The 115343-nt window shown below is 65.5% G+C and carries 93 protein-coding genes (2 of these 93 cut by a window edge); 35 read left to right on the forward strand and 58 right to left on the reverse strand.

Features of this window, described 5'->3' with window-relative positions; genetic code table 11:
• The 3 genes from AC5P7F_RS10635 to AC5P7F_RS10645 all read right to left on the reverse strand — a co-directional run.
• Nucleotides 1–925, reverse strand: the 5' portion of a protein-coding gene (locus tag AC5P7F_RS10635) for an oleate hydratase (RefSeq protein ID WP_197602827.1). It extends 845 nt beyond the left edge of the window; the window shows 925 of its 1770 coding nt (coding positions 1–925); its start codon is at nt 923–925; its stop codon lies beyond the left edge, outside the window.
• A gap of 141 nt (nt 926–1066) precedes the next feature.
• Nucleotides 1067–1591 (reverse strand): GNAT family N-acetyltransferase, encoded by a 525-nt coding sequence (locus AC5P7F_RS10640; protein ID WP_164077634.1) that lies wholly within the window; start codon nt 1589–1591, stop codon nt 1067–1069.
• A gap of 200 nt (nt 1592–1791) precedes the next feature.
• The gene (locus tag AC5P7F_RS10645) at nt 1792–2886 is read right to left on the reverse strand and encodes an FAD-dependent monooxygenase (protein WP_164077635.1); all 1095 of its coding nucleotides are present in this window, start codon (nt 2884–2886) and stop codon (nt 1792–1794) included.
• Between the two features lie 50 nt (nt 2887–2936).
• Between AC5P7F_RS10645 and AC5P7F_RS10650 the strand changes: the two genes are divergently transcribed.
• From AC5P7F_RS10650 to AC5P7F_RS10670, 5 genes are all read left to right on the forward strand, one after another.
• On the forward strand, nt 2937–3422 hold the full coding sequence (locus AC5P7F_RS10650) for a MarR family winged helix-turn-helix transcriptional regulator (protein WP_197602828.1): 486 nt from the start codon (nt 2937–2939) through the stop codon (nt 3420–3422).
• Nucleotides 3423–3605: 183 nt separating this feature from the next.
• Nucleotides 3606–4061: an SRPBCC family protein gene (locus AC5P7F_RS10655; protein WP_014646884.1), complete on the forward strand. Its 456-nt coding sequence runs from the start codon at nt 3606–3608 to the stop codon at nt 4059–4061.
• A gap of 10 nt (nt 4062–4071) precedes the next feature.
• On the forward strand, nt 4072–4404 hold the full coding sequence (locus AC5P7F_RS10660) for an ArsR/SmtB family transcription factor (RefSeq protein ID WP_014646883.1): 333 nt from the start codon (nt 4072–4074) through the stop codon (nt 4402–4404).
• 2 nt (nt 4405–4406) lie between these two features.
• Nucleotides 4407–4865, forward strand: a complete 459-nt coding sequence (locus tag AC5P7F_RS10665) for an SRPBCC domain-containing protein (protein ID WP_164077636.1) — start codon at nt 4407–4409, stop codon at nt 4863–4865.
• A gap of 50 nt (nt 4866–4915) precedes the next feature.
• Nucleotides 4916–5932, forward strand: coding sequence for a DUF6896 domain-containing protein (locus tag AC5P7F_RS10670; protein ID WP_481462438.1), 1017 nt, complete (start codon nt 4916–4918; stop codon nt 5930–5932).
• A gap of 17 nt (nt 5933–5949) precedes the next feature.
• Here AC5P7F_RS10670 and AC5P7F_RS10675 read toward each other — a convergent pair whose 3' ends face one another.
• The gene (locus AC5P7F_RS10675; RefSeq protein ID WP_164077638.1) at nt 5950–7245 is read right to left on the reverse strand and encodes an alpha/beta fold hydrolase; all 1296 of its coding nucleotides are present in this window, start codon (nt 7243–7245) and stop codon (nt 5950–5952) included.
• Between the two features lie 145 nt (nt 7246–7390).
• Here AC5P7F_RS10675 and AC5P7F_RS10680 point away from each other — a divergent pair, with 145 nt between their 5' ends.
• Together AC5P7F_RS10680 and AC5P7F_RS10685 are read left to right on the forward strand one after the other, a co-directional pair.
• On the forward strand, nt 7391–7768 hold the full coding sequence (locus AC5P7F_RS10680; protein WP_197641384.1) for a DUF4180 domain-containing protein: 378 nt from the start codon (nt 7391–7393) through the stop codon (nt 7766–7768).
• Nucleotides 7769–7865: 97 nt separating this feature from the next.
• Nucleotides 7866–8630 carry a COG4705 family protein gene (locus tag AC5P7F_RS10685; protein WP_032958119.1) on the forward strand — a complete coding sequence of 255 codons (765 nt, stop codon included), beginning with the start codon at nt 7866–7868 and terminating at the stop codon, nt 8628–8630.
• Here the strand turns inward: AC5P7F_RS10685 and AC5P7F_RS10690 are convergent.
• The 4 genes from AC5P7F_RS10690 to AC5P7F_RS10705 form a co-directional block, all read right to left on the reverse strand.
• Entirely contained in the window at nt 8627–9409 is a 783-nt protein-coding gene (locus AC5P7F_RS10690; protein ID WP_164077639.1) for a 3-hydroxybutyrate dehydrogenase, read from the reverse strand. The two genes, AC5P7F_RS10685 and AC5P7F_RS10690, sit on opposite strands and share 4 nt — an antisense overlap.
• Before the next feature lie 501 nt (nt 9410–9910).
• Nucleotides 9911–10456, reverse strand: a complete 546-nt coding sequence (locus AC5P7F_RS10695) for a hypothetical protein (protein ID WP_041863344.1) — start codon at nt 10454–10456, stop codon at nt 9911–9913.
• Nucleotides 10457–10766: 310 nt separating this feature from the next.
• A complete protein-coding gene (locus tag AC5P7F_RS10700; protein ID WP_239510519.1) occupies nt 10767–11246 on the reverse strand; it encodes a hypothetical protein in 480 nt (159 codons plus the stop codon).
• Between the two features lie 79 nt (nt 11247–11325).
• The gene (locus tag AC5P7F_RS10705) at nt 11326–12057 is read right to left on the reverse strand and encodes a hypothetical protein (protein ID WP_164077640.1); all 732 of its coding nucleotides are present in this window, start codon (nt 12055–12057) and stop codon (nt 11326–11328) included.
• Between the two features lie 607 nt (nt 12058–12664).
• On the opposite strand from AC5P7F_RS10705, the gene AC5P7F_RS10710 reads away from it, so the two are divergent.
• Nucleotides 12665–13240 (forward strand): 5' nucleotidase, NT5C type, encoded by a 576-nt coding sequence (locus AC5P7F_RS10710; protein ID WP_197602829.1) that lies wholly within the window; start codon nt 12665–12667, stop codon nt 13238–13240.
• A gap of 94 nt (nt 13241–13334) precedes the next feature.
• Here AC5P7F_RS10710 and AC5P7F_RS10715 read toward each other — a convergent pair whose 3' ends face one another.
• Nucleotides 13335–14174 (reverse strand): type 1 glutamine amidotransferase domain-containing protein, encoded by an 840-nt coding sequence (locus tag AC5P7F_RS10715; protein ID WP_164077642.1) that lies wholly within the window; start codon nt 14172–14174, stop codon nt 13335–13337.
• A 96-nt stretch (nt 14175–14270) separates the two neighbouring features.
• Between AC5P7F_RS10715 and AC5P7F_RS10720 the strand changes: the two genes are divergently transcribed.
• Nucleotides 14271–15155: a LysR substrate-binding domain-containing protein gene (locus AC5P7F_RS10720; protein ID WP_164077643.1), complete on the forward strand. Its 885-nt coding sequence runs from the start codon at nt 14271–14273 to the stop codon at nt 15153–15155.
• A gap of 541 nt (nt 15156–15696) precedes the next feature.
• On the forward strand, nt 15697–16053 hold the full coding sequence (locus AC5P7F_RS10725) for a hypothetical protein (protein WP_164077644.1): 357 nt from the start codon (nt 15697–15699) through the stop codon (nt 16051–16053).
• A gap of 242 nt (nt 16054–16295) precedes the next feature.
• Here AC5P7F_RS10725 and AC5P7F_RS10730 read toward each other — a convergent pair whose 3' ends face one another.
• The 20 genes from AC5P7F_RS10730 to ndk all read right to left on the reverse strand — a co-directional run bounded on the left by AC5P7F_RS10730 (nt 16296) and on the right by ndk (nt 49309).
• Nucleotides 16296–18011, reverse strand: coding sequence for a GmrSD restriction endonuclease domain-containing protein (locus tag AC5P7F_RS10730; RefSeq protein WP_053494846.1), 1716 nt, complete (start codon nt 18009–18011; stop codon nt 16296–16298).
• 13 nt (nt 18012–18024) lie between these two features.
• Nucleotides 18025–18792 (reverse strand): HNH endonuclease, encoded by a 768-nt coding sequence (locus tag AC5P7F_RS10735; RefSeq protein ID WP_164077645.1) that lies wholly within the window; start codon nt 18790–18792, stop codon nt 18025–18027.
• A 49-nt stretch (nt 18793–18841) separates the two neighbouring features.
• Complete coding sequence (locus AC5P7F_RS10740) at nt 18842–20773, reverse strand: chromosome segregation protein SMC (protein WP_239510520.1); 1932 nt, start codon at nt 20771–20773, stop codon at nt 18842–18844.
• A 1-nt stretch (nt 20774) separates the two neighbouring features.
• Entirely contained in the window at nt 20775–22385 is a 1611-nt protein-coding gene (locus AC5P7F_RS10745; RefSeq protein WP_481462437.1) for a hypothetical protein, read from the reverse strand.
• Nucleotides 22386–22426: 41 nt separating this feature from the next.
• Entirely contained in the window at nt 22427–25762 is a 3336-nt protein-coding gene (locus AC5P7F_RS10750) for an Eco57I restriction-modification methylase domain-containing protein (protein WP_481462436.1), read from the reverse strand.
• 24 nt (nt 25763–25786) lie between these two features.
• On the reverse strand, nt 25787–28576 hold the full coding sequence (locus tag AC5P7F_RS10755) for a DUF8741 domain-containing protein (RefSeq protein ID WP_495204152.1): 2790 nt from the start codon (nt 28574–28576) through the stop codon (nt 25787–25789).
• Between the two features lie 6 nt (nt 28577–28582).
• Nucleotides 28583–33853, reverse strand: a complete 5271-nt coding sequence (locus AC5P7F_RS10760) for a DEAD/DEAH box helicase (RefSeq protein WP_164077648.1) — start codon at nt 33851–33853, stop codon at nt 28583–28585.
• 403 nt (nt 33854–34256) lie between these two features.
• Nucleotides 34257–35822, reverse strand: a complete 1566-nt coding sequence (gene guaA / locus AC5P7F_RS10765) for a glutamine-hydrolyzing GMP synthase (protein ID WP_164077649.1) — start codon at nt 35820–35822, stop codon at nt 34257–34259.
• Nucleotides 35819–36298: a hypothetical protein gene (locus AC5P7F_RS10770; RefSeq protein ID WP_164077652.1), complete on the reverse strand. Its 480-nt coding sequence runs from the start codon at nt 36296–36298 to the stop codon at nt 35819–35821. Before AC5P7F_RS10770 ends, guaA begins: the two co-directional genes overlap by 4 nt.
• A 107-nt stretch (nt 36299–36405) precedes the next feature.
• Nucleotides 36406–37863, reverse strand: coding sequence for an IMP dehydrogenase (gene guaB, locus AC5P7F_RS10775; protein ID WP_005409308.1), 1458 nt, complete (start codon nt 37861–37863; stop codon nt 36406–36408).
• A gap of 291 nt (nt 37864–38154) precedes the next feature.
• Nucleotides 38155–39033, reverse strand: a complete 879-nt coding sequence (gene folD, locus AC5P7F_RS10780) for a bifunctional methylenetetrahydrofolate dehydrogenase/methenyltetrahydrofolate cyclohydrolase FolD (RefSeq protein WP_005416247.1) — start codon at nt 39031–39033, stop codon at nt 38155–38157.
• Nucleotides 39034–39210: 177 nt separating this feature from the next.
• Nucleotides 39211–41043 carry a monovalent cation:proton antiporter-2 (CPA2) family protein gene (locus AC5P7F_RS10785; RefSeq protein WP_046430199.1) on the reverse strand — a complete coding sequence of 611 codons (1833 nt, stop codon included), beginning with the start codon at nt 41041–41043 and terminating at the stop codon, nt 39211–39213.
• Nucleotides 41044–41339: 296 nt separating this feature from the next.
• Nucleotides 41340–42476, reverse strand: coding sequence for a molybdopterin-synthase adenylyltransferase MoeB (moeB, locus tag AC5P7F_RS10790; RefSeq protein WP_164077740.1), 1137 nt, complete (start codon nt 42474–42476; stop codon nt 41340–41342).
• A gap of 202 nt (nt 42477–42678) precedes the next feature.
• The gene (der, locus tag AC5P7F_RS10795; protein WP_014646861.1) at nt 42679–44076 is read right to left on the reverse strand and encodes a ribosome biogenesis GTPase Der; all 1398 of its coding nucleotides are present in this window, start codon (nt 44074–44076) and stop codon (nt 42679–42681) included.
• A gap of 17 nt (nt 44077–44093) precedes the next feature.
• Nucleotides 44094–45302, reverse strand: coding sequence for an outer membrane protein assembly factor BamB (gene bamB, locus AC5P7F_RS10800; protein WP_014036904.1), 1209 nt, complete (start codon nt 45300–45302; stop codon nt 44094–44096).
• Entirely contained in the window at nt 45302–45940 is a 639-nt protein-coding gene (locus tag AC5P7F_RS10805; RefSeq protein WP_014646859.1) for a YfgM family protein, read from the reverse strand. The genes bamB and AC5P7F_RS10805 overlap by 1 nt, the downstream gene beginning before the upstream one ends.
• A gap of 64 nt (nt 45941–46004) precedes the next feature.
• Nucleotides 46005–46877: a RodZ domain-containing protein gene (locus AC5P7F_RS10810; RefSeq protein WP_032960759.1), complete on the reverse strand. Its 873-nt coding sequence runs from the start codon at nt 46875–46877 to the stop codon at nt 46005–46007.
• 18 nt (nt 46878–46895) lie between these two features.
• Entirely contained in the window at nt 46896–47681 is a 786-nt protein-coding gene (gene pilW, locus AC5P7F_RS10815; protein WP_164077741.1) for a type IV pilus biogenesis/stability protein PilW, read from the reverse strand.
• Nucleotides 47668–48873: a dual-specificity RNA methyltransferase RlmN gene (gene rlmN / locus AC5P7F_RS10820; RefSeq protein WP_005409296.1), complete on the reverse strand. Its 1206-nt coding sequence runs from the start codon at nt 48871–48873 to the stop codon at nt 47668–47670. Before rlmN ends, pilW begins: the two co-directional genes overlap by 14 nt.
• Before the next feature lie 10 nt (nt 48874–48883).
• Nucleotides 48884–49309: a nucleoside-diphosphate kinase gene (ndk, locus tag AC5P7F_RS10825; protein ID WP_005409295.1), complete on the reverse strand. Its 426-nt coding sequence runs from the start codon at nt 49307–49309 to the stop codon at nt 48884–48886.
• Between the two features lie 361 nt (nt 49310–49670).
• Here ndk and AC5P7F_RS10830 point away from each other — a divergent pair, with 361 nt between their 5' ends.
• The 3 genes from AC5P7F_RS10830 (at nt 49671) to AC5P7F_RS10840 (ending at nt 54019) form a co-directional block, all read left to right on the forward strand.
• Nucleotides 49671–50324 carry a TetR/AcrR family transcriptional regulator gene (locus tag AC5P7F_RS10830; RefSeq protein WP_014646856.1) on the forward strand — a complete coding sequence of 218 codons (654 nt, stop codon included), beginning with the start codon at nt 49671–49673 and terminating at the stop codon, nt 50322–50324.
• A 39-nt stretch (nt 50325–50363) separates the two neighbouring features.
• Nucleotides 50364–52736, forward strand: coding sequence for a 3-hydroxyacyl-CoA dehydrogenase NAD-binding domain-containing protein (locus AC5P7F_RS10835; RefSeq protein WP_164077742.1), 2373 nt, complete (start codon nt 50364–50366; stop codon nt 52734–52736).
• 74 nt (nt 52737–52810) lie between these two features.
• Nucleotides 52811–54019 carry an acetyl-CoA C-acyltransferase gene (locus tag AC5P7F_RS10840; RefSeq protein WP_164077743.1) on the forward strand — a complete coding sequence of 403 codons (1209 nt, stop codon included), beginning with the start codon at nt 52811–52813 and terminating at the stop codon, nt 54017–54019.
• 474 nt (nt 54020–54493) lie between these two features.
• Here AC5P7F_RS10840 and galU read toward each other — a convergent pair whose 3' ends face one another.
• The 8 genes from galU to cmk form a co-directional block, all read right to left on the reverse strand.
• Nucleotides 54494–55372 carry a UTP--glucose-1-phosphate uridylyltransferase GalU gene (galU, locus tag AC5P7F_RS10845; protein ID WP_032960751.1) on the reverse strand — a complete coding sequence of 293 codons (879 nt, stop codon included), beginning with the start codon at nt 55370–55372 and terminating at the stop codon, nt 54494–54496.
• Nucleotides 55369–57282 carry a polysaccharide biosynthesis protein gene (locus AC5P7F_RS10850; RefSeq protein WP_014646852.1) on the reverse strand — a complete coding sequence of 638 codons (1914 nt, stop codon included), beginning with the start codon at nt 57280–57282 and terminating at the stop codon, nt 55369–55371. The genes galU and AC5P7F_RS10850 overlap by 4 nt, the downstream gene beginning before the upstream one ends.
• Before the next feature lie 3 nt (nt 57283–57285).
• A complete protein-coding gene (locus AC5P7F_RS10855; protein WP_164077744.1) occupies nt 57286–58275 on the reverse strand; it encodes an MraY family glycosyltransferase in 990 nt (329 codons plus the stop codon).
• A 3-nt stretch (nt 58276–58278) separates the two neighbouring features.
• On the reverse strand, nt 58279–59457 hold the full coding sequence (gene lapB, locus AC5P7F_RS10860; protein WP_014646850.1) for a lipopolysaccharide assembly protein LapB: 1179 nt from the start codon (nt 59455–59457) through the stop codon (nt 58279–58281).
• A 6-nt stretch (nt 59458–59463) separates the two neighbouring features.
• Nucleotides 59464–59748, reverse strand: a complete 285-nt coding sequence (locus AC5P7F_RS10865) for a LapA family protein (protein ID WP_014646849.1) — start codon at nt 59746–59748, stop codon at nt 59464–59466.
• Nucleotides 59749–59825: 77 nt separating this feature from the next.
• Nucleotides 59826–60131, reverse strand: coding sequence for an integration host factor subunit beta (locus tag AC5P7F_RS10870; protein WP_005409286.1), 306 nt, complete (start codon nt 60129–60131; stop codon nt 59826–59828).
• Between the two features lie 87 nt (nt 60132–60218).
• Nucleotides 60219–61904 carry a 30S ribosomal protein S1 gene (gene rpsA, locus AC5P7F_RS10875; protein WP_005416230.1) on the reverse strand — a complete coding sequence of 562 codons (1686 nt, stop codon included), beginning with the start codon at nt 61902–61904 and terminating at the stop codon, nt 60219–60221.
• Between the two features lie 198 nt (nt 61905–62102).
• On the reverse strand, nt 62103–62780 hold the full coding sequence (gene cmk, locus AC5P7F_RS10880) for a (d)CMP kinase (protein ID WP_014036894.1): 678 nt from the start codon (nt 62778–62780) through the stop codon (nt 62103–62105).
• Nucleotides 62781–62977: 197 nt separating this feature from the next.
• On the opposite strand from cmk, the gene ykgO reads away from it, so the two are divergent.
• The 6 genes from ykgO (at nt 62978) to AC5P7F_RS10910 (ending at nt 67473) form a co-directional block, all read left to right on the forward strand.
• Nucleotides 62978–63103 carry a type B 50S ribosomal protein L36 gene (gene ykgO, locus AC5P7F_RS10885; protein WP_005409283.1) on the forward strand — a complete coding sequence of 42 codons (126 nt, stop codon included), beginning with the start codon at nt 62978–62980 and terminating at the stop codon, nt 63101–63103.
• 175 nt (nt 63104–63278) lie between these two features.
• Entirely contained in the window at nt 63279–63578 is a 300-nt protein-coding gene (locus tag AC5P7F_RS10890) for a hypothetical protein (RefSeq protein ID WP_227837998.1), read from the forward strand.
• 39 nt (nt 63579–63617) lie between these two features.
• The gene (locus tag AC5P7F_RS10895) at nt 63618–64655 is read left to right on the forward strand and encodes an agmatine deiminase family protein (RefSeq protein WP_014646848.1); all 1038 of its coding nucleotides are present in this window, start codon (nt 63618–63620) and stop codon (nt 64653–64655) included.
• 160 nt (nt 64656–64815) lie between these two features.
• A complete protein-coding gene (locus AC5P7F_RS10900; protein WP_049419256.1) occupies nt 64816–65703 on the forward strand; it encodes a carbon-nitrogen hydrolase in 888 nt (295 codons plus the stop codon).
• A gap of 14 nt (nt 65704–65717) precedes the next feature.
• Nucleotides 65718–66248: a GNAT family N-acetyltransferase gene (locus AC5P7F_RS10905; protein WP_164077745.1), complete on the forward strand. Its 531-nt coding sequence runs from the start codon at nt 65718–65720 to the stop codon at nt 66246–66248.
• Nucleotides 66249–66252: 4 nt separating this feature from the next.
• A complete protein-coding gene (locus AC5P7F_RS10910; protein ID WP_014646845.1) occupies nt 66253–67473 on the forward strand; it encodes a TraB/GumN family protein in 1221 nt (406 codons plus the stop codon).
• A gap of 135 nt (nt 67474–67608) precedes the next feature.
• Here AC5P7F_RS10910 and AC5P7F_RS10915 read toward each other — a convergent pair whose 3' ends face one another.
• From AC5P7F_RS10915 to AC5P7F_RS10925, 3 genes are read right to left on the reverse strand one after another with little or no spacing between them, the layout of a single operon-like run.
• Nucleotides 67609–70695 carry an efflux RND transporter permease subunit gene (locus AC5P7F_RS10915; protein ID WP_014646844.1) on the reverse strand — a complete coding sequence of 1029 codons (3087 nt, stop codon included), beginning with the start codon at nt 70693–70695 and terminating at the stop codon, nt 67609–67611.
• Entirely contained in the window at nt 70692–74153 is a 3462-nt protein-coding gene (locus AC5P7F_RS10920; RefSeq protein WP_238381442.1) for an efflux RND transporter permease subunit, read from the reverse strand. The genes AC5P7F_RS10915 and AC5P7F_RS10920 overlap by 4 nt, the downstream gene beginning before the upstream one ends.
• A gap of 56 nt (nt 74154–74209) precedes the next feature.
• Nucleotides 74210–75355, reverse strand: coding sequence for an efflux RND transporter periplasmic adaptor subunit (locus AC5P7F_RS10925; RefSeq protein WP_014036886.1), 1146 nt, complete (start codon nt 75353–75355; stop codon nt 74210–74212).
• Between the two features lie 205 nt (nt 75356–75560).
• Here AC5P7F_RS10925 and AC5P7F_RS10930 point away from each other — a divergent pair, with 205 nt between their 5' ends.
• Nucleotides 75561–75950, forward strand: coding sequence for a c-type cytochrome (locus tag AC5P7F_RS10930; protein ID WP_014646842.1), 390 nt, complete (start codon nt 75561–75563; stop codon nt 75948–75950).
• Nucleotides 75951–75959: 9 nt separating this feature from the next.
• The gene (locus tag AC5P7F_RS10935) at nt 75960–76421 is read left to right on the forward strand and encodes a c-type cytochrome (protein WP_005416218.1); all 462 of its coding nucleotides are present in this window, start codon (nt 75960–75962) and stop codon (nt 76419–76421) included.
• A 154-nt stretch (nt 76422–76575) separates the two neighbouring features.
• On the opposite strand, the gene AC5P7F_RS10940 is transcribed toward AC5P7F_RS10935, so the two are convergent.
• Nucleotides 76576–78459, reverse strand: a complete 1884-nt coding sequence (locus tag AC5P7F_RS10940) for an ATP-binding cassette domain-containing protein (protein ID WP_014646841.1) — start codon at nt 78457–78459, stop codon at nt 76576–76578.
• A gap of 356 nt (nt 78460–78815) precedes the next feature.
• Nucleotides 78816–79691, reverse strand: a complete 876-nt coding sequence (locus AC5P7F_RS10945) for a LysR substrate-binding domain-containing protein (RefSeq protein WP_014646840.1) — start codon at nt 79689–79691, stop codon at nt 78816–78818.
• 101 nt (nt 79692–79792) lie between these two features.
• Here AC5P7F_RS10945 and AC5P7F_RS10950 point away from each other — a divergent pair, with 101 nt between their 5' ends.
• Both AC5P7F_RS10950 and dbpA read left to right on the forward strand, forming a co-directional pair.
• Nucleotides 79793–80872: a YeiH family protein gene (locus AC5P7F_RS10950; protein WP_032960449.1), complete on the forward strand. Its 1080-nt coding sequence runs from the start codon at nt 79793–79795 to the stop codon at nt 80870–80872.
• 184 nt (nt 80873–81056) lie between these two features.
• The gene (dbpA, locus tag AC5P7F_RS10955) at nt 81057–82433 is read left to right on the forward strand and encodes an ATP-dependent RNA helicase DbpA (protein ID WP_014646838.1); all 1377 of its coding nucleotides are present in this window, start codon (nt 81057–81059) and stop codon (nt 82431–82433) included.
• A 174-nt stretch (nt 82434–82607) separates the two neighbouring features.
• Here the strand turns inward: dbpA and AC5P7F_RS10960 are convergent, their stop codons facing one another.
• From AC5P7F_RS10960 to AC5P7F_RS10975, 4 genes are all read right to left on the reverse strand, one after another.
• The gene (locus tag AC5P7F_RS10960) at nt 82608–83144 is read right to left on the reverse strand and encodes an adenine phosphoribosyltransferase (RefSeq protein ID WP_049405272.1); all 537 of its coding nucleotides are present in this window, start codon (nt 83142–83144) and stop codon (nt 82608–82610) included.
• Nucleotides 83145–83757: 613 nt separating this feature from the next.
• Complete coding sequence (locus AC5P7F_RS10965) at nt 83758–85323, reverse strand: protein adenylyltransferase SelO family protein (RefSeq protein WP_164077978.1); 1566 nt, start codon at nt 85321–85323, stop codon at nt 83758–83760.
• Nucleotides 85324–85355: 32 nt separating this feature from the next.
• Nucleotides 85356–86045: a glutathione S-transferase family protein gene (locus AC5P7F_RS10970; RefSeq protein WP_014646835.1), complete on the reverse strand. Its 690-nt coding sequence runs from the start codon at nt 86043–86045 to the stop codon at nt 85356–85358.
• A gap of 189 nt (nt 86046–86234) precedes the next feature.
• Nucleotides 86235–86444 (reverse strand): cold-shock protein, encoded by a 210-nt coding sequence (locus tag AC5P7F_RS10975; RefSeq protein ID WP_005416210.1) that lies wholly within the window; start codon nt 86442–86444, stop codon nt 86235–86237.
• Nucleotides 86445–86747: 303 nt separating this feature from the next.
• Between AC5P7F_RS10975 and AC5P7F_RS10980 the strand changes: the two genes are divergently transcribed.
• Entirely contained in the window at nt 86748–87236 is a 489-nt protein-coding gene (locus AC5P7F_RS10980) for a YaiI/YqxD family protein (protein ID WP_014646834.1), read from the forward strand.
• 13 nt (nt 87237–87249) lie between these two features.
• Here the strand turns inward: AC5P7F_RS10980 and AC5P7F_RS10985 are convergent, their stop codons facing one another.
• Nucleotides 87250–88119 carry a pseudouridine synthase gene (locus AC5P7F_RS10985; protein WP_014646833.1) on the reverse strand — a complete coding sequence of 290 codons (870 nt, stop codon included), beginning with the start codon at nt 88117–88119 and terminating at the stop codon, nt 87250–87252.
• 124 nt (nt 88120–88243) lie between these two features.
• Here AC5P7F_RS10985 and AC5P7F_RS10990 point away from each other — a divergent pair, with 124 nt between their 5' ends.
• The 3 genes from AC5P7F_RS10990 (at nt 88244) to AC5P7F_RS11000 (ending at nt 92134) form a co-directional block, all read left to right on the forward strand.
• Complete coding sequence (locus AC5P7F_RS10990) at nt 88244–88792, forward strand: YaeQ family protein (protein ID WP_164077977.1); 549 nt, start codon at nt 88244–88246, stop codon at nt 88790–88792.
• A complete protein-coding gene (locus AC5P7F_RS10995) occupies nt 88789–89973 on the forward strand; it encodes a BaiN/RdsA family NAD(P)/FAD-dependent oxidoreductase (protein ID WP_046430176.1) in 1185 nt (394 codons plus the stop codon). The genes AC5P7F_RS10990 and AC5P7F_RS10995 overlap by 4 nt, the downstream gene beginning before the upstream one ends.
• Before the next feature lie 91 nt (nt 89974–90064).
• On the forward strand, nt 90065–92134 hold the full coding sequence (locus AC5P7F_RS11000) for an EAL domain-containing protein (RefSeq protein WP_164077976.1): 2070 nt from the start codon (nt 90065–90067) through the stop codon (nt 92132–92134).
• 114 nt (nt 92135–92248) lie between these two features.
• Here the strand turns inward: AC5P7F_RS11000 and fabV are convergent, their stop codons facing one another.
• From fabV to queA, 6 genes are all read right to left on the reverse strand, one after another.
• Nucleotides 92249–93508 carry an enoyl-ACP reductase FabV gene (gene fabV, locus AC5P7F_RS11005; RefSeq protein ID WP_164077975.1) on the reverse strand — a complete coding sequence of 420 codons (1260 nt, stop codon included), beginning with the start codon at nt 93506–93508 and terminating at the stop codon, nt 92249–92251.
• Between the two features lie 728 nt (nt 93509–94236).
• Complete coding sequence (gene secF / locus AC5P7F_RS11010; protein ID WP_014646828.1) at nt 94237–95217, reverse strand: protein translocase subunit SecF; 981 nt, start codon at nt 95215–95217, stop codon at nt 94237–94239.
• A 16-nt stretch (nt 95218–95233) separates the two neighbouring features.
• The gene (secD, locus tag AC5P7F_RS11015; protein ID WP_075077178.1) at nt 95234–97090 is read right to left on the reverse strand and encodes a protein translocase subunit SecD; all 1857 of its coding nucleotides are present in this window, start codon (nt 97088–97090) and stop codon (nt 95234–95236) included.
• A 61-nt stretch (nt 97091–97151) separates the two neighbouring features.
• Nucleotides 97152–97496: a preprotein translocase subunit YajC gene (gene yajC, locus AC5P7F_RS11020; protein ID WP_014036867.1), complete on the reverse strand. Its 345-nt coding sequence runs from the start codon at nt 97494–97496 to the stop codon at nt 97152–97154.
• A 133-nt stretch (nt 97497–97629) separates the two neighbouring features.
• The gene (gene tgt / locus AC5P7F_RS11025; protein ID WP_014646826.1) at nt 97630–98760 is read right to left on the reverse strand and encodes a tRNA guanosine(34) transglycosylase Tgt; all 1131 of its coding nucleotides are present in this window, start codon (nt 98758–98760) and stop codon (nt 97630–97632) included.
• Nucleotides 98761–98858: 98 nt separating this feature from the next.
• The gene (gene queA / locus AC5P7F_RS11030; RefSeq protein WP_014646825.1) at nt 98859–99926 is read right to left on the reverse strand and encodes a tRNA preQ1(34) S-adenosylmethionine ribosyltransferase-isomerase QueA; all 1068 of its coding nucleotides are present in this window, start codon (nt 99924–99926) and stop codon (nt 98859–98861) included.
• Nucleotides 99927–100135: 209 nt separating this feature from the next.
• Between queA and AC5P7F_RS11035 the strand changes: the two genes are divergently transcribed.
• A complete protein-coding gene (locus tag AC5P7F_RS11035; protein WP_142234598.1) occupies nt 100136–101632 on the forward strand; it encodes an aminotransferase class III-fold pyridoxal phosphate-dependent enzyme in 1497 nt (498 codons plus the stop codon).
• Between the two features lie 193 nt (nt 101633–101825).
• The gene (locus tag AC5P7F_RS11040; RefSeq protein WP_164077932.1) at nt 101826–102419 is read left to right on the forward strand and encodes a TIGR00730 family Rossman fold protein; all 594 of its coding nucleotides are present in this window, start codon (nt 101826–101828) and stop codon (nt 102417–102419) included.
• Between the two features lie 19 nt (nt 102420–102438).
• Here the strand turns inward: AC5P7F_RS11040 and AC5P7F_RS11045 are convergent, their stop codons facing one another.
• A complete protein-coding gene (locus tag AC5P7F_RS11045; protein ID WP_495204153.1) occupies nt 102439–105279 on the reverse strand; it encodes a bifunctional diguanylate cyclase/phosphodiesterase in 2841 nt (946 codons plus the stop codon).
• 247 nt (nt 105280–105526) lie between these two features.
• On the opposite strand from AC5P7F_RS11045, the gene AC5P7F_RS11050 reads away from it, so the two are divergent.
• The 5 genes from AC5P7F_RS11050 to AC5P7F_RS11070 all read left to right on the forward strand — a co-directional run bounded on the left by AC5P7F_RS11050 (nt 105527) and on the right by AC5P7F_RS11070 (nt 109707).
• Complete coding sequence (locus AC5P7F_RS11050) at nt 105527–106045, forward strand: RNA polymerase sigma factor (RefSeq protein WP_229653773.1); 519 nt, start codon at nt 105527–105529, stop codon at nt 106043–106045.
• Nucleotides 106042–107040: a hypothetical protein gene (locus tag AC5P7F_RS11055; RefSeq protein WP_075077177.1), complete on the forward strand. Its 999-nt coding sequence runs from the start codon at nt 106042–106044 to the stop codon at nt 107038–107040. Before AC5P7F_RS11050 ends, AC5P7F_RS11055 begins: the two co-directional genes overlap by 4 nt.
• Nucleotides 107041–107080: 40 nt before the next feature.
• Nucleotides 107081–107677 (forward strand): IMPACT family protein, encoded by a 597-nt coding sequence (locus AC5P7F_RS11060; protein ID WP_032960562.1) that lies wholly within the window; start codon nt 107081–107083, stop codon nt 107675–107677.
• Entirely contained in the window at nt 107670–109442 is a 1773-nt protein-coding gene (locus AC5P7F_RS11065; RefSeq protein ID WP_032960563.1) for an ABC transporter transmembrane domain-containing protein, read from the forward strand. The genes AC5P7F_RS11060 and AC5P7F_RS11065 overlap by 8 nt, the downstream gene beginning before the upstream one ends.
• 70 nt (nt 109443–109512) lie before the next feature.
• Entirely contained in the window at nt 109513–109707 is a 195-nt protein-coding gene (locus AC5P7F_RS11070) for a hypothetical protein (RefSeq protein WP_014646818.1), read from the forward strand.
• Nucleotides 109708–109926: 219 nt separating this feature from the next.
• On the opposite strand, the gene AC5P7F_RS11075 is transcribed toward AC5P7F_RS11070, so the two are convergent.
• The 3 genes from AC5P7F_RS11075 to AC5P7F_RS11085 form a co-directional block, all read right to left on the reverse strand.
• Nucleotides 109927–111051: a prephenate dehydrogenase gene (locus AC5P7F_RS11075; protein ID WP_032960565.1), complete on the reverse strand. Its 1125-nt coding sequence runs from the start codon at nt 111049–111051 to the stop codon at nt 109927–109929.
• On the reverse strand, nt 111048–111956 hold the full coding sequence (pdxY, locus tag AC5P7F_RS11080; RefSeq protein ID WP_014646816.1) for a pyridoxal kinase: 909 nt from the start codon (nt 111954–111956) through the stop codon (nt 111048–111050). The genes AC5P7F_RS11075 and pdxY overlap by 4 nt, the downstream gene beginning before the upstream one ends.
• A gap of 626 nt (nt 111957–112582) precedes the next feature.
• Entirely contained in the window at nt 112583–113782 is a 1200-nt protein-coding gene (locus AC5P7F_RS11085; RefSeq protein WP_164077418.1) for an MFS transporter, read from the reverse strand.
• Between the two features lie 72 nt (nt 113783–113854).
• On the opposite strand from AC5P7F_RS11085, the gene AC5P7F_RS11090 reads away from it, so the two are divergent.
• Nucleotides 113855–114652: an AraC family transcriptional regulator gene (locus AC5P7F_RS11090; RefSeq protein ID WP_014646814.1), complete on the forward strand. Its 798-nt coding sequence runs from the start codon at nt 113855–113857 to the stop codon at nt 114650–114652.
• Between the two features lie 60 nt (nt 114653–114712).
• Here the strand turns inward: AC5P7F_RS11090 and dnaJ are convergent, their stop codons facing one another.
• Nucleotides 114713–115343, reverse strand: partial view of a molecular chaperone DnaJ gene (gene dnaJ / locus AC5P7F_RS11095; protein WP_014036853.1) — the 3' portion only. Its footprint extends 494 nt past the window's final position; only the last 631 of its 1125 coding nucleotides appear in the window; the start codon falls outside the window, past its right edge — the gene reads right to left on this strand; the stop codon is at nt 114713–114715.

Consider the following 115343-nt stretch of genomic DNA (forward strand, 5'->3'; position numbering starts at 1 on the left):
TCAAACGCGCCGCGGTATGGTGATCGCCATTATCCGAGTTTTCGGTCAGCGAACCGATCGTCATGAAAACAAGATCATCGGCGCCCAGATCCACGCCATCGGCTACACCATCACGCATCCAGTGGATACGCGTGGCCTGCTTGCGGCCCGGCTGTAGATCGAAGTCGACGTCGGTCACCTCGGTGCCGTACTGGAACACCACGCCCTGGTCCTGCAACCACTTCACCAGCGGCAGCACCAGCGATTCATACTGGTTGTACCGGGTGAACTTCAACGCCGAGAAATCCGGCAGGCCGCCGATGTGGTGGATGAAGCGATGCAGGTACAGCTTCATCTCCAGCGCCGAATGCCATTCCTCGAACGCGAACATGGTGCGCCAGTACAGCCAGAAGTTGCTGTCCAGGAAGTCGCGGCCCAGCACCTCGTCGATCCGCTTGTTCTCCATCTCCTTCCGGGTGGCCAGGAACAGCGCGATGATGTCCTTCTGGGCCTGCTCGGTCAGCGTGAACAGGCCATCGGTGTGCGCATCTTCGCCGCGATTGATGGTGGCACGCTGCAGCGAATAGTTCGGGTCGTCCTTGTTCAACCAGTAGAACTCGTCCAGCACGCTGGCATCTTCAATCTCCAGCGACGGAATCGAGCGGAACAGGTCCCACAGGCACTCGAAGTGGTCTTCCATCTCGCGGCCGCCGCGGATCACGAAGCCCTTCTCCGGCACCTTCAGGCCATCCAGCGCGCCGCCGGGAATCTGCTGCTGCTCGAGAATGGTGATGCGCTCACCGGCCATGCGGCCGTCGCGCACCAGGAACGCGGCGCCGGCCAGCGAGGCCAGGCCCGAGCCCACAAACCAGGCGCGCTTGCCATCCACGCCGGCCGGCTTGCGCGGGCGCGCGAAAGCTTCGTAGTTGCCACTGCTGTAATACATGCGTTGCACCTTCCTGGAGGGGGTCATCAGGAACCGGCAGCGGAATGACACAGCCATCCGATGCAGGTCATGACCCTACTCTAGCGCCGAACCGGTGTATCGTTCCCTGCACGCAGGCTGCGACGGAATGACGCAGCCGCGTCAGAGCGTCCTTCCCAGCAGCATGCCTGGCCAGCCGTCCACGTTGAACGGCGCGATGCGCGTATACCCGCAGGATTCATAGAAGCGCACCAGGTCGCCGCTGCCTCCGGCGTAGCAGTCCACACGCAGATGGTCGACACCGGCAGCGCGCGCCTGCTCGTCGGCAAACGCCATCAGTCGGCGGCCGATGCCACGCACGCGCACATCACGCGAGGCCACCAGAACCCGCACATACAGCTCCGGCCCGGTGGGCGCCGGCACATAGGGCATCGACTCGCCCAGTGCAAGGAACGCCCGCACGTCGCCCTGCTCGTTCTGCGCCACCCATGCGCCTGGCATTGCACACGCCTCGGTGACCTGGGCAATCCGGCGCGGCATCATCGACCACGGTTCGCTGCCCCATTGCTGCACATTGCCGATCGACACGAACCACTCGATCACCTCGTCAAAGAGCCCCAACACTGCGGGGGCATCGGCCGCGCTGGCGCGGCGGATGTTCAAGGCGTCCTTTCCGGTTTCAGTCATGCGTTCCGCTCCTGTCATACCACGCTCCCCAACCCTGGAAAACAGGGGGAGCATCGGCCGGTTCAACCAGTCTAGCGCGTACCCCAGCGTGGCCACCTGTACCGGACCAAAGCAGTCGGAAGTCCATGTGACTTCCAGCGCGCCGCCAGGAATCTGCTGCTGTTCCCAGTGTCGCAGGTGCGTACAGACTCGATGCTTCATCAACCGCGTGGAGCATCCCCTCCGGTAGTGAACCAGCGCTGGAACCCCTCGATCGCATCCGGCATCAGGGCGCGGGCGCGTTCACGCACCAGCACTTCGGCGTCGCGCATCGCGCTGATCGCATCCGCCCGCGCGCACAACGCCATCGCCACATCCGACGCGTCCAGCATCGCCAGGTTCACGCCCACGCCCACCGGAGGCATCAGATGCGCCGCATCGCCGATCAAGGTCACGCCATCGCGCGGGGCCCAGCAAAAATCCGCTGGCAGGCTGTAGATCGGCCGCCGCACGAAGTCCGTGCAGGCCTCCAGCAGGCGCCGAAGGTTCGTGGCCCACCCGGTATAGCAGCCTGTCACCAGCGTCCGTATGCCGTGCTGCGCGATCTGTGCATCAAGCCATTCGGAAGAGCGCTTCAGCGCCGCATACACGCAGAGCCGATCGCGGCTGTTGCGTTGCACGAACAAGGCCTCCTCGCCGCCAAAGCAGAACAGGCTGCCCTGCCCGACCATCGCTGCGATGTCCGCAGCAGGCTGTGCGATCCAACCTTCGAAGAAGGTAATGCCGGTGGGCACCGGCTGGCACGTACTCAAGGCCGCGCGCACTTTCGACCACGCACCATCGGCACCGATCACGATGTCCGCCTCGCGCTGCACGCCGTTGGCGAATCGCAGGCCGTGGCCGTTCGCCTGTGCAGATACCAGCGCGGTCAGGCTGTGGCCCCACTGCACCGTGTCCGCCGGCAGCGCGTCCAGCAGCAGCTGGCGCAGGTCGCCGCGGTCGATCTCCGGCTTGTCCTTGCTCCCTTCCGGCCCGAACCCGCCGGTGGTGATCTCCCCGGACCACGGGTCGCCCATCCGCGCCTCCTGCCCCTCATGCCGCGCCACCGCACGGAAGGCCTCCAGCAGGCCCGCGCGCTGCAGCGCCACCTGCCCGGAATCGTCGTGCAGATCCAGCGTGCCGCCCTGTGTGCGCTGCTGCCCGGATGCTTCGCCCTCGTACACGCTCACGGGGTGACCGCCCCGATGCAGGATGAGCGCAGCGGTGAGGCCAGCGGGGCCTGCGCCGATGACGGCAATACGGGGAGGGTGCTCCATGGGGCGATCCAGGTTAGTTGATACGTCAACCGTATGCTGCAAGGGTTGACATGTCAACCATTGCCCGGCAACGTTCGGCCATGACCTCCCCCAGCATCACACCCGACGAATGGGCCACCTGGCGCGGCTTCCGGCGCATGGCAGAAATCACCTCCGGCCGCATCGTCCAGGACATCACCCGTAGCACCGGGCTCTCAAGGGCCGACTTCATCGTGCTGATGGAGCTGAACCAGTCCAAGGATCGCTGCCGCCGCCAGCGCGAACTGCTGGACTACCTGGAATGGGACAAGACGCGCCTCTCGCACCAGCTGACCCGCATGGCGGGCCGTGGCCTGATCGAACGCGATACCGACAGCGAAAACGTCGTAGTGATCCGCATGACCACAGAAGGTCACGCGCAGCTGCGCGCGGCACGGCCGGTACACGCCGCCGGTGTCCGCCGGTATTTTCTCGACCATCTCTCCGCGGATGATCGTGCCGCACTGCAGCGGATCACCGACAAACTGCATGCCGCCCTTCAGGACGCGGAGAACTGAGCCATCGCCCCGGTAGTGCCGGCCGCTGGCCGGCAACTGCACGCACCCAACGCCACCGGGATGCCGGCCAGCGGCCGGCACTACCACGCCCGGGCGTTCGTGGCGGGGTTTGACATGCAGGCATTTACCTGCATATAGTCAACTCAAGGGCGGCGCCTGCCAGCCCATCGCGAGGAACCTGCAATGGTGGATATCGCACACAGGGTCGGCATCAAGGCCCCCGCAAGCCAGGTGTACCAGGCGCTGGCCACCCCCGAAGGCGTGGCCGCCTGGTGGGCCGAAGACGCGCACGGCGAGCGCGAAGCCGGCGGCACGGTCAAGGTCCGTTTCACCAACAACGGCCAGGAAATCGGCGCCATGGAGATGAAGCTTGAGCAGCTTGTTCCAGGCGAGCTCGTGCTGTGGCGGTTCCTCGCCGGCCCCGCCGAATGGATCGGCACCCACGCGCGCTTCGCGCTGAAGCAGGAAGGCGACTACTGCATCGTCCTGTTCACCCATGAAGGCTGGAAAGAGCGCGTCGAGTTCACCTCCCACTGCAGCACCAAGTGGGCGGTGTTCCTGATGAGCCTGAAGGCACTGCTGGAAACCGGCAAGGGCCAGCCCAACCCACACGACGTCAGGATCGACAACTGGAATTGAAGACCTCCCCATGGCGGTAGACCACCTGCGCGACGCAGACAAGGTGTTCAAGGCACTGGCCGATCCCACGCGCCGGACGCTGCTGGATCTGCTCTGCAAGGACAACGGGCAGACGCTGGGCCAGCTGTGCGAACACCTGGACATGGCCCGGCAATCGGTCACCCAGCACCTGGGCCTGCTGGAAGACGCCAACCTGATCAGTACCGTGCGCCGTGGCCGCGAGAAGCTGCACTTCATCAACCCGGTGCCCTTGCATGAAGTCTACGAACGCTGGGTACGCAAGTTCGAGCAGCAGCGCCTGAGCCTGCTGCATGACCTGAAACGCGAACTGGAAGGAGAATGACGATGTCTGCAGAGTCAACCCGCTTCATCCACGTGATCTATATCGCCTCCACCCCACAGAAGGTGTTCGAGGCCATCACCCGCCCCGAGATCGCCAGTCGCTATTGGGGTCACGAGAACGTCTCGGACTGGAAACCGGGCTCGCGCTGGCAGCACGTGCGTGCAAATGAAACGCGCTCGGTCGAGCTGGTCGGCGAAGTGGTGGAAAGCACCCCGCCCTCGCGGCTGGTCATCACCTGGGCCGCCGCCTCGCAGGCCGACAATCCCGCTGCCTACAGCCGCGTCACCTTCGACATCGTGCCCTACCAGGACATGGTGCGGCTGACGGTTACCCATGAGGAACTGGAACCCGGCAGCGGCATGGATACCGGCATCCGCCAGGGCTGGCCGATCGTGCTGTCGAGCCTGAAGTCGCTGCTGGAAACCGGCAAGGGGCTGGATGTGTTTGCGAAGCCGAGATGAGCAGAATAGATTCACCAGAATCAGACATCGCCAATCATTGACGACAGACCATGGAACTAGCCTTCGCGAATCTCATTCGCGACTATCAGAAGCAAGTATCGTACGCAGTAAAGATTCTGAGAGAATCTGGCATTGAAATGCCATATAGCAGCCACGAGTGGACCCTTCGGACCGATCCCCGAGAGGGAAAGCTCGTCGGAGGTGTGAGCTACCAAAGGCATGGCCGCGGAATCTGGCTGGATCTACCTGACGGACAAGTTGATTTTGACTTTGGAGATCAAGGAGAGACCACTGGATTTGACAGATGGCGTCTTGAATGCTTCTTGGACAGCAGGCGCGATGCCTACCCGACCTCGACTCGCCCCGAGCTCGGAGTATGGCTGAAAGATGGGATCATCAAAGGTGAACTAATTCAAGCCCCCTATGGCCTGTATTACGTTGCAGACATTGCAATCAGCAAGAACCAGGATGTAAATCGAATCCTGACGGATGGCTGTGGCCTGCCCCACCAGTCTCAGGACAGGATACTAACACTGTACTCTGAATGCTTTCTCTCGGCCGACGTGATGCTCGGACACTACAATTCAACCGTCCGTTACGCAGAGAAGCATAAGGGACTGAGCCGATTGAAGAGAATAGGACTCCGCGTCTACCTGCTGTCATGGCTGGGATATCTGCACTCAACAATGGAAGGCATTCAGTCGATCGGGGTAAGACTACTACTTCAGAGAAGGCGCCATCACTCTTTTCAGGAAGCGATTCCGCTGCTAGACGAACTGAACAGCCTATTCAAGAAGCACGTTAATTCCCTAAGAATTCTGCGAAACAATGTCTTCCATCTACTCACTGATGCCAAGGCTCTAGAAGCGTTTTTCTCGCAGGATGGTCAAAGATTGAGATGGGCAACGGAGCTACATCGTCAACTTGCAGAGTTCTTCTCAAATTACAGAATAACGGCCGAGGTGTACTACTTGGAAACCGGAAGAATGGCAGAGAGTGTAGTGAGGAGCGTGGCTCGGGAGCGAAAACGACGTAGATCAACTACCATGCCTACTTCAGAAAAATAGGTCGCAATCGAGGCTCCCTATTTTTTCATTTCGCTCAATCTGCGCGACCGCCCATAACTGCCATGCACATCCTGCTTGATCCAATCGGCCAGCAGGCGCAGGTAGCCGTCGGTGATCCGTGTCGACACCCGGTTGCCCTCGGCATCGGTGCGGAACTCGACCATGCCGTGGTCGGTATCCGGGAACAGGTAGGTGTCGATCGGTTGCCCCGACGCGCGCAGGCGCGACAGGATCGAACGCGTGGCGGCAATCGGCGCGGCGCGGTCCTGCTCGGCCAGCACCCACAGCAACGGCAGCTTCAGGCGGCGCAGCGCGGCCTCGGCGTCGTAGTCCCAGATCAGCTCCAGGTTGTCGAAGCGCGCTCGGCCGATCCGGCGCAGGTCGGCGTCACTCATGCGCAGCATGTCGCCGCTGTATTCGCCGCTGATGTTCTTTGCCCACGGTGCGGCACCGATCTGCGTACGCACCTTCGCCAGCGCCTCGAACCCTTCAGTGAAATGCGTGCGCATCAACTGCGCGGTCGCGTCTGAAAGCTGGCCGACCTGCTTCATCGCCGTTGCATCCAGCTGCATGCGCCGTGCCTCGTCGAACAACTGCTCGCGGTCCTCCTCGATGGGCGACACCACCAGCCCGAAGCCGATCGCCACGAAATCCGCCTGCGAGCGGGTCGCCGCCAGCGGCGCGATCCAGCCGCCCTGGCTGCCACCAAAGTAGCCGGCGCGGCCGAACCGGCCTCTCGCCAGTTCGCGCGCCTTGGCAAGCGCCGCCGCCGCGTCGTCGGCCAGCAGCTCGAAGTTCTGTGTGTACTCGCCTTCCGAATCGCCGGTCCCACGCTTCTGGTAAGCGAAGACCGAAATCCCCTGCGCCACCAGCATGCGCTGGTAGATGGCCGCCGCCGCCATCGTGCGTTCCGAGCCGTGCACCAGCACCACCAGCGGTCGCGTCGGGTCGGCCGGCCCTGCCGGCTCGATCAACTGCCCAACCAGCTTGGTTCCCGCGCTGATGAACGTTGCATCGGTATCGCGGGTCGGCAGTCGCTGCCAGCGCTGCGTGGCTCCCGCAGACGACCTGAAGCTGACCACATCGTCGCTGCAGCTCACCGGCGCGTTGGCATCACCGGTGGCGCCACGTCGCCCGTCCACCATCAGATAGCGCTGCCCCGTGGCCGGTGCCGCAGCGGGTGCGCCGAGCACCACGATGTTGCCCTGCCCGTCACCGTAGGCACTGGCCGTGCATAGCTCGGCGGCCGCAGCCGGCAGACCCGAGCACACCAGCACCGCCATCAACAACGAACGTTCTTTCCACCCTGCCATGCCCTTTCCCGGTATCGTGAACCCGCCTCGTGCGGGCGCCCGGCGCAGCCTAACGCGTTCGTTCGCCAGATTCATGCTGCATCTGCTTACTGTTGGCCTCTCCCATGGCCATACTGGGCGGACGATACGAACTTCAGAGCGCACCATGCACACACATGTCGAACAGATCGGCAGCACCCGGGTCCTGCGCAGCGCCGATACAGGCCCGCTGCTGGATGGCAACGCCTTGCGCGACCTGGTCGGCGATGCCCTTGGGCACCAGGCCGAGTGGATCGCCGTGCCGGTGCAGCGCCTTTCGGCAGACTTCTTCGAGCTGCGCTCCGGCATGGCCGGGCAATGGCTGCAGATGCTGGTGAACTACCGCCTGCACTTCGCCGTCCTGGGCGATGTCAGCGGCTACCGCGCACAGAGCGAATCGCTGGACGCGTGGATCACCGAATGCAACCGCGGCCCCGACGGCTGCTTCGTGGCCGACTGGGGCGCCCTGCTGGCGCGCCTTTCGGCCCCCGCCAGCGCCGGCTGAACGCCGCCCCCACGCTCACCCTCGCCAAACCTGGTTCCGACTGCACTCCGACGCCGCCCGCCACAGCATCACCCGCGGGCTCCCCAGGCGACGTTCGATGCGCGCTTCAGACGCAGATTCCCTGCACAGCAAAGTGGCGGCGGTCACCCTCGGTTTCTGGGTGATGAAGATCGCCGCCACCACCCTCGGCGAGACTGCGGGCGATCTGCTGTCGATGACGCTCAATCTGGGCTACGTGGCCAGCTCGGCCATCCTGCTGGCGATCTTTGCCGGCCTGCTGGGCATGCAGTTGTCGGCGCGGCGCTTCCACCCGGTGCTGTTCTGGTCGGTGGTGCTGGCGACCAGCACCGCTGGCACCACCCTGTCCGACCTGATCGACCGCACGCTCGGCCTGGGCTACGCCACCGGCGCCAGTCTGCTGGCCGGCTGCCTGGCGCTGGTGCTGCTGGCTTGGCGGGTGTCGGAAAAGTCGATCTCGGTCAGCAACATCGCATCGCGCCGTGCCGAAGGCTTCTACTGGACCGCCGTGCTGTTCTCCAACACGCTCGGCACCGCGCTGGGTGATTTCCTCGCCGACGATTCCGGACTGGGCTTCACCGGCGGCGCACTGCTGATCGGCAGCCTCATCGCGCTCACCGCACTGGCCAGCCGCATCAAGGGCATCAACCGGGTCATCCTGTTCTGGATCGCCTTCGTGCTCACCCGCCCGTTCGGCGCCACCTTCGGCGATCTGCTCACCAAGCCGCTGGAAAAGGGCGGCCTGGGCTTCGGCACGGTGGGCTCGTCGCTGGTGCTGTTCACCCTCCTCGCCACGCTGGTGGCGCTGCCGATGCTGCAGCGAAAGGCGCAGCCAGCCAGCTAGCGCGCCGTCCAGCCCCCATCCACCGGCAGCGCCGTGCCGGTAATCTGCGCCGCTGCGTCCGAGGCCAGGAACACCACCATTTGTCCCAGCTGCTCAGGCGTCACGAACTGCAACGACGGCTGCTTTTCAGCCAGCAGCGCACGCGCGGCGGTCTCCTGATCCGTGCCTTCGCGCTCGGCCAACGCGGTGATCTGCTGCTCGACCAGCGCCGTCCGCACCCAGCCCGGGCAGATCGCATTGGCGGTAATGCCGGTCCCCGCATTCTCCAGCGCGGTCACCTTGGTGAAGCCCACCACGCCATGCTTGGCCGCCACGTAGGCCGACTTGTTCACCGAGCCCACCAACCCGTGCACCGACGCAATGCTGATGATGCGGCCGGCGCCCTGCTGCTTCATGTGGGGCAAGGCCGCCGCCGTTGCATGGAACACCGCCGAGAGATTCAGCGCCAGGATCGCGTCCCACTTCTCGACGGGGAATTCCTCGATCGACGCCGTGTGCTGGATGCCGGCGTTGTTTACCAGGATGTCGATGCGGCCCATCGTCGCGACGGCGTGGTCGATCATGCCGCGCACTGCCTCGCCATGGGAAAGGTCGGCGCCGTCATGCGCCACGCGCACGCCGAACTCGGTTTCCAGCTTGGAACGGATGCGTTCGATCTCCGCCGCATCGCCGAAGCCGTTCAGCACGATGTCGGCGCCTTGCCGGGCCAGCGCGGTGGCAATGCCAAGACCGATACCGCTGGTGGAGCCGGTGACCACCGCAACCTTTCCACTGAACATGGGTGAGTTTCCATTGGGCGTAGGTGGTCAGTGTAGCTTTGCCGGCGCCCCGCTTCAGCGACGCTACATTGGTCAATTAACGGTTAGAACGCGTTGGGTAGCCGCCGAGGGAAGTGTCCAGCGTTCTTTCAAAACGGACGGTACGCCTCAGAGGGGACGCATCCGTGGCCCGCTGGCGATGCTGTCCGACTCCCACAAGGGCAATGCATCCATGCTTTGCCCGGCGGATCGAACACGTCCGAAAATAGCTTCTGCGGCCGTTCTACTCCCCCCACCGCCAACCGGGCGGGGCGCCTTTCATCCAGCAGATAAGGACAAGCACCAACACCACGGCCCACGTGTAGAGCTGAAACGCGATGGGCTCGCGAAATGGAGAGAACAGAAACGGACCCGCCAGTAGCAAGCCGAATGCGACTGCGTACACAAGCCAGCCTTGCCACGCGCACGGCATCCCCCAGCCCCATCCGTACTTCTTCCTGGTAAACCAGTACTTCCTGCTGATCATTGCAGTGTTCCTCGATGGCCGCCGGTCTCACTCACCTGATCCAAGCATGCTTTGAGCTGTTCGTAAAGACGCCGGTCCAGAATCAAGTCAATATCCCCTCTGGCTGTGACGAGAACAGAGCTACGATCCGTGCGCAGCACGAAGACGTTGCGACCGTTCTGCATGCCGAACTTGCCAAGTTCAACGCCCCCGGTGCTGGTCCCAAGTTGCCGGTGAGGCAGCGTGATCCTTGAAGCATCGGAAGCGTCCTGCCACGCGACACTGGAAAGCGGGAGCTGCAGTCGGACAAACGCTGCTGACCCAATCAGCTGGCCATCTGTAATGGCGATGTACGCTGTCCGCGCTTGATATACGAGGCCAAAGGCAACTACGACAACAACGGCCAGCGCCGAGCCGAGCGCAATATTCCTGGCTGGCACCCCGCCAGAGCGGGGTGCCAGCCATACTGCGATCAGAACCACGGCTGCTGCCACGCATATGCCGAGAGGAAGCGCATAGGCATGAATCAGGGAGACGTCCAGCGTGGATCGGCACATCATCATGAACTACTCCGCAGAGATTGACCGCATGCCGTAAACGTAAGTCGTCTCGACAATTATCTCAAATGCGTCTTCGTCACAGGTACCAAGGCCCACGCTTTGCGTCGCGCGCAGGAACGAGCGGACCTCGTTCCATGTTACGGGCTTTGCGTGTTCATCGCAGATCATGCTTGCACTGCCACGCATGAGAATGCTTCGGTATCAGATACCGCGCAACAAACGCCCATTTCTCATCGATTACATCGGTCACACAGGGGCTGCGCGCTGTGATGCCATTGCAGTGACACTGTTCATACCGAACTTCAAACACGCTCTAGAAGAGGATGCCCACCCGATCAACGGTCGCCAGTGGATTGGCCTTCCGCACCGCCTCCAGGAACAGCAGGAAATCGCGATTGAACAGCGTCAGGTTGTTGGTGAACGTCACGCACTTTCTGCCCGATGCTTTGCTGAAGCACACCTGCCAGACATAACGTCCGTAGATCTTGTCGGAGGTGCGAGTGACTGAGTTGATCTGCGAAAGCGGAACCGCCGTGGGCACCGGCCCACGCCGTAGGTAAAAGGACGCCGCATCAAAGAAGTAGTGCTCCCGATCCTCTTTTCCATCCACCATCACCAAGGTCATGGACCTGCCGGAAATCCGGCGCGGAGCATGCAAATGCAGCCCCGATTTCACGGACGAGCGAGCAGTTGCTGACATTCGCCGAAGGGTGAACCAGAGGATCACCAACGGAAGGGCCGCGAGGACAATGAAACCTACAGTCTTCAAAACAGTTTCCAGCGTGCTAGGCACACAGATCTCCAGGATGAACTTTCAGGCGATACCCAAGTAGATCCACGCCACGCGTGGATGCTCTGGCTTCAACGCCTTTTCACTTCCAATGATCCGGCCCCAGGAACGGCAGGCTCAACACAAACACCGGAACCGCCACAGGGATCAGCGCCGCGCCTAGCACCTTGCCCGCCGCCGAACCCGCACCCGGCTTGTCCTCCCTCTCCGGCAGGATCCGCTGCGCCCGCGCATTGATCGGCTGTGCAAGCTTCCCTTTCTCCGCCAGCACCGCAGCATCCGGCAACTGCACCCGTTCGCCGTCGCCCTCGAACAGCGCGCTGTAATAGCTGCCGCCCTTCCTTGAAAGATTGCAGGCGCGATCAAACGCCAGCGCGTAACGGGTCCGGTCCATCGGCAGGTAGTAGCGCGCCCGCTCCTCCACGGCCTTGGCCTCACGCGGGGGGACCTCAATCCGCTCCAGCTTGAACTGCGCGGCCTGTTGCGCCGTCACCTGCTCCGGCCGCAGCAGCAGCGCATAGCTGCCGTGCACCTTGGACTTGTTGGCCGGGTCGCGCCAATCCTCATGGAAGTACATCTGCGCGCAGGCCACCGCCTCGCGCAGCGGGCTGTCCATCAGCGCGCGGTACTCGCGGAACGGCGCGGCATTGAAGCGCATGGGCTCGTCATAGCGCGGCAACAGGTACAGCTGGCCGTCGTCGGCCACGAACGCACTGGTGATCTCGCGGCTTGAGGCGTGCTCCTCCGGGCCACTGGCACAGCCGGACAGCAGGCCAAGGCACAGGGCGGAGAGAATGAAGAAGGGCGTTCGCATGTCGTGTTCGTGGGCTTCCCTGGGAAAACGGCCCAACCCGAAAGGACGAGGCCAGCCCGTCATGGTGCCATGGCGGCCCCGCCCTGCCCAATCGAACGACTGGAGATCGAACGCCTTCGGGCGGCTCGCGCTGATCAGCCGCGACCAGGGCCGCGTACAGCACGCGCGCGCTCCGGCAGGATGATCGCGCGGGTCCCGCGTGCTATATTGAGTCGGCCTGAGCATCCATTTTCTGTGACGTACTTGGATTGAGCCCGGACCGAGCGCGACAGGTATATCCCCGTTCGGCCTATCCGTAGCACTGGGGATTATCCACTCACCAGCGCGCCAGATTGATCCTTGGTTGGCGAAGTAGGCCAGCGCTGCGGGCCGTGCGTCTTGGCCAAGGCCAGGTCAGCCACCCGGCAGGCCTTTGAAGAAGCGCCGCGACATAAGCCGCATTTCCAGCATGCCGATTACGGCATCCGTGGGTCGCCGCCCCCTTCAGCCGTGCCGGCGCAGTCGGCATCACGATTGCCGCCATGTCTGTCGCAATCGCCAAACACTTTGCCCCGCTACTGGGGAACCGATGAAGAAGAAAGCCCACTCTTGAGAGGAGAGCGCGTAAATGAACGCTGATGATGTGAAGTCAATACCGATGATGGACCCGCTCGCGAACCGGCACACCGGTGGATCGAGTGCATCCAGACGCACCATCTACGTAGATCTTGATGGCGTAATGGCCGACTTCGACGCGGCATTTCCCGCCCTGTTTGGCCTGGACCATCGCTTGCTTGCCGACGATGAAATGTGGGGGCATATCAACAGCCACCCGTCATTCTTCCGCGACCTTCCGCCGATGCACGGTGCAGTGGAGTTCTTCCACAGCATCCACCACTTGAACCCGGTGATTCTCACTGCCTGCCCGAAATCGAACTATCCGCTCGCCGCGATGCAGAAGCGACAGTGGGTCCGCGAACACCTGTCAGCAACCTGCCTGGTGTTGCCGGTACTCGGCGGCAGGCACAAGCCTCTTTTCATGCACCAGCCGGGCGATGTTCTGATCGACGATTTCGAAGCGAACTGTGATGCCTGGACAGCGGCCGGAGGCGTGGCGATCAGGCACGCCGGCGATTGGACCGCGACGCGTCACGCGCTTTCCCAGATTGAAGATCTGTCAGGAATAGCGCTCGCGAAGGGCTGATGCCCTCTCTGCCGACCACGGTGGCACTTCCATAGACAGGCCGAGGCGCTGGCCCCTCGGCCCCAAGGCTGGCAACCTGCTGTGCAGCCCCGCCCTACTTCAAACGCTCCACCAACCGCTGCCCCACCTCCAGCGCCGACGCCGGGTTCTGCCCGGTAATCAGCTCGCGGTCCACCACCACATGCCCGGTCCACGGCGTGGTGTTGCTGCTGAACGTCGCACCTGCCCGCTGCAGCGCGGTCTGCGGGTAGAACTTCATCTCACCACCGCCCAGCAGCGGCTTGGCCTGCTCTTCTTCCTGGTTGCTGATCACCGTCATCTGGTAGCCGCTGTAGATCCATTTCGGCGTGGCCGGCGTCGCACCCGCCTCCAGCTTCGCCACGAAACCCGCAGCATCCGGTAGCGTGGACAGCAGCGCGATCGGCCCGTGGCAGACCAGCGCGGTGGTCTTGTTGCGCTGGTGGAAGTCGGCCAGCAACCGGCCCAGCGCCGGGCTCTTCAGCAGGTCCTGCATCGGCGCGTGGCCACCGGGAATGTAGACCGCATCGAAACGCGCGTAGCCCTGCTGCTCGATGCGCGCCAGGCTGACCACCGGCGAGGTGGTCGGCGAGGTCAGTGCCAGTTTCTCCAGCAGATCCTGGTGCAATTTCAGCTGCGCGGCATCGTTGCCGAAGTACGCCGGCGTCACCGAGGACGTATCCACCGTCGGCGCCCGCCCCTGCGGCGTGGCGAAGGTCACCGCGTGGCCCGCGTCCAGCAGAAGCTTGACCGGCTGCATCAGCTCGTTGAGATAGAAGCCGGTGGACAGCACCTTGCCGTCCTTCAGGTCCAGGTGGTTTTCGTCGGACAGCACCACCAGCACGTTGGCGGCATGCGCGCCGCTGGCGGCCAGGGTCAGGGCCAGCGCAGCGGCCAGCCGGGTCATCAGGTTCATGGGGAGCTCCTATCGGGGAATGGCCGCCACTTTATTCATCGCCCCAGCGGCGATAAATTGGCCCCATCGCAAAACACCTGTTCCCCGGAGAGCCAAATGAGCCGTAAGTTCGACTACCTGGGCGATGTGGAGGTGTTCCTTGCGGTGGTCGAGCACGGCTCATTCACGGCTGGCGCGGTGGCGCTGTCCACCACGCCCTCGGTGCTGAGCCGCGCGGTCACCCGCCTGGAAGCGCGGCTGGGCCGGCAGCTGCTGCAGCGGACCACGCGCCGCGTGGGCCTGACCGATGCCGGGCGGCTCTATCGGGAACAGGTGCGCACCGCCTTCGGCCTGTTGGACGACGCCGAGCGCGACGTACTGGCCCAGGACGGTGCGCTGGCCGGCCGCGTGCGCCTGAGCGTGCCCACCACCTATGGCCACTACCGGCTGCCGCAGGTGCAGGTGGAACTGAACATCACCAACCGCAACGTGGACCTGGTGGCCGAAGGCTTCGACCTGGCCATCCGCCTGGGCCAGCTGCCGGATAGCGGCCTGGTGGCGCGCAAGCTGGAAGACGCGCCGCTGCTGCTGGTAGCCGCGCCGGACTACCTGCAGCGCCGTGGCACGCCGCAGACGCTGGACGACCTGCAGCAGCACCTGTGCCTGCCCTTCGTGATGCCGCGTACGGGGCGGCTGGCGCCATGGGTCTTCCGCGACGGTGGGCGCGACGTGGACTGGCTGCCGCGCTCGTCCATCGAGACCTCTGACGATGTGCTGGGCGTGGTGTCGCTGGCCGAACAGGGCATCGGCATCTGCCAGAGCTATGAGTTCATCGTGCGCGAGCGGTTGCAGCGTGGGCAGCTGATGGAGGTGCTGCCGCAGCTGCGGGGGCGGTCAAGGCCGTTCTCGGTGATCTATGCGCCGCACCGGCGGCAATCGGCTGCGGCGCGGGCGATGATTGAGTTGTTGGTGGGGAATGCGGCTGAGGATGGGGTGGGTTGAGGCTGCGAGGCTCGCTGGCGTTGTCGGGTTTGAACCGCTTTTCAGGGTATGCGGTTGATTCGGCGCCATTGCCATCCGGCTCGGACTAAGAACTGTTGCAAAGCAGGCCGTCGCGCTATTCGCTTGTGCCGTGGGCGATTGCGCCAGTTTGATTCGCCATCAGCAGAGCAGCTGCGCAAATGCGTCTGCTGGCGTCGCGTGCTGCGCGAAAGGTGCGTGCAACAATAGTTCTTCGCTCTCGGATTCCGCGATTCCTTCGCGAATTTCTATTGGCATTCGAAGCGGCCACGTAACCAACATGACGCGCCACCGACAACGGGTGGCCGGGCCTGCAAACCCGAACTGTTAGTTGTTTACGCTTACCCGCCGGCACCGTCCTTAACCGGTGCCGGCGGGTAATCCGTCGGCCTTTCTGGCGGGCGGTGCGTGGGGGTCTTCGGACCCGCCGGGTACTGACAACTATCGTCCGGTTTGCAGCCACGCATCGTCCGCCACCCTCTTCGCGGTGGCGCTGTTAAGCACAGCCACGGAAGCCGACGCCATGAACGAATCCGACACCTTCTCCTCGTACACCGTTGTTGAGCCCATCAACGACGACCCTCCCCTGCCCGACCTAAACTCCCTGCTCGGCATCCTCAAGCGCATGCGCGGCTGCGAGGGCGCTGATGGCCACCCTTGGCCAGAAACCGATGTGTCGCCCGGGCGTCGCGTGAGCCTGGCTAGAAGTGAGCGCGCGATGGTTGGCGCATTGACGGTGCTGGAGTTGCTACACGCGGCAGACCGCTGCCGGGTGGCAGCGGAGCCGGAACGGCATTTGGATGAGGGGGTGGTTGATGGGTTGTTCTTGGCTTGCCGAGGGTTGGTTGAGTGGGCGTGCCACGAGGTTAGGTCGGAGTGACTGCGCTCACATTTGACAAGGTCAACGCCATTCGTTGCATCAACGTCCGTTTCCGACAGAAGCGGACTTCCAGGAAGGATCTCCTGCCGTCGCCGAACGCCAGTTGCATGCATCCTCAACGCGTGCCGTCACTTTCTCCCAGGCCTCCGGCCAGCGGCAGGCGCTACCTACGGAGTTGATCAGAGCATCCCTAGGTCAGGCGGTATGAGACACGTGCCATACACACACAGCCGCCTACCCGCTCACTCTGCAGGCCCAACAAACGTATTCAGCGCCATTGCAATCCTCTTGCGTCGCTCAAGCAAGAAAGCCTTGTAGCTTTCCACTTCCAGCAGCGATGCCTCAACCGGGATGCACTGTGCTGCGAACGCTAGCTCGCCAAGCTGGTCCACCAGCGGGGGCAGGTAAACCGCCGGGGCCTTGTCGCTGATCGCGCGATTCGTCTTGCCGCCGATGAATCCCAGATTGGCGATGTCATCCGCCTCGCGGGCAGTGAAGCTGGTCTTCAATACGGCTTTGGGGAAAATGTGATGGAACTGCAAGCGATGCTGGGCGCCCGAATGATCCAGAGCAATGGTCAATTGGCTGAACCAATCTTTCGCACCGGCAGCGCGGAAAGCCAGGAACATCGTCTTGAACAGCGCACTACGCTGGTTGCGCCCTTCCAGCTCCTCTGCGGTAATGTCCAGACGGCCGAACTGCAGCCGCAGCCGGTCGATCAGCTCGCGCACCGCTCCGCCCTGACGAATATTTGCCAAATCCTGATCCAGAATGGTTTCGCTGGAGCCTCGGGAGAAGCGGCCTTTGGCATTGGCCATCAGCGCCCAGTAGCGCAGTTGGCGGGCCTCATCGTTGCTCAGCGCATAGTTGCGGCTATGCCCGAAATACGCCAGCACCACCAGCAGGAAAGGCGACGACAACAGTGCCGGGCTATCGATGCCAAGATTGCTGCGCAGGAAGTTGAGCGCGAATTCCATGCCATTGCAGGCTTCTTTCCATGCCTTCTGCAGCTTCTCCACATTCAGGCTACCCACGATCTGAAAACGTGATTGGCCGGTGGCAAACGCCATCAAATTCTTCAAGTGCAAACCGAGATCAAGGTCAAAGCCCGTCTTGGCGCATGCCTTCTGGAAATCCTGAAACGTCTGTAGCGAGTGCCGCCACTTGGCAGTGATCTGCGCCAGAGCCAAGTCGGAACTGCGCAGCTTGGCTCCCAGTGAATTGACCCGGACGAAGATTTCCGTGACCTCATCATAGGAAAGCGTGCGTTCCAGCACGTCCATCCGATAAACGTACTTGCGGATGCCACGCAGCCGGGCGAGGCGCTGGCTGTACTTCTCGTACCGCGGATCGTCAAAACCACTAATGCCAGCGCGTTTGAGGAAAGGCGCATCGCTGTCGGTCTTGAACACTTCTGACACTTTTACCCAATGCGGCAACTGCTCCAGCTTCCTCGTGGCCACCACGAACGTCATCTTGTTGAAGCGCTTGAGCAGTTCATCCTCGGTCGAGTCCGCCTCATCGCCAATCAGTTCGCTATCGTCATCAGCATCGTTCTCGTCGTCGCCGTTCTCTTCCACTTCGGTCACCACCGCCAACTGGTCGGGATGTTCCAAGTTGAACAGCAAGTCGATAGGCCGGCGGCGACCGCGCACCGATACTGGCTCGCCGCGAATGACGGCAGAGAGCGATGTCAGACGCTGCTGACCATCCAGCAGAAGCCGCGTGCTCTGGTAAGGATTCGTGCTTTGGCTGACCGCGAAATCCTGCAGCGGAACAGCCTCGTCGGTTTCCCAAAGCAGGATTGCGCCCGAAGGGTAGCCGCGATACAGCGAATCCAGCAGATCGCGCACTCGCGTGGAGCGCCACACATACTGGCGCTGCATCTCTGGCAAGCGCAGTTCGCCCCGCTCGATCATTGATACCAGTTCTTCAACGCTTGCTTCGGCCTTGGCCATGTTTTTCCTTCGATCAGGCACCGAGCAGGAAGCGCTCGCGGTGCCACTGTAAATAATGCCGGTGCTCGCTGGCCAGCCAGCGCAACGTCATTCCCGAATGAATGCCAAGCCCAGGCAGATCGCTTTGAGACAGGCGGGTGCTGGTCAGCAGATGCCCGGCATCGTCGAAGCTGATCAGAAAGCGATCGAACAGCGCATCGAGATTGGCCACCAGCAGAAAGCCGTTGAAGGCATCCAACCGCTCGGCATCGTCGGCACATTCGGCCCAGGGTTTGGCATGGCTAGCACGCAGGGCTTCAGGCACCGCGACGCCAGTCACTGCGCAGGAACCGCCCCAGTAGATCAGCAAGGCATCGCGGTAACGCGCCTGCCCCACGCGCTGACGCACCAGGCGTTCGACTTCCGTGCCGCGGGCTTCGGCAGACATCGTCTCGACAACTTGCGCCACGGCCGCGTGGTAGTCACGCACTGCCTGATTCGGCAACGCCTGCGACAGGCTGGCCGTGCGGCGCAGAAGAGCCGCCAAATCGGGCAGAGTCGGCACACAAAACACGTCATCGGCTCCGGCCCAGGGTTGGAAACTGCGCAACAGTTCCGGCAGCAGCGCGGGCGTAGCCGGTTGAAGGCGCAAGCCGAAGCCATCGGCCGATGCCGTCACTACCGCCTGGCTGCGATGGCGAGCCGAAGCCAGTATCACCGCATCGCCAGCGGATGACAGCACGTGCTCGAAGCCGTTGTCGTGGCCGGTTTTTTCGATGAGGGCGCGTTGTAGAGGATTCATTCAACCAACTCTGGGCGCAGTCTTCGGAAACTCATTCCTGCCTCTCCTTTTACAAATCTCTTTTTAAGAGACGATCGGAAGCTGGCGAACCGCGAAGCTGCAAAGCGAGCCAAGGTTCTTGGGCATACTCTTTCGGAGGCGGGGTAGTAGTCGTCACGATGTACTGAAACAAGGGGGCCGATCCACGTCCTTCCAGTTCATGCACAAGATGAAATAAACCGTGGTACAAAGCGAGCCCAAGGTCGGCTTCACGTGGGCTGTCATGGATCAGGAAAGCCGGAAGCCTCGTGTCACCATCGATACTCATGCACAGGGTCGCGAGATCGAAAACCACGACTTTCAGCGAATCGATCGCAGATGTCGAACGATCCCCGCCCATCTGGACAACCAGGCTCAGTCCGTTTCCGGTCAATCGGATTTCGCCATTGGCTTCAGGTCCGACTAAGCGTCGGATGATTGGGTCGAACTTCTGGGCAAGCTTCGAGAAAACAGTCGCATTCTGGTTTTGCAGCGTCGCGATCCGCTCCCGCACTTGCTCTATCTCAGTTTGATGCCTAGCCAGGCGGGTTTCGGTAGTTTGCTGCTGTTCGAGCAGCGAGGCCAGGCGCTCGACATCGTCCACGGCCTTGCGTGCGGTATACCACGCCCCATCGCGCTGTTCGCGAAGCTTCAGCAGGTTCTGGTAATGCTCTTCCCTGCGCGTTGCATCCTGTTTCGCCAACGCCAGCTCAGGTCGTAACTGCTTCAGTAGCGATTGGGCTGACTCCAGACGCTCCTGTTCATCCTTGAGCGCTTTTTTGCCGCTCTCCAACCTAGCCTTGCAGGCCTCCAGATCTGGAACCTTGTGTGACAACCCGCATTGGCTCGCCAGCACGCGGTCAATGGGCACCTCGCAGATGGGACAAGGATAATTTTCTGCTTCCTTGAGCGAGTAGGCTAATGTTGGATATTCTCCCTTGATCGCGGATATCGCCCGCTCGATGGCTGGTATCACAGCCTCTTGCCTTCCGATATCGGCCTGGATCCTTGCCACCTCCGCTTGGGCATTTTCGTGCGCCTGCCGCACGGAGTCGGTATCCGGAGTCGCGCCCGCACCATTGGACTGGGCTTCCACTGCCAACCGCTCCTGCGCCGCCCTACGCAGGATTTCGACACCCAGAGTGCCCTGCGCAAGTTCATCGTCCGTAACGCCAAGCCCTTCCAGAAGCTGCTTTCTCAACTTGCGGATTTCCCAGGCGCGATGGCCTATTTCCTGCTCTTGGCTACGGCTCGACTCGCTCATTGCGGCGATGTCGACGCGGAGTGTCTGTTCGGAGGGGTCGATGGCGTTCAACAGGGCTCGCAGTGCCTCCAGCCGCTCAGTTCGATTCAATCCCCTCGCCGGCGACTCCGAGTCGGATAGTGAGGATCGCCATTCAAGAACATGGTCGAATCTGCATTCCTGATCCCTGCTCAACAGCGCCAAGGCAATCTGCCAGGCCTGATGCCCTTGTTTCTTGCCAGCGATCAGATCTCTGACGCCCGGAGTCAGCAGATTCTCTTCGATGGCGTTGAGCAGCGGAGACAGACTCGTGGCCGGCATTTCGCTGAGAACAAGCTCATCAAGATTGCCATCCAGTACCGCGAAATGCCGCCGCCGTATGCCCAAGGGTCGAAGAACAGCCCAACATGCGCCATCCAACACGACTTCCATGCCAACCCATCCGTTAGGAAACGCCGAGCCAATTCCGTCGCGCTGATCTTCGGGAGCAAACTTATCCTCGCCCAAGCAATAGCGCAACAGCCTGCAGAACAAGGTCTTTCCTCCGCCATGGCCGATGCCATTGTCGTCCGGCGTCCACACGATATTCAGGCCTGGACGTAATGAAACATCCCGCAAGGGCAACTCCCCTGGCTTTTCCCATATCACCAGCCGCTTGATCCATAAACGTGGTTCGCGCATCTGTGCCGGCGGAGTAAGGCATAGCTGTTGCTGGAACATGTCAGGCTGCGGCTTCAATCCATCCCCCTATCTCGTCAGGCAATTCGCGAATGACACGATCGAAGTCTTGCCCTCGCGCTTGCAGGAAAACAAGAATCATCTGGGCACGTCCTTCCGCCCATTCGGCAGCAGGTACATCTAGTTCGCCACCTTTGGCCCAAGTCCCCGCTCCAAGATCTTCAATCAGGTAGCCACTGCTTCGGAGGAAGCGCACAGCCCCGCCCCAAGCCTGATTTGCGCGCGGTATGAAGCTCAACACCGCCCCGGGCAGCGGCCTAGCTTCTTCTCCTACCAGGCGTTGCCAATCCAGAGCATCCTGCGCATCCAGCAAAGGCGTCATCAGCCTGGGCTCAAGCGCCAAGACGGCGGCGAGACGTACATGGCGCACTGGCCATGGGGCCTGCGCAGCCTTGAGCAAGGCGGCCAAGGCCACCCCCGTCTCCGCACCTTCATTCTGTTGTGGTCGTGCCCAGATTCCATCAGGCAGGGACGCTCGATCGACGACCTGCCGAGCCGTGGCTTCAGCCTGAACAGGCAATGCGTCTTCTATCTTGAAGCCTCGCTTGAAAGCTTCCAACACCAGATGCTGGGTGCGGTACTGCACGTGATCGCGACGGGTTTCGCCATCGACACTGGCCAATCGAAGGGGCGTGACTGACGTCTCTCTGTACGCTCCGAAATCCCGCAGCTCATTGTTTCGGAGCACGCGGAAGGTTTCGCTGGGGTAGTCGGCCCCCATTACGTCGGCGGGGTCGAGGATATAGCGCAGTTCTTCCTCGGTGAGGCCGTAGAGTTTGGCGTAATAGGCGTCGAGTTCGGCGCGCAGGGTGGCGCGGCGGTCGAGGTCGAAGGTGAAAGGCTGGCCTTCGTAGCCCAAATCTCTGGCCCAAGCGGCAAGGTCGTGGGTGGTGTAGGTCAGTTCCAGTACGCGCGGCACGATGAAAGCGAGGTCGGCCTCGGTGTAGCGGTCTGGCGGCAATACGGGAAGCTGTTTGTAGATGAAGTAATTCATGTGCGTGCCACCTGTCTTGTGCCGCGCCACAAAGTCAAATACCAGCGCAGACAGGTTGGCGAGAAGCGCAGCGAATCGTGCACGGTTTCCCCCGTCGGGGAATAGCATCAATGGCATCTGATTGCCAACGCCAGCCAACGGCACCACCGACGCGATGACCGTCCGCTCATTAGTCGCATTGGTGATATCCCGCCAACCCATCAACCACTGCGGGCAGGCAACCTGCAGCCAGTGTTCGGCTAGGGCGAGCACGGCGTGCTCGTCCGCCAAGGGCGTCTCCGATGCAGGCAGATGGCCGTAGTCGGCGGCGAGCGCCAGCAGAGCGCTCTCGGCTTCATGATCAATGGTGTACCAGGCCGTAGTGTTGCTGGAGCCATGCGTGTAGAGCTGCGCCTTGGCTTCGCATTCGGCGGGCAGGCAATCGTCATTCAAGGGTTGCAGGCTTTCCGAGCTGTTGCTCACGAGGCCCAGCGATGTGGGTGCGATTGTCTGCGCATAGGGCTGGCGGGCTACAAAGGCTCTCCAGGCGGGGTACGCACCCATGCTTGGATTGACGCTGCGCTGTTCCATGAGGTGCGAACCGAACAACAAATGGGTCACGCTGAGCACGGTCTCCTGTGCATTGCCGTCCTTAAGGGCTTTCAGCAATCCTTCGGGCAAACGGGCAACACGCAGCCAGACTTCGCGGGACTCAACCCAGTAGCGTGGGTGACAGAGAATGCCGGGTCGGCCTTCTCGACCGGCGAGACGTCGCGGCTGTTGCCGTCTAACGAGTAGGTGGCCCAGCGGTGGTCGAACTGGTGGATGAGCTTTGCTTCGTACAGTGGCAATCGATCCGGACCGGGCTCTGCCTTGAACAAATGACTGGCGCTGGTCATGTTGAAGAGGCCTTGCGAGAAGGTAATGCCCCACGGGTTCTGCGCGGGCTCCACCACCCTGGCGTACTTGCCCTCACCTTCAACCACGGCATCGCGCATCAGCACCGGAGCGGCTCCGTAGAGCTTTTTGGTCAGTTCCGCATCGCGTTCGCTGCGGAAAACCGGGCAGGTGAGCGTGTTGGGGTTGATGAGGCGGAACTCGTCGGGCGTGAGGGTGAAGCGACGGCGCGGGTCGGCCAGTTGGCTGACTTGGGTGGCGAAGCAGACGAACTCGGCCTGCTCCGCGGCCCCCAAGGTGAGCAGGCAGAACTTCATGCGGCTGTCGACAGCTAGGAACAGCTTTTCGCGGTTCTCGATGTCGTACAGGCTGATCAGCCGCCGGTTCTGCGTGATATGGCCAAAGTATGCCTTGGTGCTGTCGTCTGTGGCGATGCCGGTGGGCACGATAAAACCCGCTCGACCGCTGTCGGCATGGATCTGCAGGATTGTTTCGGCAAACAAGGGATAGGTGTTGAGCTTGCCAACGGCCGTCAGCGGAAAGCGTCCCGACTCCCGGTAGAAATTGTTTGCAGCTGCGATCCGCTGGCTTTCCTTGACAAACTCATCCCACAGACGCGGATCGGTTTCAGGCAGCGCAGCAATGGCTTGCTTGCGTGCATCGCCCGCCAGTTTCGCGATGTGCTGAGCACGCGTGGCGAAGAACTCTTCTTCGCCCATCTGCGACACCTCCCAAGGCGGATTGCCCAGCACGCAGTCGAAGCCACCTTGCGCGAACACCTGCGGGAAGGCCAGCGGCCAATGGAACACGCGGGCTTGTTCGCAGGCCGTGCGTGCGGCGGCGATGGGGGCGGCGTGCTCGGTCTGGGTGCGTTGCGGGTCGGTCAGCAGCGCATGCAGGGTGATGCTAGTGGGCACGGTGTCGGCGGTGTCCTCCGCCTTGGGCAGCAGGTAGGCGCCCACAAGCACATCGGCGGCGCGGGCTAACGGGCTGCGGGCGGATTCTTCCAGAAAGCCCCGCCAGGCATTTTCCTTGGCCACCACTTGTTCAGGCCTGTCGGCGGGCAGGGATTCTATGGCGCGTAAGGCTTCGAGACCGCTGCCGTTGTCCTCGCCCAGCAGCATCTGCCTGCCTTGCAGATCCTTGGAAATCTGCTTGAGGCCGGCGGCGTTGACCTTAGCCAGTTCTTTACACACATCCTTGTCGTCGCCACTCAAAGGCTTGAAGGCTTCCTTCGCGATGCCTTGTTCCAGAACGTTCAGGTCGGTCAGGCCCAGAAGGGCGTCGCCCACTTGCAGGTGGTGGTCGAGAAAACCCAGCGGCCGGCCTTCCTCGTAGCCTTCCAACCACAGTGCCATGCGCGCCAGTTCGATGGCCATGGGGTTGCGATCCACCCCATATATGCAGCGGGCCACCACTTCGCGCAGGGCGTGGCGGTAGTCGAGTGGCTGGATGGCACCTTCCTGTCCGCCTTCGAGGCTGCGCAACTGAGCCAGCTTTTCCGCCAAGCGGCGGGCGGCGGCCAGCAAGAAGTGGCCGCTGCCGCAAGCCGGATCAACGACGCGGATGGCCAGCAGTGCCTCGGTGGGATTGGCCGGACGGGCCGCCAGGCGCTCTTCGATGACAGGATCGAGTGCACTCCTAATCAGTTCCTGCACCAGGCTGTCGGGAGTGTAGTAGCTGCCGGTGAGCTTGCGGGCGTTGCCTGCGGTGCTGCCCTCCTCGGTGCGGCCGACGAAGCCAAACGTGCGCGCCGGTAGGTCGATGGCGGGCACCAGTTCCAGCAGGCTTTCATAGACGCTGCCCAGTTCTTCCGGCCCCATGTTGCGGTAGTCCACCGGGGTGAGACTGCCACCCTTGCCTTGCCCGACGACGGCCCAGCGCAGGTGCTGCATGGCGGTGAGCAGATGGGAGTTGTCCAAGCTGGCGTTATCCAGAGCAGGGCATTGCTCCGGTGCGAATAGGCCACCCAGCGCGGGCAGCGCCAGGCGGGGCTCACCTCGCGCCAGGCCACGAAACACGATGCGGATGGTTTGCCATTGGTCGTCATGACGCGTGCGGGCGCGACGCTTGAGGCAGAGTTCGCGCAGGCGGGCCAGTGAGTAGCCTTCGGCATAGTCGAGGCGGGCAGTCTGTGCTTCGTCGCTGTCTGCCTGGGGGTGCAGCACGCCGCGTTCCTCGACCGTGAAGACAAAGATAAGGCGGTAGATCAGGCGCAGCAGTTGCTGAAAGAAGTCGTCCTTGCTGAGCGAACCGTCGTTCAGAGCGTTGCGCAGGGCTTGGTTGGCGGAGTGTTGCAGAAAGCCTTGGCCGAGTGTCAGCAGAGCTTGTTCGACACCATTGCGCAGACCATCGCGCACGCGGGTGCCTTCCTCCTGGCCCTCGTTGCGCCATTGTTCCCAGATGCACACCGCAGCGTCTCGGCCGAGGCAGGATGCGCGGCTGGCGTGCAGCAGACGCCAGACATTGGCGAATTCGGCATAACGCTGCCCACCAAGCAGGTCGGCCAGATCCACTTCGAGAAAGCTGGGACGGGTGAGCGAGGCAGCGTCGCGCAGCAGGCGCAGTTGTTTGCCGTTGCTGACGATGCCCCATTGCAGCGGTTCACTGGCGTTGAGCAATTCCTGCATGGCCTGGAACGGGGCCTTCTTACTGTTGCCGCCGCCCTGCACGGCAAAGCATGCGTCGGCCTCGTCCAGCCCCAGAGTGTGCGGGGCTACCAGTACGGGCAGGCTGCCAGCCATTAGGCTGATGGGATAGCGCAGTTCGCCCACTTGCTGTGTTGCCGTAGCTTGCAAGGTCGCGTAGCCAAACGAATCGCGCAGAAGTTCGCGGATGAAGGCGGTGGTGAGCTGCGCAGCATCGATGTCGGCGCGCCCAATCTGCGCGGCGAAATGCCGCCATTGAGCGCAGGCAATCTGGAAGGCGCGGCTGTATTCGTCCTTGAGCTTGACGCCCTTGGGGGTGCCGTAGTCGGCCTCTAGTTGTGCGTTAGCGCGGCCCTGAGCGGCTTTTTCCAGCTGATCGGGCAGGAACAGCCCACCTTCAAGCTTGAGGGTGGGCAGGTTCAGCGTGGCCTGGGCCTTGCGGATGCGTTTCACGGTTGTTCTTCTCCAGGCCGAAGCTTATAGCGAGTCAGGCAGCAGCACGTACACGCCCATCACATCCACAGGTAGGCAGGGGCTGACGCTGTACTGGCCCACGTCACGGGTGGCCTCGCGCACGCGCTGGTGGTCGGCCAGCAGGGCATCAGCCCGCTCTTGGGCTACCGCTTGTAGCTGCTGCGGATGCGCGGCGAGGAAGTCGAGCGCGGTGCGAATCTCGCGCTTTGCCGCCTCCGGCGGCAGATTTCCGCTCGGCGCGCATTCGAGCAGGCGACTCACGCCATCGTCGACCAGCCATTGGGGAGCATTGCGGCCCTGCACAGCCAGAGCAACGGTTTCCTCCGCCATCATCTGGAAGGGCTCGCGACGGCGTACGTAGCTGAGCTGGTGGCGCAGACGCAGTAGATAAAGGGTGGTGACGACCTCTACGTCGTTGGTAAGAGTGGCAGCACAACGGGCGGCCAGCGGACGTTCACCTCCAAGTGCGTCTTCCAGCAGGTACTGAGCCAGCAGCCCAACCAACGGGTGACTGCGATGCAGTCCGTTGAGTTCGATGAGCTGGGGTTCGTCGATACCGTCGTCGGTCAAGCGTTGGCGCAGGATTTCGGGGAGGTGCTGCGGTAAGAAGCGTGCAGACTGCTTGCGGCCGATCTCCAGCGGTGACCCCAGCCGCACGCAAGCGCTCTGCAGAAAGCGCGACACGTCAGCATGGGTGCCCAAAGCCTTCTGCTGTTTGTGCCATTCGGGTAGCACCTCGTCTGGCTTGATGCGACGCTGGGCGAACACGGTGCGATTGGCCTTGGCTTTTTCCAGCGCGTCGCGCCATTGGGCCTGTAGAGGAGCGAGCATCTGCTCCGACTCACCAAAGTCGAATGCGACCTGCGGCGATGCGGCACGACCGTCGCTGCGCTTTATCAATGCCGACCTGACCAAGGCCTGATTGATGCGGGCTTCGTCCTCGGGCATGGGAACGAGCACGCCGAGCTCCTTCTGAATGGCCTCGGCCTTCTTGAGGATGACGTTAAGCACGAAGCCATCCACCGGGTTGTCTTGCCCGTAGAGCATGGTGCAGCGCACTTCATCGGCATGCTGCCCGAAACGATCGACGCGGCCTTCGCGTTGTTCGTGGCGAGTGGGGTTCCAGGCCAGATCGTAGTGGACGACAGCAGTGAACAGATGTTGCAGGTTGATGCCTTCGGAGAGGCAGTCGGTCGCAACTAGGATGCGTTGCTCAGCATCCTCCAGCTCATCCACACGCTCTCGGCGCTCTTCGGGAGTGAGTTCGCCGGTGACGGCATCGACGGTAGCTTTGGGGAAAGCGGCCTTGAGGTGTTCGGCCACGTAGTGCGCGGTGGCGATGTAGCGGCAGAACACCACCGGGTGATAGTCATCCTTCACTAGGAGGTCAATATGCCGGATGAGCGCAGCCAGCTTTGGATCACCGGCCTTGCCAGAAAGACGTTGCGCGTCCGCGATCAAGGCCTGCAGACGCGGCGCAGCGTCCTGCACCTGGGCAGGCGGCTCCAGGTCACTGGCGGAGAGGTCGTCGGCTTCGCCATCGTGCAGGCGCTCGTCGCTGAGAAGCGCCTCATCCGGCACAGTGCCTTCCAGCCGTGTGGTCAACGCCTTGACGGCAGCTGCGGGCGACGATGCCACGCAGCGCAGCAATGCCAGAGTGGCGTACCAAATGAGGCGCGCGCTGCCTTGTTGTTCTTGCTGCTCAACGGTTTCAGCCAGTTCGCGGCAGTAGTCCTGCACTGCGTCGAAGAACGCGCCCCATTCGCCGCTGAGTTGATAGGTAAGCTCGGTTTTCATGCGGCGGGGAAAACCTCGTCCGTCATGGGTCTCCGCCTGCCATTCAACGATGTCTTCGCGGCGGCGCTGGACGAAGTGGCGGGCCAGTTCCTGACGCAGTGGGTCGGAGGCCGTCATTCGGCCTTGCAAGGCCGCAAAGCGCGGATCGAGCAGCGACAGCAAGTTGTAGAAGGCGGTCTCGTCACCAGAGTGAGGGGTCGCGGTCAGCAGAATCAGGTGTCGCTGCGTGTCACGGGCAAGGCGTTGCAGCAACTCGAAGCGCAATTGCTTGCCTGCACCGCTGCTGGCGCAGGTGTGGGCCTCGTCAACGATGATGCATTCGGGGGCGGTAGCGAGAAACTGTTCGCGGTGGCGTTCGCTCTTGATGTAGTCCAGGCTGACGACCACCACGGAATGATGGTCGAACAGGCTCACTCCATGCGGAAGATCACGTTCGATGCGGGAGGCCGAAGACGAAGTCAACGCCACGGCCTGAAGGTTGAAGCGGGTTTCCAACTCACTTTGCCACTGCTCGACAAGGTGCGGCGGGCAGAGAATGGCCAGGCGGGCGATTTCGCCACGATCCATGAGCTCTCGTACGATCAGGCCGGCTTCGACGGTCTTGCCGATGCCCACGTCATCAGCGATCAGCAGGCGCACAGTGGACAGGCGCAGTGCCATCAGCAACGGTACAAGTTGGTAGCCGCGAGGCTCCACCGCGATATTGCCAAAGGATCGGAACGGGCCCGCGCCTGCGCGCAGGGTCAGGCGCAAGGCATCGCGTAGCAACAGCGCGGCGGCATGGTTGCCGGCGCGTGCAGGATCGGGCCAGTCGAAGGTGGCGGGTTCGACGGGATGCAGTTCCAACTCGGGGATCAAGGCGATGCTTTCGTCATCGGCGCCGCTCAATGGGCGCAGACGCAGCCAGTCGCGGCGGGAGCCGCTCTGCACTACCCATTCGCGGCCTCGGGCGCGCACCAGGTTGCCGGGCAGAAAGTCGTGTTCGAGGATCGTCATGCGCCTTTATTCCTTGGAACCGAACACATCGGCGTGCGCGGCGAATTGTTGTGGCCAGCGTGAAGCGTCCGAAAAATCGAGCACCTGCCAGCCTTTGTCCTGCAATACGCTGGTGGTCTGATCATCCACAGCGGACAGAAACACCAAAGCACGAGATGCCTTGTACTGGGCCGCCGCAGTGGCTACGCCATTGTTGACGGACACGTTGACCGCATCAGGTTGCGCGCCCCCGGCCTGGCGGAGTGCGGACAGCCAGGCGTCGAGGGGCTCGTTTGCTGTTGTTGAGGTAACGGTAGTCGGGCTGCTCGTTACGGGCTGCACCTGGGCATTGGCCAGCGCAACCAACAGCTTCAGCGCATCCGCATTGCGGCGGTTGATGTGTTCGTGATCCGGCTGGTTGAAGTAGGACAGCAAGCACTGATAGCAGCCGGCTTCACACTGATGATTGCCAAGTGCATCGGTCTGTTCCAGCGACGGCAGATCTTCCAGCGTCCAAATGCCGCTCTGCGGTTTGCGATAGTGAATCAGTTGCAGGGCATTGCTGGCTACGAGAGCAAGGTCGTCGCGATTGTTTGCCAGGCGAGTGAGCACACCTGCACCGCCTTCCGCAGCTTCGTAGAACAGCAAGGCGCGGCGCTCGTCGGACTTCGGCAGTGGCTCGACCACCAGTTCGGATTCCTCGATCTGGAAGGTCATTTCGATGCCGCGCTTGAGCGCGGCCTGCAAAGTGGCCATGGCCTCCAGAGGCAAGGCATGTACGGGAGCGAAGATCAGCAGATTGCGATGATCTTCCACAAAGGGAACGATGCGTTGGTTGGGCACCTTCTCCAGCAAAGCATCGTCACTGCCCTTGTCGTCCTCCGCATCCGGTGCATCCTGCTTGCTCCAGGTGCCCGTGATAGGGTTGATGTAGAAGCCCAGTTGCTCCTTGTCCTTGCGCCTGCGCCAGCCGCGATTGATGCGCCAGATTTGCGCAGCGGGCGCGTAGGTGAGCTCGCCTAGCACGTCCTCGCCTTGCTGGATCGTAGCCTTCTGCTGCTGGATACGGCCATCGGGGCCGGGCAGGAAGCGGTAGGTGGTTTGCAGCTCGAAGCCCTGACGCTGGCGTTCCTCGTCGTTGATGGAAATGCGCTCGGTGGCCACGGTCTCCACGGTTTCGATGCGGTAGAGCTCGCGCACCCAATCGTGCTCGGTGAGCAAGGCGTCGCAGTTCTCGCAGCGATTGACCAGCGGCTGTTCGCCGCCCGGCTCGCCGAGATGACCGTAGCCGCATTGGCTGCACACCAACGAGGCAATGGTGGCCAACTGGCTGTTGCCGGAAATGTGGTCTGTATTGCCTACGTTGAGTTTGGCACGCACCACGCGGTACATGCGACCCTGGTGATAAATGAGGCTGCGGGGGCCGAATTCGGACAGGGCCAGGAAGCGCGGCCGGCTGACCATGCTGCCTTCGTCATCCTTGCCATTGACGGCCTGGCCGCCACGGGCGGGAATCCAGGCCATCAGCGGCAGGCGCGGGAAGTTGTAGCCTGGCAAAAAGCCTTGGCTGGCCAAGTAGCGATAGGTGTAGAAATCATTGTTCTGGCCGTTGCCGGACTTGAGCAATACGGCGTACTGGCGCGCGGCGTCGCCGTAGCGGCGCTGGGCATTTTGGCGCTCCATGTGCGAGGCGGTATGGCTCTTGACGATGCGATCGGCCATATCCATTTGCTGGCGGGTGGCATCGAACAGCACGCGCCAGCGCTCCAGCGCCCCAGAGAACGCCTGCGCCGCGTTGTCGATGACCTGACGCACATAGTCAGGCGTGAACCAGGCGCTGCCTTCAAGCTCGCCCTCAAGCTGGTTGATGACCCGGTCGGCACTGGCCAAGGCCCGCTGCTGGACAGCCTGCGCCCGCAGTGCTTCGTGCAAGGGCTGTTTCAGTGGTTTACCGGGCTGGTCGAGATCCAGCATCGGCGCAATGCTGTCGTCCAGCGGCACCTGGGTACTGGCAAGCCAGACCGCTTGCAGGTGGCTGTCGATGAGATCACGGTTGCTCAGATCGAGGGTTGGCGCGCGCACGACGCCATGCACCATTTGCTCAGCATTGTGGAAGAACCACTGGTCATGCGGACTGAGCGCCGCGCAATAGGTGATGACCAGCGCCTGCTGACCCGAGCGACCGGCACGGCCGCTGCGCTGGGCGTAGTTGGCGGGGGTCGGCGGCACATTACGCAAGTACACGGTGTTGAGCGCGGAGATATCCACGCCCAGCTCCATCGTGGGGGAGCAGAACATCACCGGCAGCCGCTCCAACGGCGCTTCGTGGGCCGGGTTCTGCGCCCAATCCTGCCTGTCTTTTTCGGTGTAACGAAAGCGCTGCTCCAGCAGTTGCCGGCGTGGCGCATCCACCTGGGCCGTGTGTTCCTGGGCCTCGAAGTCGAACAGCGGATGCGAGGGCTGGCGCAGCAGGTCGGCAATGCCGAGATACAGGGTGCGGAAATACTGATTGATTCGATTGCTATCAGTTTGCGGCTGATCGGCAATCAGGCACCAGTCCAGAGCAGCCGCGTTCAAGCGCCAGCCTGCGAGCTGGGCGTCGATAGGTTGGCGCTGCACATAGCCATAGTCCTTGGCGGACTCCAGCAGCGCTTCGATCAGCTTAGTCCACTCGACATCTTTCCATTGCGCGACCTCGCTGGCGCAGGCGCTGTTGCGCCAGAAGGCGGCCGTCTTTATTTGCCGTAGCAGACGGGAGCGTGGACCACCTGTCACCAAGTCGGTGCGCGGCTTGCCCTTGTATTCCGGGCGCTTGCCGAGGATGAGATAGCGGCCGGTATCGAGTTTCTCGTCGGGAGCGAAGGCCCAACGCTCATTCAAGTAGGTGTGGGCACTGGTGCGTGCCTTGTCCTGCTCGACCGGGTCGAGGTAACGACTTTCCAGGCACAGATGGCGGCGCAAGGCGTCGAACAGTAGTTCGAACAAAACTGTCCGCTGCACTGCCGTCAATTTGGTCAAGGTGCTGTTTGCAGCAAAGATGCTGGCGTCAGCGCAAAAGGCATCTAGGTCTCGATACCGAATCTGCAATAGGCCGAGTTGATCCAGATTCGGATTATTGAAGCGCCAGCCACGCCGCAGATCACGCAGTAGCCGGTAAGCGATGATGAAGCGCAATGTGCGTTGCGCTTCTTGTCGGGCCAGTCCCATGAGCTTGGGGGTGCGCAGATACTCCACCAAGGTCGCTTCATCGACCCCTTGAAAGCCGAGGGCCTTGAATACGCTTTCGGCCAAGTGTTCTTCATCGAGTTGGCCGCCGCTGCCTTGCAGTGCGCCGATCAAGCCGGCACGCAGCGTCAGCAGGAAAATGAAGTCGTTGAAATGTCCCGCCTGCAGAGCGGCATCCTGGCGGTTGTCGGTAAACCCAAGCAACTTGCGTGGGTCAGGCTGCCCTGGCGCAGGTTCGGAAAGTGCAAACAATTGCTGCAAGGCCGCCAGGGCAATCATGGTCGTGGCCGAAGAGCGGCCTTCGCCGGACAGGCTGGAGAGGCGGTTGGCATCCTTGCCGTGGGCTTCGTGTGTCGTGCCGCAGTTCAGGCAGAAGCGGAACTTTCCCGGAATGAACCAGAACTCCGTCCCCGAGCCCGATTGCCCTTTGGCATCGACCGTGACCATATAGGGAACGGCATTCTTGTAGGCTGGCTTGATTTTGGGTTCGTTACGGCTGAGGTCGATCCAGGTTTCCGGCAGGTCTTCGAGCAGGCCGCCGTATTGCTGCCCGGGCACCAGAGGACACAGAAAGCCATAGCTGGCGTCGTCTTCTGCCGCGATATCGTCGATCTCACGTGAGCTGAAGCTGAGCGGTTGCTGTGCGTGCCAGACAGGTAGGTACTCCTGGCCGCAATCGCGGCAGAAGTGCGTCGGGTAAAGCAGCACATTCTCTTGCTGTCGCCCCGGCGCGAAACGCTGAGCATCGAGCGTGACATGGCGCTTACCTCGCGCCTCCAGCGTGGTGAGCACCTTGCCGGGACCGCTGATGAACTGGTGCAGCTTGAACGCGAAAGGCGGCCTGCCCTGGGGCGTGCGCACATCATGGGCAGCCACTAGAAAGCGCTGCAGGGCGGTGCGAGCGGCTTCCGGCTGGCAACCCGCGTCTTCGGCGAGACGGCGGCTGGCCTCTTCCAACATCATGGGTCTCGCCCGCCTGGGAGGCTCGTCGGCAGGTAGTTCGATACCCAGGTTCAATTCCACCCAGATGGATAACGGGTCATTGCGAAAGGCGTCGAAGTCAGCCCAGATATCCTGCTTTCGCGTAACGGCCGCCGGTAGTTCTGTACGGATGGCGTTGACGTCCTTGAGCGGGTTGGTGACGCGCTCCAAGGTCTCGCCGATGACGTCATGCTCGCTGATCTGGGTGCCAAAAAGTTTGCTAGCCACATCGGCCACCACGCGGTTGCGGTCGGCTTGGCTACCTGTGCTGGACATGGTGGCCGAGGTACCGATGCAGACCAGTTGCTCGGCTTTCAAGCGCTCTCGCAGGCGCCGCACTAGCAAGGCAACGTCCGCCCCTTGACGGCCACGATAGGTATGCAACTCATCCAGCACCAGGAACTCAAGTCCCTCGCAGTGTTCCACCACACGCCGATCCACTTCGTCGAAGCGCGTGAGGATGTACTCCAGCATCATGAAGTTAGTGAGCAGGATATCGGGCGGGTCATCCGCGATGGCGCTGCGTTCCGCCTTGCTTTCCTGGCCGGTGTAGCGCTTGAGGGTGAAGGGACGACGCTCTGGCGCATAGCCATGCAGAAACTTGTCGAGTTCTTCCAGCTGGCTGTTGGCCAGAGCATTCATCGGATAGATGACAATGGCCCTGGTACGTGCTTTGCCATCGGATTGTTTGGCCTTGAGAATGCGGTCGATGATCGGGATGAAAAAGGACAGGGACTTCCCCGACCCCGTTCCGGTCGTGACCACATAGCTTTGGCGTTCCTGGCCTTTGGCCAAGGCTTCCATCTGGTGCTTGTAAAGATGCAGGGGTTCTGGCGAACCTTCAGACTTCCCGACCTGGAAGATCTCTGCGCAAGCAGCATGCAAAATCCCCTGTGCCGCCAGGTTCTGCACCGTGCCTTGGCGTTGGTAATTCGGGTTGATCTGCACCAGCGGCTCAGGCCAATAGCGACCTTGCGCATATTGATGTTCGACCTCGGCTTGGATATCAGGCGCAGCGATGCGAACGAAACTGCGGGAAAAGCTGCCGTATCGTTCGATGAGCTGGTCGCGGAACTGGAAAACGTTATCCATGGAGAGTCCTCACTGATCCATCTTGTGGCCAACCGCCAGAACCACTGCACTGACGGAAGTGCCTGCTGCGATGCGCTTCCTCTTCGTACGCCGCACCCCGTCCCTACCCTTCAGCCGGCCAGATGACTCTATGCATACCAATGCCGCGCTATGGCACGGACCTATAAGGGCTTCGGCTGACCGCGCAGTGTAAATGCGGTAATCATAGCCATTAAATGCGGCATTTCCCACGCAAATGCCCCATTAGCGGCGTCGTCTGCCCCCCCACTCTGAACCTTGGCCCGGTCGCAGGTGGCCAGCATGACTGACTGGGGATGATCGGCGGCAATCAGCTCAAGCGTGCGCCATGCAGGAGCACTTGACAAACAACAAGGGCGCCTCTCGGCGCCCTCGTTCTTTCAACTCATTCCCACTCAATAGTAGCCGGCGGCTTCCCCGAGATGTCATAGACCACCCGCGACACCCCCCGCAACTCATTGATGATCCGGTTGCTCACCGTCCCCAGGAACTCATACGGCAGATGCGCCCAGTGCGCCGTCATGAAGTCAATCGTCTCCACGGCCCGCAGCGCAATCACCCACTCATAAGCCCGCGCGTCACCCACCACGCCCACCGACTTCACCGGCAGAAACACGGCAAACGCCTGGCTGGTCTTGTCGTACAGGTCGGCCTTGCGCAGCTCGTCGATGAAGATGGCATCGGCCTTGGCAAGCAGCTCGGCGTATTCGCGCTTCACTTCGCCCAGGATACGCACGCCCAGGCCCGGGCCCGGGAACGGATGGCGGTAGACCATGGTGCGCGGCAGGCCCAGCTCGACGCCCAGGCGGCGTACTTCGTCCTTGAACAGCTCGCGCAGCGGCTCCACCAGGCCCAGCTTCATGTGCTCCGGCAGGCCGCCCACGTTGTGGTGGCTCTTGATCACATGCGCCTTGCCGGTCTTGCTGCCGGCCGACTCGATCACGTCCGGGTAGATGGTGCCCTGCGCCAGCCACTTGGCGTTCTTCAGCTTGTTCGATTCTTCGTCGAAGATCTCAACGAACAGGTTGCCGATGATCTTGCGCTTGGCTTCCGGGTCGCTCACGCCTTCCAGCGCGCTGAAGTAACGGTGGGCGGCATTCACGCGCACAACCTTCACGCCCATGTGCTCGGCGAACATCGCCATCACCTGGTCGCCTTCCTGCCAGCGCAGCAGGCCGGTATCCACGAACACGCAGGTCAGCTTGTCGCCGATGGCCTTGTGCAGCAGCGCCGCCACGACGGACGAATCGACGCCGCCGGACAGGCCCAGGATCACTTCGTCATCGCCCACCTGTTCGCGCACGCGGGCGATCTGGTCGTCGATGATGTTGGCGGCGGTCCACAGGGTCTGGCAGCCGCACACATCCACCACGAAGCGGCGCAGCAGCGCCTGGCCCTGCAGGGTGTGGGTCACTTCCGGGTGGAACTGCACGCCGTACCAGCGCTTTTCCTCGTTGGCCATGGCGGCCACCGGAATGCGGTCGGTGGTGGCGGTGATGGTGAAGCCCGGCGGCGCAACGGAGACGTGGTCGCCGTGGCTCATCCAGACATTCAGCTTCGGCTCGCCGCCGTGGTCGCTCAGGCCCTTGAACAGTGCATCGGGGTTGATCACGTTCACTTCGGCGTGGCCGAACTCGCGCTGGTCTGCGGCTTCGGTGGCACCGCCCAGCTGCGCGGCCAGGGTCTGCATGCCGTAGCAGATGCCGAAGATCGGCAGGCCGCTGTCGAACACTTCCTGCGGCGCGGCCGGGGCGCCCGGCAGCGTGGTCGATTCCGGGCCACCGGACAGGATGATGCCCTTGGCGCCGAACGCAGCGATCTCGGCCGGATTGTGGTCCCACGCCCAGATTTCGCAGTAGACGCCCAGCTCGCGGATGCGGCGGGCGATCAGCTGCGTGTACTGCGCGCCGAAATCGAGGATGAGGATCTTGTCGTTATGGATATTGGTCATGGTGCCGTTCCAGTGGTGTTTTTCGCAGCGCCTGGCGCTTCAAGGCTCTGCGTCAGCGTGGCGATGAACGCCTCGCGTTGTTGAATATGTGAGGGGTCTTCCTCGTCCCAGCGCAGCATCAGCAGGCCGTGCGGTGCGTTAGGGTTGGCGCGGTCGGCGCGCGGCAGTTCGGCGATTTCCTGCACTTCGGTGCCGGGCACGATGCGCCGTTGAAAGGCGTGCATCGGGTAGCCGGAATCCACGGCGTTGCCCCAGAACGCGGACTGTACGCTCATCCGTTTCGGCTCCAGCGGCCCCAGCTCGGCGGTGACCACAGGATCTTCAAGCCTGTCACCCAGATCGGTAACGCACCGCAGGATGACCTGCAGCGGGCGCTCGCCAGTGCCTTTCAGCAGCCAGCGCTGCTCGCCAGCGGCCTGCACCTGCCAGCCCTTCGGCAGCGAGAACGCGTTCTGGCACGCCTGTACGTCCTGCAATTGCGAAACCGCCGCGCCCGGAGACCCGGAGCGCGGCGGCGGTTCGGACAACGAACAGCCTGCCATCAGCAGGCTACCCGTAATCGCAAGAGCAGTTCGCAAGCGCATCAGGCGCGGTAGTTCGGCGGCTCTTTGGTGATGGTCACGTCGTGGACGTGGCTCTCACGCTGGCCGGCGCCGCTGATCTTCACGAACTTGGGCTTGCTGCGCATGTCTTCGATGGTGGCGCAGCCCACGTAGCCCATGGTGGCGCGCAGGCCGCCCATCAGCTGGTGGATGATGCCGCCCACCGGGCCGCGGTACGGCACGCGGCCTTCGATGCCTTCCGGCACCAGCTTGTCGGCGGTGGCGGCGTCCTGGAAGTAGCGGTCCTTCGACCCCTTCTCCATGGCAGCCAGCGAACCCATGCCGCGGTAGCTCTTGTACGAACGGCCCTGGTACAGCTCGGTCTCGCCCGGCGATTCCTCGGTACCGGCCAGCAGGCCGCCGACCATGATGGTCGAGGCACCGGCGGCCAGCGCCTTGCCGATGTCGCCGGAGTAGCGGATGCCACCGTCGGCGATCAGCGGGATGCGGTCCTGCAGCGCTTCGGCCACCAAATCAATGGCGGTGACCTGCGGCACGCCGACGCCGGCGACGACGCGGGTGGTGCAGATCGAGCCCGGGCCGATGCCGACCTTGACCGCGTCTGCGCCGCTGTCCAGCAGCGCCAGTGCGGCTTCGCCGGTGCAGATGTTGCCACCGATGACCTGCACGTTCGGGAAGTTCTTCTTGACCCAGCTGACGCGGTCCAGCACGCCCTGCGAGTGGCCGTGCGCGGTATCGACCACGATCACGTCCACGCCGGCGGCGACCAACGCTTCCACGCGGCGATCGGTATCGCCACCCACGCCGACGGCCGCGCCGACCAGCAGGCGGGTCGACAGATCCTTGGCAGCGTTCGGGAAGTCGGTGTTCTTCTGGATGTCCTTGACGGTGATCAGGCCACGCAGTTCGAACGAATCGTTGACCACCAGCACCTTCTCGATGCGGTTGCGGTGCAGCAGCTGCAGCACTTCGTCGCTGGCGGCGCCTTCCTTGACCGTGATCAGGCGATCCTTCTTGGTCATGATGTGGCGGACCGGATCGTCCAGCTCGGTCTCGAAGCGCATGTCGCGGTGGGTCACGATGCCGGCCAGCAGGCCGTCGCTGCCCACCACCGGCACGCCGGAGATGTTGTGCGCCTGGGTCAGGGCCAGCACGTCGCGGATGGTGGTTTCCGGGCCGACGGTGATCGGGTCGCGGATGACACCGGCCTCGAACTTCTTGACCTTGGCCACTTCCGCGGCCTGCTGTTCCAGGCTGAGATTCTTGTGGATGATGCCCATGCCGCCGAGCTGGGCCATGGCGATGGCCAGGCGGGCTTCGGTGACGGTGTCCATCGCGGCGGACAGGATCGGAAGCTTCAGCTTCAGGTCTCGGGTCAACCGCGTTTCGAGGTTGACGTCCTTGGGCAGGATGGTCGAGTGGGCGGGGACGAGCGAGACGTCGTCGTAAGTGAGTGCTTCAGCCTGGATGCGCAGCATCGGCATACCCGAGATGTGGGGAAGCGCGACATTTTACCCCTTTTTCGCGCCGCGTGGCAGGGGGTAGATGCGACGCAGTGTCGCGCCGGCGGCGATTGGTTCAGGGCGACGGACCGGGGCCACGCGCCGCCTGGGAACCCCCACGGAACCGCCTTTGGTAGGTGCCAACCTTGGTTGGCACGATCCGTCCGGCACCGGCACCCCAGATGGGCCGATGGCCCCGATGGATGTGTGCCAACCAAGGTTGGCACCTACCAGGAGCAGGCCAACGGTTGCCCCCACCCCAAAAGGTCAGCTCAGCGCTTCCGCCGCTTCCAGGGTGTTCTGCATCAACGTGGCCACGGTCATCGGGCCCACGCCACCCGGCACCGGGGTGATCCAGCTGGCCCGCTGGGCGGCCGCCTCAAACCCGACGTCGCCCACCAGGCGGCCGTCGTCCAACCGGTTGATGCCGACGTCGATCACCACCGCGCCCGGCTTCACCCACTCGCCCGGCACGATGCCCGGGCGGCCCACCGCCACCACCAGGATGTCGGCGTTGCGTACGGCCTGTTCCAGCACGTCCTTGGGGGTGAACTTGTGGCAGCTGGTCACGGTGCAGCCGGCAATCAGCAGCTCCAGGCCCATCGGACGGCCGACATGGTTGCTCACGCCCACGATGGTGGCGTTGCGGCCGCGTACCGGCTGGTCGGTGTGGCCCAGCAGCGTGGTGATGCCGCGCGGGGTGCACGGGCGCAGGCCGAACTCGCGCAGGGCCAGGTGGCCGACGTTTTCCGGGTGGAAGCCGTCCACGTCCTTGCGCGGGTCGATGCGCTGGATCAGCCGGCGCGCATCGGGGATGCCCGGCAGCGGCAGCTGGATCAGGATGCCGTTGATCTTCGGATCGGCGTTGAGCTGGTCGATCAGGTCGAGCAGCTCGGCTTCGGTGGTACCGGCCGGCAGGTCGTAGTCATGTGCTTCGATGCCGACCTTCTCGGCGGCACGGCGCTTGTTGCGCACGTACACGGTCGAGGCCGGGTCGCCACCGACCAGCACCACGGCCAGACCCGGGCGGCTGCCACCGGCGGCCACGCGGGCGTCGACGCGCACCTTCAGGCTGTCGAGCAGGTCCTCGGCGATGCGGCGGCCATCAAGGATGCGGGCAGGATGCGGGGCGGCGGAATCAGTCATCGGGGGCAGGCGTGGGGCGGCGGGGACGCTATTGTCCCTGATTCAGGCCCCCTCGCCCACCGCAGGATGGGGTCCTGACGGGGTCGGATCCCTTTGCCACAGGCAAAGGGCTCTGACCCCAGCACGACGTAGCGGGTCAGAGCCCTTTCCGCTGGAAAGGGATCCGACCCGCAAACGTTATTCTTCCTCTTCCGGCACGTCCTGCGGGTTCAACGTCTTGCTTGCCCGCTTCGGCGCGGTGAACGGCGTCGGCGTCGGCACGCCCTGGCCGGAGTTGCCGAACACCATCTTGGCGCCGGCATTCAAGCCACCACCGGCAATCTCCAGCTCGAAACGCTCGGCATCGCGGCGCCGGATCTGCTCGGCAATCTCCACCGCGTCGTCTTCATCCGCACCCAGTTCCACCAGCGCGGCCTGGCCGAACAACACCGCCGATTCAAACGTCTCGCGGATCTGGAAATCGACACCGGCATGGATCAGCCGCAGCGAATGCTCGCGGTCGAACGAGCGCACCATCAGCTTGGCCTGCGGGAACTCGTGCGACACCAGTTCGACGATGCGGTCGGCGGCCTCGGCCTTGTCCACGCACACCGCAATCGCACGCGCGGTGGCCGCGCCCGAGGCATGAAGCACGTCCAGTCGCGTGCCGTCGCCGTAGTAGATCTTGAAACCGAAACGCGCGGCGCTCTGGATCATCTCCACATCGTTGTCGATGATGGTCACGTCCACGTCGCGCGCCAGCAGCGACTGGCTGGCGACCTGGCCGAAGCGGCCGAAGCCGATCAGCAGCACACTGCCGGACAGGCCCTCGGCCTCGTCCACGCCGTCCATGTTCACCGTCGGCTTCGGCGCGATGCGCTTGTAGACCAGCACCACCAGCGGGGTCAGCGCCATCGACAACACCACCACGGCGGTGAAGTTGGCATTGATCTCCAGGTTGATCACACCGGCTGAGGCGGCAGCGGAGAACAGCACGAAGGCGAACTCGCCACCCTGCGCCATCAGCACGCCGCGATCCAGCGCCTGCGCGTGGTCACTGCCCATGATGCGCGCGACCACGTAGATGCACAGCGCCTTGGCCACCATCAGCGCCAGCACCAGGCCGAGGATCAGCTGCCAGTTGCCAGCCACCACGCCCAGGTCCAGCGCCATGCCCACGCTGAGGAAGAACAGGCCCAGCAGGATGCCGCGGAACGGTTCGATGTCCGCCTCGATCTGGTGGCGGAAGGTCGACTCGCTCAGAAGCACGCCCGCGAGGAACGCGCCCATCGCCATCGACAGGCCGGACAGCTGCATCAGCAGCGCCGCGCCCAGCACCACCAGCAGCGCGGCAGCGGTCATCACCTCGCGCGCCTTCGATTCGGCCAGCACGCGGAACAGCGGATTGAGCAGGAAGCGGCCGACCAGCACCAGGCCGACGATGGCGCCGACGCCGATCGCTACCGACAGCCAGCGCGAACCCTCGCCATCGGCACTGCCGGCGCTCGGGCCCATCCACGCCACCAGCGCCAGCAGCGGCACGATCAGCAGATCTTCGAACAGCAGGATGGAGACGATCTTCTGCCCCGACGGCAGCGCGATGTCACCGCGCTCGGCCAGCAGCTGCATCACCACTGCGGTGGATGTGAGCACAAAGCCGGTGGCACCGATGAAGGCCACCTGCCACGGCAACCCGAACAGCTTGGCGATGCTGGTCAGCACCAGCGCACAGGTGACGATCTGCAGCGTGCCCAGCCCGAAGATTTCCTTGCGCAGGCTCCACAGGTGCGAGGGCCGCATCTCCAGGCCGATCACGAACAGGAACATCACCACGCCGAGCTCGGCGGTATGCAGGATCGCCTGCGGGTCGGAGAACCAGCCCAGCCCGAACGGTCCGATCGCCAGGCCAGCGGCGAAGTAGCCCAGTACCGAGCCCAGGCCGGCCCGACGGAACAAAGGCACCATCACCACCGCCGCGCCCAACAGGGCGACGACCTTGACCAGCTCGCTGGTCGCTGCTTCTACCGCCATGCGGTGTGTTCCCCAAGATCCAGAATCGCGTTCAACAATAGAGCAATGCCGATGACGGCAATAGCACGCATGTTGCGCCGGATTGTCTTGGAGATGGAACGATACCGGGAGTGACCCCCAGCATCATCCCGAAACCATGCATCCGCGTCGGTGGGTGCCAACCTTGGTTGGCACAACCACAACCTGTAGAGCCGAGCCCACGCTCGGCTGCTCTTCGTGCCGAGGCCAGAAGCAGCCGAGCATGGGCTCGGCTCTATAGTAGATCCACGCCATGCGTGGATGACGCCCGGCCGGGTTCACCCACCCCGGCAGAACGCGGCGTAATCGATATATCCCGGGAACGGCACGCCCGGCGCGCACACCGGGCACTGCGGGTCCGGCCGGATGCCGGTCTCACGGAAGCGCATGCCCAGCGCGTCGAAGCGCAGCAGGCGGCCAACCAGCGGCTCACCGATGCCCAGCAGCAGCTTCAGCACCTCGGTCGCCTGCAGCACGCCCGCCAGGCCGGGCAGCACGCCCAGCACACCGGCCTCGGAACAGTTCGGCGCGAACTCCGGCGGCGGCGGCTCGGGGAACAGGCAGCGGTAGCACGGCGCCACGCCGCGCTGGCGGCCAGCGTCAAACACGCTTACCTGGCCGTCAAAGCGCTCGATGGCGGCATACACCAGCGGCGTGGCGTGCTTGATGCAGGCGTCGTTGAGCAGGTAGCGCAGCGGGAAGTTGTCCGAGCCATCCAGCACCACATCCACCCCGGCCAGCAGCGCATCCACGTTCTCGGACGTGACCCGCTCAGGCACCGCCTCGACGTCGATCGACGGGTTCAACGCCAGCAGCCGCTCGCGCGCCGAATCGACCTTGAACTGGCCGACGCTGGCTTCGGTATGCACGATCTGGCGGTGCAGGTTGCTGCGCTCCACGCGGTCGTGGTCGGCGAAGCGCAGGTGCCCTACCCCGGCGGCGGCCAGGTAGAACCCAGCCGGTGCGCCCAGCCCACCCGCGCCCAGCACCAGCACGCGCGACTGCTGCAGCCGGCGCTGGCCGGCCTCGCCCACCTGCGGCAGCAGCAGGTGGCGCGAATAGCGATCAAAGAAGTCACGGTCGGCAGCACTGGCCAGCGGCTGCACCAGCGGCAGCGACTGCTCGCGCCAGGCCACGGTGCCGCCCGTCACGGAAGCCACGTGGGTGTAGCCGGCCTCCAGCAGGAACTGCGCGGCATCGGCCGAGCGCTTGCCACTCTGGCAGATCAGCAGGATTTCCTGGTCGTGCCGCGGCAGATGCGCGGCCGGGTCGGCCTGCAGCTCGCCCTTGGCCACGCCGCGCGCGCCCTCGGCCATGCCGCCGGCCCGTTCGTGCGCCTCGCGCACATCGATCAGCACCGCGCCATGGGCCAGGCGCTCGCGTGCCTGCGCGGGGGAAAGCTCTTGGATGCTCATGGCGGCATTATCGCGCACGTGGCGGCAGGCCGCGTTGACCAGCATCTGTAGAGCCGAGCCTATGCTCGGCTCTACGGGTCCACCGCAGGCCTGCGGTAGCGCCCGCCCTGCACCCGGGGTCAGATCCCTTTTCCGGAGGAAATGGGATCTGACCCCATTCTCCGCAACGAAAAAGGCGGCCCTGCGGCCGCCTTCTCGTGAATCACTTGCCCTTGACGTGCTTCATCAAGCGCCGCTTGGCCTTGACCTGCCGCTCGGTGAGGACGTTCTTCTTGCCCTCGTACGGGTTGGTACCCTCGCGGAAGATGAAGCTCACCGGCGTGCCTATCAGCTTGAAGCGCTTGCGGAAGAAGTTCTCCAGGTAGCGCTTGTACGACTCCTGCAGCTCCTTCAGGCGGGTGCCGTGCACGATGAAGGTCGGCGGGTTGGAACCGGCCGGGTGCACGTAGCGCAGCTTGGAGACGTGGCCGCGGATGGTCGGCGGCGGGTTGGTCTCGTAGGCCACTTCCAGCGCCTTGTTCACTTCGCTGGTGGTGAAGGTCTTGTTCGCCGATTCGTGCGCGCGGTGCACCGCGCGGAACAGCTCACGCAGGCCCGAACCATGCTTGGCCGAGATGCGCACCGACTCGGCCCACGGCACGAAGCCCAGCTTCAGCGACAGCATGGTTTCGGCCTGCTCACGCTGGTACTCGGTCAGGCCATCCCACTTGTTGATGGCGATCACCAGTGCGCGGCCGGCGTCGAGCACGGCACCGAGCACGGTGGCGTCCTGGTCGGTCACGCCTTCGGTGGCGTCGAGCATCAGCACGGCCACCTGGCACTGCTCGATCGACTGCATGGTCTTGACCACCGAGAACTTCTCGACGACCTCGTCCACGCGCGACCGACGGCGCAGGCCGGCGGTATCGATCAGGCGGTACTCGCGGCCATCACGCTCCAGGTCCACCGCGATCGAGTCGCGGGTGGTGCCCGGCACGTCGGAGGCGATCATGCGCTCCTCGCCGAGGATGCGGTTGACCAGGGTCGACTTGCCCACGTTCGGGCGGCCGACGAAGGCGATGCGGATGCGGTTCGGATCGTTGTCCAGCTCTTCGCCGCTGCCTTCTTCCGGCAGGCGCTGGATCACTTCGTCCAGCAGGTCGTCCAGGCCCTGGCGATGCGCGGCCGACACGGTCAGCATCTCGCCGAAGCCGTAACGGGCGAACTCCGAACGCACGGTGTCCTCGTCGGTGCCGTCGATCTTGTTGATCAGCAGCAGCGTCGGGCGCGACAGCTTGCGCAGCCAGGCCAGGATCTCGTCGTCCATCGCCGAGGTACCCTCACGGGCGTCGACCACGAACAGGATCAGGTCGGCTTCCGCCGCAGCGGCGCGGGCCTGGCGGGTGGTAGCCCCTGCCAGACCCTCTTCCTCTTCCGCGATACCGCCGGTGTCGACGACGAGGAAATGATTGTCCTCGTCCAGCCGGCAGACACCGTAGTTGCGGTCGCGGGTGACGCCGGGCTGGTCATGGACCAGCGCGTCACGGGTGCGGGTAAGCGCATTGAAAATAGTCGACTTGCCGACATTCGGCCGTCCAACCAGGGCGACCAAAGGCAGCATCGCGATTACTCCAATTTTTAATTTGCCAACCGGAAGGCGGTCAGCTTGCCATCAACGTTCTGCACCAGCAGCACCCCGTCTGCGACGACCGGCTGGGCCAGCAGGGCGTCGCCGCCACTTTTTGCCCGTGCCGCCATCGCACCATCGGACGCCTGCAACCAGTGCACGTATCCCTTGTAGTCGCCGACCACCACGTAGTCGCCGTGCAGCGCCGGGCCGGTCAGCGAACGACGGGCCAGCGCGGTCTGCGACCACATGGCCGCTCCGCTGGCCTTGTCCAGGCCGAACACGCCGCCCTTGTTGTCGGTGACGAACACATTGCCCGACGACACCGCCACGCCACCGGCACCGCCATGGTCGCGCGCCCACAGCGGGCGACCGGTCGGGCCTTCGATGGCCATGGTCTGGTTCTTGAAGCTGCTCACGTAGAGGGTGTTGCCCTCCAGCACCGGAGCGCCGTCGACGTCGGCCATGCGCTCCAGCTCGGTGCGGCCTTCGCCGTTGCCGAGGTTCTGTTCCCACAGCGTGCGGCCATCCTGCTGGGCCAGGGCCGCAACCGCGCCCTCGTCCTTGCCGATGAACAGCACGCCCGGGCCGGTCACCACCGGCGCGTTGCCACGCACGGTCAGCGCCGGCAGCTCGCTCGGGTTGAACCACTTCTGGGTGCCGTTGCCGGCATCGAAGCCGGTAACGCGGCCGTCGTTGCTGCGCACGTAGACCATGCCCTGGGCAACGGCCGGCGCGGCGATGACTTCACCCGGAACACGGGCGCGCCACTTCTCGCTGCCATCGTTGATGTCCAGCGCGATGACCTGGCCATCCAGCGTGCCGATCACGACCAGGTTCTCACCGACACCCGGGCCGCCGGACAGGCGCAGCTTGGCCTTCTTCTTTTCCTTCTTCGGCTCCCAGGTCCAGACCTTCTTGCCGGTCTGCAGGTCGATGGCGTGCACGCCACCGGTGATCGCCGCAGCGAACACGTGGCCGTTGGCCACTGCCGGGCCCTGGCGCACGCCGATGCGGCGCTCGCCCTTGCCGAGGTTGACCGACCAGGCCTTGCTGACCTTCAGGGTCGGCTCGAACTTGACCAGCTCAGCCGGTTCCTGTGCCTTCTTCGCGGCCGCGTCCTTGCCGGCGAACCAGCCCTTCATGGTGCTGCAGCCGGTCAGGGCCATGCCCATCAGGAGCACGGTGGCGACGCGGGTGATCATGACCTTCTGACTCATCAAACCGACTCCGCAGGGGCGGCGACGGTGCCGCCGGCGTCCATAACCTTGGTTTCCAGCAGGCGCCGCTGCGGCGCTGCCACGTCCAGCGTCTTCAGCGCCTTCTCGTACTGTGCACGGGCCTCATCACGCTTGCCCTGCGCCATCAGCGCATCGCCATGGATTTCCAGGCTGCTGCTGTCGGTCGCGCTGCCCAGCAGCTTGATGGCCTCGTCGCTCTTGCCGGTGGCCACCAGCAGGCGGGCCACACGCTGGTCGACCACGCGCTGCAGGTCACCTTCGACCTTCACATTGCGCAGGGTCGCCAGTGCCTCTTCATTCTTGCCGGCGTCGACCTGGGCCTTGGCCAGCTGCAGCGCCGCGAGGTCGCCGTAGATGCTGGACGGGCCGGCTTCGAGCGCCTTGACCGCCTTGGCGGCGTCGTCAAGCTTGTTCTGCTGCAGGCCCTGCAGGGCCTTCTGGTACTCGACATTGGCCGAGGCCAGCTTGCCGCCCTGATCCTTCTGGTACCACTGCCAGCCAGCAATGGCACCGATGGCGATGACTACGCCACCGAGGATGCTGGCGCCATTCTTCCGCAGCCAGCTGCGGACGCGTTCACTTTGTTCGTGCTCGTCGAGCAGATCGTCGATCGCCATGCGTACTCTCGCCCCGCCCGTCGGGAGGGACCATTGGGATTATCGAAGGTGGTGAAACCGCGCCTCAGTGCGAAACCGGGACCACGGAGCCTTCAGAGGATACCTGAAAGCGTGCCACGTTGGCTCGCTGGTAGGGGGTCAGATCGACGATAGCGCCGTTCTGCTGAACCTGGACCGCCGAGGCGTTGCCCAGGGTCACCCGGGTCACCTGGCCCGGCGTGAAGCTGCGGGTCTCGCCGGACCTGATCAGCGCCTTCTCGACGGTGCTGCCGTCCGGGCCGCCGATGTCGACCCAGCTGTCGCCGCTGAACTGCATTTCCAGCGCGTTGCCGGCAGCCGCCGGAGCCGGCGCCGGGCGCGGCACCGGGGCCAGCGAGGCCACGTACGGGGTGGCCGCCGGCTTGCTGGCCGGGGCGGTGGCCGCTTCGGCCGGCGCGACAGCCTCGGCACCGGCCGTGGACGGGGTAACCGGCACGGCGGCCGGGATCACATCCAGCGAGGCGGTGCTCGGCGACGGGGTCGCGCTGCCGTCGAAGTGGCCACGGGTGGCGAACCACACCGGCACCGCCAGCACGGCGGTGATGCCGACATACAGCACGCGCCGGCCGAGGTTCTCGGCGATGCGGCGCGCACGCGGGGTATGGGTATGGCTGACCAGGGTGGGCGGAACCACCGGGCCGACCTGGGCCTGTTCCAGCAGCTGGCCGACATCCACGTCGAGCAGGCGCGCATAGCTGCGCAGCTGGCCACGCACGAACACCGGCGCCCCCAGCTTCTGCCATTGTTCCTCTTCCAGCGACTTGACCACCTGGACCGGCATGCGCAGGCGCGAGCCGACATCTTCGAGGGTCAGTCCGGCCGCTTCGCGGGCCTGGCGCAGGCGGGTGCCGCAGCCGGCCGCAGTCTCGAGAGCGCTCACAGTCTGGTCATCAATCACAATGCATCAACCCTGGAGTTAGGAGCCCGCGTCCTGCGGAAATTCCTGTCGAATCCGCTGCAGATAACGATCAGATGCCGCCCGATCGCCCAGCTTCACTTCGATTTGAGACGCAAGTTGTAACACGGAACGCGTTGCGGGTGCAGCCGCAATCCTACGTTCGGCGAAGGCCCGGGCCTCCATGTAGCGGCCCTGGCGGTAGCTCAGCTGGGCCATCGACTCCAGCGCGACCGGGTTGGCCGGGGCCGCCACGAGCGCCGCACGCAGGTCGCGTTCGGCACGTTCAAGCTGGCCCGCATCCAGTGCGCAGCTGCCGGCATTGGCCTGGGCTTCGCCCGGGGTGGCATAAGCCGGCGCCTGCAACGCGCGGTCGAACCAGACCAGCGATTCGGCCGGCTGGCCCTGCTGGCAGAGCCACGCACCGTAGTTGTTGAGCACGTCGCCGCGCTGCGGCGCCAGTTCGGCGGCCTTGTGGAAGTTCTCGCCGGCCTGGCGGGTGCGGCCACGACGGTCATCGATGCCGGCCTGCAGCACCAGCGCATCGGGCGCCTCGGGCGCCAGCTTCAGTGCTTCGCGCACCTTGCGCTCGGCGGCATCGAGATTGCCGACCTGCATGTCGCGGGTCGCCAGCGTCAACAGGTCGCGCCAGCGCACTTCGCGCCGCACGCTTTCCGGGTCACCCACCGAATAGACCGGCGCCTGGCTCGGACCGAGCTTGGCCTTGGGATGGGATTTGCAGCCGCCGACCGCAACGGCCAGCACGCCTGCGAGAAGCGCCAGCCAGAGGCGGTCAGGCCGCGGCATCGCTCCCCTTCCCCGCCTGCAGCGTCTTGTTGAACTCCGCCTGGCGGCGGGTGCGGTCCATCACCTGGCCCTTGAGCTGGCCACAGGCGGCGTCGATGTCGTCGCCACGGGTGCGGCGGACCATGGTCAGCACGTTGCTGTCGAGCAGGATCTTCTGGAAGGCGCGGATGTGCGCTTCTTCCGAACGCTCGTAGCGGGTGCCCGGGAACGGATTGAAGGGAATCAGGTTGACCTTGCCCGAATCCTTGGCCTGCACCGCGTTGTCGAACTGGCGCATCAGGCGGGCCAATTCGCGGGCATGCTCGGGCTTGTCGTTGATGCCCTTCATCAGGGTGTATTCGAAGGTGACCGATTCGCGGCGCTTGTTGGCGCGCAGGTAGCGTGCGCACGAGGCCATCAGCTCGGCGATCGGGTACTTCTTGTTGAGCGGCACCAGGGTTTCGCGCAGCGCATCGTTCGGCGCATGCAGCGACACCGCCAGCGACACGTCGCTCTCGGCGGACAAGCGGTCGATCTGCGGCACCAGGCCGGAGGTCGACAGGGTCACGCGCTTGTTGGCCAGGCCGTAGCCCAGGTCGTCGCGCATCACGCTCATGGCGCGCACGACGTTGTCGAAATTCATCAGCGGCTCGCCCATGCCCATCATCACCACATTGGTGAGGCGGCGCATCTGGTGCGGCACGTTACCCAGGTGGCGCGCGGCAACCCATACCTGGCCGATGATCTCGGCGGTGGTCAGGTTGCGGTTGAAGCCCTGGGTGGCGGTGGAGCAGAACGTGCAGTTCAGGCCGCAACCGACCTGCGAGGACACGCACAGCGTGCCGCGGGTCTTGTCCGGGATGTACACGGTCTCGATGGCGTTCTTGCCATCCACGCCCATCGCCAGCAGCCACTTGTGGGTGCCGTCGGCGGAGGGCTTGTCGAACACGATGTTCGGAACCAGCACCTCGGCATGGGCCTGCAGCTTGGCGCGCAGGACCTTGCCGAGGTCGGTCATTTCATCGAAATCGGTGACGTAGCGATGGTGGATCCACTTCATCACCTGGTGGGCACGGAACTTCTTTTCGCCGAGAACCTCGACGAAAAACTTCTCCAGGCCCGCGCGATCGAGGTCGAGCAGGTTCTGCTTGCCAGCCGTGGGTGCCGACTTCGGCAGCGGCTGGATGGCGGGGGACTGTACGACCTCGTTCACGGCATTACTCTCAGCGCGAAACGACTTCGGTGGCGGCGAAGAAGTAGGCGATTTCAATCGCGGCATTCTCGACCGAGTCCGAGCCGTGGGCGGCGTTGGCATCGATGGATTCGGCGAAGTCGGCGCGGATGGTGCCCGGCGCGGCTTCCTTCGGGTTGGTGGCGCCCAGCAGGTCGCGGTGGGCCAGGACGGCGTTCTCGCCTTCCAGGGCCTGGATCATCACCGGGCCGGAGATCATGAATTCGACCAGCGCGTTGAAGAACGGACGCTCGCGGTGCACAGCGTAGAAGCCTTCGGCTTCACGGCGCGACAGCTGCTTGTACTTGGCGGCCACGACCTTCAGGCCGGCCTTCTCGAAGCGGGCGTAGATTTCGCCGATGACGTTCTTGGCAACGGCGTCCGGCTTGATGATCGAAAGGGTGCGCTCCAGCGCCATGGGATGTCTCCAATGGAATCGGGCCGCTGATGGCCCGAAGGGTAACATGAAAAAAACCCGCGTCGGGACGCGGGCTTAGCCTGATAAACGTAGGCGAATTGTAAAAGATAAAGCGGCGGCATGGTAGTGCCGGTCGCCGGCCGGCAAACCCTCATGGCAGGGGTCAGATCCCCACAGGGGCTCTGACCCCATTCCGGGCCCAGTGTCGGGGTCGGAGCCCCTTCGGGGATCCGACCCCTACCCCATTCACCCACCTGAGTGAAATCTGACCGGACCGGCCGGTTTTGCTGCACTGCAAAATGCCATACGCTACCGTCTGGTCCTAGTATCAAACAATCGTTTGATTAAGGTCCGCCCGCCGATGGCCAAACCCGCCCACTTCTCGACCAAGGACCGCATTCTCGGCGCGGCCGAGGAGCTGTTCGCACAGCACGGCTTCGCCGGCACTTCGCTGCGCCAGGTGACCAGCCAGGCCGACGTCAACATCGCAGCGGTCAACTACCACTTCGGCTCCAAGGAGAACCTGGTCAACGAGGTGTTCCGCCGCCGCATGGACGAGATGACCGGCGCCCGCCTGTCGCAGCTCGAACGCGCCCGCAGCGAACATCCCGGGCAGCTGCGCCCGGTGCTGGCCGCGTTCGTCGAGCCGGCATTGGCGCTGGCCCAGGACCGCCAGAACGGCGGTGCCTTCGTGCGCGTGATCGCCCGCGCCTACGCCGAGAAGAACGACAACCTGCGCAAGTTCCTGTCCGACCACTACGGCCACGTGCTGCGTGCGTTCGGCAAGGCCATCGGCGAGTGCGTACCCGACCTGAGCAAGGAAGAGCTGTACTGGCGCCTGGATTTCCTGGCCGGCTCGCTCACCTATGCCATGGCCGACTTCGGGCTGATCAAGCGTCCCGCCGGTGTCACTGAAGCGGCGCATCGTGCCCATGCCGCCCACGAACTGATCCATTTCGCCGAAGCCGGGTTCCGCGCCGCCGCTCGCGCCAGCGCCCTGCCCGCTTCCCTTTGATTCCACCCAGTAACTGCTGACCAACAAAGGCCCTACACCATGTCCAATTCCCTGCTAGTCCGCCGCGCCGCCGTGCTGGGTGCCGGCGTCATGGGTGCCCAGATCGCTGCCCACCTCACCAACGCTGGCGTCGACACCGTGCTGTTCGACCTGCCCGCCAAGGAGGGTCCGGCCGACGGCATCGTGCTGAAGGCGATCGCCAACCTGGGCAAGCTGAGCCCGGCACCGCTGGCCAGCAAGTCGCTGGCCGAAGCCATCACTCCGGCCAACTACGAGTCCGGCCTGGAGCAGCTGAAGGACTGCGACCTGATCATCGAGGCCATCGCCGAGCGCATGGACTGGAAGCAGGACCTGTACAAGAAGATCGCGCCGTTCGTGGCCGACCACGCGGTGCTGGCCTCCAACACCTCGGGCCTGGGCATCAACAAGCTGGCCGACGTGCTGCCCGAGCAGCTGCGCCACCGCTTCTGCGGCGTGCACTTCTTCAACCCGCCGCGCTACATGCACCTGGCCGAGCTGATCCCGGCCACCACCACCGACGCCGCCGTGCTGGAAGGCCTGGAAGAGTTCCTGGTCACCACCCTGGGCAAGGGCGTGGTGTACGCCAAGGACACCCCGAACTTCATCGGCAACCGCATCGGCGTGTTCTCGATCCTGTCCACCATCCACCACACCCAGCAGTTCGGCCTGGGCTTCGATGAAGTGGACGGCCTGACCGGTCCGCTGGTCGGCCGCCCGAAGTCGGCCACCTACCGCACCTCCGACGTGGTCGGCCTGGACACCATGGCCCACGTCATCAAGACCATGGGCGATACCCTGCCGAACGACCCGTGGCATGAATTCTTCAAGTCGCCGAAGTGGCTGGACGCGCTGATCGCCAAGGGCGCACTGGGCCAGAAGACCGGTGCCGGCATCTTCCGCAAGGTCGGCAAGGACATCGTGGTGCTGGACCTGGAGAAGCAGGACTACCGTCCGGCCGATCGCGCTGCCGCGCCGGAAGTGGTCGAGATCCTGAAGTTCAGGAACCCGGCCGAGAAGTTCGCCAAGCTGCGCGAGAGCCAGCACCCGCAGGCGCAGTTCCTGTGGGCGACCTTCCGCGACCTGTTCCACTACAGCGCCTACCACCTGGCCGACATCGCCGAGACCGCGCGCGACGTCGACCTGGCCATCCGCTGGGGCTACGGCTGGTCGCTGGGCCCGTTCGAGACCTGGCAGGCTGCCGGCTGGAAGCAGGTCGCACAGTGGATCGCCGATGACATCGTGGCCGGCAAGAGCATGAGCAGCGCGCCGCTGCCGGACTGGGTGTTCGATGGCCGCGATGGCGTGCACGCCGCCGAGGGCAGCTACAGCCCGTCGCGCAACGCCAAGCTGCCGCGCTCGTCGCTGCCGGTGTACCAGCGCCAGCGTTTCCCGGATCCGCTGCTGGGCGAAACGTTCGCGCCGGGCGAGACCGTGTTCGAGAACGACGGCCTGCGCATGTGGCACGACGGCGATGGCATCGCCGTGGTCAGCTTCAAGACCAAGATGAACACCGTGTCCGACCAGGTGCTGGACGGCCTGCAGGAATGCGTGAGCCGCGCCGAGAAGGACTTCCAGGGCCTGGTGATCTGGCAGCAGAAGGAACCCTTCTCCGCCGGTGCCGACCTGGCCGGCGCGCTGGGCCTGCTGCAGGCCGGCAAGGTCGACCAGTTCGAAGAAATGGTTGCCAACTTCCAGCGCACCAGCCAGCGCATCAAGTACTCGCTGGTGCCAGTGGTGGCTGCCGTGCGCGGTCTGGCCCTGGGTGGCGGCTGCGAGTTCCAGATGCACAGCGCCAAGACCGTGGCCTTCCTGGAAAGCTACATCGGCCTGGTCGAGGCCGGCGTCGGCCTGCTGCCGGCCGGTGGTGGCCTGAAGGAACTGGCCGTGCGCGCCTCGCAGGCCGCGGGCCCGGGCGGCGACGTGTTCGCCGAACTGAAGAAGACCTTCGAGACCGTGGCGATGGCCAAGGTGTCCAACTCGGCGGTCAACGCCAAGGAACTGGGCCTGCTGCGCAGCACCGACAAGGTGGTGTTCAACAGCTACGAGGCCCTGCACATCGCCAAGGCCGAAGCACGCGCCCTGGCCGAAGCGGGTTACCGCCCGCCGCTGCCGGCACGCCGCATCCAGGTGGCCGGTGACGTGGGTATCGCCACCTTCAAGATGATGCTGGTCAACATGCTGGAAGGCCGCTTCATCAGCCCGTACGACTACGAGATCGCCGAGCGCATCGCTACCGTGCTGTGCGGTGGCAAGGTCGACCGCGGCACCCTGGTCGACGAAGAGTGGCTGCTGACCCTGGAGCGCAAGCACTTCGTCGAACTGGCCCAGCAGGAAAAGACCCAGGCCCGCATCGCGCACATGCTGAAGACCGGCAAGCCGCTGCGTAACTGATCGCCCATCCCTGCTTCCGGTGGGTGCCGACCGTTGGTCGGCACTCCGGCTAAAAAATTCAAGAGATCACTGCAATGACCAAGCAAATCCAGGACGCCTACATCGTCGCCGCCACCCGTACCCCGGTTGGCAAGGCGCCCAAGGGCATGTTCCGCAACACCCGCCCCGACGACATGCTTGCGCACGTGCTGCGCAGCGTCGTCGCCCAGGCCCCGGGCGTGGACGTCAACCGCATCGATGACGCCATCATCGGTTGCGCCATGCCGGAAGCCGAGCAGGGCATGAACGTGGCCCGCATCGGCGTGCTGCTGGCCGGCCTGCCGAACACCATCGCCGCACAGACCGTGAACCGCTTCTGCTCCTCCGGCCTGCAGGCCGTGGCGCAGGCCGCCGACGCGATCCGCCTGGGCAACGCCGACCTGATGCTGGCCGGCGGCACCGAGTCGATGTCGATGGTGCCGATGATGGGCAACAAGATCGCCATGGCGCCGAGCGTGTTCGACAACGACCACGTTGCCATCGCCTACGGCATGGGCATCACCGCCGAGAAGGTCGCCGAAGAGTGGAAGGTCTCGCGCGAAGACCAGGATGCCTTTGCCCTGGCCTCGCACCAGAAGGCCATGGCCGCGATCCAGAACGGCGAGTTCAAGGACGAGATCAGCGCGTACGAGATCGTCTCGCACCTGCCGGACCTGGCCGACGGCCAGCGCATCATCACCCGCAACAAGATCGCCGACACCGACGAAGGCCCCCGCCCGGATTCCTCGGCCGAAGGCCTGGCCAAGCTGCGCCCGGTGTTCCGCAACGGCCAGTTCGGCGGCACCGTCACCGCCGGCAACTCGTCGCAGATGAGCGACGGCGCCGGCGCCGTGCTGCTGGCCTCGGAGCAGGCGATCAAGGATTACGGCCTGACCCCGCTGGCCCGTTTCGTCAGCTTCTCGGTGGCCGGCGTGCGCCCGGAAGTGATGGGCATCGGCCCGATCGCCGCGATCCCGAAGGCACTGAAGCAGGCCGGCCTGACCCAGGACCAGCTGGACTGGATCGAGCTCAACGAAGCCTTCGCCGCGCAGTCGCTGGCGGTGATCCGTGACTGCGGCCTGGACCCGGCCAAGGTCAACCCGCTGGGCGGCGCGATTGCCCTGGGCCACCCGCTGGGTGCGACCGGCGCGATCCGTACCGCAACCCTGCTGCATGGCTTGCGTCGTCGCCAGCAGAAGTACGGCATGGTGACGATGTGCATCGGCACCGGCATGGGTGCGGCGGGTATTTTCGAGGCGCTGTAAGGTTCAAGGCGTTGCCTCGTTGGGCTTCATGGCGTGGGTCGGGTTGGCAGGGCTGCCCGGGACACGCCGTGAACCCTTCCATGGGGCTCGATGGCGCCATCCATGGCGCCAACGGTCCCGGGCAGCCCTGCCAACCCGGCCCTTCCAGCCTCCCCGCGGCGGAGGGATGAGCAAAGGCAGGGTCAAAGGCTGGGGTCAGATCCCTTTGCTGCGCAAAGGGATCTGACCCCAATCCACGAAAAAAGGCAGCCAGTGGCTGCCTTTTTGCTTTTGCTTCTGCCTTTGATTCCGCCCTTCCCGTCCGCGCCACACGGAAACTGTCGAGAGGGGGCGGATGGCCCTCTCCAAAACCGTTGGCGCCATGGATGGCGCCATCGAGCACCATGGAAGGGCTTTGGCGTGTTTTGGAGAGGGCCATCCGCCCTCTCCCCCACGTATCAATCAAGGCGCCGCACGGAGCGCTTGATAAAACCCTTACTCCGCCAGCATCGCCGCCAGCTTCTCCCGCGCCGGGCCAGCCAGCTTCGGGTTGTCCAGCGCGAAGCGGATCGTCGCCTCCACCAGACCCAGGTGCGTGCCGCAGTCGAAGCGGGTGCCCTCGAAACGATAGGCATCGACTTCTTCGGTCTTCAGCAGCTCGGCAATCGCATCGGTCAGCTGGATCTCGCCGCCGGCACCGGTCTGGGTCTGTTCCAGCAGCTCGAAGATCTTCGGGCTGAGCACGTAACGGCCCACCACCGCCAGGTCGCTCGGCGCGTCCTCCGGCTTCGGCTTCTCGACGATCTGCGAAATACGGCCCTTGCGGCCATCGAACGCGTCGGTGGCGACGATGCCGTAACTGGCGGTCTTATCGTGCGGCACGTCTTCGACCGCGATCACGCTGGCGCCACTGGCTTCGTTGAGGTCGGCCATCTGCTTCAGCGCGCCCGCACCGCGGTTCCAGATCAGGTCGTCGGGCAGCAGTACGGCAAACGGCTCGTCACCGATCACCGACCTGGCACACAGCACCGCGTGCCCGAGGCCCAGCGCCTCGGCCTGGGTCACGAAGATCGCGCGCACACCATTGGGGAGCACGTGCCGGATCAGTTCCAGCTGCTCCTGCTTGCCAGCGCGCTCAAGCTTCTGCTCCAGCTCGTACGCCTTGTCGAAATAGTCGGCAACGGCGTGCTTGTAGCGGTTGGTGATGAACACCAGCGTGTCACAGCCGGCTTCGATCGCCTCATCCACCGCGTACTGGATCAGCGGCCGATCAATGATCGGCAGCATCTCCTTCGGCACAGTCTTGGTTGCTGGCAAAAAACGCGTCCCCAATCCTGCCACCGGGAAAACTGCTTTGCGAATTCGCTTGCTCATTGGTGCCTGTTGGCCTCACGTGCCGGAAAAGGCACGACTTTAGCGGATGAAATGTAAGCATCCTGTTCGATTGGCGAGAATTCCGGCATCGTCGCAAACAGGATTTCCTGGATGCGGGCGGTGTCGTAGCTGGCAATCGCCTCGCGCAGGCGCGGAACGTTGCCCAGCACCAGGTCGCGCGAGAACGTACGCACGCCGGCTTCAAGAATCTTCGGGTGCGCGGTGGAGCGGTAATCTTCGTCCGAATAGAACAGCGTCTCGTGCAGCTTCTCGCCCGGACGCAGGCCGGTATAGATGATCTGGATGTCCTTGTACGGCTGCTTGCCGGTCAGGCGGATCATCTGTTCGGCCAGCACGCGGATCGGCACCGGCTCGCCCATGTCGAGGGTATAGATCGCACCATGCGACGCCGATGCGGCCGCCTGCAGGATCAGCTGGCAGGCCTCGGGAATGGTCATGAAGTAGCGGCTGACTTCCGGGTCGGTGACCGTGACCGGGCCACCGCGCAGGATCTGCTCGCGGAACAGCGGCACCACGCTGCCGGCCGATGCCAGCACGTTGCCGAAGCGCACCGTGACAAAACGGGTATGCGTGGACTTCTGGTCCAGGCTCTGGCAGATCATCTCGGCGTAGCGCTTGCTCGCGCCCAGCGCATTGACCGGGTCGACCGCCTTGTCGGTGGAGATGAACACGAAATGCTCCACGCGGGCTTCCAGGCAGGCGCGCGCGACGTTCTCGGTCGCTAGGATGTTGTTGCGCACTGCTTCACGCAGCTGGCGTTCCAGCACCGGTACATGCTTGTAGGCGGCCGCATGGAAAGCGGTATCGACGGGGTGCAGCGACAGCGCGTGGCGGATCACCGCTGGGTCACCGCAGTCGCCCAGCACCGCCTCGATCTCGACATCGGGGAAGCTGCGACGCAGCTCGCCCTCGATGGTCAGCAGCAGCAGCTCGCTGATCTCCAGCAGGATGATGCGACCGGCACCATGCCGCGCGCACTGGCGGCACAGCTCCGAGCCGATCGAACCACCGGCGCCGGTAACCATCACGGTGCGCCCACCCAACCAGCCGCGGATCAGGTTCCAGTCCGGCATGATCGGCTTGCGCCCCAGCAGGTCCTCGATCGCCACTTCCTTCAGCTGGCCCGGCAGCGACTGGCCCTGCAGGATGTCACTGAGCTTGGGCACGGTACGGAACGGCACGCCGGTGCTTTCGCAGATCGCGACGACGCGCTGCATGCCTGCGGCGTCCAGCGACGGCATGGCAATGACCAGCAGCTTGGCAGCGGTCTCGCGGACCACCGTCGGCGCGTCATCCAGCGTGCCCAGGATCGGCAGGCCCTGCAGCTTGGCGCCACGCAGGTGCGGTGCATCGTCGAGCAGGCCGACCGGCTCGAAGTTGCCGGAGCGGCGCAGGTCGCGCACCAGGGTCTCGGCCGCCTGGCCGGCGCCGAGGATCAGCACGCGGCGGGCGCTGGAATCGGACTGCAGTGCCTGGTAGTCCTTCCAGGCGCGGTACAGCAGGCGCGGCGCGCCGAGCAGTGCCGACAGCGCGAACGGGTAGATCACCAGCACCGACATGGGTACGCCGTCGAAGCGCTTCCACATCAGCACCAGGATGATGGCCACCATGCCGATGAAGCTGGCCTTGAAGATGTTCAGCAGGTCGCTGACGCTGGCAAACCGCCACAGGCCGCGGTACAGGCCCACGCGCCAGAACACCAGGCCCTGCAGCAGCAGGACCAGGGTGGTATCGACGTTCCACAGGGGCAGCGCCGGGGCGTTGGGCAGGATCGAGTAACGCCCTGCATGGAGCAGCTGCCAGCATGCCCAGACCATGAAGAGGTCGTGGCAGACGATGGCCGAACGCGGCATCAGGCCGAGGATTCTGTCCCGCCAGGGTGAAGCCATAATTCAGGTAATTCCTTGTCGGTGGCGCATTCCATTGCGCAGGAGGAGCCAGAGGACGCTCAGCGCGATGAACCACGCGATCGCCACGACAGCCTCCCACCTCGGCTGCAAATTGGAGCAGACATTGAACACTGTAATACTGAACAGACCCAAAGCAAAGTACATCCCTGTCACCTGCGGGTGACTGGCTCCTGCCTGCACCGCGCGCTGGTAGACATGCTGGGTATGGGGTTCCATCCAGCGTTGTCCGGAAATGATGCGCGCCAGCAGTGTGAAGCCCGCGTCCACGAGGAACGGCGAAACCGGTACCAGCAGCAGGATCCAGTTGATATCGGTACGCACGCTGGCGATCGCCAGCACCACTGCGACCGCATACCCCAGCGCGCCGCTTCCAACATCGCCCATGAAGATCCGGGCGCGAGGGAAGTTGAACGGCAGGAATCCAAGGCAGGCCAGGCCCAGCGCCACGGCGGCCAGTGAATAGGGCCACGGCAGTACCGGCGCCAGCCCCAGCATCGCCACAACGGCCTGGCTGGCGGCGATGCCATTGATGCCGTCCATGAAGTTCCAGATGTTGATCAGCGACGCGGTGAACAGCAGCACCAGCACCGCCAACAGCCAGCTGCCACCATTCACCTTGACCAGGCCGGCCAACAGCGCTGCGGCGATGAAATGCACCAGCAGGCGACGCATCGCCGGCAGGGGCTTGTGGTCGTCCCACCAGCCGATACCGGCCACCAGCACCAGCCCAAGGCTGGCCACCAGCACCGTCGGCGTACTTTCGGGCCAGGCCCAGATGACCACGCCGGCGGTCACCAGCAGGCTGATGACGATGGCGATGCCGCCACCGCGCGGGGTGGCAACGCTATGGCTGCGACGCTCGCCCGGCTGGTCCATCAACTGCTGGCGCAGTGCATAGCCCCGCGCAGCCCAGGTCAGCAACGCACTGAGCAGGGCGAGCCCCAGCAGCGCGCCCATCACAAGCCAGGGCATGGATCAGAGCACCGCGTAGTTCAGCAGCGGCTTGACCGTCCCCCACTCCTTGCAGCTCGGGCACTGCCAGTGGTGGGTACGCGCACCGAAGCCGCAGCGCGTGCAGCGATAGGCCGGGTTGCGCACCAGCAGCTGGTCGGTGATGTGCTTGAGGTCATGCAGGGTGGCGGTGGAATCGGCTCCCTCGGCGAGGGTCAGATCGATCAGCGCGGATTCGCCACGTACCGACGGGCGATCCTTGAGCTGGCGACCGAGGTAGGCACGGGCCGGCGCCACACCTTCCTGCTCTTCCATCAACCGGGTCAGCGCCAATACCGGGGCGATGCCGCGGTAGTGCTCGGTCATCTCCGACAGGAACGCGCGTGCACCTGCCAGATCGCCGACCCTGCGATAGTTCTGCATCAGTGCCGGCAGCAGTTCCGGCAGGTATTCGGGGTCGTTGCGCGCGGCGCGCTCGAAGGCGCGCACGGCGGCCTCTGGATTGCCCGCGTCGGTTTCCAGCCGGCCCTCGATGATGCCGGCGCGCACCGACATCGCGTCGGCCTGGTAGGCGCGGGCGATCGCTGCCCTCGCCTCTTCCAGCTTGCCGGCGCCACGGAAACGTTCGGCCAGTTCGCATTCGAACTGTCCGATCAGCTTGCCCATCGGCTCGCCGGTGACGTCCTCGAAACGGGTCGCGTTGTCGATCGCCTTTTCCCAGTCGCGCTCGGCCTGGTAGATGCCGATCAGATGCTTGAGCGCCTGCGGTGCGCGCTGATCCAGCTGCGCCAGCTCGGTGAACACGGTCTCGGCACGGTCCAGCAGGCCGGACTTCATGTAATCCTCGCCCAGCGCCAGCAGGGCCTGCACGCGCTGTGCATCACTGAGGTCGTGGCGGTTGACCAGGCCCTGGTGCAGGCGGATGGCGCGGTCGACTTCGCCGCGGCGGCGGAACAGGTGGCCCAGCGCGACCTGGGTCTCGAAGGTTTCCTTGTCCAGCTCGGCGATGTGCAGGAACAGCTCGATGGCCTTGTCCGGCTGCTCGTTGAGCAGGTAGTTCAGGCCACGGAAATAGGTGCTCGACAGGCGGCTGACCTGGCTGTCACCGTGGCGTTGACCACCGCGCCGCCCGATCACCCACCCAGCCAGGGCGGCCAGCGGAACGAACAGGAAGAACCAGAACCACTCGGTGACGAAATCCATCTTCGATCAGCGTCCATCAAAAGATTGAGGGGAAGCAACCGGTGCCGGCGTGGCGGCAGCGGACTTGTTGGCGCGGCGCAGCTGGCTGTAGAGCGGAATGACCACGCTCACCAGCACCAGGCCAGCGCCAACGATGACGCCGATCAGCAACGCGGCAATGATGGCCACGCCGACCGAGGTCTTAAGCTGGGTGAACAGCAGGTTGATGGTCATCTCGTCCATGTTCATGGCACCGATGATCAACCCAAGAATGAGTACCGCCAGCAGGACCAGCAGACGAAAAACCTTCATGCGACAGCTCCAGTGGCAGGAGTCCGTAGCTTATCCGACTCGCGGCTGGATTCGCACGCGGTGGCGCGACGGAAGGCTCAGGCCGGATCGGCGTCCAGCGGCAGTACACTGCTGACCCGCTCGCGCAGTTCCTTGCCCGGCTTGAAATGGGGGACATGCTTGCCCGGCAGGGCAACCGATTCGCCGGTCTTCGGGTTGCGACCCAGGCGCGGCGGACGATAGTGCAGCGAGAAGCTGCCAAATCCACGGATTTCGATGCGATCCCCGGCGGACAGCGATCCGCCCATCATTTCCAGCAACGACTTCACCGCCAGATCGACATCATCGGCCTTCAGGTGCGCCTGGCGGCGCGCAAGGATTTCGATCAGTTCGGATTTGGTCATTACCGGCTCACATCAGGGGCATCTCAGCCTGAAACGGCCCGGGCAATGCCCGGGCCGTCCAGGAAACAACGAACAGCGTAAGGCCGATTACTCGGACTTGTTGCCGTTCAGCTGTGCACGCAGCAGCGCGCCCAGCTGGGTGGTGCCGCTGGAAGCCGAAGAGGACTGGTATTCCTCCAGCACTTCGCGCATTTCCGCGTCGTCCTTGGCCTTGATCGACAGCTGCAGGGTACGGCCCTTGCGGTCCATGCCCACGAACTTGGCTTCGACCTTGTCGCCGACCTTCAGGTGCTGGGTGGCGTCGTCAACGCGCTCGTTGGCGATGTCGCGGGCCGAGACGTAACCTTCGATGCCGTCAGCCAGCTCGATGATCGCGCCCTTGGCGTCGACTTCCTTCACCACGCCTTCAACCTTGGAGCCCTTCGGATTGGCAGCCATGTACTGGCCGAACGGATCCTGCTCCAGCTGCTTCACGCCCAGGGAGATGCGCTCGCGCTCCGGATCGACAGCCAGGACGACGGCGTCCAGGGTATCGCCCTTCTTGAAGTTGCGAACGACGTCTTCGCCGGTGGTGTTCCAGCTGATGTCGGACAGGTGGACCAGGCCGTCGATGCCGCCGTCCAGGCCGATGAAGATGCCGAAGTCGGTGATCGACTTGATCTGGCCCGACACCTTGTCACCCTTCTTGTGGGTGGCAGCGAAGGTTTCCCACGGATTGGCGGCAACCTGCTTCATGCCCAGCGAGATACGGCGACGCTCTTCATCGACGTCCAGCACCATCACTTCGACTTCATCACCAACCTGGACAACCTTGGACGGGTTGACGTTCTTGTTGGTCCAATCCATCTCCGAGACGTGCACCAGGCCTTCGACGCCCGGCTCGATCTCAACGAACGCACCGTAATCGGTGACGTTGGAGACCTTGCCGAAGACGCGGCTGTTGGCCGGGTAACGACGGCCGATGTTGTCCCACGGATCCTCGCCCAGCTGCTTCAGGCCCAGCGAAACACGGTTGCGCTCGCGGTCGAACTTCAGCACGCGGACGTCCAGCTCGTCGCCGACGTTCACGACTTCCGACGGGTGACGCACGCGCTTCCACGCCATGTCGGTGATGTGCAGCAGGCCGTCGATACCGCCCAGGTCCACGAACGCGCCGTAATCGGTCAGGTTCTTGACGACACCCTTCAGGATCGCGCCTTCCTGCAGCTTGTCCATCAGCTGCTCGCGCTCTTCCGAGTGCTCGCTTTCGACGACAGCGCGGCGCGAGACCACGACGTTGTTACGCTTGCGGTCCAGCTTGATGAGCTTGAACTCGAGTTCCTTGCCTTCCAGGTAGGCCGGATCGCGCACCGGGCGCACATCGACCAGGGAACCCGGCAGGAAGGCGCGGACATCCTTGATGTCCACGGTGAAACCACCCTTGACCTTGCCGCTGATGCGGCCGGTGATGGTTTCGTTCTTTTCCAACGCTTCTTCCAGCTCGTCCCACACCATCGCGCGCTTGGCCTTCTCGCGCGACAGGACGGTTTCGCCGAAGCCGTTCTCGATCGAGTCGAGGGCGACCTTGACGATGTCGCCTTCGGCGACGTCGATTTCGCCAGCGTCGTTACGGAACTGTTCGATCGGCACGATGCCTTCGGACTTCAGGCCAGCGTTGATCACCACGACGTCGCCGCGGACTTCAACAACGGTACCGCTGACGATGGCGCCCGGCTTCAGCTTGGCCAGATTGGCCTGGCTGGCTTCAAACAGTTCGGCAAATGATTCGGTCATTAGATTTACTCTGTTGGACACATGGGTCGGTGGCGTCCCCTTCAGGGGAATGGCGACCGCCCGCCTGTTGGTCGACCCCGGAAACGCAGGTCGTGTGTAGTAGGAAAACCGCCACGCATCATTGCGCGGCGGAGCTGGTACAGCACTGCTATGCGCGACCGCCGCCGATGCTGCTGGCAGCGCTCCCGCGCGAACGGATCAGGCAGCCGGAACCGGAAGCAGATCCATCACTCTGGCAACGACATCATCGATGCCGATGCCTGTGGTGTCGATGAGGACAGCATCGTCTGCCGGCTTCAGGGGCGCCACGGTACGCTGGGCATCACGGGCGTCGCGGGCCATGATCTCGCGCAGGAGGTCATCAAAGTTAACAGAAACCCCCTTGTCTTTCAACTGCTTATGCCGGCGCTCGGCGCGCTCCTCGGCACTGGCGGTCAGGAAGACCTTGTAGGAGGCGTCCGGGAAGATCACCGTGCCCATGTCGCGGCCGTCGGCGACCAGGCCCGGCAGCTCCCTGAATGCGCGCTGGCGCTCCTTCAGGGCAGCGCGGACCTCGGGAATGGCGGCAATGGCCGAGGCCAGCGCACCGGTGGTCTCCAGGCGCAGCTCGTCGGTGGCATCGGTGCCGTTGACCATGACCCGCATGGCATCGCCCTGCTCGACAAACTGAACGTGGGTGTCGAAGGTGCAACGCACCAGCGCCGAGGCGTCGGAGGTATCGATGTCGGCCCAGCTTGCGGCCACGCCCACCGCCCGGTACAGCGCGCCCGAATCCAGGTAATGCCAGCCCATCCGGCGCGCGATGATGCGGCTGATGGTACCCTTGCCGGCCCCGGATGGGCCGTCGATGGTCAGGACGGGAGCGAGTGGATTCATGGGGGTCCCAGAGCGTGTGAAGAGGCCATTCTAGCCCCTGCCAGACGCCCCCAGCGGGATCTTTTGTGCAACCACTTGAAACCACGAGGAAAAGCCCGGTAGAATGGCGGGCTTGAACGAGCGTCAACTGCCGATTGTCTTTCGCATATCGCGGCCACGCTCCACCCGAACAACTACTGTTTACGCCGAGGTATGCCATGAAAGTCCTGTCCTCCCTGAAGTCGGCGAAGGCCCGTCACCGTGACTGCAAGGTCGTGCGTCGTCGTGGCAAGATCTTCGTCATCTGCAAGTCGAACCCGCGTTTCAAGGCGCGTCAGCGCTAAGCCTCACAGCCTTCCGGCTGCGGCTGGCCCTACGCGGGGCCGACCCGATGCAAGAAACCGCCTTCGGGCGGTTTTTTGTTTATGCGGCTTTTTCCTGCCGTTTTTGCTGTAATCGCCTTTCTTGACCACTGGGGAGTAGATCGAGATGAAGCGTTACCTGTCCGCCCTGGCCGTGATGGCCACCCTGGCCGCCGCCACACCGGCACTGGCCGATACCCTGCTTGTCGACCGCGCCCGCGAGAAGCCGGCCGGTGCCCTGCCCGTGCGCGGCCAGAGCATGCAGCAGGTGCAGGCGCAGTTCGGCGCGCCCAGCGAGCAGCTGCAGCCGCGTGGCGGGCAGAAACGGCAATGGCCGACCATCAACCGCTGGGTGTACCCGCAGTTCACCGTCTACTTCGAGAAGCAGAAGGTGATCGACGTGGTGGCCAACCAGGCGGACCCGAACGAAATCGGCCCGAAACCGCCGATCCGTTGATCCCATTACCCGCCGTGGGCGGGCCTGTGTAGCGAGACCATGAACCAGACCCTTCGTTTTCCTGCCGAGTGGGAAGCCCAGAGCGGCGTCCTGATTGCCTGGCCCACCGCCGATACCGACTGGGCTGACCGCCTGGGCCAGGTGGAAGAGACCTACATCGCCCTGGTCGCGGCCATCACCCGCTTCCAGCCGGTGCTGATCTGCGTGGCCGACGACGATGTGGAGACCTACGCCGAGATGCGACTGCGCTCCAACCGCATCGACATGGACAAGGTCCACTTCACCACGGCGGCCTACGACGATACCTGGCTGCGCGACTCCGGCCCGATCACCCTGCGCCGTGCCGACGGCGGCTTCCAGCTGCTGGATTTCCGCTTCACCGGCTGGGGCGGCAAGTTCGACGCCACCCTGGATGACCAGCTGGTGGGCGTGCTCGACCAGGCCGGCGTATTCAACGATGCGCCGGTCCGCAGCATTCCGTTCGCGCTGGAAGGCGGCGGCATCGAGACCGACGGTGAAGGCACCCTGCTGACCACCTGGAAGTGCCTGCACGAGCGCCACCCGGACCGCGACCGCGCCAGCCTGAGCGCCGACCTGGCCGACTGGCTGCAGCAGGACCGCGTGCTGTGGCTGGACCACGGCTACCTGGAAGGCGACGACACCGACGCGCACATCGATACTCTCGCCCGCTTCGCCTCTGCTGACAGCATCGTCTACCAGGCCTGCGACGACGAGAGCGACTCGCATTACGCCGAACTGCAGGCGATGGGCAATGAGCTGGCCGCGCTACGCACCAGGGATGGCCAGCCGTACCGCCTGTTCCCGCTGCCGTGGGCCCGGCCGGTGATCGACGAAGGCCGTCGCCTGGCTGCCTCGTACGCCAACTACCTGATCGTCAATGGCGCGGTGCTGATGCCGGCCTATGGCGACCCGGCCGATGACCTGGCCCGCGACGTGCTGGCACAGGCGCACCCGGGCCGAGAGATCGTGCAGGTGCCCTGCCGCTCGCTGATCTGGCAGAACGGCAGCCTGCACTGCATCACCATGCAGCTGCCGGCTGGGCTGTTGAAGGCGTAACGGTCGTGCCGGCCGCTGGCCGGCAACCCTGCAATGCCTGATGGATCCACGGGATTGCCGGCCAGCGGCCGGCACTACCCGCTGCGCCATTCAGCGCGCGGCACGCCGTCGCCGCCCATCCGCGCTAACATGCTGGTTTTCCCCCGCAGGAACGCCCCGCATGAACTCGCGCAGCCCCCTTACCGTCGCCCTGATCCAGGAGCGCAACCACGGTGATGCCGCCGCCAACCTGGCGGTGATCGAAGCACGCGTGGCCGAGGCGGCTGCGCAGGGTGCCAAGCTGGTGCTGCTGCAGGAACTGCATAACGGCCCGTACTTCTGCCAGCACGAATCGGTGGACGAGTTCGACCTGGCCGAGCCGATTCCGGGCCCGAGCACCGAGCGCCTTGGCGCGCTGGCGAAGCAGCATGGCGTGGTGCTGGTCGGCTCGCTGTTCGAGCGCCGCGCTGCCGGGCTGTACCACAACACCGCCGTGGTGTTCGAGAAGGACGGTACGCTGCTCGGCAAGTACCGCAAGATGCATATCCCGGACGACCCGGGCTTCTACGAGAAGTTCTACTTCACCCCGGGCGACATCGGCTTCACGCCGATCGATACCTCGGTGGGCCGCCTGGGCGTGCTGGTGTGCTGGGACCAGTGGTACCCGGAAGCGGCGCGCCTGATGGCGCTGGCCGGCGCCGAGCTGCTGCTGTATCCGACTGCGATCGGCTGGGATCCGGACGACGTGCAGGACGAGAAGACCCGCCAGCGCGACGCCTGGGTGCTGAGCCATCGCGGCCATGCGGTGGCCAACGGCCTGCCGGTGCTGAGCTGCAACCGCGTCGGCCACGAGGCCTCGCCGCTGGGCGCGTCGGGCATCCAGTTCTGGGGCAACAGCCACGTGCTGGGCCCGCAGGGCGAGTTCCTGGCCGAGGCCGGCACCGAGGCCACCGTGCTGCTGTGCGACGTCGACCTGCAGCGCAGCGAGCACGTGCGCCGCATCTGGCCGTTCCTGCGTGATCGCCGCATCGATGCCTACGGCGACCTGCTCAAGCGCTACATCGACTGAGCCGGAGCCCGCGCATGGCCGTCCTCATCCGTGATGCCGGCCCGGCCGACATCGACGCGATCACCGCGATCTACGCGGTGGAAGTGACCGACTTCGTCAACACTTACGAGTACGACATCCCGGACGCGTCCGAGATGCTGCGCCGCATGCGCGACATCATCGACCGCGGCTTCCCCTACCTGATCGCCGAGATTGACGGCCAGGTGGCCGGCTATGCTTACGCCAACACCTACCGCACCCGCGTTGCCTACCAGTGGACCGTGGAAAACTCGGTCTACGTCGATGCCGCGTTCCAGGGCAAGGGCGTCGGCACCGGCCTGCTGCAGGCGTTGATCGACGCCTGCGTGGCGCGTGGCTACCGGCAGATGGTGGCGGTGATCGGCGAGCCGACCAACACTGCTTCAATCAAGCTGCACGAACGCTTCGGCTTCGAACTGGTGGGCGTGTTCCGTGGCCTCGGCCGCAAGCATGGCCGCTGGCTGGACACCGTGCAGATGCAGCGCGCGCTCGGCGATGGCGCCGACACCGCACCTTCCAATGAATGAACCCATGACCGAAACCCTTCCCGAGACCGGTGACGACCTGTTCGCCGGCCAGCCGGTGCGCGTCGTCGAACGCGACGGCGTGCGCTACACCCTGCTGGGCACCGCCCACGTCTCCCGCGCCAGCGTCGAGGCCGTGGAAAAAGCCATCGACAGCGGCCGCTTCGATGCGGTTGCCGTCGAGCTGGACCCGCAGCGCCTGCAGGCGCTGAGCGACCCGGACACGCTGGCCAAGCTCGACCTGGTCGAGGTGATCCGCAAGGGCCGCGTCGCCCTGTTCGCCGCCAACCTGGCCCTGTCCGCCTACCAGCGCCGCCTGGCCGAACAGCTCGACATCGAGCCGGGCGCGGAACTGAAACGCGCGGTGGAACTGGCGCGCGAACGCGACCTGCCGGTGCACCTGATCGACCGCGAGGTCGGCCTGACCTTCCGCCGGGCGTCGCAGCGGCTTGGGTTCTTCGGCAAGCTGAAGCTGGTTGCCGGGCTGGGCGCCGGCCTGTTCTCGTCCGAGGAAGTGGGCGAGAACGAGATCGAAAAGCTCAAGCAGGGCGACATGCTGGAATCGAGCTTCGGTGAGTTCGCCAGCGAGAGCCCGGCGCTGTACGAGACCATCATCGGTGAGCGCGACCGTTACATGGCCACGCGCCTGCGCGAGGAGCATACCCCGCAGCAGCGTGAAGTGCTGGCGGTGGTCGGTGCCGGTCACCTGGCCGGGCTGGCGCGCTACCTGGAAACCGATACCGAGGCACCGGCGCCGCTGCGCGCCGAGCTGGAGGCGGTGCCGAAGAAGCGCAACATCCCGTGGTTCACGCTCGGCATCCTGGCGATCGTGGCGACCGGCATCGGTGTGGGCTTCTACCGCGGCGGCCTGGGCGTGGGTACCGAGCTGCTGGCGACCTGGGCAATGTATACCGGCGGCTTGGCGGGCCTGGGCTGCCTGCTGGCAGGCGGTCACCCGCTGAGCATCCTCACCGCGATCGCGGTGGCCCCGTTCAAGCCGTTCCGCCTGAGCATCCCAACCGGCGCATTCTCGGCGCTGGTGGAAGCGCGCCTGCGCAAGCCGGCCTACGAGGACTTCCTGAAGCTGCGCGACGATGCGCAGAGCCTGAAGGGCTGGTACCGCAATCGCGTTACCCGCGTGGTGCTGACCTTCATGCTGACCAACATCGGCAGCATGCTCGGCCTGTGGCTGACCACCTTCAAGGTGTGGGGCAAGGTGGCGGGGTAAGCCTCTCAACCGGCCACAGAATCTGTAGCGCCCGAGCCCATGCTCGGGCGACGGCGCGACGCGGCGAGCAGAAAAAAAGGGGGAGACCGCCCCACTACGACCGGCCTCCCCCACACCACAACACGTTGGCGCGCATTACAGCCGGGCAGCGCCCGGCTCCATCCTCTCCAGCCCGCGTGCACGGCGGATCAACCGCGTCACGGCATTGCGCAGGTCATCGAGCACCGCATAGATCGTCGGCAGGAACAGCAGGCTGACCACCGTCGAGAACGCCAGGCCGCCCGCAATCGCGCGCGCCATCGGCGAATACTCCGGGCCATTGCCGAACATCTGCGTATCGGTCAGCGAGATCGGGATCATCGCCAGGATCGCCGTGCCCATGGTCATCATGATCGGGCGCAGGCGTTCGCGTGAGCCTTCCACCAGCGCCTGGGTGCGGCCCATGCCGCTGCGCCGCAGGTTGTTGATGTGCTCGATCATCACGATGCCGTTGTTCACCACCACGCCCATCAGCACCAGGATGCCGATGAAGGACATGATCCCGAACGAGGTGCCGGTGATCCAGAACAGCCAGAACACGCCGAAGATCGAGAACAGCACGCCGCTCATGATCGCCGCCGGGAACAGCAGCGACTCGAACACCGCCGCCATCACCACGTAGATCATCACCAGTGCGATCAGCAGGTTGAACACCATCTGCTGCATGGCCTCGTCGTCGTTGCCGTAGTCGCCGCCGTCGAAGGTGAAGCCATAGCCGGCCGGGAAGTTCATCGGCTTGAGCACGGCTTCGATCGCCTTGCGCCCGTCCGGCGCGGTGACCTTCTCGGCCAGGTTGGCCTTGATGGTCAACGTGGTCTGGCGGTTGGTGCGGCCGATCTGGGTGGCCGACGAACCAACGTCCACGGTGACCAGGCTCAGCAGCGGCACGCTGCGGCCATCGCCGGTGCGCACGCTGAAACCGGCCAGGTCTTCCGGGCTGCTCTGCTCGGCGCCGGCAAAGCGCACCCACACCGGCACTTCGTTGTCACCGCGGCGGAACTCGCGCATCGGCGCGCCGCGCAGCGCCAGGCCGACGAAGCTGGCCACCTGCTCGGCATTGAAGCCGAACGCTGCGGCACGCTCACGGTCGACGCGCACCTTCAGCTCGCCGCCCTTCTCGCCGTTGTCGATGCGCACGTCACGCAGCTCGGCACGCTGCGCCAGCAACGGCACCACTTCCTGGCCGATCTCCTGCAGCATCGAGCTGGAATCACCCACCAGCTGCACCTGCACGCCTTGGTTGCTGCCGCCACCGCCATCGCCGCCCTGGTTGCCGACGAAGTAGTCGGTGCGTGCCGACTTCGGCAGGCCCTTGCGCAATTCCTCCTGCAGCGACTTGATGTCCTTGGCGTACTTTTCGTCCAGGGTGACCACCGTGGAGCTGCCTTCCTGCTCGCTGTACCAGGAATACACCTGCTTCACGTGCAGGCGCTCGCGGTTCTGGTCGATCCAGTTCTCCACCCGCGCCACTTCCTCGGACATCTGGCGGTAGGTGTAGGCGCCCTTCCACATGTAGCCGATGAAGATGTCCTTGCCACCCTCACCACCGAACATGTCGACCTTGGTCAGCTTCATCGGCACCAGGCTGACCAGCACCACGAGCAGGATGCCGAGCAGGCTCCAACCGCGGTGATGCAGTGACCAGTCCAGCAGCTGCGCATAGCGTCGCTGCAGGCGCGCGATCAGGCCGGTCTGCGAGTGCACCAGCTTGGGCGTGGCCATGCGCGCGGACAGCATCGGGATCAGGCTGACCGCCACCAGCCACGAGGCCAGCAGCGAGACCGAGATGGTGATCGCGATCTGCGCCATGAAGATGCTGATGTTGTTGGTCTCGCCGAACAGGTTCGGCACGAACACGATGCAGTGGCACAGCGTGCCGGCGCTGAGCGCGATGGCCACGTTGCGGGTGCCGATGATCGAGGCCAGCCGTGGCTGCCCCGGCATGCGCTCGCGCTCCTGGTAGATGCTCTCCACCACCACCACTGCATTGTCGACCAGCATGCCGACGGCCAGCAGCAGGCCCATCATGGTCAGGATGTTGAGTGTCACCCCGACGAAGTACATGAAGCCGAGGGTGATGGTGAAGCAGATCGGAATGGCCAGCGTCACCATCAGCGTCGACGGCCAATGGCGCAGGAAGAAGAACAGCACGGTGACCGACAGGATCAGGCCGACCGCGCCGGCCTCGGCCAGCTCCAGCAGCGAGGACGTCACTGCCTTGCCCTGGTTGTCGATCACCTTGATCTGCACGTCGCGCATCGACGGCTGCGCGCGGATCGCCTCGACTTCGGCCAGCGCCGCACGCGAAACGTCCACCAGGTTGGCGCTGCGTTCCTTGAAGATGTCCAGGCCCACCGCCGGGTTGCCGTCCAGGCGGCGCCCGTAGTTCATCCGCGCCGGCTTCAGGCGGACATCGGCGATATCACCCAGGCGCAGTCCCTTGGCGTTGATCACCAGGTCGCGCATCTCCTGAAGGTCGGTGATCTCGCCTACCGGCTGCACGCGCACGCGCTGGCCGTTGTCGTCGATCTGCCCGGCCGAGATCGAGAAGTTCAGCGTGCGCAGGCGCTCGCTCAGCTCGTTGATGCTCAACCCATGCGCGTTGAGCCGGTTCGGATCGATGGCGATCTCCACCTCGTTCGGCGGCGCACCGGTGATATCGACGCGGGCCACACCGGGAATACGCTCGATGCGCCGCTTGAACTCACGATCGAGCATGTCATAGGCGGTGGTCAGGTCGGTGGTGCTGGCCAGCCGCACCTTCAGCACGGGCTGGTCGCTGCTGGACCACTTGAACACGTTGTAGCGCTGCAGGTCGTCGGGCAGGTCGCTGCGGATCGCGTCGATACGCTCGCGCGCGTCCGACGCGGCAATGGCGATGTCGCGGTCCCAGTCGCTGAACTCGATGTAGATCAGCGCCGCCTCGGAGGTGGCCGACGAGCGCATGCGCTTGATGCCGGTCATCGTCGCCAGCGATTCCTCGACCGGACGGATGATGGTCCGTTCCACTTCTTCCGGGGTCGAGCCGGTGTAGGGAATCTGCACGAACAGGAACGGCGCGGAGATGTCCGGCAGCGCCTCCAACGGCAGCCGGAACGAAGCGATCAGGCCGATCACCACCAGCGACACGAAACACATGATGGTGGTGACCGGACGGCGGATGGAGAACTCGGCAACACTCATGCCGGTTCCTCCACACCCGCTGTGCCGCCCTCGTCGCCATGCAGGCCCTCACCGGCGTGCTTGCGGCCGCGCTCACGGTAGTAGGCGTCGCCGCGACGATCCATCAGGTCGTACACCACCGGGATCACCAGCAGCGTCAGCAGCGTCGACACCAGCAGGCCACCGATCACGGTGATCGCCATCGGTGCACGCACTTCGGCGCCCTCGCCCATCGCCACCGCCAGCGGCAGGAAGCCGAACAGCGTGCACAGCGTGGTCATGATGATCGGCCGCAGGCGCGAGCGCGCACCTTCCACCAGCGCCTCATGCTTGGCCACGCCGGCCTCGCGCAGCTGGTTGACCTTGTCGATCAGGATGATCGCGTTCTTGGTGACCAGGCCGACCAGCAGGATCAGGCCGATGAACACCACCACCGAGATTGGCTTTCCGGTCAGCATCAGCGCCAGGATCGCGCCGACCAGCGCCAGCGGGATGGTGAACAGGATCACGAACGGGTGCAGCAGGGATTCGAACTGCGAGGCCATCACCAGGTAGACCAGGAAGATCGCCAGGCCGAAGGCGAAGATCAGCGACTTCGCCGCCTGCGCCAGTTCCTCGCCCTGGCCGCCGATGTGCAGGCCGACGCCCGCGCCCAGCGGCTGCTCGGCCACCATCTGCTGCACTTCGCGCATGGCGGCGCCCAGGTCGATGTCGCGCAGGTTGGCCGATACCACCGCGACCCGGGTCTGGTCGGCACGATGGATCTCGCTGGGGCCGGTGGTGGCGACCACGTCGGCCACCGCGTCCAGGGTCACCGGGCGGGTGCTGCCCGGATTGACGATCAGCCGGCGGATGCTCTCCACGCTGGCGCGGTCACCTTCCTGGGCGCGCACCAGCACGTCGATCTTGCGGTCACGGAAGCTGTAGCGGGTGGCGACGTCGCCACGCACCTTCTTCACCACCACGTCGGCGATCTGGCGGGTGGTCAGGCCCAGCGCACCGGCGCGCTCCTGGTCGAAGCGGATCTGGATTTCCGGGAAGCCCTCTTCCACCGTCGACTTCACGTCGGCGTAGTGGGCGTTGCCGCGCAGCATCGCCGCCAGGCGCTGGCCGGCCACTTCCAGGGTCGCCATGTCCTGCCCGCGCAGTTCGATTTCCAGCGGCGTGGAAAAGCTGAACAACGCCGGCCGCGCGAAGTCGACCTGGGCACCCGGGTGCTGGCTCATGGTGCCGCGCAGGCGCTCGGTGATCGCCGCTTCAGTGTGCGCATTGCCGCCACCTTCCATCACCACGGTCAGCTTGCCGATGTTCTCGCCACTTTCGGTCGGGCTGGCATCCAGCCGGGTGCCGCTGCCACTGACGCCATACAGCGAGGCCACGCCTTCGCCCTTGCCATGCGCCAGCTGCAGCTCGCGCACCAGTGCATCGGTCTGCTTGAGCGGCGTGCCGGCCGGCAGCTTCACCGTCATTTCGAAACGGTCCTGCGCCAGCTGCGGGATCAGGTCGGCGCCAAGCATCGGCACCAGCGCCATGGTCGCCACGAAAATGATGGCTGCCACGCCCAGCACCTTGCCGGGATGCGCCAGCGCACTCGGCAGCAGGCGCAGGTAGCCTCGCTCGGCGCCTGCATAGGGCTTCATCGCCAGGTCGCTGGCCTTGCGCATCACCGGGCCGACCACCGCCACCACGCCGCGCCACAGGCGCACCACGAGCCAGGCCAGCGCATAGAAGCTCCAGCGCACGCTGGCGAGCACGCCACGGCGGCCCAGTGCAACCGGCTTCTGCCAACGCTTCTGCGGCTGCCATGCTGCGTTCGGCGCCTCTTCCGGGAACGCCAGCGGCGGCCGCCCCTTCAGCGAGCTCAGCATCGGGATCAGGGTCATCGACACCAGTAGCGAGATCGCGATGGCGATCGCCACGGTCAGCGCCTGGTCGCGGAACAGCTGCCCGGCGATGCCATCGACGAACACCAGCGGCAGGAACACCGCGATGGTGGTCAGGGTCGAGGCGACCACGGCCATGCTCACTTCACGGGTGCCGGCGATCGCCGCCTGCAGGATGCCCAGGCCACGCTCACGGGCCTTGGCGATGCTCTCCAGCACAACGATCGAGTCATCCACCACCAGGCCGGTGGCCAATGCCAGGCCACCCAGCGACATCACGTTCAAGCTCAGGCCGAGCTGGCCCATGAAGAAGAACGTGGCGATGATCGAGACCGGCAACGACAGGCTGATCACGAACGTACTCCAGCCATCGCGCAGGAACAGGAAGATGATCAGGATCGCCAGCAGGCCGCCGATCACGGCATCCTTCTTGACGTCGGCGATGGCGTGCTCGATGAAGCGCGACTGGTCCTCGATGGTGGTCAGCTCGACATCGGACGGGAACGTGCCCTTGATCTGCTCCAGGCGCTTGCGCAGCGCTTCAGCGGTGGACACGGTGTTGGCGTCGCCTTCCTTGTAGATGGCCAGCTCGACCGACTCCTTGCCGCCCAGGCGGATGATCGCTTCGCGCTCCTTGTAGCCCTGGCGCACGGTGGCCACGTCCTTCAGGCGCACCGGCACGCCGTTGGCAACCACGCTGGAGCCACCGCCGGACGATGCGCTCTGTGCCGCCGACGCCGCCGCGATGGCGGCCGCCGAACCGGTCGACGCGGCGATGTTGAACATCTGCTGCAGCGCCGAGTCCGCCGCGCTGCCATTGGCGGCCTGGGTGGTCACCAGCAGGTTGCGGATCTCCTCCAGGTCGGCGAACTGGTTGACGGTACGCACCAGGAAGCGCTGCGAGCCCTCCTCCAGGCGGCCGCCGGAAATGTTGATGTTCTCGTCCTTCAGGCGCTTGATGACGGTGTCGATCGGCAGGTTCAGCTGGGCAAGCTTCTGCTGGTCGATGTCGACCTGGATCTCGTCCTCCAGGCCGCCGCCCACCTTCACTGCCGCCACACCGGTGACCGGCTCCAGCTTCTTCTTGAGGTCTTCATCGGCATAGCGGCGCAGGCCGGTCAGCTCGCGCACCGCATCGGCATCGCTGGTCGGCGCCGTCTTGTTCGACAGCACCAGGCGCATGATCGGCTCGGTGGACGGATTGAAGCGCAGCAGCACCGGGGCCTTGGCCTCCAGCGGCAGGTTCAGCGCTTCCATCTTGTCGCGCACCTCCAGGCTGGCCTGGTCCATGTTGGTGCCCCAGGCGAATTCCAGCACCACGTCGCTCTGGCCGGTGCGCGAGACCGACTTCAGCTTGCGCAGGTTCTTGACCACGCCGACCGCTTCTTCGACCGGCTGGGTGATCAGGGTTTCGATTTCAGTCGGCGCTGCACCGGTGTATTCGGTGCGCACGGTCAGCGTCGGGTAGCTCAGGTCGGGCAGCAGGTTGACCTTGAGATTGCCCAGCGCGATCAAGCCGAACAGCAGCAGCGTGACCGTGCACATGGCGATGGTCACGCGGCGGCGGGTGGCAAACTCCACCAGGCCGCCGCGCATGCCGCCGGCGGCGCCGTCGCTCGCCGGCGAGGCACCGTGGTCGTGGCCCGGGGCGGTCATTGCTTGCTCCCGGCCTTGTCTGCGGGCTTGGCGGCCGCAGCGACCGTCTTCGCCTTCGGATCGGCAATCACCTGCACCGTGGTGCCGTCGCGCAGGGCGACCTTGCCGGCGGTGACCACCTGATCACCGGCCGCCAGGCCATCACGGATCTCCACCCACGGGCCCTCGGCGTAACCCAGCTTGACCGGAACGCGTGCGACCTTGCCTTCGCGCACGCGGAACACCGCCGGCTCACCGTCGTCGAGCAACGCCAGGCGCGGTACGACCAGCGCATCGGCACGCTGGTCGTAGTCGATGCGGATGCGACCGAACATGCCGGGCTGCAGCGCGTGTGCGGCGCCGTCGAAGGCGCTGACCACGCGAAACGTGCCGCTGCCCGAATCCACCACCGGCGCGATGCGATCAACGGTACCGGTGAAGCTCTGCCCCGGCAGCGCGTCGGCCGCCAGCGTCACCGGCTGGCCGGCGCGCAGGGTGGCCAGTTCACGCTCGGGCACGTTGAGGGTCGCTTCCAGCCGCGAGTTGTCGACGATGCGGAAGATCGGCGTGTTGATCTGCACGAAGTTGCCGGTCTTGATCGAGCGCGATGCGATCACGCCGGAGATCGGCGCCACCACCGTGGTGTAGGACAGCTCCAGCGTGGCCAGCCGGTACTGCGCGCGGACGTTTTCCAGGTCGTAGCGCAGCTGGTCGACATCGGCGGCGCTGACCATCTGCTGGCCGACCAGCTTCTGTGCGCGCTGGTAATTGTTTTCCAGCTTGCGCATCTGCGCTTCGCTCTGTGCAACGGCCAGCCGTGCACGATCCGGGTCCAGCCGCACCAGCGGTTGGCCGGCGGTGACCCGCTGCCCTTCCTCGACCAGCACCGCCAGCGCCACGCCGGAGGTCTTGGCGACCACCTGCGACTCGGCGCGTGGTTCCAGCGCGGCCGTGCCGGTGTAGCTGGCCGCGACGGCACGATGGCTGGCCACCGCCACTTCGACCGGGACTGCGTCGACCTTCTTCTCCTCCTTGGTCTCGGCAGCCTTGGCTTCGGAATTGGGCCCTGCGGCGCAACCGCCCAGCAGCAGGGAGGTGGAGATCAGCAGTGCGGCAGCGCAGATTCCGCTGCGACGGCCGGACAGGAAGGTTGGGTGCGACATCGTCGGGTCCCTGAAGGATGCGTGGACAGGTGTGGTAGCAAAGTAATGCACCACTTCACGGCAACACCATATCCCAAAGGTCATGGTGCCTTCACGCCGCTGGTCGGCGCGCCCCCATTTCAGCTAGATGAAACCTGAGGCTATACTCGGGTCGTTCCGTACCCCACGCCGGAACGACCAGACCCGAATCCCCGGAAACGACACCATGCGCCCGCAGCCGCTCGCCGCTTGTCTCGCTCTGGCCGTCCTCCTGCCCCTTGGGGCCGCCGCACAGCCCGCTCCTGCTCCTGCCACACCCGCCCCGGCCCCGGCTCCCGCCGTTGCGCCAGCGCCCGCCGCACCCACCGGCAACTTCGACAATGGCCGCGTCCTGGCCTACACCTGCCAGGGCTGCCACGGGATCACCGGCTACAAGAACGCCTACCCCAGTTACCGGGTGCCGAAGATCGGCGGCCAGACCCAGCAGTATCTGGCCCAGGCCCTGACCGAGTACCGCCAGGGCAAGCGCCGGCATCCGACGATGCAGGCGCAGTCGATGAGTTTCAGCGAACAGGAGATCGCCGATCTCTCTGTTTACCTGTCCACCGTCAAGTAAGGCCCGCCCATGTCGAAAGCCGCGCATCCGATGCGTCACGCCATCGCCCTGTCCGTTGCCCTGCTGCTGGCCGCCTGCTCACAGTCGCAGGTGGAAAACAGCGAAAAATCGGCCGCCGACCCGGGCCATGCCAGCGGCGAGCACGGTTCATCGTCCTCCGCCGGCCTGCCGGCAGGTCGCGAGGCCGCCGGTGAAGCCCGCGCCAAGGTGAAGGGCAAAGCCACCAACCAGAGCTGCATCGACTGCCATGGGGCCGACGGCAATGCGCCGATCGATCCGACCTATCCGAAGCTGGGTGGGCAGTACGGTGACTACCTGGCGCACGCGCTGCAGGCCTACCGCGCCGGTGACCGCCAGCATGCGCTGATGACGCCGCAGGCGAAGGACCTGAGTGATCAGGACATCGCCGATCTGGCGGCGTACTTCGGCAGCCGGCCGAGCCAGCTGCGGGATCTGCACGGGGTCAAATGACGGCCGGCCCCCCGGTCGGTGCGGACCGTCGGTTGGTAGGTGCGGACCGTTGGTCCGCACAGATTCCGGATATCCACGCATGGCGTGGGTCTGCTGAGCCGGGCGTGGGCTCGGCTCTACATCAATCGGCGCGATCGCTGGCGCCGGTCAACGCTCAGCCTTCCAGCTCTTCCCAGCGCGCGTAAGCGGCATCCAGTTCGGCCTGCACCTTGGCCAGCTGCTGGGTGTGCGCCGTCACTTCAGCACTGCTGCGGGTGTAGAACGATGGGTCGTTCATCGCCGAGGTCAGCCCTTCGACATCGCCTTCCAGCTTCTCGATGGTCTTTGGCAGCTGCTCCAGCTCGCGCGCTTCCTTGTACGCCAGCTTGCGCTTGGGGGCTGCGGGAGTCGCGGCCGCAGCAGCGGCCGGTGCAGCAGTCGCCGGCTTGGCAGCCGGGGCCGCGGCAGGCGCAGCCACGCTGGCCGCATAGCGCTGCCAGTCGCTGTAGCCACCGACGTACTCGCCGATCACGCCGTCGCCTTCCATCACCAGCGTGGAGGTCACCACGTTGTCGATGAAGTCACGGTCGTGGCTGACCAGCAGCAGCGTACCGGTGTACTCGCCCAGCAGCTCTTCCAGCAGCTCCAGGGTTTCCACGTCGAGGTCGTTGGTCGGTTCGTCCATCACCAGCAGGTTGGACGGCTGCGCGAACAGCTTGGCCAGCAGCAGGCGGTTGCGCTCGCCACCGGACAGGCGGGTGATCGGCGCACGCGCGCGCTCGGGGGTGAACATGAAGTCCTGCAGGTAGGCATGCACGTGCTTGCGCTTGCCGTTGAACTCGAGGAAATCGCGGCCTTCGGCCACGTTCTCGATCGCGCTCCAGTCTTCGCGCAGCACCGCGCGGTACTGGTCGAAATAGGCGATCTGCAGGTTGGTGCCCGCATTGACCTCACCCTTGGCCGGCTGCAGTTCGCCCAGCAGCAGCTTCAGCAGCGTGGTCTTGCCGCTGCCGTTGGGGCCGATCAGGCCGATGCGGTCGCCACGCAGGATGGTGGTGGTGAAATCGCGGACCATGGTGCGCTCGCCGAAGGCGAACGAAATGTCCTTGACGTCGATGACCTTCTTGCCGGAGCTGACGCCCTGCGCAGCTTCCATCTTGACGTTACCGCTGAGGTCGCGGCGCTGCGAGCGTTCGGTGCGCATCGCCTTGAGGCGGCGCACGCGGCCTTCGTCGCGGGTACGGCGCGCCTTGATGCCTTGGCGGATCCAGACTTCTTCCTGCGCCAGCAGCTTGTCGAAGCGGGCATTTTCCTGCGCCTGCGCGTTGAGGCGTTCCTCGCGGCGGCGCTCGTAGTTGGCCCAGTCGCCCGGCCAGCTGGTCACCTGGCCGCGGTCGATCTCGACGATGCGGGTGGCCAGCGCACGCAGGAAGCGGCGGTCATGGGTGACGAACACCACGCTGCCGCTCCAGCCCTTCAGGAACGCTTCGAGCCAGTCGATGGCTTCGATGTCCAGGTGGTTGGTCGGTTCGTCCAGCAGCAGCACGTCCGGGCTGGAGACCAGTGCACGGGCCAGCAGCACGCGGCGCTTCATGCCGCCGGACAGGCGGCCGAATTCGGCATCGCCGTCCAGGTCGAGCTTGGTCAGCGTTTCGCTGACACGCTGGTCCAGGCCCCAGCCGTTGGCGGCATCGATCTTGGCCTGCACATTGCCGAGGGCTTCACCATCGAAGACCTCGGCATGGCTGAGATGGTGGAACTCGGCCAGCCACTGGCCCAGTTCACCGAGGCCATCGGCAACGACGTCGAACACCGAGCCGGCGGCGCCGTGTGGCACTTCCTGCTCCAGGCGGGTGACGCGCACGCCCTGCTGCACGCGGACTTCGCCGTCATCGGGCTTGTGGTCGCCCGACAGCAGCTTGAGCAGGGTGGATTTGCCGGCGCCGTTGCGGCCGATCAGGGCGATGCGTTCGCCCGGCTCGATCGACAGTTCGGCCTTTTCCAGCAACAACGGGCCGCCGACGCTGAAGTCGACGTTCTGCAGAGTAATCAGAGGCATCCGGATATTGTACGGGTTGGGGGCGTCGGGCGGGTTGCACCCGGCACCCGCGGTAGTGCCGGCCGCTGGCCGGCAACCTCAACGGCAACGTCAAAAGCTGGTTTCCTGTGGGATGGCGGGATGGGTCCGGTCGCGGGGGACGCCGTAAACCCGTCCCTGGGGGCTTGGCCGCGGCATCCATGCCGCGGACACCCCCGCAACCGGACCCATCCCGCCTTCGATAGATTCCTGCAATCTGTCGGAACTACATTCTGCTCTGGTGGGTGTCGACCTTGGTCGACACGGTAGATCCACGCCATGCGTGGATGAGCGCTACAAGAAGGGTCGATGGATGGAATCGACTGGAAATCTGATGGCTACCCCACCTCCCCCAGCAACGCCTGCAACCCCGGCAGCCATTGCTTGCCGGGGTGGCGCACCAGCCACAGGGTGCGCTGCAGGGCCGGCAGCGGAGTCTCGAGCACGCGCAGGCGGCCCAGGGCCAGCGGCTCTTCCAGCGCGTGGCGCGACAGGCAGGCCAGGCCGAGGCCGGCGATGGCGGCCTGCTTGATCGCTTCGGTATTGCCCAGCTGCAGGGTCTGCGCGAAGCCACGCAGGTGCGGCAGCAGGGCCTGTTCCACGGCTTCGCGGGTGCCGGAGCCAGGCTCACGCAGCAGCCAGCGTGCTCGGCGCAGTTCATCCAGCGACCAGCGTGCGCGGGCATCGGCGGCAGCCACGATCACCAGTGGGTCCTGCTGCCAGGCGGTCACCTGCAGGCCACGCTCATGGCACGGGCCTTCGATCAGGCCGGCGTCGACGTCCAGGCGCTGTACCGCGGCGACCACGCCGGCACTGTTGTCGATGCGCAGATCGACCTCGGCCTGCGGCGCCTGCCGCAGCAGTTCGGCGATGCGTGGCGGCAGCAGGTAGTTGCCGATGGTGGTACTGGCGGCCAGCACCAGCCGTAGCGGTGCGCCCTGCGACGGGTCGCCGCCGGCGGCCAGCTGCCGCTCCAGATCGGCGGCGTTGACCAGCAAGGTGCGCGCCGGCTCCAGCAGCGCGCGGCCGTGCCCGTTCAGCGCCAGGCGGCGGCCGATGCGGTCGAACAGCGGGGTGCCGAAGTGCGCCTCCAGCTCCTGCAGGGCGGCGCTGCTGGCCGACTGCGAGAGCGCGACGGCCTGGCCGGCGGCAGTGGTGGTGCCATGGTCGGCGATGGCGACGAAGACCTGCAGCTGGCGCAAGGTCAGGCGCATGGAATGTACCCGCTTTATAGGTAGGTTTCACCCATATTATTCGTTTTACAGGTCAGTGACACAGGCGCACGCTTGGCCCATCACTCCAGTCCTGTCGCGCCATGAACGCCACCGCTCTCTCCTCCTGGTCCCTGCCCGCCCTGCGCCAACGCTGGCAGCCTCGCCTGCCCGGCCTGCTGCTGGTGGGCCTGATCGCGGCGGCGTCGCTGTACCTGGCCCAGCTTCCCTGGCTCCAGGCGCATGGCCTGAGCGCGCTGACCGTGGCCATCGTCGCCGGCATCGTGGTCGGCAACACCCTTTACCCGCGGCTGGCGCCGAGCAGCGCGGCCGGTGTCGGCTTCTCCAAGCACTGGCTGTTGCGCGCCGGCATCGTGCTGTACGGCCTGCGCCTGACCTTCCAGGACATCGGCCACGTCGGCGTGGCCGGCGTGCTGATGGACGTGCTGGTGGTCGCCAGCACCTTCGGGCTGGCCTGCTGGCTGGGCATGCGCGTGTTCAAGATGGAGCGCGAAGCGGCGATGCTGATCGGCGCCGGCAGCGCGATCTGCGGCGCGGCGGCGGTGATGGCCGCCGAGCCGGTGGTGCGCGGCCGCGCTGCGCAGGTCACCGTCGCGGTCTCTACGGTGGTGGTGTTCGGCACGCTGGCGATGTTCCTTTACCCGGCGTTGTATGCACTGGTGCAGTCGCACGGCTGGCTGGCAATGGACGCGCGGCAGTACGGCCTGTTCACCGGTGCGACGGTGCATGAAGTGGCACAGGTGGTGGCGGCAGGCCGCGCGGTCAACGAAGCAGCGGCCGACACGGCGGTGATCACCAAGATGGTGCGGGTGATGCTGCTGGCGCCGTTCCTGGTCGCGCTGTCGCTGTGGCTGGCGCGTGGCGGCAAGGCCAGCGCCGACGGCAGCAAGGCGCGCATCGTGGTGCCGTGGTTCGCTTTTGGTTTCGTGGCGGTGGCCGGGTTCAACTCGCTGCATCTGCTGCCGGCGGGCCTGCAGGCGGGGCTGGTGCAGCTGGATACCGTGCTGCTGGCGATGGCGATGGCCGCGCTGGGCCTGACCACCCACGTCTCGGCGCTGCGCCAGGCCGGGCTGAAGCCGCTGCTGCTGGCGCTGATCCTGTTCGCCTGGCTGCTGTTCGGTGGCCTGGCGATCCATCAGGGTGTACTGGCGGTGCTTGGCTGAGCAGGAGCGTGCCGACCCAGGTCGGCATCCACCCGTAGATCCACGCCATGCGTGGACGCCCCCCGGGTATATTCACGCCCTGCGTGGATGACGACTCCGATGGGGTCGGAGCCCTTTCCTGCGGAAAGGGATTCGACCCCATCCGATCAGGCGGGACCGGCCGCGCAGGCAGGTACAATGCGCCATGACTGACTTCTCGACCCTGCCGCTGAGCCCGGCCCTGCAGCCCGGCCTGGATGCCCTCGGCTACACCACCCTCACCCCCGTGCAGGCGCAGAGCCTGCCGGCCATCCTCGATGGCCGTGATGTGATCGCACAGGCGCCCACCGGCAGCGGCAAGACCGCCGCCTTCGGCCTGGGCCTGCTGCAGGCCATCGACCCCAGCCTGATCCGCGTGCAGGCGCTGGTGCTGTGCCCGACCCGCGAACTGGCCGACCAGGTCGGCAAGCAGATCCGCAAGCTGGCCACCGGCATCCCCAACCTGAAGCTGTTGCTGCTGGTGGGCGGCGTGCCGCTGGGCCCGCAGCTGGCCTCGCTTGAAGGCCACGATCCGCATGTGGTGGTCGGCACGCCCGGCCGCGTGCAGGAGCTGGCACGCAAGCGCGCGCTGAACCTGGGCGCGGTGCGCACGCTGGTGCTGGACGAGGCCGACCGCATGCTCGACATGGGCTTCGAGGAGCCGATCCGCGAGATCGCCGGCCGCACCCATAGGGACCGCCAGAGCCTGCTGTTCTCCGCCACCTTCCCCGACAGCATCCGCGCCATGGCGCGTGACCTGCTGCGCGACGCGGTGGAAGTGACCGTGGAAGGCGCCGACCAGGCACCGGCCATCCGCCACCTGTTCTGCGAGGTGGAACCGGCGCATCGCCAGAAGGCGCTGGCCGGCCTGCTGCTGAAGTACACGCCGGAATCGGCGGTCGTGTTCTGCAACACCCGCAAGGACGTGGACGAAGTGGCCAACTCGCTGCAGCAGTTCGGCTTCTCCGCACTGGCCCTGCACGGCGACATGGAGCAGCGCGACCGCGAGGAAGTGCTGTTGCTGCTGGCCAACCGCAGCTGCAACGTGCTGGTCGCCAGCGACGTCGCCGCGCGCGGCCTGGACGTGGAAGAGCTGGCGGCGGTGATCAACTACGAACTGCCGACCGACGTGGAGAGCTACCAGCACCGCGTGGGCCGTACCGGGCGCGCCGGTGCCAGCGGCCTGGCGATCAGCCTGGTGGCCGGCCGCGAGAAGACCCGCGCCGACGCCATCGAAGCGCAGATGGGGCAGCCGCTGGACTGGCAGAAGACGCCGCTGGCAACCTCGCGCCCGGCCGAACTGCCGCAGGCCGCGATGCGCACGCTGCGCATCGACGGTGGCAAGACCGACAAGCTGCGCCCGGGCGACATCCTCGGTGCGCTGACCGGTGATGCCGGCCTGTCGAGCAAGTTCATCGGCAAGATCGCGATCTTCCCGACCCGCTCCTATGTGGCGATCGCGCGTGAGCAGGCCAACAAGGCCGTGGCCAAGCTGGAAGCCGGCAAGATCAAGGGCCGTCGTTTCCGCGTGCGGATGATGTGATTGAAGCAGCGTTGCCAACTACGGTTGGTAACGATCTGGCCTGGTAGCGGCCAACCTTGGTTGGCCCGTCCATGGCACCCGTCGCGAAAAGTGCTGCCAACCAAGGTTGGCAACGACCGGCTCCCGGCCATTCGCGCTGGCAGGTGCCAACCCTGGTTGGCACCCACCCTTCGGTCAGAACACCAGTTCGGTGTGCAGCGGCAGGTCCGATTCCCAGCGGGCGCGACCTCCGAGGCCGTCCAGTTCGACCAGTACACCGGCGCCGACCACTTCAACGCCCAGGCGGCGCACCAGCGACAGCGCAGCGACCAGCGTGCCGCCGGTGGCCAGCACGTCGTCGATGATCACCACGCGGGCGCCGGCCGGCAGCGCATCGGCATGCACTTCGATGCAGTCGCTGCGGTATTCCAGCGTGTATTCCTCGCGCAGGACCTGGCCCGGCAGCTTGCCCGGCTTGCGCACCGGCACGAAGCCGACGCCCAGCTCCAGCGCCATCGCGGCACCGAGGATGAACCCACGCGATTCGATGCCGACCACTGCGTCCAGCTTCTGGTCGCGCCAACGGTCGGCCATCGCGGTGATCGCGCCGCGGAAATCCTCGCCATGGGCGAGCAGCGGCATGATGTCCTTGAACAGGATGCCGGGCTTGGGGAAGTCGGCGATGTCGCGCAGGCGGGAGGCCCACTGCGGAGCGACGATGGCGTCGGTCATGTCACATTGGCTATCTGATGGCGGCATAGGGTACCTGTTCCGGGCGCCGCCTGCCTGCTGGTGGTGTCCGGCCGGGCTGCGCCCGGCATCTGCGGTAGTGCCGGCCGCTGGCCGGCAACCTCAACAGCAACGGCAACGGCAACGGCAACGGCAACAGCAACAGCCTGGATTCCGGGGGATGGCGGGGCGGGTCCGGTTGCGGGGGACGCCGTAAATACGTCCGTGTAGGCTCGGTCGCGCCATCCATGGCGCTCACGCCCCCGCAACCGGACCCACCCCGCCTTCGACAGTTTCCTGCGACCTGTCGGGCAGCTCGTGGGGTCAGATCCGTTTTACGAAGGAAAACGGATCTGACCCCGGAATTTCATTCGATATCTGACAGATGTGTCGACCAAGGTCGACACCTACCCACAGCCGCGGGAATCTGTCGGAGGTGGGGCGGTGTCGGAGTGCGGGGTGTCAGCCGCATGGATGCGGCTGCCAAGCTTACAGGGACGTACTTGCAGCGTCCCCGCACTCCGACACCGCCCCGCCAAACCACGGAATCCGCTTTTGCTCTGGCTGTTGATCTGGCCTCCGCAGGTGCAGGGCGCAGCCCTGCCGAAACCCACCCTCAGGAACTGCAGGACAGCATCGAGCAACCGGCGCGATTGTCGGCCCACGCCGGGCGCTTGCCAGCGAAGTGTTCCAGGCCGGCACGCTCGGTGTACGGGTCGCGCAGCACGTCCTGCAGTGCATGGACGCCGCCGAGATCCCCCTGCTCTGCGCGGTCGATCGCTTCCTGGGCCAGCCAGTTGCGCAGCACGTACAGCGGGTTGGCCGCTGCCATCTTCGCCTGGCGTTCGCTGGCCGCCAGCGGATCGCGGCGCAGGCGCGCTGCGTAGTCCTGCAGCCAGTGCTGCAGCGGTGCCTGCACTGCCTGTCGCCGCGCCTCGTCGTAGTACGCCGCGTCCAGAACCGTCGCATCTGCTGCCGCCGGGTCGATGCGCATCAGTGCGCGCCAAGCCAGGGTCATGTCCATTGCGCCCTCCTGCATCAGCTGTTGCCAGCGCTGGTAGAGCTGCAGGTCATCATCGTCGGCAGCAGCCAGCCCCAGCTTCGCTGCAGCATCGCGACGCGTGCAGGCCACGAACGTGGACTGGTAAGCCGCCAGGCCTGCCTGCAGCGGTTCGACATCGGCGAACAGCGGCGACAGCGCCTGCGCCAATCGGCTCAGGTTCCAGTACGCCACCTGCGGCTGGGTGCCGAAGCGGTAGCGGCGCCCCTGGGCGTCGGTGGTGTTCGGCGTCCAGTCCGGATCGAAGTCCTCGACCCAGCCATAGGGGCCGTAATCCAGCGTCACACCGAGCACGGACAGGTTGTCGGTGTTCATCACGCCGTGCACGAAGCCGACACGCATCCAGTGCGCGATCATCTCGGCGGTGCGCACCGCGATCTGCGCGAACCAGTCGCCGTACAGCGCCTCGCCCTGCCCCTGCAGTTCGGGGAAGTCGCGGGCGATGCAGGCATCCACCAGCTGCTGCAGCAGGGCGGTTTCACCGCGCGAGGCCGGCAGTTCGAACGAACCGAAGCGCAGGAACGACGGCGAGACCCGGCATACGATGGCGCCTGGCTCGGCACGCGGATGGCCGTCATAGAACATGTCGCGCACCACGTCCTCACCGGTGCCGACCAGTGACAACGCGCGCGTAGTCGGCACGCCAAGGTGATGCATCGCCTCGCTGCACAGGAATTCGCGGATCGATGAGCGCAGCACTGCCCGTCCATCGGCCCCCCGCGAGTACGGCGTTGGGCCGGCCCCCTTCAACTGCAGCTCCCAGTGCTGGCCATCCGGCGCAACCAGCTCACCCAGCGAAATCGCACGCCCGTCGCCGAGCTGGCCGGCCCAGTGGCCAAACTGATGGCCACCGTAGTTGGCTGCCCACGGTTGCATGCCGGCGTACAGCGCATTGCCGCCGAATACCTGCGCGAAACCTTCGCTTTCGACTTCAGCGGTATCGAAGCCAAGCATTTCGGCGACGTCCGGCGCCCAGGCCAACAGCGTGGGCGCCGTCACCGGGGTCGGCATCACGGGCGACCAGGCGGCGCCCAGCACTTCGCGCCTGCGCGGGCCGGATTCGGGGTCGCCCGGCAGGGTGTGCAGCAGGCGGTTGTCGAAACGGGGAGTGTCGGTATCCATGGTGCTGGAGATGAGGGCGACGGCCGCCCTCCTCAATTGCCGCCGAGCGCCTGCAGGTGGCCGCCGTGGGCCTCGGCACGCTGGTAGGCCGGGCGTTCACCGATACGCTTGAGGAAGCCACGCAGTGCCGGTTTGTCGTCCAGGCCACCACCGCGCGCGGCAGCGGCCTGGATCGGGAAGCTCATCTGGATGTCGGCCGCACTGAAACGCTCGCCGGCAAACCACGGGCTTTCGGCCAGGCGGCGCTCCATCCAGTCCAGGTGCAGGCGCCGCTGCGGGCCGATGAAGCCGCGCTCGGCCTTGTCGGCAATGCTGCGTGCGATCGGGCGCGCGAAGAACGGCATCGGCGCGTTGCGTATGCGGCCCATCACCAGGGTCAGCAGCAACGGTGGCATCGCCGAGCCTTCGGCGTAGTGCAGCCAGTAGCGGTAAGCGATGCGTTCGGCCCCGTCTGCCGGCATCGGTGACGGCGACAGCTGGCGTTGCGTGTCGTAACGGTCAGCGAGGTAGTCGAGGATCGCGCCGGACTCGGCCAGTACCAGCTCACCATCCTGCAGTACCGGCGACTTGCCGAGCGGATGCACGTTGCGCAGTTCCGGCGGCGCCAGCAGCGTCTTCGGATCGCGCGGATAGCGGCGCAGTTCGTAGTCCAACCCCAGCTCCTCCAGCATCCACAGCACGCGCAGCGAACGGGAGTTTTCCAGATGGTGGACGATGCGCATGGGGGTGATCCCTTGGGGAGACGCGCATCGTACCGCGCCGGCTGCATGTCCTTTGTAGAGTCGAGCCATGCTCGACTGTCTTTGGGCGCAGTCCAGCATGGCTCGACTCTACAAAAAAAACGGCGGGCAATAAAAAACGCCGGAAGCTTTCGCTTCCGGCGTTCTGGCTACCCAACGGTAGCAGACGGATTAGACCGCCTGCACCTGGTCAGCCTGCATGCCCTTCTGACCCTGGACGGCGATGAAGGTAACCTTCTGGCCTTCCTGCAGGGTCTTGAAGCCGGTGCCCTGGATCGCGCGGAAGTGCACGAACAGGTCCGGGCCGCTTTCCGGGGTGATGAAGCCGAAGCCCTTGGCGTCGTTGAACCACTTGACGGTACCGGTCTGACGTTCAGACATTTTTACTAACTCCTGAAACACATGTTGAAAAAAATCGCAGCCACCGGGTATCGGGGCCGAGACTGAGTTGCAGGCGTTGGTAAAGCGGATCGATGAGCGGATCGTGAGATCAACTGCACCAGGCCACGATTCACGGTGACCCTAGCAAACACAGTGGGTCGCACGATACGCGTGTTTTCTGCAAAAAGCGATAGCCCCGACGTTCATGGGAATACGTCACCCGCTAGGCGTGACAAGGGTTGGCAGCCTCTCGCGGCTAACTCCGAGTCCCCATTCAGGTTTTTCCTACCCTACACTGGGTAAATGACTGAAGCTGAAACCCCCGCTGAACACGCCTCTCCCCGCATCTGGGTGGATGCGGACGCCTGTCCCACCGTCATCCGCGACATCCTGTTCCGTGCGGCTGAACGGGTCGGGATCGAACTGACCCTGGTCGCCAACCAGTGGATCCGCACCCCGCCCTCGCGCTGGCTGCGCTCGATCCAGGTGCCGCAGGGGCTGGACGTGGCCGACAGCGCCATCGTCGAGCGGGTCGCCGCGGGGGACCTGGTGGTCACCCAGGACATCCCGCTGGCCGCGCTGGTGCTGGAGAAGCAGGCCGTCGCGCTGAACCCGCGCGGCCAGTTGTACACACCGAACAACATGGCCGAGCGACTGTCGATGCGCAATTTCATGGAGGAACTGCGCGGCGCCGGGGTCCAGACCGGCGGACCGCCGCCCCTGGGCCCCCGCGACCGGCAGCTGTTCGCCGCCGAGCTGGACCGCTGGCTGGCGCGACGCCCGGCCCGCTGAGCGCCTGGCCGCCCTAAGCCGGAAGGCTCAGGCTGCGGCCGCTGCTGAACATCCGTCGTGCACCACTCAACGGGTCATCGAAAGCCAGGGCCCGCGCCAGCAGCTGCAGCGGCGCCTCGGCTACGTCCGGTGCCCGTTGCCGAAGCTGCGGGTACAGGTCGTCACCCATGATCGGCGCCCCCAGCATGGCCATGTGCACGCGCAGCTGATGCTTGCGGCCGGTTTCCGGCAGCAGCCGGTAGCGCCAGATCGGCCCTTCGGCCTCGATCAGCTCGATCCGGCTGCGCGCATTGGCTTCGCCGGGCACTTCGGCCATGCGGAAGAACGGCTCGCCCGGCACCAGGCGGCTGTACCGCTGCAGCGGAAACTCCCGCCCCGGCAGCGCCGGTGCCAAGGCCTCATAGGTCTTTTCGATGCGCCGCTCACGGAACAGGCGCTGGTAAGCATCGCGCGACGCACGCTGGGTCGAGAACAGCACCAACCCGGCCGTCAGCCGATCCAGCCGGTGCAGCGGCACCAGATCGGCATTGCCGGTGCGGGCGACCAGCCGCGCCAGCAGCGTCTCGCGTACATGCCCGCCCGCCGGTGTCACCGGCAGGAAATGCGGCTTGTCGGCCACCAGCAGGTGCGCATCCAGATGGACGATGGTTTCGGTGAAGGGGATCACCGGTTCGTCGGCCACCTCGCGGAAGTACTGGATGTCCAGCCCGACCTGCCAGGGCATGTCCGCAGTGAGCGCCCTGCCCTGTGCGTCCAGCACGCGGCCGCGCGCGAAGCGATCCTGCCATTGCGCGCGCGCGATGCGCGGAAAACGTGCACACAGGCCATCCAGCAGGGTGGCCCAGGGGCCGGGCGGCAGCTGCAACCGGCTGGGCAAGCTCATGGCGTCCACTCCGGCCACGGGAAAGAGCGCAAGAGTGCCACCGTTGACGGTGCGCAGACAGTCCGGCCACGGACACCCCCGGAGCAAACCTCTATCATTGTCCTCTTTAGTCCACGGATCCCCCATGGCTCTTACCGCCACCATCCGCAAGGCCGAACTGCAGATCAGCGACATGGATCGCGGCTACTACGCGACCCACAACCTGACCCTGGCCCAGCATCCGTCCGAGACCGACGAGCGCCTGATGGTGCGCCTGCTCGCCTTCGCGCTGAACGCCGGCGATCGCCTGGAGTTCGGCCGCGGCCTGAGTACCGATGACGAGCCCGATCTGTGGGAACACGACTACACCGGCGACATCCTGCAGTGGATCGACCTGGGCCATCCGGACGAATCGCGCATCCGCAAGGCCAGCAATCGCAGCCGCCAGGTGCAGGTGGTCAACTACGGCGGCAACGCCTCGGAGATCTGGTGGGGCAAGCAAGGCAAGGGTCTGGCGCGCTTCGACAATCTTTCGGTGGTCGCTCTGGACGGCGAATTCGTCGAGCGCTGGGGCCAGCAGATCCAGCGTGCCATGCGTTGGAGCGTGCTGATCCAGGACGGCGAAGTGCAGCTGCTCAACGACCAGATCCAGCTCGACGTGATCCCGGACTGGCGCAAGCGCGCCAAGGCATGAGCACCATCCGTTGCGATGTGGTGGTCATCGGTGCCGGCGCAGCCGGGCTGATGACCGCGATCACTGCCGGCCAGCGCGGCCGCCAGGTGCAGGTGATCGACCATGCCAACAAGGTCGGCAAGAAGATCCTGATGTCCGGCGGTGGCCGCTGCAACTTCACCAACACCGGCACCACCCCGGCCAACTTCCTGTCGGCCAACCCGCACTTCTGCAAGTCGGCGCTGGCCCGCTACACGCCCTGGCATTTCATCGAGCTGGTGCACAAGCACGGCATCGCCTATCACGAAAAGGAACTGGGGCAGCTGTTCTGCGATATCTCGTCCAAGCAGATCGTGAAGATGCTGGTGGACGAGTGCCAGGCGGCCGGCGTACAGATCCGTACCGACTGCAGCGTGCAGCGCATCGAGCACGGCAGCGATGGTTTCCGCGTGCACACCACCCAGGGCCTGTTCCATTGCGCCTCGCTGGTGGTTGCCACCGGTGGCCTGTCGATTCCCAGCATGGGGGCCAGCGGTTTTGGCTATGAGGTGGCCCGCCAGTTCGGCCACCAGGTACTGCCGACCCGCGCCGGGCTGGTGCCGTTGACCCTCAGCGGCAAGCACCAGGAGCGGCTGGCCGACCTCAGCGGCGTCGCACTGCCGATCGAGGCGCGCTGCAACGGAAAGAGTTTCCAGAACTTCATGCTGCTGACCCACCGTGGCGTAAGCGGCCCGGCCATCCTGCAGATTTCGTCGTTCTGGCAGCCCGGCGATGCGCTGGAGCTGGACCTGTTGCCGGGCCAGGATGCCGGCGAGTGGTTGCGCCAGATGAAGCGCGACCGCCCGGCCGCCGAGCTGCGCACGGTGCTGGGCGAGGTACTGCCGAAGCGGCTGGCGCAACGCCTGTGCGAGCACTGGCTGCCCGACCGGCCCGTGCGCCAGCTGGACGAGCCGGTGCTGCGCCAGGCCGCGCAGCTGCTGGGCGCATTCCCGCTGGTGGCCAGCGGCACCGAAGGCTACCGCACCGCCGAGGTCACCCTGGGCGGCGTGGACACCGCCGAAGTGTCATCCTCGACGATGGAATCCAAGCGCGTGCCCGGCCTGCACTTCGTTGGCGAGGTGCTGGACGTGACCGGCTGGCTGGGCGGCTACAACTTCCAATGGGCCTGGGCCAGCGGCCACGCAGCGGGCGGCGTGGTGTGAACCACTTCGCCGTTCGACACGCGCCAGGGGTGCGCGCATGGACGGTTCGCCGCGCATCGTGTATCTAGATTCGCAGATTGGGGAGCAGTGCATGCAGAACGCGAACGACATCACCATCCGCCTGCTGATCGTCGATGACAGCGGCGAGAATGCCGAAGCCATCGTCAGCACCCTGCGCAACAGCGGCATCGCGGTACGCCCGTGGCGCCCGCAGGATGCGGCCGAGCTGGCCCAGGTGCTGACCAGCCAGGCCATCGACCTGGTGCTGGCCTCGCCTTCGCAGGGCATCCCGCTGCAGCTGGCGGCCCAGCACATCGCCGCCAGCGGCAAGGACATCCCGCTGGTGCTGCTGGCCGAGCGCATCGACGAGGACGAACTGGTGCAGGCCAGCAGCCATGGCATCCGCGCCCTCGCCCTGCGCCAGCGCCCCGAGCATCTGCTCGCCGTGGTCCGCGACCAGTGGGTCGACCTGCAGGCGCGTCGCGGCCTGCGCCGGATCGAGGCGCAGATGCGCGAGACCGAGCGCCGCTGCGACGCGCTGATCGCCTCCTCGCGCGACCCCATCGCCTATGTGCATGAAGGCATGCACATCCGCGCCAACGACGCCTATCTGGAGATGTTCGGCTACGAGCATTTCGAGGACATCGAAGGCATTTCGCTGCTGGACATGGTCGCCGCCCAGCACGTGGAGGGCTTCAAACAGCTGCTCAAAGGCCTCAGCCGTGGCGAGGCGCCGCCGCCGCAGTACCAGCTCGACGCGCGCCACGAGGACGGCAGTTCCTTCCCGGCGACGATGGAATTTGCCGCGGCCACCTACGAGGGCGAGTCCTGCCTGCAGGTGGTGCTCCGCCGCCGCATGGAGTTCGACCCCGAGCTGGCACGCGAGGTCGAGGACCTGCGCCAGCGCGACCAGGTCACCGGCCTGCTCAATCGCCCGACCTTCATGCTGCAGCTGGAAAGCGCGGTGGCCCAGGCCGGGCGCAGCGAGGGTCAGTTCGGCCTGCTGCTGATCGAGCCTGACCACTACGCGCGCCTGCTGCCGGATATCGGCCTGGCGTCGGCCGACATCCTGATCGGCGCTCTCGCCGCCCTGCTGGCCGAGGTGGTCGGCGAGGACGCGCAACTGGCCCGCTTCGGCGAACACAATTTCGCCGTGCTGCAGGCCGGGCCCTACGCGCAGACCGTGGCGCTGGCCGAGCGCATCCGCGAAGCCTATGCCGCACATGTCTTCAGCATCGGCGCACGCTCGGCCACGGTGACGGTCAGCATCGGTGGCGTGCAGGTGGGCGAGAAGATCGCCAGCATCGGCCAGGTGCTGGCGCGCGCCAGCGACTGCACCCAGGCCGCCGCCGAACTGGGCAACACCTGCCGCATCTTCGACCCGGCTGCCGCCGACCGTGTCGAGGAAGAACGCGTACAGCGCTGGGTTGCGCGCATCCGCGAGGCGCTGGCCGGCGACGGCTTCCAGCTGCACTACCAGCCGGTGCTGAACCTGCAGGGCGAGCCACTGGAGCTGTACGAGGCCTACCTGCGCCTGGAGAACAATGGCGAGCTGCTGAGCCCGACCGCGTTCCTGGGCATCGCCGAGGAACACGGCCTGTTGGCCGACATCAACCGCTGGGTGGTCTCGCAGGCCATCGCGGTGCTCGGCCAGCGGGCACGCGAGGGCAACGCCACCCAGGTGCTGGTGAAGGTGACGCCGGAATCGTTCGACGACCCGCAGATGATCGCCACGCTGCGCCGCGAACTGCAGGCACAGGGCGTGCCCGGCGAACGGCTGTGGCTGCATGCGCCGGAAGCGAAGGTTTTCACCCACCTGCGCAGTGCGCAGCAGTTCCTAGCCGAAGTGGCGCCGCTGGGCTGCCGCATCGGCCTGGAGCAGTTCGGTTCGGGGCTGGATTCATTCCAGCTGCTGGCCCACTTCCAGCCGCAGTTCCTCAAGCTGGACCGGGGCTTCACCAGCGACCTGGCCGCCACGCGCGAGAACATCGACCGCATCAGCCAGATCACCGCGCGCGCACAGGAAGCGGGTATCCGCACCATTGCCGAGTTCGTCAGCGATGCCAACTCGATGACGCTGCTGTTCAGTGCCGGCGTGGATTACGTGCAGGGCGACTTCGTCGGCCCGGCGCTGCCGGAGATGGGCTTCGAGTTCGGGTGACGCCTCTCTGTAGAGCCGAGCCACGCTCGGCTGCGGGACTCAAGCGAAGAGCAGCCGAGCATGGCTCGGCTCTACACAAACGAGAAGGCCGGCGTTCGCCGGCCTTTTCGTTGATCAGGTCATGTCGACCAGATTTTCGATCTTCACGTCCGGATTGACGTCGGCCTCGTAGTCCACGCCCTCCACGCCGAAGCCGAACAGGCGCAGGAAGTCGGCCTTGTAGCCGGCCAGGTCGCTGATCTCGTACAGGTTCTCGTTGGTCACCTGCGGCCACAGCGCGACCACCCTGCCCTGCACATCTGCGGCCATTTCCTTGTAATCGGCGCGCAGGCGGCCTTCCTCATCGATCAGCGCAACGGTGCGGCCATCGCCACCGACCAGTTCGTGGCGCAGGCGATCGATCGCCACGCCGTCGGCCTTGCCGCCGTAGAGGATGTCGTACAGCACGTCCAGCTGTTCGATGCAGCCTTCGTGGGTGCCCTTTTCCTTCATCACCTTGAACAGCAGCGACAGGTACAGCGGCATGGTCGGAATGGCCGAGCTGGCCTGGGTCACCACCGCCTTCAGCACCGATACGCGTGCATCGCCACCGATCTTGGCCAGCTTCTCGCGCAGGCCCAGCACCTTGGTGTCCAGGTCCTTCTTGGCCGCACCGATCGAGCCATTCCAGTAGATCGCCTGGGTGATCTCTTCGCCCACGTAGGTGAAGGCGGTGGTGGTGCAGCCGTTGGCCAGCACGCCGGCATCGGCGAGCGCGTCGATCCACATCTGCCAGTCTTCGCCGCCCATCACCGCGACGGTACCGGCGATCTCTTCCGGGGTAGCCGGCTGCAGGTGGGTCTCGGTCAGCACTTCCTTGTCGGTATCCAGGCCACGCAGGGTGATCGGCTCGCCGATCGGCTTCAGCGAGGAGCTGATGATCTCGCCGGTCTTCGGATGCTTGCGGCGCGGCGCCGCCAGGCTGTAGACAACCTGGTCGACCTGGCCGAGATCGGCCTTGATCATTTCGATGGTCTTCGCCTTCACTTCATCGGAGAAGGCATCGCCGTTGATGCTCTTGGCATACAGGCCGGCTTCGTCGGCGTACTTGTGGAACGCAGCCGAGTTGTACCAGCCCGCCGTGCCCGGCTTGGTCTCGCTGCCCGGCCGTTCGAAGAAGATGCCGAGGGTGGCGGCGCCACTGCCAAAGGCAGCGGTGATGCGCGCGGCCAGGCCGTAGCCGGTCGAGGCACCGATCACCAGCACCCGCTTGGGACCGTTCTGGATCGGTGGGCGCGCGCGGATGTAGTCGATCTGCTGCTTGACCGCGGCCTCGCAGCCGGTCGGGTGGGTGGTGACGCAGATGAAGCCGCGGACGCGCGGTTTGATGACCATGGATACCTCGGGTTGGCAGATGCGGCGCACGGGGCGCTCAGCAGGAATACGGGCGCGCGCCTGCGCGCGCGAACCGCAGGATCGTAGTGCGCGGGGGACGATTGCACAACCGACGCTGGCGTAGGGTGGGGTTTCTCTTTGCAGGGCTGCACCCTGCACACGCGGTAGTGCCGGCCGCTGGCCGGCAACCTCAACAGCAGCATCAAAAGCGGGGTTCCTGTGGGTTGGCGGGGTGGATCCGGTTGCGGGGGACGCTGCAAGTACGTCCATGTAAGCTCGGTCGCCGCATCCATGCGGCTCACGCCCCCTCAACCGGACCCACCCCGCCCTCGACAGTTCTCCGCGATCTGCCAGGACGGCTTTCTGCTCTGGTGGGTGTCGCCCTTGGTCGACATGGTAGATCTGATTCCAGTCTGATTATCGATATCTGATAGATGTGTCGACCAAGGTCGACACCTACCAACAGCCGCAGGAATCTGTCAGAGGCGGGGCGGTGTCGGAGTGCGGGGTGTCAGCCGCATGGATGCGGCTGCCAAGCCTAGACGGACGTACTTGCGGCGTCCCCGCACTCCGACACCGTCCCGCCCAACCACGGAATGCACTCTGTTGCTGTTGCTGTTGCTGTTGCCGGCCAGCGGCCGGCACTACCGTGGGTGCAGGGCTGCAAGCCCTGCACACAAAAAACCCCGCTTGCGCGGGGTTCTCTGTGTGCCGCATGCAGCAGATGCTTACGGGCGACGGGCCAGGGCCTCGACGTCCTTCGCCTTCGGCAGCAGGTCCTGCTTGCTGACGCGCAGGAAGCCGATCGTCAGCATCGGCACCGCGACCAGGATCGAGGACAGCACCACGATCACCGCACCGATCATGTGCGTCTCGGCCAGGCCTTCCATCGACGCACCGCCGTACAGGTACAGGGCAAGCGCCGACAGGAAGAACATCACCGCGGTGATCACCGTACGCGACAGCGTCTGGTTGATCGAACGGTTCAGCACCTCCATCGAGTCCACGCGCAGGCTGCGGAAGTTCTCGCGGACGCGGTCGAACACCACGATGATGTCGTTGATCGCAAAGCCCATCACCGACAGCAGGCCGGCCAGCACGGTCAGGTCGAACTCACGGCCCAGCAGGGACACGTAGGCGACCGTCACGATCAGGTCGAACATCGCCACGATGCTGGCGGTGACCGCGAACTTCCATTCGAAGCGCACCGCGATGTAGATCAGGAAGCCGGCCAGCATGAAGATGGTGGCGTACAGGCCGTTCTTCGCCAGGTCCTTGCCGATCTGCGGGCCGACGAATGCGGTACTCATCACCGTGGCCTGGTTGTCGGCGCTGGACAGCACCTTCACCACGGCCGCGGCGGTGGCCTTGTCCTCGGCAGCGGCATCACCGGTGCCCGGCGCATGCTCGCCGTGCGGCGCCAGGCGGATCAGCAGGTCGGTATTGCCACCGACGCTCTGCACCTGGGCACCGTCGAAGCCGTTCTGCTCCAGCTTGGCGCGGACCTGCTCGACGTCCACGGCCTTCTCGAAACGCGTTTCGATCAGGGTGCCGCCGGTGAAGTCCAGTGCGTAGTTGAAGCCCTTGATGCCGATGATGGCGACCGAGGCCAGGAACACCACGATGGTGACTGCCATGGCGACATGGCGCCAGCGCATGAAGTCGATCTTGGTGTCGTTCGGGAGGATGTGCAGCGGAAACAGTTTCATTGTGCGTGTCGTCCCGTCAGATGGCCACGTTCTGGAGCTTCTTGCGACGGCCGTAGATCAGCGTCGCCAGCGCACGCGACACGGTGATCGCAGTGAACATGGAGGCGAAAATACCGATGATCATGGTCAGCGCGAAGCCCTTCAGCGGACCGGTACCGAATGCGAACAGCGCCACGCCGACGATCAGGCCGGTCAGGTTGGCGTCGAGGATGGTGCCCGAGGCACGCTCGTAACCGGTCACGATCGCGGTCTTGCCCGGCACGCCGGCGCGCAGTTCTTCACGGATACGCTCGTTGATCAGCACGTTGGCGTCCACCGACAGGCCCACCGACAACGCCAGGCCGGCGAAGCCCGGCAGGGTCATGGTGGCGCCGAACAGCGACATCACCGCCACCACGATCAGCAGGTTGAACAGCATCGCCGCCGAGGTGATCACACCGAACATGCGGTAGTAGATGCTGAAGAACACCAGGGTGAACAGGAACGCGAACACCACCGCGCGCATGCCGTTCTTGACGTTCTCGGCGCCCAGGCTCGGGCCGACCACGCGCTCTTCGACGAAGTCCATCGGCGCGGCCAGCGAGCCGGACTTCAGCAGCTTGGCCAGGTCCTCGGCTTCCTTCTTCTGCAGGCCGGTGGTCTGGAAGTTCTTGCCGAACACGCCGTTGATGTTGGCCACCGAGATCACTTCCTCGTTGACCTTGAAGCCACGCACTTCCTGGCCGTCGACGACGGTCACGGTCGGCACGCGTTCGGTGTAGACCACCGCCATCGGCTTGTTCACGTTGGCGCTGGTGAAGTCGAACATGCGCTGACCGCCGACATTGTTCAGCGTCACGCTGACGGCCGGGGAGCCACTGTTCGAATCGGTCACCGCCTGCGCGCCGACCATCTGGTCACCGGTGACGATCACGCGCTTGTTCAGCAGGATCGGGCCGCGGCCATCACGCTGCTGGTAGACCTTCGCTTCCGGCGGGATGCGGCCGGAATTGATGGCGTCCTGCGCATTGCCCTCGACCACCGCGCGGTACTCCAGGGTGGCGGTGGCACCGATCATGCGCTTGGCTTCGGCGGTGTCCTGCACGCCCGGCAGCTGCACGACCACACGGTCGGCACCCTGGCGCTGGATGATCGGCTCGGCCACGCCGAGCTGGTTCACGCGGTTGCGCAGGGTGTTGATGTTCTGCTCGATGGCGCCGTTGGCGATCTGCGTGATCTCGGTCTCCGGCACGGTGACCGTGATGCGGTTGCCGCTGACGTCATAGCCGAGCGTCGGCTGTGCCTTGACCAGGGCGGCACGGGCACGCTGCGCGGCGTCGTCACCGGCGGACGGGCTCAGGTTGGCCACGATGCTGTTGTCCGCACGGCGCTCCACCGACTGGTAGGCGATGCGTGCGTCACGCAGGGTGCTGCGCACGTCTTCGGTGTAGGCATCCAGGCGCTTGTCGAGGGCGGCCTTCTGGTCGACCTGCAGCACGAAGTGCACGCCACCCTGAAGGTCCAGGCCGAGCACCATCGGGCGACCGCCCAGCCGGGCCAGCCAGTCCGGCACGGTCGAGGCCAGGTTCAGGGCCACCGTGTACTTCTCGCCGACGGTGTCGCGCAGGGCATCGCTGGCCGCAGACTGCGACTTCAGGTCCGGCAGACGGACGATCAGGCTTTCCCCTTCCTTTTCGGCACCGATGGCAGTGACCCCGGCCTTCTTCAGGTCGGCCAGCACACGGTCGCGCAGCGCATCGTCGATCTGCCCGCCACGGTTGGCGGTGATCTGGAGGGCCGGGTCCTTCTGGTAGATGTTGGGCAGCGCGTACAGCGCACTGAGCGCCAGTACGATCAGGATGACGACGTACTTCCAGCGTGGAAATTCGAGCATTGCTTGGGTCCCGCGCGGCGCCATCCCCGGCGCCGCGGTTGTGCTTCGGAAAGGGAGTGGCTTACTTGGCCGAATCCAGGGTGCCGGTCGGCAGCACGCTGCCGACAGCGCCCTTCTGCACGCGGATGCGCACGTTCTCGGCCACTTCGATGGTGATGAAGTTGTCGCCGATGTCGGTGACCTTGCCGGCGATGCCACCGTTGGTCAGCACTTCGTCGCCACGCTTGATCTTCTCCAGCATGGACTTGTGTTCCTTCTGCCGCTTCATCTGCGGGCGGATCATCAGGAAGTACATGATGGCGATCAGGATGATCGGGAACAGCAGCGTGGTCAGGCCCATGCCCTGCGGTTGGCCGCCGGCGGCCTGGGCGTGGGCGGCGGGAATCAGGAAAGCAAGCAGGTTCATCGTTGGTCCTTTGGTTGGGCGGCGCTCCCGTCCCTTCAGGGACGGGGGTGTCGACCGCGGATCTGGGTCAGCCTTGAAGTATGCCACGGCCCCGGGCGTTCGTCCTTGGGCCGTTTGGCAGGGGGCGTTCGGGTTACAGCGGCGGGGCCACCGCCCCGCGTGCCGCGTAGAAGGACTCACGGAAGGCCAGGAAGGTTCCCGCCTCGATCGCCGCGCGGATGTCGGCCATCAGCTTTTCGTAGTAGAACAGGTTGTGCAGGGTGCCCAGCATCGGCGCCAGCATCTCGTTGCAGCGGTCCAGGTGGCGCAGGTAGGAACGGGTGTAGCCGCCGGTGCAGGCCACGCAGCCACAACCCGGCTCGATCGGGTCCATGTCGCGCGCGTACTGGGAGTTGCGGATGCGGACGGTGCCGAACGAGGTGAAATAGTGTCCGTTGCGGGCGTTGCGGGTCGGCATCACGCAATCGAACATGTCCACGCCACGTGCGACACCCTCGACCAGGTCCTCCGGCCGGCCCACGCCCATCAGGTAGCGCGGGCGGTCGCCCGGCAGCTCCGGGTCCAGGTGGTCGAGCATGGCGTTGCGCTCGTGCTCCGGCTCGCCCACGGCCAGGCCGCCGATGGCGTAGCCGTCGAAGCCGATCGCCTGCAGGGCATCGGCCGAGCGGCTGCGCAGGTCGGTATGCACGCCGCCCTGGACGATGCCGAACAGGGCCGCGTCGTTGCCCAGTTCGTCATGCGCGTTGCGGCTGCGCTGCGCCCAGCGCAGGCTCAACTCCATCGAACGGCGGGCAACGTCCTCGGTGGCCGGGTACGGGGTGCATTCGTCGAAGATCATCACGATGTCCGAATCGAGCACCTTCTGGATCTTCATGCTCTCCTCGGGACCGAGGAAGACCCGTGCGCCGTCGGTCGGCGAGGCGAAGGTCACGCCCTGCTCGGTGATCTTGCGGCGGTGCGCCAGCGAGAACACCTGGAAGCCGCCGGAGTCGGTCAGGATCGGGCCATCCCAGCGGCAGAAGCCGTGCAGGCCGCCGTGGTCGGCGATGATGTCCAGGCCCGGGCGCAGGTACAGGTGGAAGGTATTGCCGAGGATGATCTCGGCGCCCAGCGCGCGCACCTGGTCCGGCAGGATGCCCTTGACCGAGCCATAGGTCCCCACCGGCATGAAGGCCGGCGTTTCCACCGTGCCACGCGGGAAGGTCAGGCGGCCACGGCGGGCACGGCCGTCGCGGGTCTGGAGCTGGAACTGCAGTCGGGACATGGAGCGGTCATTGGGGCAAATAGTTGCCTATTGTCTCCCAAGAAGGCGTGCGCACCAAGGTGCGCACCCACAGGGGGCTCCTGCCCTCCCGGGGCGCGCTACCCCGCCTGCGGGAACAGCAGCATCGCGTCGCCGTAGCTGAAGAAGCGGTAGCGCTGCTCGATCGCGTGCTGGTAGGCCTCGAACACGCGCTCCTTGCCGGCAAACGCGGAGATCATCATCAGCAGCGTGCTTTCCGGCAGGTGGAAGTTGGTCACCATCGCGTCGACGCTGCGGATGCGGTAGCCCGGGGTGATGAAGATCTGCGTCTCGCCGGCGAACGGCAGCAGCTCGCCATCGCGCATCGCGCTTTCCAGCGCGCGCACCACGGTGGTGCCGACGCCGATCACGCGGCCGCCGGCGGCGCGCGTGCGCCGCACCTGCTGCACCAGTTCGGCACCGACATTCAGCCACTCGCGGTGCATCACGTGGTCCTTCAGGTCTTCGGCACGCACCGGCTGGAAGGTGCCCGCGCCCACGTGCAGGGTGACGTGGCCGAACTCCACGCCCTTTTCCTTCAGTGCGGCCAGCAACGGTTCGTCGAAATGCAGGCCCGCGGTCGGTGCCGCCACCGCGCCCACTTCACGCGCGAACACGGTCTGGTAGCGCTCGCGGTCGTCCACGCCCGGCTCGCGCTGGATGTACGGCGGCAGCGGCAGGCGGCCGGCATGCAGCAGCCACTGCTCCAGCGACTCGGGCACGTGGAACTGCAGCACGTAGAACTCGCCATCGCGGCCCAGCACCTCGGCTTCGCCACCGGCATCCAGCGCGATGCGGCTGCCGGCCTTCGGCGACTTGCTGGCGCCCACCTGGGCACGGGCCTGCTGGCCGCCGAGCAAGCGCTCGATCAGGATCTCCACGCGGCCGCCGCTGGCCTTCTGCCCGAACAGGCGCGCCGGGATCACCCGGGTGTCGTTGAACACCAGCAGGTCGCCCGGCTGCAGCAGCGACGGAAGGTCACGCACCTGCAGGTCGGTGAACGCGGCGGGGGCTTGCGGCACCAGCAGCAGGCGGCTGGCGGAACGCTCGGCCAGGGGCGCCTGCGCGATCAGTTCGGCCGGCAGGTCGTAGTTGAAATCGGACTTCTTCAAGGCAGTGGGCGGCAACAGGTCGACAATGGCGCGCATTGTACGTCCAGCGTCTGCGAGCCGGCGTGCTTCGCGGCGAACGTCGCGCAAAATGCTGCTATGCAGCAGGTTTTTGCGGGGTTATCGCGCAAAAAAACAAGTGCTAGCATCGAGTCGGAAGTCCGCTGCACGAGCCTGCCCCCAAGCGCGCGTTGACGCGCGTTTTGCTTTTGAAGGCCCGTGCGACCCATCGTTTCAGGAGATCTGCAATGAGCTTCATCGAACGCCTCGCCCCCCTGCGCACCCAGCCCGGCACCCGCCTCACCACCGGCCTGGACGACGCCACCCTGACCGCCCTGTCCGTCCGCCACCCGCAGCTGATCGCCGCAGTGGATGCCGCCGCCGAGGAGTTCGCGCGCGTGCAGGCCGACCTGGGGCCGCTGCTGGCGCAGGACGAACAGGCGCAGATCGACGCGATGCAGGACGGCTTCGTCAATTTCTACGCCGATGATGCAGTGACCCCGTACGTGGCGCTGGCCGCGCGTGGCCCCTGGGTGGTCACCCTGAAGGGCGCGGTGCTGTACGACGCCGGCGGCTACGGCATGCTCGGCTTCGGGCACACCCCGGATGCCGTGCTGGAGGCGATGGCACGCCCACAGGTGATGGCCAACATCATGACCCCCAGCCTGTCGCAGCAGCGCTTCATCGCGGCCCTGCGCACCGAGATCGGCCACCGCCGTGGCGGCTGCCCGTTCGCGCGCTTCATGTGCCTGAATTCCGGCTCCGAGGCGGTTGGCCTGGCCGCGCGCATCGCCGACGTCAACGCCAAGCTGCAGACCGACCCGGGCGCGCGCCACGCCGGCGCCACGATCAAGCGCGTGGTGGTCAAGGGCAGCTTCCATGGCCGTACCGACCGCCCTGCCCTGTATTCCGATTCCAGCCGCAAGAGCTACATGCAGCACCTGGCCAGCTACCGCGGCGAGGATTCGGTGATCACCGTGGCGCCGTACGACGAGACCGGCCTGCGCAAGGTGTTCGAGGACGCCGCACGCAACCAGTGGTTCATCGAGGCGGTGTTCCTGGAACCGGTAATGGGCGAAGGCGACCCGGGCCGTTCGGTGCCGCCGGCGTTCTATGCCGTGGCCCGTGAGCTGACCCGTGCGCACGGCAGCCTGCTGCTGCTGGACTCGATCCAGGCTGGTCTGCGCGCGCATGGCGTGCTGTCGGTGGTCGATTACCCGGGCTTCGAAGGCCTGGATCCGCCGGACATGGAGACCTACTCCAAGGCGCTCAACGCCGCGCAGTACCCGCTGTCGGTGCTGGCGGTGACCGAGCACGCCGCGCAGCTGTACCGCAAGGGCATCTACGGCAACACCATGACCAGCAACCCACGCGCGCTGGACGTGGCCTGTGCCACCCTGGCGCAGCTGACCCCGCAGGTGCGTGCCAACATCGCCGAACGCGGTGCCGAGGCCGTGCGCAAGCTGGAACAGCTCAAGAGCGAACTGGGTGGCCTGATCACCAAGGTGCAGGGCACCGGCCTGCTGTTCTCCTGCGAGCTGGCCCCGCAGTTCAAGTGCTACGGCGCCAATTCCACCGAGGAATGGCTGCGCCAGCACGGCATCAACGTGATCCACGGCGGCGAGAATTCGCTGCGCTTCACCCCGCACTTCGGCATGGACAGCGATGAGCTGGACCTGCTGGTCGGCATGGTGGGCCGCGCCCTGCGTGAAGGCCCGCGTCGCGAACAGGCGGCTGCCGCGTAAGCCTGCTTGGCGTTTGTAGAGTCGAGCCATGCTCGACTCAGCCTTTGCCGCGATCTGAACGAAGCGCAGCCGAGCGTGGCTCGGCTCTACAGAAGGCCTGTCAAGGCCTCATAATCCACCGACACCCCGTCCCTGACCGCCCTGCGGTTGGCGACGGGGCGTTTTCGTTTCCGGCCAAGAGACAGGAAGATCCATGAAATCGATCTGTGTGTACTGTGGTTCCAACGCTGGCAGCAAGCCGGCCTACACCGAACGCGCCATTGCCCTGGGTGATCGCATCGCCCGTGACGGCCTGCGCCTGGTGTATGGCGGCGGCAACGTCGGCCTGATGGGAACCGTGGCCAATGCCGTGCTCGCCGCCGGCGGGGAGGTGACCGGCGTGATCCCGCGCCAGCTGGCCGACTGGGAAGTGGCCCACCGCGGCCTGACCGAACTGGAGATCGTCGGTTCGATGCATGAGCGCAAGTCGCGCATGTTCGACCTCGCCGATGGCTTCGTCGCCCTGCCCGGCGGCTTCGGCACCATGGAAGAGATCTTCGAGATGCTGACCTGGCGCCAGCTGGGCATCGGCAACAAGCCATGCGCCTTCCTCGACGTGGAAGGCTTCTACGCCCCGCTGATCGGCATGATCGATCGCATGGTGGAAGAGCGCTTCCTGCATCCGGACCAGCGCCAGGACCTGTGGTACGGCTCGGACATCGAGGAAATGCTGGAGTGGATGCAGAACTATCAGCCGGCCCAGGCTTCCAAGTGGATCGACGAGAAGCGTCGCTCCACCCTGCGCTGAGGCGACCCGGCGCGGTGGCTCAGGCCACCGCGCCCTCCCACGGCGCCGGACGGCCCAGCAGGTAGCCCTGGCCGTAGTCGCAACCAAGTTCGCGCAGCGTCTGCCGCTGCGCTTCGGTCTCGATGCCTTCGCCGATGGTTTCGATGCCCAAGGTGCGGGCCAGTGACAACACGCCCTCGACCAGCGCGCGCGTGCTCTGCACTTCCGGCCCATGCAGGCCGGCGATGAAGCTCTGGTCGATCTTCAACGTGCTGATCGGGAAGCGGTGCAGGTAGGACAGCGCCGAGAAGCCGGTACCGAAATCGTCCAGCTGCACCTGGATGCCACGCTCGCGCAGGCCCTGCAGGATGCGCAGCGTGTGCGGGCCATCATCCAGCAGCGCCACCTCGGTAATCTCCAGGCGCAGCCGGCGCGGGTCGGCACCGCATGCATCGAGCAGACCGAACAGGCGGCCACTGAACTCGGCCGAGCGGAAATGGCGTGGCGATACGTTCACCGAGACATAGCCGTGGCCGCCTTCGGCCAGTCCCGCGATGACCTGTTCGTAGATCAGCCAGTCGACCTGCTCGATCAGGCCGCTTTCCTCGCCCAGCTCCAGGAACGCCCCGGGCAGCAACAGGCCACGACGCTCGTGGCGCCAGCGCAGCAAGGCCTCGTGCCCCACCACTTCGCCATCGGACAGGCGCACGATCGGCTGGTAGAACGGCACGAAGTCGCGGTTGTTGATCGCACGCCGCAGATCCGCTTCCAGGTCCAGGCTGCGCATCGCTTCTTCGCGCATGTCTTCGTCGAAGATCGCGTAGCGGTCATGACCCTGCGCCTTGGCCCGGTACATCGCCGCGTCTGCGTCGCGCAGCAGTTCTTCACCGGTCCGGTAGCGCGGGTTCCACAAGGCGATGCCCAGGCTGCCGGACGGGAACAGTTCGCGCCCGGCGATCCACATCGATTCCTGCAGTGCCAGCAACAGCCGCTGGCCGAACTCCAGCGCCTGTGCCAGCCCCTGCGGACACTGCAGCAGCACCGCGAACTCATCGCCGCCCAGCCGCGCCACCACGTCATCGGTGCCGGCCATCGATACGATGCGCTTGGCCACCTCCACCAGCATGCGATCGCCGGCAGCGTGGCCGATGCTGTCGTTGACCAGCTTGAAGCGGTCCAGGTCGAGGAACAGCACGGCGAACACCGGCCCACCCTCGCGCTTGGCCAGCGCCAGCGCATCCTGCAGGCGATCGAGCAGGTGCAGGCGGTTGGGCAGGCCGGTCAGCGCATCGTGCATGGCCTGATGGGTCAGGCGCTGCTCGGCACGCAGGCGCTCGCCGATCTGCCCGAGCAGCTTCTCGTTGACCTCGGCCAGCTCGCGGGTACGTTCCTCCACGCGCTTTTCCAGCTCGGCATGCGCCGAACGCAGCTGCTGCTGGTCGCGCTGGCGCGCCAGCCCGGTTCCGATGTTCTGTGCAACGAAGGTCAACAAGCGCTGATCGTGCACGCTGAACGTGCTGTTCTCGCTGTAGCTCTGCACCACGATCGCGCCGACCACCTCGTCATCGCGAAGCAGCGGCACACCCAGCCAGCAATGCGAACGTGCGCCCGATTCGCGCACTTCACCGCTGGCCAGCAGTGCGTCGATCTGCTGCCGCGAAGCCAGCAACGGACGCCGGTTGCGCACTACGTACTCGGTCAGGCCGCGGCTGAACGGGCGTGGCGCACGGCTGGCGTTGTGCTCGTCCACCGAGTAGACGAAGTCCAGGCCGCTGCCGGCCCCGTTCACCAGCGCGATGTAGAAATTGCGCGCGTCAAGCAGGCGCCCGACCACGCCATGCACCTGCCCGTAGAACTGGGCCAGGCTGTCGGCCGACATCGCCATCTCGGCGATGTTGTACAGCGCGGTCTGCAGCTGCTCTGCGCGGCGGCGCTCGGCCACTTCATCCTGCAGGCTGTGGTTGGCACGCTGCAGCTCCAGCGTGCGCCGCTCCACCTGCTGTTCCAGCCGGACCTGCGCCTGGCGCCGGTCCATCGCGGTCTGCACGTGCTGCGCGACAAAACCCAGCAGCGCCCGCTCGGCCTCGCCATAACGGGCCGCCAGCTCATAGCTCTGCACCACGATGGCGCCGCATACCCGGCCATCGCGCAGCATCGGCACGCCCAGCCAGTCGAGGCTCTCCGGTCCACGCTGCGGGTCGTGCTCCTGCTCGACCACGCGCGCCAGCAACTCGCGCGAGGGGCCGCTGAGCGGCTTGCCGTGGCGCAGCAACGCCACGGTCAGGCTGCGCGGCATCTCGTCGGCGTCATGGCTCTGCGACGGATCGGCGACGAAGTCATCGACCTGGTCGGCGAAGTACAGGAAGCGGATCTGGTCGCGGACATCGTCGTACTCGACGATGTAGCAGTTTTCCGCGTACATCAGCGTGCCAAGCACGCCGTGCACGTGACGCAGCATCTCCGACATCTCCAGGTCGGCGCCAGCCAGATCGGCGATCTGGAACAGCGCCTGCTGCAGCCGTTCAGCTTCTTCCAGCGCCTTGATCTGCCCGGCCTGGCGACCGCGCTGCAACGCCAGCTCCATGGCCTGCCGGGCCAGCCCCCACCACGCCGCTGAAGGCACGGCGCCTTCGACTGACAACTGCAGGCGGGCACCGTCATATTCCCAGCCATGGCAACCGTTGCCCACGCCGGGCACCGTCAACGCGTCGGCCGCCGCGACAGCCGGCCAGCCGCCCTGTCCGCGGCCCAGCTGCGGGTCATCCCAGCCAACGCGGACCACGGCCGAGTCCGGCAGCAGCGCATGCAATGCGCGCACCAGCGCCGTGCTCAGCACGGCCTCGTGTGGTGGCTCTTCCGCCGGTTCAACGTGCGTGGACAAATGACAATCTCTCGGCGCCGTCTGTGCGTCGCCTCCCCTTAGCCGCCGAGCATAGCGCGCCACCCGGGGGGCAATGGAAGCCCGTAAACCCCGAATCGTGCGCCCGTACGTTTTTCCTCCTGCCCGTAGCCGCTTCCACGCCATGAACCTCGCCCTGCCCGCCCCCGTCACCGGCTATGCGCCACCGCCTGCAGGCCTTACCCTGTACGCCGTGGAAGCCAGCGCACTGCCAACCGATGAAGCCTTGATGCTGGCCTGGGCCGGTGGCGACCTGCGCGCGTTCGAAAGCCTGTATGCACGCCATCGCAAGCGCCTGTTCGGCTTCCTGCTGCGGCAACTGCGCGACAACGCGTTGGCCGAGGAGATCTTCCAGGATGTCTGGCAGCGGGTGATCAGCGCGCGCGCGGGCTGGCAGCCTGACGCTGCATTCAGCACCTGGCTGTTCCGCATCGCCCACAACCGCCTGAACGACCACTGGCGGGCCGCTCGCCATCGCCCTGCCGCACCGGCCGACGCCGACCTGCGCCTGGCCGCGATCGAGGACGGGCAGACCCCGGAAGCCGAGCTTTCCGAATTCGAACAACGTCGCCGCATCCAGCTGGCGATGGAGCAACTGCCGCCCGAGCAGCGCGAAGTGCTGCAGCTGCGGCTGGATCAGGAACTGAGCCTGGAGGAGATCGGCCAGATCACCGGCGTAGGCCGGGAAACCGTGAAATCGCGGCTGCGCTATGCGATGGACAAGCTGCGTGCGGGATTGAACGCATGAACCGAGACGAACCGCTGACGCCGGAAGAACGCGAGCTGGCGCGCCTGCTCGGCCGTCGCGTCGAACAGGCCCCGCCGGCCGCGCTGGACGCCACCATCCTGGCCGCGGCGCGCGCTGCCGTGCACGCACCGGCGGCCGATGCTGCTGTCTCCGCCGAGGCGCCGCGCAGGCAGCGCACACGTCCGCGTTGGCCGGCGGTGTTCGGCATCGCCGCCTCGATGGTGTTCGCCATCGGCATCGCCTGGCAGCTGCGCCCGGAACCGCCGCCGGTTCCGGCAGGCGAGGCCGCTGTTGCTGCGGCGCCCGCTGCGGCAGACGTCGCGGCCGCCGATCAGGCCGCTGGGAGCAGTCCAGCCGACAGCGCGGTTGCCGCATCGGAAACGGCCACCGAACCTGCAGCACCCGAGGCGGCCCCTGTTGCTGCTCCCCCGGCACCGTCCGTCGCGCGGGTAGCCAAGCCTGCGCCGACCGAGACTGCTGAAGCTCCGGCCCAGGCTGCACGATCGATGGCGGCGGATGCGGCCGCCGATACGTCCTTTGCGGCGCTCCCGCCTGGTCCGGCCGCCGCACCGGCAGCGGCACCGCCCGCGCCTCCCGCACCGGCTGCCTATTCGGCACCTGCACCGGCATTGGCGCCGGCCCCGGCAGGGGAGCTGAAAGCGCGCACCGCCGAGGCGCCAGTGGCCAACGCTGCCGATGCGGAACGGGCGCAGGCACTGGATCGGGTAGAGATCACCTCGATGAAGCGGCCGGCCCCGAGCCGCTCCGCGCCCGGCGTCATGCGCCGCGGCGCCGACGCGCGGCTCAGTGCGGATGCCGTGCAGGCCGAGGTGGACGCCGATGCACAGCTGCCGCGACGGCAGTGGCTGCAGAAGATCCGCGCGCGCCGCGATGACGGCCAGCGCGACCTGGCTCGCGCCAGCCTGGAGCGCTATGTGCAGCAGTATCCGGAAGCACGCCTGCCGCGCGACCTGCGCCCGCTGCTGGACGACTGAAGCGGGCAGTGACCTCCGGCGACCCCGTAGAATGGCGGGAATGCCCGATACCCTCGCCCAGCCGGTAAGCCACACGCTGGAAGTCAAACACAGCCGCTTCATTGCCCATGCCGCGCCGATCGATGGCGCCGCGGCAGCATTGGCGTTCCTGCAACAGGTGGCCGTAGCCGACGCAACCCACAACTGCTGGGCCTACCGGCACGGCCAGGACTACCGCTCCAGTGACGATGGCGAGCCCGCCGGCACCGCTGGGCGGCCGATCCTGGCTGCGATCGACGGCCAGGGCTTCGACCGGGTGATGGTGGTCGTGACGCGCTGGTTCGGCGGTATCAAGCTGGGCGCCGGTGGACTGGTGCGCGCCTACGGTGGCGCCGCCGCCGAATGCCTGCGTACCGCCCCGCGCTTGCCGCTGGTGGCGATGGCCCGGCTGCAGCTGTTGGCCGGCTTCGAGGATCTGGGCACCCTGCATGCCACCCTTCCCAGCTTCGGCGCCGTGAAGCGCGATGAACAGTTCGATGCCAACGGCGTGTGCCTGCGGGTCGAATTGCCGGCCGATCAGGTCGATGCATTGAAAATCCGCCTGCGCGACGCCACCCGTGACCGTATCCGCATACAAGACGACGACCAGGATGACTGACAAGGACGACGCCCCCGCCTCGGCCCCACCGCTGCGCCGCCTCGGCAGCCTGCGGACGCTGTGGCCGTTCGTGCGCCGCCACAGCGGGCTGTTCACCGCCTGGCTGCTGGCGCTGGCGGTCTCTTCGGCCGCCACGCTGAGCCTGCCCCCCGCCGTGAAGCAGATGATCGACCACGGCTTCACCAGCGGTGGCCAGATCAACCGTGCCTTCGCCCTGCTGATGCTGGTGGCGGTGGTGCTGGCACTGGCAACGGCCGCACGGTTCTTCTTCGTGTCGCTGCTGGGCGAAAAAGTCGTGGCCGACCTGCGCAGCCGCCTGTACGCACACCTGATCCAACTCGGTGCCGGTTTCCATGACCGCAGCCGCAGCGGCGAACTGGTCTCGCGCCTGACCGCTGACAGCGAACTGCTGCGCAGCGTGGTCGGCTCGACCATGTCGGTCGCCCTGCGCAGCAGCGTCACCGTGGTCGGCAGCCTGGCCATGCTGTTCGTCACCAGCCCCAGGCTGGCGGCATGGTCGCTGCTCGGCATCCCACTGGCGGTACTGCCGATCATCATCGGCGCGCGGAAGCTGCGCACGGTTGCACGCAGCAGCCAGGACCGCATCGCCGATGCCAACAGCCTGGCCAGCGAGACGCTGGGCGCCGTGCGCACGGTGCAGGCACATGCACGCGAGCCTTACGAGCGCGGACGCTTCGACAAGGCACTGGGCGATGCCATCGGCGCCGCGCGCCGACGCATCGGTGCGCAGTCGCTGGTCACCGCCAGCGCCATCCTGCTGGTGTTCGGCGCCATCGTTGGCGTGCTGTGGCTGGGCGCGCACGATGTCATCGACGGGCGCCTCAGTGCCGGCACGCTGGGGCAGTTCGTGCTGTACGCGCTGATCGGCGGCGGCTCGGTGGGCGCGCTGGCCGAAGTGTGGAACGAACTGCAGCGTGCAGCCGGTGGCATGGGCCGCATTGGCGAGCTGCTGCAGGAAGACATCGAGATCCGTGCGCCGGCGCAGCCGCACGTTCTGCCGCAACCATTGCGCGGCGAAATCCAGTTCGACGACGTGGTGTTCCACTATCCGCAACGTCCGGACCAGGCCGCGCTGGACCACTTCAACCTGCATGTCCGCCCGGGCGAGACGGTGGCCCTGGTCGGCCCGTCGGGCGCGGGCAAGAGCACGGTGCTGTCGATGCTGCTGCGCTTCCACGATCCGGCCAGCGGCCGCATCTGCGTGGATGGCATCGACGTTCGCCAGGTCGATCCGGCCGAGCTGCGCGCGCAGCTGGCGCTGGTGCCGCAGCAGCCGACGCTGTTCGCGGCCAGTGCGCGCGACAACATCCGCTATGGCCGCCTGCAGGCCAGTGACGCCGAGGTCGAAGCTGCCGCGCGTGCGGCCGAGGCCGACGGCTTCCTGCGCGCGTTGCCGCAGGGCTACGACAGTGAGCTGGGCGAACGCGGTGCGCGCCTGTCCGGTGGCCAGCAGCAGCGCGTGGCGATTGCCCGCGCACTGCTGAAGGACGCGCCGATCCTGCTGCTCGATGAAGCCACCAGCGCGCTGGACGCACAGAGCGAGCACAGCGTGCAGCAGGCGCTGGAGCGGCTGATGGCCGGTCGCACCACGCTGGTCATCGCCCACCGCCTGGCCACCGTGCTCAAGGCCGACCGCATCGTGGTGATGGACCAGGGCCGCATCGTGGCCGAAGGTACCCATGCCCAGCTTCTGGCCGAAGGCGGACTGTACGCTGAACTGGCACGACTGCAGTTCATCGATTGATGACGGCCGGCTAACATCGGCCGGACCAAGCTGGCCTCGCATCAGCAGCATCCGCTGAAGGAGGTACGCGATGTCGTTCCGTCAGTTCCCTGCAGTCGACAGCAATGGCGAAAGCCACATCATCATCGAGTTCAAGCCCGAGGCGAATGGCAGCGGGCATCACTCTGAATCCACGCCGCGTTACGAGCTGGATGACGGGCGTCATCTGGTTCGCAATGGCCGCGAATTCACCACCAGCGGCGGCGAACTGCGGTTGATGATCTAGCGCTGCCCACCTTGGTGGTCACTGGCCGTGTCGCCCTGCTCTGGTAGGTGTCGACCTCGGTCGACACGCGCTTTGCCAAGGGCAGTCGAGCACGGCTCGACTCCACAAGAAGGCGTGATCAATTTTTCACCAAGCATCTTGACAGCCTTGCCTGACAAGGGCTGCGCAGGGTTATCCACACGTTTGCTCAGAAACCATCCACACCGCCTGTGGATGAATTCAGCCCAGCACCCGTCCGATGCCGCTGGCGTCCACGTCGGCCGCGGCCCGGGTGATCGCCGCCGGATCGCTGCCGGCCACGAATCCGATGCGGAAGTGCACTTCACCGCCGGGCGTGCGCGAGGAATGGATCGAAGCCAGGCTGATGCCATGCTGCTCGAACACGTTCAACAGCTCGCGCAGCGAGCCAGGCCGGTCCTCCGGCAGGTGCACCGACAGCGCGTTGCGCTCGGTCAGATCGGCCAGCAGATACCCCACGCGTTCGAACGTGTAGTTGCCATCCGCCAGGGCCTGCTCGCCGAAGGCACTGCGATTGGCTGACAGCAGCTGCTCACGGAATGCAGCCCGTGCGCCGTCGTCGCCCTGTCCGACCTGCACCTGCAGGGCCTGCAGCTGCCCCACCAGCCGCTCCAGCATCGGCGCCACGTACGGGTTGCCGAACTGGATGTCTTCGTAGATCGCCGGATTCAGCGACAGGATGCGCGAGATGATCGCCGTGTCCAGCTCGAACGACGCCGAACGGTACGGCATCATCGCGGCCAGATCGCCCAGCTGCGGCTGGTACTGGCGCAGCACGCCTGCCTGCGCCAGGTGGGTGGCATGCACCATCGCCTGCACCAGCGCCATCATCTGGTCGTGGTGCTGCGGCGTCGCGCGCACGCACTCGGCCTGCAGCGCGGTGCACAGCGTATCGACCCATGCCCGCCAGTGCTGCAGCCGCGCTTCGCAGACCACCATCACCCGCCCTTTCAGGGTCGGCGCCTTGGGTGGCGCGGTCATCGGGTGCAGTCCGACCACTTCGGCCTGCGAGGCCAGCATCGCCTGCACCGGTGCCTCCTTTACCGAGGTCACATCCAGCCACAGCCTGCCCTGCTCGCGGCCCGCCGATTGCCGCACGTACTCGGCGATCAACGCCGGCGTGTGCCGGATCGGTGCCGAGAACACCAGTACATCGGCCTGCGCCAGCAGGTGTTCCGGCGTGTGCGAGTCCGGGTCGGCCGGGTCATGGCCGATCACCTGCAGCTGCAGGTGCTGCTGGAAGAAGCGGCACAGCCAGCGCCCATAGGCACCAGCACTGCCGACGATGCCGACCGTGCGCGGCGTGCGTGGATCCAGGCCGCTCATGCCACGCGTTCAGCGCGGAAGCGCGTTCCTTCGGCCAGCGCCGCCGGCGCGGCAGCGATCACGTCGAACTCCTCGAAGCCGTTGTCCAGGGTCGCCTCCAGCGCCGCATGGGTGCCGGCAATCGCGCGCGAAATCGCCTGCTGCATCGACTCACCGCGCAGCAGGAACGACACCACCAGCGACATCAGCACGTCACCGGTACCGGCCACGTCCACCGGCAGCAGCGGTGAGGTCCAGCGCCAGGTTTCCTCGTGCCCGACCGCCAGGGTGACCAGCTCACCCGGGTTGCCGCCTACGCTGTGCGCGATCACCCAGTGCGGGCCACGATCCAGCAGCGTGCGCGCGGCGGCGATGGCATCGGCCTCGGCCAGTGCCGGCATGCCGGTCAGGCGATTCAGTTCGAAGGCATTGGGCGTCACCAGCCAGGCGTGGGGCAGCAGGCGCTCGGCGAAGATCGCTTCCAGGCCCGGTTCCACGTAGGGTCCGGTATGGGTATCACCGATCACCGGGTCCAGGCAGTAACGCAGCTGTGGGCAGGCCGGCAGGATGTTGTCCAGCCAGTCGGCGAAGGCCGCACCGTTGGCGGTGCTGCCGAAGTAACCGGACACCAGCATCTTCGCCCGCTGCGGCAGGCCACGCTCGTGGGTACCCAGCAGCAGGTCGGCAAACCAGTCGGCGGGCAGCACGCGGCCCCGCGTAGTGTCGTAGAACGGCGCATTGCTCAGCAGCACGGTCGGGATTTCGGCGACGCGCACGCCCAGTGCGCGCATCGGCGGGACGGCGGCACTGTTGCCGGCGTGGCCGTACACAAGTTGCGACTGGACCGAGATGACATCGATCGGCGACGGCCCATCCGGCCGCTGGCGGCGGCCGTGGACCAGGTGGTTATCAAGGGATTCGCTCATGGCCGCATTCTACGCCCAAGGGAGTTTTCGGCAGGGCTTGCAGCCCTGCACCTGCCGAAGGCGAAGCCGAAGGCGAAGCCGAAGCAAGATCAAGAGCCGCATTCCGTGGGATGGCGGGGCGGTGTGGGTGGTCAGGACACGCCGTAAACCCCCCTCCGGGGTCCGGCCCAGCCGCTGGCGGCTGTGCGTTCGGGCGCTTGCGAAGCAGTGCTTCGCAAGCGAAGCGCCCTCACCCATGGGGGCTCGATGGCGCCATCCATGGCGCCAACGGTTCTGCCCACCCACACCGCCCCGCCTCTGACAGATTCCCGCGACTGTTGGTGGGTGCCGACCGTTGGTCGGCACATCTGTGGGATACCGAAATAAATCGGGGTCAGATCCGTTTTCCTTCGGAAAACGGATCTGACCCCACGAGCTGTTCCGGCAGATCACGGAAAACTGTCGAAGGCGGGGTGGGTCCGGTTGCAGGGGTGTCCGCGGCATGGATGCCGCGGCCAAGCCCCCAGGGATGGGTTTACGGCGTCCCCTGCAACCGGCCCCACCCCGCCAACCCACGGATAGCCCGCTTCTGCTGTTGACGTTGCCTCTGCAGGTGCAGGGCTGCAAGCCCTGCAAACCCAAACCCCTCAGTGAGCAGCAGGCCGCGACGGTGGCAGCCACGCTGCGACGATACCGAGCAGCGGCAGGAACGCGGTCAGCTGATAGACGAATTCAATGCTGGTCCTGTCTGCCAGCATGCCCAGCACGGCCGCGCCAAGCCCGCCCATGCCGAATGCAAAGCCGAAGAACAGGCCGGACACCATGCCGATGCGGTGCGGCATCATCTCCTGCGCGTACACCACGATGGCCGAGAACGCCGAGGAGAGCACGAAGCCGATCAGCACTGCCAGCACTGTGGTCCATAGCAGATCGGCGTGCGGCAGCATCAGCGCGAACGGGGCCACGCCGAGGATCGAGGTCCAGATGATCGGCTTGCGGCCGATGCGGTCACCCAGCGGGCCGCCGAGGAAACCACCGGCGGCAGACGCCACCAGGAACGCGAACAGATGCAGTTGCGCCTGTGCCACCGGAATGCCGAAGTGGTGGATCAGGTAGAAGGTGAAGTAGCTGCCGATGCTGGCCATGTAGAAGTACTTGCTGAAGATCAGCACCAGCAGGATCGCCAGCACCTTGGCCACGGTGCGCGACGAATGCCGCGGGGCCATAGACGCGGTGCTGGCCGGACGCGGTGTGCCCAGGTGCAGTGCATACCAGCGGCCAACATAGGTCAGCAGCGCGATGCCGATCAGCGCGGCGCCGGCAAACCATGATGCGGCACGCTGGCCATACGGCACGATCACGGCCGCAGCGATCAACGGCCCCAGCGCGGTACCGAAGTTGCCACCCACCTGGAACACCGACTGCGCGAAGCCATGGCGACCGCCCGAGGCCAGCCGGGCGATGCGCGAGGCCTCCGGGTGGAAGATGGCCGAACCAATGCCGACCATCGCCGCAGCCATCAGCACCACCGCGTAGTTCGGCGCAAAGCCGAGCAGCAGCATGCCGCACAGGGTCGAGGCCATGCCGATCGGCAGCGAGTACGGTGCCGGGTGGCGGTCGGTGGCCATGCCGATCAACGGCTGGAAGATCGACGCGGTGAGCTGGTAGGTCAGCGTGATCAGGCCGATCTGGGTGAAGCTGAGGTTGAAGCCGCCCTTGATCACCGGATAGATGGCCAGGATCAGGGACTGCATCATGTCGTTGACGACATGCGAGGTGGAGATGGCGGCCAGCACGCCGGGAGCCACCGGGCGTGAGGTCGTTGCGGGAGAAGCCAGGGTCGACATGGACACAGTCAGGTTGGGGGCGAGCCACGCATGCTACGGTGGGCCCCCACTCCCTTCTGCCGCGTTCGGGTCATGGCCTATCGCAAAAAGGACACTCCGTGCCCGATCCGCGAGACCGCGCCGTGGAACGAAGTGCCGGTACACCGCCCGGTGACCAGCCGCGCCCGGCACTACCCGCCCGGTACCCACATCGCGCCACACCGGCATCGCCGTCACCAACTGGTCTTCGCCATGTCCGGCCTGATGGTGGTGCGCGCGGACGGTGGCCGCTGGGTCGTGCCCTCCACCCGCGCGATCTGGGTTCCGGCCGGCATGGTGCATGCGGTGGACTGCATCGCCGAGGTGCACATGCGCAGCCTGTACGTGGAACCGGACTTTGCACCGCAACTGCCGGATGGGGCGTTCGCAGTACAGGTGGCGCCGCTGCTGCGCGAACTACTGCTGGCGGCCAGCCTGATCGAGTCCGCGCACGTGGACGACAGCCGCGACGGTCGCGTGGTGCGCCTGCTGCTGGACGAGCTGCACCGCATGGACGTGCTGCCGCTGCACCTGCCCTCGCCCACCGACCCGCGCCTGCAGAGGATCTGCCAGCACATCCAGAAGCATCCCGCCGACGACGCCACGCTGCAGGACTGGGCCCAGGCCCTGCAGGTGGACGTGAAGACCATCCAGCGCCATTTCGCCGGCGAACTGGGCATGACCTTCGGGCAGTGGCGGCAGCAGGCGCGCCTGCTGGCCGCCCTGGAGCGGCTGGCAGTCGGCGACAAGGTCATCGATGTGGCGCTGGCGATGGGCTACGACAGCCCCAGCGCGTTCACCAGCATGTTCAAGCGCCAACTGGGGCAGACGCCCGCGGCGTTTTTCCGCTGATCGCAAACGAAAACGCCGGGCATGGCCCGGCGCTACCGCTCAACGCTTCGGTTGAAAAACTCAGGACGTCATCCGGTCCCAGAAGCCCTTCACGCCATCCATGAACGTCGCCGACTTCGGCGAATGCTTGCGTGCTTCCTCGCCGACAAAGGTGGCTTCGAACTGCTCCAGCAGCTTGCGCTGTTCGTTGGTGAGGTTGACCGGGGTCTCCACCACCACGCGGCAGTAAAGGTCGCCCTCGCTGCGGCTGCGCACCGAACGCACGCCCTTGCCACGCAGGCGGAACAGCTTGCCGGTCTGGGTCTCGGCCGGGATGCGGATTTCCGCTTCGCCGCCGAGGGTCGCCACGCGTACGGTGTCGCCCAGCGCTGCCTGCGAGATGCGGATCGGCACTTCGCAGTGCAGGTCGTCGCCATCGCGCTGGAAGATCGCATGCTCGCGCACGCGCACTTCCACGTACAGGTCACCCGGCGGCGTACCGGCCGGACCGGCCTCACCTTCACCCTGCAGGCGGATGCGGTCGCCGGTATCGACGCCCGCCGGCACCTTCACCGACAGCACCTTGTCTTCCTCGACACGGCCGTTGCCGTGGCAGGTCTTGCAGGGCTTGGCGATGATCTGGCCACGGCCGCCGCAGTTGTGGCAGGCCTGCTGCATGGCGAAGATGCCGCGCTGGATGCGCACCTGGCCG

The organism is Stenotrophomonas sp. YJH_SMC_105-26 (assembly GCF_059368915.1).

Coding starts and splice junctions, on each gene's coding strand:
- der (WP_014646861.1), bottom strand. CDS start 44,076: ATGCTGCCTTTGGTCGCCCTGGTTGGACGGCCGAATGTCGGCAAGTCG.
- AC5P7F_RS10945 (WP_014646840.1), bottom strand. CDS start 79,691: ATGCGCCTGACCTTGCGCCAGCTGCAGGTCTTCGTCGCCATCGCCGAC.
- AC5P7F_RS10870 (WP_005409286.1), bottom strand. CDS start 60,131: ATGACCAAATCCGAACTGATCGAAATCCTTGCGCGCCGCCAGGCGCAC.
- AC5P7F_RS10690 (WP_164077639.1), bottom strand. CDS start 9,409: ATGTTCAGTGGAAAGGTTGCGGTGGTCACCGGCTCCACCAGCGGTATC.
- rpsA (WP_005416230.1), bottom strand. CDS start 61,904: ATGACCGAATCATTTGCCGAACTGTTTGAAGCCAGCCAGGCCAATCTG.
- AC5P7F_RS10985 (WP_014646833.1), bottom strand. CDS start 88,119: ATGAGCTTGCCCAGCCGGTTGCAGCTGCCGCCCGGCCCCTGGGCCACC.
- AC5P7F_RS10855 (WP_164077744.1), bottom strand. CDS start 58,275: ATGCCCTGGCTTGTGATGGGCGCGCTGCTGGGGCTCGCCCTGCTCAGT.
- AC5P7F_RS10650 (WP_197602828.1), top strand. CDS start 2,937: ATGTCAACCATTGCCCGGCAACGTTCGGCCATGACCTCCCCCAGCATC.
- moeB (WP_164077740.1), bottom strand. CDS start 42,476: ATGAGCATCCAAGAGCTTTCCCCCGCGCAGGCACGCGAGCGCCTGGCC.
- AC5P7F_RS10725 (WP_164077644.1), top strand. CDS start 15,697: ATGAACGAATCCGACACCTTCTCCTCGTACACCGTTGTTGAGCCCATC.
- AC5P7F_RS10740 (WP_239510520.1), bottom strand. CDS start 20,773: ATGTTCCAGCAACAGCTATGCCTTACTCCGCCGGCACAGATGCGCGAA.
- AC5P7F_RS10735 (WP_164077645.1), bottom strand. CDS start 18,792: ATGAATCCTCTACAACGCGCCCTCATCGAAAAAACCGGCCACGACAAC.
- queA (WP_014646825.1), bottom strand. CDS start 99,926: ATGCGCGCCATTGTCGACCTGTTGCCGCCCACTGCCTTGAAGAAGTCC.
- AC5P7F_RS11035 (WP_142234598.1), top strand. CDS start 100,136: ATGAGCTTCATCGAACGCCTCGCCCCCCTGCGCACCCAGCCCGGCACC.
- AC5P7F_RS10695 (WP_041863344.1), bottom strand. CDS start 10,456: ATGATGATGTGCCGATCCACGCTGGACGTCTCCCTGATTCATGCCTAT.
- pilW (WP_164077741.1), bottom strand. CDS start 47,681: ATGCCGCGGCCTGACCGCCTCTGGCTGGCGCTTCTCGCAGGCGTGCTG.
- AC5P7F_RS11075 (WP_032960565.1), bottom strand. CDS start 111,051: ATGAGCGGCCTGGATCCACGCACGCCGCGCACGGTCGGCATCGTCGGC.
- AC5P7F_RS10680 (WP_197641384.1), top strand. CDS start 7,391: ATGCACACACATGTCGAACAGATCGGCAGCACCCGGGTCCTGCGCAGC.
- AC5P7F_RS10920 (WP_238381442.1), bottom strand. CDS start 74,153: ATGCGCGGCGGCCTGGTGGAGTTTGCCACCCGCCGCCGCGTGACCATC.
- AC5P7F_RS10720 (WP_164077643.1), top strand. CDS start 14,271: ATGAGCCGTAAGTTCGACTACCTGGGCGATGTGGAGGTGTTCCTTGCG.
- AC5P7F_RS10840 (WP_164077743.1), top strand. CDS start 52,811: ATGACCAAGCAAATCCAGGACGCCTACATCGTCGCCGCCACCCGTACC.
- AC5P7F_RS10995 (WP_046430176.1), top strand. CDS start 88,789: ATGAGCACCATCCGTTGCGATGTGGTGGTCATCGGTGCCGGCGCAGCC.
- AC5P7F_RS10685 (WP_032958119.1), top strand. CDS start 7,866: ATGCGCGCTTCAGACGCAGATTCCCTGCACAGCAAAGTGGCGGCGGTC.
- AC5P7F_RS10660 (WP_014646883.1), top strand. CDS start 4,072: ATGGCGGTAGACCACCTGCGCGACGCAGACAAGGTGTTCAAGGCACTG.
- AC5P7F_RS10910 (WP_014646845.1), top strand. CDS start 66,253: ATGACCGAAACCCTTCCCGAGACCGGTGACGACCTGTTCGCCGGCCAG.
- AC5P7F_RS10950 (WP_032960449.1), top strand. CDS start 79,793: ATGAACGCCACCGCTCTCTCCTCCTGGTCCCTGCCCGCCCTGCGCCAA.
- AC5P7F_RS10805 (WP_014646859.1), bottom strand. CDS start 45,940: ATGGCGATCGACGATCTGCTCGACGAGCACGAACAAAGTGAACGCGTC.
- AC5P7F_RS10925 (WP_014036886.1), bottom strand. CDS start 75,355: ATGTCGCACCCAACCTTCCTGTCCGGCCGTCGCAGCGGAATCTGCGCT.
- AC5P7F_RS10850 (WP_014646852.1), bottom strand. CDS start 57,282: ATGGCTTCACCCTGGCGGGACAGAATCCTCGGCCTGATGCCGCGTTCG.
- tgt (WP_014646826.1), bottom strand. CDS start 98,760: ATGTCCCGACTGCAGTTCCAGCTCCAGACCCGCGACGGCCGTGCCCGC.
- AC5P7F_RS10755 (WP_495204152.1), bottom strand. CDS start 28,576: ATGACGATCCTCGAACACGACTTTCTGCCCGGCAACCTGGTGCGCGCC.
- AC5P7F_RS10655 (WP_014646884.1), top strand. CDS start 3,606: ATGGTGGATATCGCACACAGGGTCGGCATCAAGGCCCCCGCAAGCCAG.
- AC5P7F_RS10830 (WP_014646856.1), top strand. CDS start 49,671: ATGGCCAAACCCGCCCACTTCTCGACCAAGGACCGCATTCTCGGCGCG.
- AC5P7F_RS10705 (WP_164077640.1), bottom strand. CDS start 12,057: ATGCGAACGCCCTTCTTCATTCTCTCCGCCCTGTGCCTTGGCCTGCTG.
- AC5P7F_RS10980 (WP_014646834.1), top strand. CDS start 86,748: ATGACTGAAGCTGAAACCCCCGCTGAACACGCCTCTCCCCGCATCTGG.
- AC5P7F_RS10905 (WP_164077745.1), top strand. CDS start 65,718: ATGGCCGTCCTCATCCGTGATGCCGGCCCGGCCGACATCGACGCGATC.
- AC5P7F_RS11040 (WP_164077932.1), top strand. CDS start 101,826: ATGAAATCGATCTGTGTGTACTGTGGTTCCAACGCTGGCAGCAAGCCG.
- AC5P7F_RS11065 (WP_032960563.1), top strand. CDS start 107,670: ATGACTGACAAGGACGACGCCCCCGCCTCGGCCCCACCGCTGCGCCGC.
- yajC (WP_014036867.1), bottom strand. CDS start 97,496: ATGAACCTGCTTGCTTTCCTGATTCCCGCCGCCCACGCCCAGGCCGCC.
- AC5P7F_RS10960 (WP_049405272.1), bottom strand. CDS start 83,144: ATGACCGACGCCATCGTCGCTCCGCAGTGGGCCTCCCGCCTGCGCGAC.
- guaA (WP_164077649.1), bottom strand. CDS start 35,822: ATGACCAATATCCATAACGACAAGATCCTCATCCTCGATTTCGGCGCG.
- AC5P7F_RS11090 (WP_014646814.1), top strand. CDS start 113,855: ATGGCCTATCGCAAAAAGGACACTCCGTGCCCGATCCGCGAGACCGCG.
- AC5P7F_RS10675 (WP_164077638.1), bottom strand. CDS start 7,245: ATGGCAGGGTGGAAAGAACGTTCGTTGTTGATGGCGGTGCTGGTGTGC.
- guaB (WP_005409308.1), bottom strand. CDS start 37,863: ATGCTGCGCATCCAGGCTGAAGCACTCACTTACGACGACGTCTCGCTC.
- secF (WP_014646828.1), bottom strand. CDS start 95,217: ATGAAACTGTTTCCGCTGCACATCCTCCCGAACGACACCAAGATCGAC.
- pdxY (WP_014646816.1), bottom strand. CDS start 111,956: ATGAGCGAATCCCTTGATAACCACCTGGTCCACGGCCGCCGCCAGCGG.
- AC5P7F_RS10930 (WP_014646842.1), top strand. CDS start 75,561: ATGCGCCCGCAGCCGCTCGCCGCTTGTCTCGCTCTGGCCGTCCTCCTG.
- AC5P7F_RS10975 (WP_005416210.1), bottom strand. CDS start 86,444: ATGTCTGAACGTCAGACCGGTACCGTCAAGTGGTTCAACGACGCCAAG.
- AC5P7F_RS11000 (WP_164077976.1), top strand. CDS start 90,065: ATGCAGAACGCGAACGACATCACCATCCGCCTGCTGATCGTCGATGAC.
- AC5P7F_RS11060 (WP_032960562.1), top strand. CDS start 107,081: ATGCCCGATACCCTCGCCCAGCCGGTAAGCCACACGCTGGAAGTCAAA.
- AC5P7F_RS10965 (WP_164077978.1), bottom strand. CDS start 85,323: ATGGATACCGACACTCCCCGTTTCGACAACCGCCTGCTGCACACCCTG.
- AC5P7F_RS10935 (WP_005416218.1), top strand. CDS start 75,960: ATGTCGAAAGCCGCGCATCCGATGCGTCACGCCATCGCCCTGTCCGTT.
- ndk (WP_005409295.1), bottom strand. CDS start 49,309: ATGGCGCTGGAGCGCACCCTTTCGATCATCAAGCCGGACGCCGTTGCC.
- AC5P7F_RS10710 (WP_197602829.1), top strand. CDS start 12,665: ATGAACGCTGATGATGTGAAGTCAATACCGATGATGGACCCGCTCGCG.
- bamB (WP_014036904.1), bottom strand. CDS start 45,302: ATGAGTCAGAAGGTCATGATCACCCGCGTCGCCACCGTGCTCCTGATG.
- AC5P7F_RS10940 (WP_014646841.1), bottom strand. CDS start 78,459: ATGCCTCTGATTACTCTGCAGAACGTCGACTTCAGCGTCGGCGGCCCG.
- AC5P7F_RS11050 (WP_229653773.1), top strand. CDS start 105,527: ATGCTGGCCTGGGCCGGTGGCGACCTGCGCGCGTTCGAAAGCCTGTAT.
- AC5P7F_RS10865 (WP_014646849.1), bottom strand. CDS start 59,748: ATGAAGGTTTTTCGTCTGCTGGTCCTGCTGGCGGTACTCATTCTTGGG.
- AC5P7F_RS10760 (WP_164077648.1), bottom strand. CDS start 33,853: ATGGATAACGTTTTCCAGTTCCGCGACCAGCTCATCGAACGATACGGC.
- AC5P7F_RS10665 (WP_164077636.1), top strand. CDS start 4,407: ATGTCTGCAGAGTCAACCCGCTTCATCCACGTGATCTATATCGCCTCC.
- AC5P7F_RS10715 (WP_164077642.1), bottom strand. CDS start 14,174: ATGAACCTGATGACCCGGCTGGCCGCTGCGCTGGCCCTGACCCTGGCC.
- AC5P7F_RS10640 (WP_164077634.1), bottom strand. CDS start 1,591: ATGACTGAAACCGGAAAGGACGCCTTGAACATCCGCCGCGCCAGCGCG.
- AC5P7F_RS10730 (WP_053494846.1), bottom strand. CDS start 18,011: ATGGCCAAGGCCGAAGCAAGCGTTGAAGAACTGGTATCAATGATCGAG.
- AC5P7F_RS11070 (WP_014646818.1), top strand. CDS start 109,513: ATGTCGTTCCGTCAGTTCCCTGCAGTCGACAGCAATGGCGAAAGCCAC.
- fabV (WP_164077975.1), bottom strand. CDS start 93,508: ATGGTCATCAAACCGCGCGTCCGCGGCTTCATCTGCGTCACCACCCAC.
- AC5P7F_RS10670 (WP_481462438.1), top strand. CDS start 4,916: ATGGAACTAGCCTTCGCGAATCTCATTCGCGACTATCAGAAGCAAGTA.
- lapB (WP_014646850.1), bottom strand. CDS start 59,457: ATGGATTTCGTCACCGAGTGGTTCTGGTTCTTCCTGTTCGTTCCGCTG.
- galU (WP_032960751.1), bottom strand. CDS start 55,372: ATGAGCAAGCGAATTCGCAAAGCAGTTTTCCCGGTGGCAGGATTGGGG.
- dbpA (WP_014646838.1), top strand. CDS start 81,057: ATGACTGACTTCTCGACCCTGCCGCTGAGCCCGGCCCTGCAGCCCGGC.
- AC5P7F_RS10990 (WP_164077977.1), top strand. CDS start 88,244: ATGGCTCTTACCGCCACCATCCGCAAGGCCGAACTGCAGATCAGCGAC.
- cmk (WP_014036894.1), bottom strand. CDS start 62,780: ATGAATCCACTCGCTCCCGTCCTGACCATCGACGGCCCATCCGGGGCC.
- AC5P7F_RS10785 (WP_046430199.1), bottom strand. CDS start 41,043: ATGGCGGTAGAAGCAGCGACCAGCGAGCTGGTCAAGGTCGTCGCCCTG.
- AC5P7F_RS10645 (WP_164077635.1), bottom strand. CDS start 2,886: ATGGAGCACCCTCCCCGTATTGCCGTCATCGGCGCAGGCCCCGCTGGC.
- ykgO (WP_005409283.1), top strand. CDS start 62,978: ATGAAAGTCCTGTCCTCCCTGAAGTCGGCGAAGGCCCGTCACCGTGAC.
- AC5P7F_RS10895 (WP_014646848.1), top strand. CDS start 63,618: ATGAACCAGACCCTTCGTTTTCCTGCCGAGTGGGAAGCCCAGAGCGGC.
- AC5P7F_RS10890 (WP_227837998.1), top strand. CDS start 63,279: ATGGCCACCCTGGCCGCCGCCACACCGGCACTGGCCGATACCCTGCTT.
- secD (WP_075077178.1), bottom strand. CDS start 97,090: ATGCTCGAATTTCCACGCTGGAAGTACGTCGTCATCCTGATCGTACTG.
- AC5P7F_RS10900 (WP_049419256.1), top strand. CDS start 64,816: ATGAACTCGCGCAGCCCCCTTACCGTCGCCCTGATCCAGGAGCGCAAC.
- AC5P7F_RS10970 (WP_014646835.1), bottom strand. CDS start 86,045: ATGCGCATCGTCCACCATCTGGAAAACTCCCGTTCGCTGCGCGTGCTG.
- folD (WP_005416247.1), bottom strand. CDS start 39,033: ATGACTGATTCCGCCGCCCCGCATCCTGCCCGCATCCTTGATGGCCGC.
- AC5P7F_RS11085 (WP_164077418.1), bottom strand. CDS start 113,782: ATGTCGACCCTGGCTTCTCCCGCAACGACCTCACGCCCGGTGGCTCCC.
- AC5P7F_RS11055 (WP_075077177.1), top strand. CDS start 106,042: ATGAACCGAGACGAACCGCTGACGCCGGAAGAACGCGAGCTGGCGCGC.
- AC5P7F_RS10835 (WP_164077742.1), top strand. CDS start 50,364: ATGTCCAATTCCCTGCTAGTCCGCCGCGCCGCCGTGCTGGGTGCCGGC.
- AC5P7F_RS10915 (WP_014646844.1), bottom strand. CDS start 70,695: ATGAGTGTTGCCGAGTTCTCCATCCGCCGTCCGGTCACCACCATCATG.